This window comes from Pseudomonas sp. GW821-FHT11D10, from assembly GCF_058808435.1.
The window spans coordinates 1-110398 of record NZ_JBXARR010000009.1; the positions used below are offsets into that span (position 1 = coordinate 1).

Below are 110398 nucleotides of genomic sequence, written 5' to 3' on the forward strand. Positions count from 1 at the left end.
GATGGCCTCCGAAAACAAAACACCCTGCGAAAGCGTAGCCCTCGCAGGGTGTTGGGGGTGACCATCTCATTAACCCGCTTTCGCGGGTTTTCTGTTTTTAGCGGTGCAGCGATCAGTCGTCGCGGCTCATGATGCCGAAGATCTGCAACAGGCTGACGAACAGGTTGTAGATCGATACATACAGGCTGATGGTCGCCATGATGTAGTTGCGCTCGCCGCCGTGGATGATGGCGCTGGTCTGGAACAGGATGCAGACCGACGAGAACAGCACGAAACCAGCGCTGATCGCCAATTGCAGGCCGCTGATCTGGAAGAACATGCTTGCCAGCGTCGCACCCAGCAGGACGAAGAAACCGGCGGTGATGAAGCCACCGAGGAAGCTCATGTCCTTGCGGGTGATCAGCACGTAGGCCGACAGACCACCGAACACCAGCGCGGTCATCGCGAACGCGGAGCTGACCACTTCAGCGCCGCCCTGCATGCCCAGGTAACGGTTGAGGATCGGGCCGAGCAGGAAACCCATGAAACCGGTCAGGGCAAACGCCGACACCAGGCCCCAGGCGGAATCACGAAGCTTGTTGGTGAGGAAGAACAGCCCGTAGAAACCGATCAGCACCACGAAAATATTCGGGTAGCCGACCCGCATCTGCTGGGCCACGAACGCCATCACACCGCTGAATGCGAGGGTGAGCGCCAGTAGACCGTAAGTGTTGCGCAGGACGCGGCTAACCTCTAGCTGCTCAGCCTGCACGCTGTTGTGAACTGCGTAATCCTGTTCGCGCATGGCGACACTCCTGTTGGTTTGAAACGTTCAGTCGCAAAGATCATAACAGACGCTCTGTAACAAGCCATGCACAGAGTTTGACAGTGTGTTTCATTCAGGTATTATGGCGCCCGCAACGCAACGGAGGTGTGGCCGAGTGGTTTAAGGCAACGGTCTTGAAAACCGTCGACTGTAACAGGTCCATGAGTTCGAATCCCATCGCCTCCGCCATATTTGATACGACAAAGCCCTGATTATTCAGGGCTTTGTCGTTTCTGGCGTTCTGAAAAATCTGCGTCCTTATAGAGCCATTTCAAGAAGCAACACGGAAGCACCACCGATTCCATATCGATGGGAAAGCATTTTCCCCGTATCCGGCCTTCCTGCACTGTTCATTGATGGTGCAGTGCTTGCCCTCCTCGGTTTTTATTTGAAAGGCGTACTCAGAACCCGATCAGAAACAAAACCGCAAGGCCATTGGCTGCGCTGGCTTTATAAAGGTCTGAAGGGCGTCATGCTGACAATCGTGGTGACGTTCTGGATACTCGTCGTGTTGTTTGTCATGACCTTCACCGTCTCGGTCGCTACCAAGCCGTCATTGGTGCCCTGACCGGTCTCGGTAACTGATTGCCATCTGCGGTTCTCCTTAACGAGTTCAAAGGCACGGGTTTCCGTTGCGCATCGCCTGAGCGACGCTGCGCGCCTCATTCAAGATCCATCCTGAAATCAACGTCACGGGGCCAACCGAATTCGCTTCAATGACTTCAGAATTTCTCCTGTCATTTGGCTGACCCGGCCACAAAAGTAGGCGCCAACCTGTTGGTTTGCATTGGAAACTGACAAACGGCTTTTCGGCTGTCTGAGCTGCAAGGGCCGTGCTTGAGCGGTTCCGTAACGACACAAACCCACCTCCCTCTCCAATTGCGCGATTTCACATTTTTTTCACGAATCGCTTTGTCGCTGTAAAAAACCCTGACACAATTATTAGCAATGATTCTCAACTGCTCTTTGTTTGCTATTTAAAATCAGGAAGTCTTCATGTCGCGCCCTACCTCGCTGCATAGTTCCAAACCGTCACGCAACCTCCTGTCCATGGCCATCTGCATGGCCGTCATGACCCCGGCGCTGGCCGATGAAACCCGCGAGGCGCAGGACACTGCCCCACCCGCCACTCTCGAGCTCGGCGCGACCGCGATCACGTCCACCCAGTTGGGCAGCACCACCGAAGGCTCCGATTCCTACACCACCGGCACCATGGCCACCGCCACCAAACTGCCGTTGACCCTGCGCGAAACGCCGCAAGCCGTCACCGTCATCACCCGCCAGCGCATGGACGATCAGGCGATGACCAGCATCAATGACGTGGTCAACGCCACGCCGGGCCTGTTCCTCAACTACTCCAGCGGCCCCGGCCGACAGACCTACACATCCCGTGGATTCGACATCGACAACCTGATGTACGACGGCATTCCAAGCGGCTACAACGGCGTGAACGTGGGATCCCAGCCGAATCTGGCGATGTTCGATCGAGTGGAAGTAGTGCGGGGGGCGACCGGTCTGGTCACGGGTGCCGGCACCCCTTCGGCGGCGATCAACCTGGTGCGCAAACGCCCATTGGACGAGCAACGCGTCACCCTGACCGGCGCCGCCGGGACCTGGGACAACTATCGCGGCGAGCTCGATGCTTCCAGCCCGCTCAATGACAGCGGCACCTTTCGTGGCCGGGTCGTCACTTCCTACCGCGACGCCAACAGTTTCATCGATGACGTGGACGAACAACACGGCCTGTTCTACGCCGTCACCGAAGCCGACCTGAGCGATGACACCACGCTGACCCTCGGTTTCTCGCACCAGAAAGACAGGACAAATTACTTCTGGGGCTCGTCGATGATCGGCCTCGACGGCCATCACCTCGACCTGCCGCGCTCCTACAACCCCGGCACTTCCTGGGAAGACAAAGATCAGGAGATCAACACCGTCTTCGCCGAGATCCGTCAGCAACTGGCCAACGACTGGAGGCTGCAGGTCAACGCCAACTATTCCGAGCAGAACGCGCTGTTCTCCGGCTCGTACCAGTCGCGCTGGGTCAACGACACCCTGGCCCGCACGGTTTACCAGTCCAAGGCCGATGAAAACCAGGCCGGTCTCGACGCCTTCTTCAGCGGCCCGTTCGAAGCCTTCGGGCGCAGCCATGAACTGGTGGTCGGCGCCAGCAAACGCATCTACGACCTGACCACCCACAACTACTCGCCGTACGACACCAACTGGCCGATCAACGCCGGCAAACCGGACTTCGTCCACACCGACAACGGGCGTGAAGTCACCACTCAGGACGGTGTGTACCTGACCACCCGCCTGAGCCTGGCCGACCCGCTGAAGCTGATCCTCGGCGGACGTCTGGACTGGTACGACTACGACAACCGCGATGGCGACGGCGACTACAAAGTCACCCGCAACGTCACCCGCTATGCCGGCCTGATCTACGAGCTGGACGACCATCATTCGGTGTACGCCAGCTACAGCGACATCTTCACCCCGCAGAGCAGCAAGGACACCTCCGGCAGCCCGGTCAAACCAATCGTGGGCAAGAACTACGAGGTCGGCATCAAGGGCGAATACCTGGGCGGCGCGCTGAACGCCAGCCTCGCCGTGTTCCGTGTCGATCAGGAAAACCGCGCGGTGCAAGTGTTCGTGCCGAACTGCCCGCAGTCGTCCTGCTATGAGGCCTCCGGCGAGATCCGCAGCCAGGGTATCGACCTCGAACTGCAAGGCGCGCTCACCGACAACTGGCAGATCGGCGGCGGCTACACCTACGCCCGCACGCACACCATCAAGGACGAGGCGAACCCGCAGAATGTGAACAAGCAGTTCGACACCGACACGCCGGAACACCTGTTCAAACTGACCACCCGCTACAACTTCCAGGGCCCGCTGGAGAAACTGCGCGTGGGCGGCAACATCTCCTGGCAGAGCCGCATGTACAACGACATCGAACTGCTCGATGGCGGCAACTACCGCCTCAAGCAAGGCGCGTACGCCGTGACCGACCTGATGGCCGGCTACCGGGTCAATGAGAACCTCGATCTGCAACTCAACGCCAACAACATCTTCGACCGCAAGTACTACTCCACCATCGCCAACTCCGTCAGCTACGGCGGCGACAGTTATGGCAGCCCGCGCAACATGATGTTGACGGCCAAATACACCTTCTAAAGGATACCGGCGCATGGACGCGCAAGCTTTTATACGACGAAGCCCTGATATTCAGGGCTTCGTTTTTTCCGGGATTCGAGTTTTCTCTCCGCTGCATGGCATGCGATCGGCAACTCCGTTAATCTCGCCCACCCGGTTTAAAGGTCAATTACGGTTTCATATGGAATTGAACATTCACACATGGCGCATCAGTGGGATGCTGATCGCTGCCCTCCTCGCTGGCTGCTCCAGCACGCCGAAAGAAAAAAGCGAATATGAAAAACAGATCGATTCGGTGCCGATGCCCACAGCCGAAGAAGAACGTCTTACACAGTGCCAAAATCTTGGTGATCTGCTTTCTATAGAACTCTCGGAAATCAGTCAGAACTTCAGTGCCCTCTTCAAGCCTTTCGACAGCTCCAGAGTAGATGCGTTAAACCGTCGTATCGATTCGATCCACTGCACCCGGGCAGAAACCCGGCCGTGGTTTGCGCGTTAGCTATTTAGCGCTCAGAAGACTGCTGCAGAAGCTCTCCGGCAAACCTTGCCCACCTTTTGATTGACTGCCGGCAGACTCACAATCTTCAACCCGCAGCCTTAAACCCCTGCGCCCCACCGTTGATGCACCGCAAGAAGCAATTCACCTACAGGATGATGGCAACTCACCACCCTTGCTGGGTAAGCTCCTTCCTCATCCCCCAACCAAATGCACGAATAATGAACTTCCTGAACCTTTTCAAACGTAAAAAATCTGACAAGGCCATTGCTTCCGCCCTTCCCGAATATCAACAGACCCTTTCTGGAAACAGTGAGCCAGGCAGGCAGGACTTAACGCTGCCAGATACGACTTATTCAAAGACCAATCAGTCCTTGATGAGAGTCTGGAATGAAATTGGCGCAACACTCTCCACGGTCGACGCCGACACAATATTCTACTCAGGCATTCGTTCAACATCCCCCATCGTGAACATCGATGAGCTGTTAGCGACGCGCGGTCACATATGGCTGTCTCAAAGTCCGTCGTATGCCGGAGAATACTGCTACACCCAGTCGACTTCCCACCGCGCCCTGGTGAAATTTCGCATCACTCAAAGCATGCCCATCCTGGAGTTTCCAAATAAATTCCACCCCGCCGATGCTTTTCTGGAGTTTGTAGAAACTGCAACCGGATTTGACGTGGATTATTCAAGCCAGCCAAAGTACCCATGGCTCAAGGATGTACTTCCCGACCAGCACATAAATTTCTACTTTCGCGACATCGTAGGCAATGGCAACTTTGAAGTTGATCCAGCCGGGCACGGACGGAAAGTCACCGACAGCGAACTGGGTGCTCTTCCCGGAGAAATACTCGAATTATTTGTTGCCAACCTTGACTATATCGAAGTTCTTGACTGGATGACTCCACCCGCAACCAAACCGGAGTTTTTCGATTTGTTTGGCTCCAATCGCGCCAATGCCGCAAATCTGCTTTTTACTTAAGTATCGCTTTCGTCAACAAGGCCTCTCGAGAAGACAGGCCTTTTCTGTAAAGGCTGCTGCCGCGTTGAAGGTCTAGCGTTGACTCGATGGATCTGTCGCCAGAATTTCTTCCAGAAAGTCGATGAACACATTGATACGACTGGAGCCCCGGTGATTGGGCAGATACAACGCATTGATGCAGCAGCTCGCATTACCGGGGTTGACTTCATACCCCTCCAGCAGCCGCGTCAACCGACCCGCCTCGACATCGGCGCGCACCAGCCAGTCGGCCAGCAGGGTCACACCGCGCCCCGCCACCGCCGCTTCGCGCAGGATATCGGCGTTGTTGCTTTGCAGGCGGCCATGCACATTGAGCTGGATGGTTTCCTCGTCGCCCTGGAACGTCCAGTGCTGGTGCGCACCGCCGTAGTCAAAGCGCAGGCATTGATGCTCGAGCAAGTCTCGTGGATGCGCTGGCACAGCGTGACGGCTCAGGTAATCCGGACTCGCCACCACCCAGCGCTGGAAGCCGCCCACGCGCTTGCTGACGATATCGTCACTGACCACCGATGATCCCAGTCGCACCGAGACATCGATCTGCTCGCTCAGCAGATCGCTGACCTGATCACTCAACGACACACTGATTTCAAGCCCCGGATGGCGGTCGAGCAATACCCCCAGTTGCGGTGCAATGATCTGTCGGCCGAATTCGACCGGCACACTGATGCGCAGGCGTCCCTGCGCCTCGCTGCCACGGTCGGCGACAACCGCGTCGGCCTCGTCGATGGCATCGAGAATGGCCACCGCTTTCTCGAAATAGGTTTGGCCGGCGACCGTCACGCTGGTGTTGCGCGTCGTGCGATTGAGCAGGCTGGCGCCCAACTCGTTTTCCAGCCCGGCCACCTGGCGTGTCACCGAGGACGTCGAGATGCCGAGTTTGCGCGCCGCCGAGGAATAACCACCGCAACGTACGGTTTCAACGAACATCTTCAGTGCCAGCAACTTGTCCATAAGTGGAGCCCGATCGAAAGGAAACGGTGATGATTGTGCATCACCGTTTACCTGTCGTCTTGTAGGACCGTGCTTCATCGGACTCACTGCTGCCCGAGGTTCAGGCATCGGCCCTGCGGCTCAGGAACATCGCCAGGGCCAGCGCTGGCAGCAACGCCACGGTCACGGCGGACAGATTCCAGCCAAAATGTTCGTAGAGCGGACTTGCGACCAACGATCCCAGAGCACCGCCAATGAAGATGCTGGTCATGTACACGGCATTCAGCCGAGCCCGGCTGTGCGGATCGATGGCGTACACCTCGCGCTGGCCCAGCACCATGTTCAGTTGCACGGCGAAATCCAGCAGCACCGCACAAACCACCAACCAGACATAGCTGCTGCCCGGCAGCGCGGCGATCAGCAAGGAGGCTGGCGCCAGCAACAGTGCAACGAGCGTCCCGCGCCGACCATGCCCGGCATCGGCCAACCTTCCGGCAATCGGCGCTGCCACCGCGCCGACGGCACCGACCAGTGCAAATATCGCCACCTGTGCCTGACTGAAGCCGTGGTGCCGCATCAGCTCGATCGGTGCGAGGGTCCAGAACAGGCTGAAGCTGGCGAACAGCAAGCCCTGATACAGCGAACGCTGACGCAGAACCCCATGCCGACGGGCCAGCGCAAACACCGAGCCGATCAGCGCCGCGTAGGTCGCCTGATGCGTGGGTACACGTCGCGGCAGGGCAATCGCAGTGATCAGGGCGATGACGGCCATCAGCGCCGCTGCGCTGAAAAACACCCCGCGCCAGCCGAACACTTCCACCAGCAGACTCGACAGTGGCCGCGACAGCAGAATGCCCAGCAACAGGCCACTCATGATGTTGCCCACCACCCGCCCACGGGTCGCCTCGGGCGCCAGATGCGCCGCCAACGGCACCAGGATCTGTACCGCCACCGAAGTCAGGCCGATCAGCAACGACAGAACAAGGAACATCGACGGCGAGTGCGTCAGACCGGCGCACAACAGGGTCACGCTCGCCGCCAGGGTAAAGCCCACCACCAATCGGCGGTTTTCCATCAGGTCGGCCAGCGGCACCAGCAACAGCAGGCCCAGCGCATAACCGAACTGCGTGAGTGAAACGATCAGACTGGCATTGGCGCTGGACAGGCCGATCTGCGGCGCGATCAGTTCGACGATCGGTTGGGCGTAATAAAGGTTGGCCACGACCGCGCCGCAGCAGAATGCCAGGAACGCGACCATCAGGCCGGAAAGAGAAGCGGATTGTCCGGCCTTGGCCGCCGCTGCCGGATTGCCCGTAAGCATGATGACACCTCGATGAGTTTGGAAAAGTGACGCCAAGGCTAAGGGTCGCGCAGGCCATCGTGTATCCATCGCGAAGGCAATTGAGTGATGCGCCAAGTGCAACGATCTGCGGCGTTGCACTTGACGCAACGTGCTATTGCGCGGTCCGGCAATACTCGGACGTATGCACCTTCTCTACCCTTGGGCACCTGGCGCAGGGCTTTCCATCAGCGCCGTTCCCCGGTCGTTCAAGGAGTTGTCGTGATGCCGAATCCGTCCCCCATTCCCACCGCGTGCCGCTTGGGCAGCACCTGCTCATGAACGGCCACTTCATGAGATCCAGAGCGCTGTGGATCAGCGCGGCCGCCCTCGCGTCGATCGGAGCAATGACAGCCCTCACGCTGATGTGGCGCCCGGCAATTGCACCTGTCGAGCGCCTGCAATCCTTCGACTCCGCGCAACTGCAACGCGGCGCGCGCGTCGTCGAGGCGGGCGACTGTGCGGTGTGTCATACGCGGCCCGGCGGCCAATACCTGGCCGGAGGACTGCCGCTGGTGACGCCGTTCGGCACCCTCTACAGCACCAATATCACCCCGGATCCACAGACCGGCATCGGCCAATGGTCGTTGCCGGCCTTCGAGCGGGCGATGCGTGAAGGGATCTCCCGCGACGGCCACTTCCTGTACCCGGCCTTCCCTTACGTTCATTACCGGCGCATGAGCCAAGACGACATCGCCGACGCCTATGCGTACCTGATGAGCGGCCCGGCCGTGAGCTCGCCGCCACAACAGAACCGCATGAACTTCCCGATGAACATCCGGCCACTGGTGTCGTTCTGGAACCTGCTGTTCCTGCATACGAAGCCGCTGACGCCGGTGGCGCAGCAATCGCAGGTGTGGAATCGCGGGCGTTACTTGGTCGAAGGTCCGGGCCACTGCGCGGGCTGTCATTCGCCGTTGAACCTGATCGGTGCCGAGAAGTCCGGCGAAAGCCTGGCCGGCGGCACCGTGGATGGCTGGGACGCGCCGTCACTGCTGGGCATGGCGCACCGGGAAAACCCGTGGAGCAGCGAGCAACTGGTGAGTTACCTGCGGGCCGAAGTGGTCGACGGACACGGCACGGCGGCGGGCCCGATGCGTCCGGTCAGTCTCGGTCTGGCGCGCTTGCCCGTGGAAGATGCTCAGGCGATTGCCGAATACTTGCTGAGTCTGCCGGCGAAAACCGCGATCAACGAAATGACGAGAACCACCGCAAGCGCCGAGCCATCGGATCGATCCTCGGGCGCCCTGCTGTTCGCCAGTGCCTGCGCCGGCTGTCATGCCCAAGGTGCGCCGATGCGTGAAGTCGACGGCCGCCCGGCACTGGATCGCACTTCGGCGCTGCAGGCCGCGAGCCCGCGCAACTTTCTGAAAACCGTACTCGAAGGCATCCCGGCAAAACCCGGCCGGCCGGGGCCGGTGATGCCCTCTTTCGCCGCCAGTCTCGATAACGCCCAACTCACCGCTCTGGCGACCTGGTTGCGCCAAAGCGCCAGCCCCGATCAACCCTGGACAGACCTTCCTGCCACACTCGACGCGCTACGTCAGGAGACGAAATGACTCAGATCACCCTCAACGTCAACGGATCCTCCCGAGCTCTCGAGCTGGAACCCGACATGCCGCTGCTCTATGCGCTGCGCAATCATCTGGGCCTGAACGGCGCCAAGTACGGGTGCGGACTGGGCCAATGCGGCGCCTGCACCGTCATCGTCGATGACAAACCGGTGTTTTCCTGTCTGACACCCTGCGCCGGCCTCGACGGCAAAAAAGTTCGGACGGTCGAAAGCCTGGGAACAGCCGAACACCCCGGTTCTCTGCAGCAAGCGTTCATCGACAAGCAGGCCGCCCAATGCGGTTACTGCATCGCCGGCATGTTGATGCGTGCGCAGTCACTGCTGGAAAGCAATCCGCATCCCGATGAGCAGACCATTCGCGAGCACATGGCAGGCAACCTGTGTCGCTGCGGCACACACTTGCGCATCATCGAGGCGATCAGCCTTGTCGCCCGGCAAAACGGGAGTGCGCAATGACGACGATCAATGAGGTCGATCAGAGTCGCCGTGCGTTCCTGCGCGGGGGCGCTCTGCTGGTGGCGTTCGCTCTGGTACCGGTCTCGCGCCGCGCCCTGGCCGATACCGAAGTCGATACCCTGGGCACAGTCGTGCTGGCGCCGGACCTGCCCGGCAGCCTGCGCACCAATCCCTGGCTCGATGCCTGGATCCGCGTCGGCCCTGACGGCATCACCGTCTACACCGGCAAAGTCGAACTGGGCACCGGGGTCAAAACCGCGTTGCTGCAAATTGCCGCTGAACGCCTGGAGGTCGCCCCGACCGCGATCAACCTGCTCACCGCCGACACCGCACTGACGCCGAACGAAGGCTACACCGCCGGCAGCCACACGATTTTCGACAGCGGCACCGCGCTGTTCAACGCGGCGGCACAAGTGCGCGAGATGCTGCTGGAATCGGCCGGACGCAGCTGGAACGTTGCGCCGGCGCTGCTGACGACTCGGGACGGCATCATTCTCGGCCCGACCGGTCAACGCATGTCTTACGCCGACGCCGTCCAGCATGTCGATCTGCACCGCTACGCAAAATCCGCATCGCCCTCGATGCCACCGGCGTCATTCAAGCTCATCGGCCATTCGCTGCCACGCCTGGATATCCCGGGCAAAGTCAGCGGCGGCGCTGCGTTCGTGCAGGACATTCGCCTGCCGGGCATGCTCCACGCCCGGGTCATCCGCCCGCCGCGGCCCGGCTGCACGCTGGAAGCCATCGATGCGGAATCGATCAAGGCCCTGTCCGGGGTGGTGCAGGTAATTCGCGACGGCAATTATCTGGCCGTGGTGGCGCGGGATGAATGGCAAGCGATCAAAGCCATGCGTCATGGATACGCCTCGGCGCGCTGGAACGGCGGACAGGCGATTCCCGAATCGCGCGACATCCACACGCTGCTCGAACGCCTGCCCTCACGTCGTTATCCGATCAGCCATGAAGGTACACCCCAGGGCGCGACCGACAACCAATATCGCGCCCGCGTGACCAAGCAATATCTGATGCACGGTTCGATCGGTCCGTCCTGCGCCGTGGCCTGGTTCAAGGACGGCACCCTCACCGTCTGGACCCACACCCAGGGCGTGTATCCCCTGCGAACCGGGATCGCCGAGATGCTGCGGCTGCCGCCCGAGCGCGTGCGCTGCATCCACACCGAAGGTTCCGGCTGTTACGGCCACAACGGCGCAGACGATGCAGCGGCCGACGCCGCGTTGATTGCCATGCGCGTGCCGGGCACGCCGGTGCGAGTGCAATGGATGCGCGAGCAGGAAAACCTCTGGGAGCCCTACAGCTCGGCGATGGTCACCGAAGTACAAGCCAACCTTGACGCACAGGGTCGGCTGCAGGACTGGAACTACGAGCTGTGGACCACGCCGCACAACGAACGCATCGTCAACGCCGGGCGCTTGCTGCCCGCACGCCTGCTGGCCCGGCCGTTCGCCTCCGCACCCTCGGTGCCGATCGCCCAGCCTGAAGGCGATGGCGATCGCAACGCGGTGCCGCTGTACACCGTGGCCTCCTCGCGGATCGACATGAACTTCGTCACCGAAATGCCGTTCCGCACTTCAGCCATGCGCTCGCTCGGCGCGCACATCAACGTCTTCGCCATCGAAGCCTGCATCGACGAACTCGCTGCCGAGGCCGGGCTCGATCCGGTTGCCCTGCGCCTGGCACACCTGACCGATCCCCGGGCAAGGGCTGTCGTGGAACAGGTTCGCGATGCCGTCGGCTGGCCACAAAAAAACAGCGAACCCGGTGCCGGCCTTGGCTTCGCCTTCGCGCGCTACAAAAACATCATGGGCTACTGCGCCATCGCCGTGCGTCTTCGGGTGCATCCGCAGACCGGCGAAGTGCAGATTGATCACGTCGTCACGGCGGTGGACGTGGGACAGATCGTCAACCCCGATGGCCTGCGCAACCAGGTCGAGGGCGGGATCGTGCAGTCCACCAGCTGGACGCTGTATGAAAAGGTCGCCTATGACGCCGGCGGCATCCGCAGCTACGACTGGAGCGGCTACCCGATACTGCGCTTCTCGCAAGTACCCAAAAAGGTCGACGTTCATCTGCTCGACCAGCCGGGGCAACCGTTTCTGGGGGCCGCCGAAATCGTTCAGGGTCCCATGGCGGCAGCCATCGGCAACGCCGTGGCGAATGCCACCGGACGGCGCTGGCTGAACCTGCCCCTGACCCGCTCGCAACAGCCTTCCTGATCCGCGCCACGTTGCATTTCACGCAATGCAGCGTGGCGTCGCGTGTGGATTATCAAGCGCCGGACAGCCGCTTAACGTAGGGCCATCCGGTGCCGGCCCCTATGTCCGACACCGTCCACCGACCTTTCCGAATTCTGGAGAACACCCATGGCGCAACATCTGTTCCACCCCATCGCTCTCGGCCCCTACACACTTCCCCACCGGATTGCGATGGCGCCGTTGACACGCTCCCGCGCCGGCCAGCCGGGTGACATCCCGACGTCCATGAACGCCGAGTACTACCGCCAGCGTGCGAGCGCCGCGCTGATCATCACCGAAGCAACGCAGATTTCCCGTCAGGGCCAGGGTTATGCGTGGACGCCTGGCATCTACAACGACGAACAAGTGCAAGCCTGGCGCGAAGTCAGCCACCAGGTACACGAGGCCGGCGGGTTGATCTTCATGCAACTGTGGCATGTGGGCCGTGTATCGCACCCAAGCTTTCAACCCGACAACGCACTGCCGGTAGCCCCGAGCGCATTGCCCGTACCGGGCAAGACCTTCATCGTTGATGCCGATGGCAACGGTGTCTGGGGTGACGTGCCCGTACCCCGCGCACTGCAAACGTCGGAAATCGCCGACATCATCAGCGACTACCGCCGCGCCGCGCGCAATGCGCTGAACGCCGGGATGGATGGCGTGGAAATTCACGCTGGCAACGGCTATCTGCTGGATCAGTTCATCAACAGCAACAGCAACCAGCGCACTGACGGCTATGGCGGCACCCTGGAAAACCGCGCGCGCCTGTTGCTGGAAGTGGTGGCGGCCGTGGTCGACGAAGTCGGTGCCGACCGTGTCGGCGTTCGCCTGACGCCCATGGGGCGCTTCATGGGCATGGGCGATGAATCGCCGCAAGCCACATTCGGCTACATCGTGCGCTCGTTGAACCGCTGGAAGCTGGCCTATCTGCATCTGGTCGAGCCGGCCGTGGTCGGCACCGTCAAGGATGAAAACTTCGATCCACGCTGGGACGCGATCATCGGCCAGTTGCGTGGGGCGTGGGATGGCGTATTGATAATCGCCGGCGGCTACGATCCCGAGTCGGCGGAACAGGCCCTGGCGGACGGTCGCGCCGACATCATCGCGTTCGGCCGACCGTTTCTGGCCAACCCCGATCTGCCTCGGCGAATCCGCGAAGGCCTGACGCTCAACACACCGGACCCGAGCACGTTCTTTGGCGGCGATCAGCGTGGTTATACCGACTACCCGGTTTACGCCCACTGATACGCTGAACAGCGGACGCAAAATGGCCTGCCACATCGGCAGGCCTTCTTCATTACTGGCGGGACGTTACTGCTTGAGAATCAGCAGCGGCTCACCCTTCTTGACGATATACGTCGCCAGCTCCGAGCCTTTCTCGTTGCCGACGTTCTTGGCGATATGCGCCACGCCCGCCGGGATGAACAGCGAATCCCCCGCCTTCAGCGTCACCGGCGCCTGCCCTTCAAGCCGGTATTCGAACGTGCCGCTGATCACGTAAGCCACTTCCACCCCCGGATGCGCATGGTTGGGCGAAGTGACGCCCGGTTCAAAATCGACGCGAGCCTGGATCACTTCGCGATCCGCAGCACCCAGATCCTGACGAACCAGATCGGTGCGGCTCAGGCCCTGCTGCCAGCTTTTCGCCGGGGCGGCGGATGGGGTGTCAGCCGCGTGGGCGAGGCCGGTCAGCGAAACGAGTAAAGCGGCAGCGGTCATCAGAAGTGTGCGGCGCATGGTGTTGCCCTCTTGGAAGTAGTCATCTGTTGGCGACTACTTTGGGCGAGGTATGTACGCGGGATGTGTCCTGAGGTTGGGGTTTGTTACCCGATTGTGTATGGCGGCGGGATTGATACACGCGCATACAACTCACAGCACTTCAGACAGCCATTGCCTGAATGCCACGATCTTTTTCGACTCGGCATTTTCATGGGGCGTGACAAAGTAGAAACCCGACGTGGACTTCAGCCGCAGATCAAACGGCGCCACCAGTCGCCCGGCGCGCAAATCGTCATCGACGTAGGTCGAGCGACCGATGCACACGCCCTGCCCGTCAATCGCGGTCTGCACGGCCATCATTGCCAGATCGAAGGTCAGTCGCGGGCCTTTGGCCGTGAGCGGTGGCTGGCCTGCCGCGTGCAGCCAGTCGTTCCAGTCGTTGGCGGTCAGGCCGCTGACTTGCAGCAAAGGGTGATGGGCCAGATCCGCCGGCGTCTTCAAGGGCTTGTCGCCGGTCAGCAGTCGCGGGCTGCACACTGGGAAGATCTCGTCGGACATCAACCAGTCGGCGCGTAGCCCCGGCCAATTCCCGTCGCCATAGCGGATCGCCGCATCAATGCCGCCCTTGCGAAAGTCCACCAGCTCGGTGGAGGCGCTGATCCGCACATCAATTTCTGGATGCGCTTCGCGAAACGACGGCAGGCGCGGCAACAGCCATTTGGACGCTACCGACACCAAAGTGCTGATGGTCAGGACGCTGTTGTTGCTCGATTCCAGCAGCTTTTCAGTCGAGTAGCGCAATTCAAGAAACGCCGAGCGAATGCCGGGCAAGTACGCGTTGCCCTCCTCCGTCAGCGCCAACCCGTCCTTCAAGCGCATGAACAGACGCACGCCAAGTTCATCTTCGAGGCGCCGGATCTGATGGCTGATCGCGGTCTGTGTGACGTTCAGTTCTTCGGCGGCGCGGGTGAAGCTCAGGTGCCGGGCCACACATTCGAAGGCTCGCAATCCGTTGAGCGATGGCAGTCGGGGGAGCATATGACCTCTTCAGTCCATGAGATTTTGTCATACGCTAGCACTGCATTTGTCCTTTGCGAAGCGGCGCGGCGATAGCGGACTCTGAGGTTCTACCTGCAAGGAGATCCCATGAAACTGTACTTCGCCCCCATGACTTGTTCGCTGTCACCGCACATCGTATTGCGCGAGCTGGCGCTGCCGTTCGAGCTGATCCGCGTCAACAACCAGACCAAAAAAACCGCTGACGGCCGGGACTTTCGCCAGATCAATCCGAAGGGCTACGTGGCTGCGCTGATGCTGGACAACGGTGAAGTGCTGACCGAAGGCCCGGCGATTCTGCAGTACCTCGCCGACCTCGTACCCGGTCATGCGCTGGCCCCGGCCAATGGCACCTGGGAACGCTCGCGCCTGCAGGAATACCTGAATTTCATCAGTTCGGAAATTCATGGCGGCAGCGCGCCGTTGTTCAGCAGCGAAATCCCGGAAACCACCAAAACGATCTTCAAGCACAAACTGTTCAAGCGTCTGGATTACCTGAACCGCCTCCTCGCGACACAGCCCTTTCTGATGCAAGTGTTCGGCGTAGCGGATGCCTATCTGTTCACGGTGCTGAAGTGGTTGCCGACATTCAGTATCGCCATCGAAGACTGGCCAGCGCTGGTGAACTACATGACGCGCATCGCCGAGCGGCCCAGCGTGCGGGCGGCCATCGCGGAAGAGGATGCCACACAACCGGTGTGAAACCTCCGGTTGCGTGGCCGTCGTCAGGCCTTGGCGGCTTCGTCGATCAACGCCGCCACTTCTGCCGCGTGAGAAGCCAGCGACGCATGGCCGGCGTTCAACGTAATGACCTTTTTCGCATTGAGCCGCGCCGACATGCGCTTCTGGTTGTCCGGGTGGATCATCCGGTCTTCGCTGGAAATCTGATACCACGACGGCTTGTTCTTCCACGCCGGGTTGTTGATTTCATCGCCGAAGGTGCTGGCCAGCGGCGCCTTTTGCGTGACCGCCATCACCAGCGCTTCATCGGCCGGCAGGTCCTGGCAGAAACTTTCATGGAATTTGTCAGCCTTGAGCCAGAGGAATCCATCGCTGTCCGGCGCCAGATTCGGTGCGGCGGCCGGCAAATGTTCCTGGGTGATGCCGCCGGGGCTTTCGCCCTGATCCGGGGCGAACGCGGCGATGTAGACCAGACCGACCACATTCGGCTGATTGCCGGCCTGCGTGATGACCGCGCCGCCATAGGAATGCCCGACCAGCAGCACCGGCCCGTTCACCTGGGCGACCATTTTTCGCGTGCGCTCGGCGTCGTCGGCCAGCGAGGTCAGGGGCATTTCCACGGCCCGGATCGCGCTGTAGCCCTTGCGCGACAGTTCCACAATGACCTTGCCCCAGTGCGCGGCACCGCCCCAGAAACCGTGCACCAGCACAATCGTCGGCTTTTCACTCATGGCCTTTCTCCTGCTGTTCATGAAGGTCGATTTACCAATGGCGCTCAGGAGTATGGAGCGGTTCTGCCGATGCGCCCGCTGGCCAGACCAAAGGTGCGTTTCGGGATATGACAGTTGTTGAATGCCCCAGCGCTTCTATAGTGAAGGGGTTCATGCCCTTCTCCCGTCGAGCGCCCCATGGCCAGCACCGATCAACTGATCATCTGCGAGCATTGCGACTGCGTGTACGAAAAAGTCACGCTGGCCAAACACCAGAAGACCCTCTGCGTGCGTTGCGGCGGCGTGCTCCAGCGCTACAACGGCCTGAGCGTGGAACAACGTCTGGCGCTGAGTTTCACGGCGGCGATGCTGTGGCTGTTCGCCAATTTCTACCCGGTGATGAGCATCAGCATGAAGGGCCTGAAAAACAGCGCGACGCTGTGGGATTCGGTGCTGGCCCTGAGTCAGGGGCCGATCACCTTCATGGCGATGGTCGCCGCGATCTCGATCATCATCGCCCCGGCCTTTCAGCTGGTTTTGTTGATCTGGGTCTTGAGCTTCGCCCTCGCCTCGCGCCGTTCGCCGGGGTTCAAACTGTGCATGCGCTGGCTGGAAACGCTGCGGCCGTGGAGCATGCTCGAAGTGTGTTTGCTTGGCGCGATGGTGGCGGTGTTCAAACTGGCGGGCATGCTTGACGTCATTCCCGGTATCGGCCTGTTTGCGCTGGCCGTGCTCAGCCTGTTGCTGATCCGCATCGCCGGGCGCGACGTGCGCGAACTGTGGGACATCCTATGAAACGACCACCGACGGCAACCGAACTCAACCTCTGCCTGTGCCACAGCTGCGGACTGGCCTGCGACATGACCGGCGAGCCGCACCAATGCCCGCGTTGCGACGCCCCGCTGCATCGGCGCAAGACCAACTCGCTGACCCGCACCTGGGCCTACATGTTCGCCGCGCTGGCGTTTTACGTACCGGCGAATCTGCTGCCGGTGATGAACACCACCCTGCTCGGCAGCGGCGCTGACAGCACCATCATGAGTGGCGTGCTGGAGTTCTGGGAACACGGCGCGTGGGACATCGCCCTGATCATCTTCGTCGCCAGCATCGCGGTGCCGGGGGTGAAATTCGTGGCGCTGACCTTGCTGCTGGTCACCGTGCAACGGGACAGCCATTGGGCGCGCAAAGAGCGTTCGAAGCTGTACCGCTTCGTCGAGCTGATCGGCTACTGGTCGATGCTCGATGTGCTGGTGGTTGCGCTGGTGGCGGCGCTGGTGAAATTCCAGGCGCTGGGGGATATCGAGCCGCGACCGGGGATTCTGTTCTTCGGCCTCGTGGTGGTGTTCACGATGTTGTCGGCGATGAGTTTCGACCCGCGCGCGATTTGGGATAACGCGCCGGACGAAGAAACGGAAGAACCCCGACACTCGACTGAACAAGTGCCGGGGCATCAAGCGACGTAAATCAGATCTGCGCAGTACCGCCGTCAACGAACAACTCGATACCGTTGACGAAGCTGCTGTCATCCGAGGCGAGGAACAGCGCAGCCTTGGCAATTTCGCTCGGCTCGCCCAGACGCCCGATCGGCACGATAGACGCCAGTTGATCGAACAGCCCCTGCGTGTGTTCCGCCGGCACCAGCCCTGCCAGACCGGGCGTGCGCACCGGGCCAGGGCTGATCGCGTTAACGCGGATGCGCCGTGGTTTCAGGTCCAGCAGCCACGACCGCGCGAAGTTGCGCACCGCCGCTTTGCTCGCGCTGTAGACGCTGAAGTTCTCCGTGCCCTGCACTGAAGTGGTCGACGAAGTCAGCAGGATCGATGCGCCATCGCGCAGCAGCGGCAAGGCCTTCTGCACGGTGAACAGCGTGCCCTTCACGTTCGCGCCGAAAATCCGGTCGAAGTGCTCTTCAGTGATCGAACCCAGCGGCAGCATGTCCCCGCCACCAGCGTTGGCGAACAGGATGTCGAGGTGCCCGGCCTTCGCGGCGATCTCGCTGTAGATGCGATCCAGATCGTCCAGCTTCGCCACATCGCCCTGAATGCCGATGGCTCGCGGGCCGATGGCGGCGACCGCTTTGTCCAGTTCGGCCTGACGACGGCCAGTGATAAATACCGTGGCGCCCTGGGCCACGAATTCCTGCGCCGAAGCCAGGCCGATGCCGGTGGTGCCGCCAGTGATCAGTGCGATTTTGCCTTCAAGTCTGTTGCTCATGATGAATCTCCAGTAACCGTTTTCGAGGAAGGTGACGGGTCGTAGGTGAGCCGTTGAAAGCGACTTTAGGCCGATGGATTGAATGGAAAAATCCGCTAAATCGGTTTTGTTTGTGCACAGACATGCACAATACTCAGCGACATCTACATCACTGAGCCCAGCCGATGAATCAGTTAATGGCGATCCGCACCTTCGCCCGCGTCGTGGAAAGCGGTTCGTTCACCAAAGCCGCCGACTCGCTGAACCTGCCAAAAACCACGGTCAGCAAACTGATCGGCCAGCTGGAAAACCACCTCGGCGTGCGCCTGCTGCAACGCACCACCCGCCGCCTCACCGTCACCGCCGACGGCGCTTCCTATTACCAGCTGACCCAACAACTGCTGCATCAACTGGACGACATCGATCAGGGTTTCAGCCAGGCGCAAGGACTGCCGCGCGGCCGGATTCGCGTGGACATCGGCGGCTCGACCGCGACCATGTTGGTAATCCCCGAGCTGCCGAAATTCTTCGAACGCTATCCGGACATCCAGGTTGATCTGGGCGTCAGCGACCGCCCGGTGGACCTGATCAGCGAGCGCGTCGACTGCGTGATTCGCGGCGGCCCGCTGACCGAACAAACCCTGGCCGTGCGCCGCCTTGGTGAAGTGTCCTGGACCACCTGCGCCACGCCCGAGTATCTGCAACGCCACGGCATCCCGAGTCACCCGCTCGAACTGGCCAGCCATCAGGTAATCGCCTACCGCTCGGCCTCCACCGGGCGCATCCTGCCGTCGAACTTCCAGCGCAACGGCGAACGCCATCAGATCGAAGGCAAAGGCCTGATCAGCGTCAACGAGAGCAACGCGCACCTGGCGGCCGGGCTCGCCGGGCTGGGGATCATCCACACCTTCAACTACACGGTCAGGACGGCCATCGAGCGCGGCGAACTGGTGCCGATCCTCGAGGATTGGCGTCCGCCGGCGTATCCGTTTCATGTGCTGTATCCGCCGAACCGGCATTTGAGCAATCGGGTGCGGGTGTTTATCGATTGGCTGGTGGAGCGGTTTGCGCAGGTTGACTGAGCCCTCGCAATCGCGCCGTTTCGTCTAACCTGACTTTGCACCCGACGATGATTCCCCATCGTCCGCGCACTGATCTTGACGCCCACGAAACGGAGAATTCCATGCTCAAGCGAACCCTGGCACTGACCGCTGGTTTGGCCCTGTCCCTGTCCGCCGTGCTGGCGCAAGCCGCGGAGGTGTTGAAGGTCAGCGCGATTCCCGATGAAGCCCCGACCGAGCTGCTGCGCAAGTTCGAGCCGCTGGGCAAGTACCTGCAACAGCAATTGGGCATGGACGTGCAGTTCGTCCCCGTGGCGGATTACCCGGCGGTGGTCGAAGCCCTGGCCACTGACCGTCTCGACCTGGCGTGGCTCGGCGGTTTCACCTTCGTTCAGGCGCGGCTGAAAACCGGCAACGCCATTCCCCTCGTGCAGCGCGAACAAGACGCCCAGTTCACCAGCAAATTCATCACCGCCGACCCCAACGTCAAAAGCCTCGCCGACCTCAAGGGCAAGACCTTCGCCTTCGGCTCCGTGTCGTCCACCTCCGGCAGCCTGATGCCGCGCTATTTCATGCTCAAGGACGGCATCAAACCGGAAAGCTATTTCAGCCGCGTCGGCTACTCCGGCGCCCACGACGCCACTGTTGCCTGGGTGCAGGCCGGCAAGGTCGACGCCGGGGTGCTCAACGCCAGCGTCTGGCAGAAACTGGTGGACGCCGGCAAGGTCGACACCAACAAGGTCAAGGTCTTCGCCACCACCCCGGCCTACTTCGATTACAACTGGACCGTGCGCGGCACCCTCGACCCGGCGCTGGCGGCGAAGATCAAAAAAGCCTTCCTCGACCTCGACCCGGCCAACCCAGAGCACAAGAAAATCCTCGACCTGCAAGCCGCCAGCCGCTTCATCGAAACCAGCCCGGACAACTACAAAGGCATCGAGGAAGCCGCCCGCGCCGCCGACTTGCTGAAATGACCTTGCGCCTCAAACAGGGTTTTCTGCACCACACCAATGGTGTGGAAGCCTTGCGCGGCGTGGATTTGCAGATCGAGGCCGGCGAGCAGGTAGCGATCATCGGCCCGTCCGGCGCCGGCAAATCCAGCCTGCTGAACCTGCTGGCGACCGCCATTCGGCCCAGCAGCGGCGACATCGAAGTGCTGGGCGAGCGCGCCTGGCACTTGTCCGCCCGCCAACGACAACGCCTGCGCGCCCGCATCGGCCTGGTGCATCAGGCGCCGCCGCTGCCGCCCCGGCAACGGGTGGTGACGGCGGTGCTGGCCGGCAAACTCGGGCAATGGAGCCTGGGCAAAAGCCTGATCAACCTGCTGCATCCGCTCGACGTGCCCGGCGCCCGCGCCGCACTGGCGCGACTGGATCTGGCCGACAAACTTTTCAGCCAATGCCAGCAACTGTCCGGCGGGCAATTGCAGCGGGTCGGTATCGCCCGCGTGCTGTATCAGGCGCCGGAAGTGTTGCTAGCCGACGAACCGGTCTCGGCGATGGACCCGGTGCTGGCCGGGCACACGCTGTCGATCCTGTCGCGCCATGCCCGGGAGCACAACGTCACACTGGTCGCGAGCCTGCACGCGGTGGAACTGGCGCTGTCGCACTTCCCGCGCATCGTCGGTCTGCGCGAGGGGCAAATCCTGTTCGACTGCCCGTCCGCGCAGGTCAGCCGTGACATGCTCGACACCCTCTACGCCAACGAACAACTGCAATCCCCGGCGCCCACCGTCGCGCCGCTGGTTGTGCAGATTCCGCGATGCTGAGCGCCGACACCCGCGACCCCGCCGCACTGCCACGGTTGCTGCTGACCGGGCTGGCGATTGCCTTGCTCTGGCCCGGCATCCAGCTCAGCGAACTGGATCTGGGCGTGCTGTTTCACGCCGACAGCCAGAGTGAAATGGGCCGCTTCGTGTCGATGTTCTGGCCGCCGGAGCACGATCGCGAATTTCTTCAATTACTCCTCAAAGCCACCCTGCAAACCCTGGCCATCGCCACCGCCGGCATGGCCCTGGCGCTGCTGTTGGCAGTGCCGGCCAGCCTGCTCGCCAGCCGCGCCCTATCGCTGACCGCCGCTTCCCGCAGCGGCCGCCCGAGCCTGTTGGGCCGACTGCTGCGCTGGCCGGTGCGCGGGCTGCTGATCTTCCTGCGCAGCGTGCCGGAAATCGTCTGGGCGCTGCTGTTCGTGCGCGCCGTCGGCCTCGGCCCGGCGGCGGGCGTGCTGGCCATCGCCATCACCTACAGCGGCATGCTCGGCAAGGTCTACGCCGAAATCTACGAATCCACCGACCAACGCCCGGCCCACGCCCTGCTCCAGGCCGGCAGCGGCCGCCTCGCCAGTTTCGCCTACGGCGTACTGCCCAACGTCGCGGCGGAACTGCTCTCCTACACCGTCTACCGCTGGGAATGCGCCATCCGCGCCTCAGTGGTAATGGGCTTCGTCGGCGCCGGCGGCCTCGGCCAACAGATCGACCTGTCGATCCGCATGTTCGCCGGCGGCGAAGTCGCCAGCATGCTCCTGACCTTCCTCCTCCTCGTCCTCGGCGCCGACCAACTCAGCCGCCTGCTGCGCTGGAGGCTGGCATGAAACGCCTGATCAATCCGGTGCTGATTCTCGCCATTGTTGCGGCCGTCATTGCCTCGTTTACCTATTTGGGCCTTGATCTTGAAGAACTTGGCAGCGCTACCAGCCTGAAACAGATGGGCTTGTACGTGGCGCGCTTTCTCAGCCCCGACCTTAGCGCTGACTACCTGACGGCTATTTTGCGCGGGTCGATGGAAACACTCGCCATGTCTGCGCTTGGCACCCTGCTCGCTGCCGTGTTGGGCCTTTTATTGGCGCTTCCCGCCGCTGGCCGGTTTGGCTGGTTTTTTCAGAGTGCTGCGCGCCTGTTGCTCAATGCCCTTCGCGCGATTCCGGAACTGGTGTGGGCTGCGTTGATGGTGCTTGCGGCTGGGCTTGGGCCGAATGCCGGGACACTTGCCCTGGCCCTGCACACCACGGGCGTGTTGGGGCGGCTGTTTGCTGAGGCGCTGGAGAACACGCCGCCGGAACCGGCGGATGCGATTCGGTTGCAGGGGGGGAATCCGGTTTTGGCGTTCTGCTACGGCACGCTGCCGAACCTGGCGCCGCAGTTGCTGGCGTACTGTTTGTATCGGTGGGAGAACAATATTCGGATGGCCAGCGTGCTGGGGTTTGTCGGGGCTGGGGGGTTGGGGCAGATGTTGTATGTGAGCTTGAGTTTGTTTCAGGAGGCGCAGGCGGGGACGGTGATATTGGCTATGCTGATTTTGGTGTGGGGGGTGGATTGGTTGAGTGGTTGGGGTCGGGGGCGGTGGGTTAAGGCTTAGGTTGGATGGTCTTTGAAGTCGGTTAACAAAAATTTTCGTCTAGGTCCGCTTCCGGCCAAAAGCGGACGGTGAACTACCAAAGCCTTCGGTCAGAAGCGAAAGCATAAACAAAGTCCCTCATATGCCTTCCTTGGAAGGTCACCTTGCGCCAATGGCAAAGTAGGCACAGATATTTCGAATAACCCGTCCATATTTTTGTAGCCAAAAGCCACTACCAAGATTTACCTTATCCCACGTTAGGATAGGGTGCTGACGAATCATGAAACACGCAACAGCCATCCCTACTACTAAATATATTTTGTGATATATAACAATGTCGAGATGCAATATGGGGCGAATTCGTGAATTTCCGTTTGAAAGCAGTTTCACACCACTGTCCACAAATGGGGGCAGCTCAAAGTCAAACACTTTCTCAGTTCTTATAGGGAAAAACGGAGTAGGTAAAAGTCGACTCTTATCAGAAATTGCTGAAAATTATTCAAAAAAAATACTTGGGGAAGATGCTGTTTATTTCGACAGTGGCTTCACGCCTTCAAAAATATTAGCGATTTCAACTAGTCCTTTTGACAAATTTCAAGTTACAAAAAACAATACAAAGCAATGGGATGATCGGTACCATTACGTAGGCATGAAAGGGTCGCTCACATACACGAACAATGCAATGGCACTTATATCATCTGCCGCAAAAGGACTGCTGAATAAATGCTTAAAGTCAACCAGGACAAACAACCTAGAAGAACTCTTCAGCCTTCTGCATCTTGAAAAAAATCTGACTTTCATTTTTAAGCTAAATATAAAGCCTCACTTAGAAGTAGCTCAAAAACCATCAGCGAAAAAATTTATACTGGACTATGAAACAACTGGGATTGATTTATACACTCATCATGGAGGACCAAGCGACGAAGCCTTTCGAGAGCTGCTTGAAGACAAAGCATACGATGCATATATAAAATCAAGCCCCAGCATAAAAAGGGAAATTGCGAAGTCGCTGACATACGTATGGGGGCATCTAGAGACTAAGAAAAACGCATTATTTGGAATAAACTTCGATTATCGAAATAAGTTTTCCAAGGGATTTCTTGATAAAGAAATGGTTGAGTCAGTCCTCGCTCTACTTAACTCTGGAATAGTCAGGCTACTCGATTTAAAATTAAGAAAAATTAAAAATAACAGAGAGCAATTTCAAGAGCTTTCGCTTAGGCGAGCTAGTTCCGGAGAGCAATGTTTATTAGTAATAATGCTTGGAATTGCTGGACTGATTGAAGATGATTCGTTAATACTAATTGATGAGCCTGAAATTAGCTTGCACCCGTCTTGGCAAGAAAAATTCATGAGCCTGCTAATGACAGTGTTTTCAGATTATCATAGGTGTCATTTCATTATTGCGACACACTCGCCTCAAATAGTATCTCGCCTGGCAGCTGAAAATTGCTTCATTACTATAATGGGCGAAAACAAAATGTATTCAGCGTCTGAGTATTTTAACCGATCAGCCGACTATCAGTTAGCAGAGTTATTTGATGCTCCCGGAATAATGAATGAGTACATAACACGCTTGGCGTTTAATCTTCTTGCAAAGGTAAAGAAAAATAGAGAGGTTGACCTCAAGGACCAGGCGGAAATTAAAAAACTACAATCTATACTTAGTAAGCTTGACCCTCTAGACCCTAATCACGAGCTCTTAATATCTGTTATTGATACATGCTTGTTTTTCTTGGGTAGAGACTGAGCCATGCCGTTAATCAGAAATTATTTTATTTATAGGCCTGAAGAGCTCCAGCTCATAAAAACTAAAAGACAAGAGGGGTTTACGCATCAAGATTGGAGTCAAGATTATTTCATGCCATTGAGATCTCGAATTAGAGATTTTTATAGGAGAGAGCAGAACGGGAGTTGTGCGTACTGCATGCAGCCTATATCTATTCATGCTGCAGCAAATGCCCAGGTAGAACATATACTTCCCAAGTCAAAACATGAGGCGTTCATATTTGAAGTAAAAAATCTGTGCGTTATCTGTGCAGATTGCAATCAAGCTAAAGGTTCAAAAAATGCTTTGATAGGGGAAGAGCTAGATACTATACAATCTCCACCCCGTAGATATCCATCCAGCTCAAGTAGGTTTCTTATTATACATCCCGCTATTGATATTTACAGCGAGCACATCGCTATAAATGGAAAGCTCTATATAGATCTCACCCCTAAAGGTCACTTCACTATAGGAGCTTGCAACCTAAACAGGTTCACACAAAAATTTGGCATCGAACAATCAATACTTGATGATTTTGGTATATTTCAATTACTTGAGAGTTACTCAAACGGGGGGGAGCAAGAAAAGCGAATTGCTTTCGAGAAGATTAGAGAGCTAAGAGGCTAGCGCTACTAAGTTTGGCTAAACAAGCCGTAATTACAATTATTATATTCTGCGGACATAAAATGCTTGTTCAACGTTGCTTTCGATCCCGACCTGGTGATACAACCTCTTCGAGCCAGCGGTGAACGCCAATTCAGTCGTATTAAAGGAGCTTTCCGATCTATGATTTGTGACAGATGCGTTTATATTCCATCGCTCAAAAAATTCGTTGTCGAGGTCGGAAATTTCGCAACTTGCAGCTACTGCGACTCTCCAGGAAGTACGTGCGATGAAGAAGTTCTGATTTCATATATTCGTGAACGATTCATTGAATCGTATAGCCCTGTTGATACTCTATCCTCTTACGACTACTATAACTGCATGGAAAGCGGTGCTGATGAGCCAAGAGCTGTCGAGTTTTGGGAGCCGCTTTCAGACACCTATGAGCTTGCAAATGAGAATTTTATTGAAGTTTTGGTGGACGTCCTATCATCTGAGTTTGGGACAGATAAGTTCTACTTAGATGACGGCAGTTTGGAGAATAATTCGTATGAAATTAGTTGGAGTGATTTTGAGTGGGGTGTGCATCATCACCAAAGATTCTTTAACTCTAACGCGAAGGATTTTCTAGATTCGCTTTTCGATTTCTCTTGTAATAACGATGTACTGATGCCTGAGGTCATACTCCGAATTACCAGCGCTGAATACCTGTATAGAGCGCGCAAGGCAGATGGCCCTAAGAAGCTTCAAGAAATTGAGGAAAATCCTACCTCTCAGCTAGGTCCGACTCCAAGCAATTTTGCGTCCAATCAGCGCATGACGCCCCGTGGAATCTCTGCGATGTATTGTGCGCGCGATAGACAAACTTGCCTAAGCGAATTGCGCCCACTGGCTGGGGACATTATGGTCTCGGGAGCCTTCGCTCCAACCACGCATATGGACTTTTTGGATTTAACAAAATTAGAGAGCATGAGTAAGCCCGACCTCCACCCCTTTGATCCGGGATTCACAAGGGCACACAATGCACATCATTTCCTCAAAAAGCTCGTGACAAAAATGTCGAAGCCAAATACAAAAAAAGACGAGTTGGCTTATTTATCGACGCAAGTAGTTTTTGAATATTTAAGGAACCGCTTTGGCAAACAGGTTGCAGGACTAGCCTTCCCCTCGGTGCAGACAGGTCTAGTCGGACAAAACGTGGTTATCTTCCCTGAAAACTGTCTTATTGACCTTAAAAAGCGCACCAAAAGTTATAAAAAGGCGCCGACGCTAAAGTTTGTCGACTCGTCAATAAAGGTTCACGCTATCAAAGCTGTTACGACCACGTGCGTTGATTTTGATGGAGAGATGGATTATCGAGTTCACTTTAATCTTTAGAGTTGTGGTCCGGATGCCCGGAGCTTTATTGTCATCAGCGACCTATGCTTGACCAATTTGCTCCGTCTTCCAATTTACTTGTTCTTACGAGCCACCGGTTGAGATTCTACCTCGTGACGTTCGCGATGGGATGGCAGCGCTTATTCACTTACGGCTGCTTTTGGCCGATAGCGGACATTAGCAACGAAGAAGAGCAAAGGGGACGGATTTATTTTTAAGTACTGCTCAGAAAAGCAGATCACTCCGCCCCTCTTTTCCATTTTTCCTATGCACGAATATCACTTAAAAAACACTTGATCTTTTCATACTCATCAAACGTCACTTCATACGTAACCATAATTTTTTGCCCAGGCCAATCTTTCACAATTAGAAACCTCTGCAGAAACTTCCACCCCGACGCCAACAAAGTCAACACCCCAAGATAACTAATCAAATAAAAACTAAATACAAAAATCAGTTGCCACCCCTCACTAAAATCCAGCAGCGACGCCAAATAAATCAAACAATTGGTAGCCACTACAAACAACAGAAGAAAAATCCACACACAAAAACCGTGCAACCCGACTTTAAGTTTCGCGCCTTTCATTTTTAACCTTTCAGATAAATATAGTAATCACGCCCAACGCGTTCGCATTATTATCTACAAATCGACGACTTGAACAGCCAATACTTTGCTCACGAGCTTAAATAACAACACTTTCTCGAAAAAAGAATTCGAACCATATAAATACAGAAACGTCCTACAACTCACCCGTGACTCTTTGCAGTAGTCTCGCGAGGCTTTAGGAATTGAGAAAGGTGGAAAGATATATCCTTAGATCATTAGTCCGCTTCGCTTTCGTTGATCTGTGAAGGCATTGTGATAGCATGCGTCCGCTCCCCCCGGAGAGGGGGATTTTTTCTACATCCCGCAAGGAATATGCCCTCGTGAAAGACTTCGTCATCAGCGTCAACAACACCGTCCTCTATCTCTCCCTGGCATTCATCTGGCTGGTCGCTATCGTCGCGATTTTCACCAGTGGGTTCTTGCCGGCGCTGGGTATTTTCGTGGCCGGCACCCTGTGCTGGTGCATCATTTCCGGCTTCTGGTTCGTCCAGTCGGCGACCTACGAAGAACTGCGCAAGCTGAACGCCAGCAAAAACTGAAACATGAGGGTGGAGCCGTAAGTGCCCCGCCCTACCCTGAGCGCTTGGTTCCGAGCCAAGCGCTCTCGCCCACCGCGAAGGGCTCGCATAAATCCCGCCTTCTCCGAAATCCTGAAAGTCCCCCCGTTCCCTTTCTGCCAATAAAGCCCAGTACTATCTTTCAAGAAATATCCCCGTCCCTTGTCCTCATCCACTGAGTGGCGAACTAAAGGAGTTTGGTTTTGGGACATCTTCTGACTGAGCCTCAGCTGACCGACGTCAGAGCTGCACTCTCCTGGCCTTTCAACGATTTGCCGGTCGAATACGATTACGTAGCGGCGAAGGTCCGAGGCATCGATCCTGACGTGCTCTACGAAATCCTTTATTCAGAGGTCGCGCCAGTGTGCTTCACCAACCTTGTGGCCGCTGTGCCTCCGGTATGGACTGGCTTTGATCCAGACTCGCTCAGGGCAATGATCGAGGAAAGGCTGGCAGCGAGGAAGAACAGCTGGTTTCGCAGTCAGTTTGATAAGGCGTTGGTTCGCTGGCTGCAATACAACTACGGCTACATCTGGAAGGAGATTTCCTCTAGGCTTTGAACGCTTAAACAGGTCCGTTTAAAGCAACCCGCCGTAACTTCCCCAAGGCTACAACGCCTTGCGTCATTGCCTACGACTACGCCAGAATCCGCCGGCTTGTGCGTCTACGACGCGGGTCTTATCGTTTCCCGGTCACTGAAAACAGTGATGGGGTTTGGTAGCCCCGGATTATCGTAGGTTGCATAAGCATCATGATGTGCAGTGTCTGAAAGACTCCGCGTCATGGTGGTCATGCACAGGGCGTCTTCGGGCGCGCCGGTTCCTACGTCCCGGTCTACCAACCTGAGCATGGCCGCCACCCATCGTTTGGTAGCGAGAGTGTCGGCTCCCATTTGACGATGTAGGAGTTTCACCATGATCAAACCAACACCCAACCCACCCGAAACCGACCCCACCTCCCCCTACGAATCCCCAAACTCCAAAAAACTCCACGACGCCGCCGAGCGTGCGCTGGATCACTACCTCTTCCCCGCCGCCGGGATCATGTCGTCCTTAAACGAGCCCGAGCGGATGTACCTGGCCAATCCGAAGTACAACACCGAATGCCTGCTGGCCAACGCCAGCGAAAACCTCGGGGCAGCCAGTGAGATGCTCAGCAATTTCGCGGCCACGCTCGATCCATCGCATCGCAAGACGGCGATCGGTATTGCGCAGGTGGTGATGATTGCCGAGTTGGCGGTGAATCAGGCGCTGGATCACGTCGAGGTCGCGTAAGCCGGCGATGGCTGTAGGGGCAGTCGGTGGCTGCTTCTACAGCGGATCGTTGCGGCCCGTTTTGTGGCAGGAACAAGTGCGACGCAGGCCGGCATGGGATATCGTGCCGGCCTCGAATTCGACGTGCATTCATGGAGGAATAAAGTGCGGATTTGCATGACTAGGACATCGTGTACAGGCGGATCTACGCGGAATCAAAACCTTGCGGCTCAGCTCGTTGGGAAACAGAGGCCCGTGAGCACCAAAACATTACTCATCGCCTCGCTAGGGTTCCTTGCCCTCTCCCAATCAGCCATATCCCTCGCGGATACTGCCAATGGAAAAGCCCTCTATTCACAGCGATGCGCCGTATGCCACGGAGCCGACATCAAGGGCACCGGGCCGTTGGCCAGGAAAAGCAATCCGCCCACACCTGACCTGACAACCGCCGCCTTCAAGAAGCGACTCAATGACTACCCGGGGGTTATCGTGTCCTCGGTAATACTTCGCCCCAACGGGGATTTGATTCCAAAAACCTTGCGAGAGAATGGCGTGAAGATCCAGCCACACGCCTGGAGCGCTAACGATTTTCGCGATTTGCACCAATATATGAGCGGTGTGATTTCCCATACGAACAAATGAAACTGAGGCAGATCTTTAGCCCGGTAACGGGATAAAAGGTCTGCCTTATTTTCACGATCAGGCTGCATCCACCATGACCGACACATTCCAAGGCAGTTGTCTCTGCCGCGCCATCAAATACGAAATCACCTCGCGCCCCAAAGCGCTTTCGCATTGCCATTGCAGTCAGTGCCGCAAAAGCCATGGGGCGGCGTTTGCCAGTTATGGCAGCGTGCCGCGCAAGGATTTGCACCTCACCCACGGTGCGGAACACCTCACGGCTTACCGCTCCTCTGAATCAGTGCTTCGGCAGTTTTGCAGCCAATGCGGCTCGTCGTTGTTCTGGTCGAAAAGCAATGGCGATCATGACGACTGGGTTTCCATTGCACTGGGGACTTTGGACACTGCTTTTACGGCCGAAAAACAGCGCCATATCGAGGTCGCGTCCAAGGCGTGCTGGTATGAGATTCAGGATCAGTGGCCGCAGTCGCAATGAGGCAAGAATAGATACTTCCCTTTTTTTGCCCGCCGCCGTATTGCATTCCTGACAGGAATGCCCCCATAAAAAACATGAATTTTATTTAAGGCGTCCAATCTTTTAGCGTCGTCCATTCTGCATATGGAGATGACGCTATGAATGACTCAAGCCTGCGCCTTTACGTCGACGCTCAATTCACCAGTCCTTACGCAATGTCGTGCTTTGTGGCCCTTCGAGAAAAGGGAATCAAGTTCGAAATGAGCACCCTGGACCTGGACAAACTGGAGAACCAGGCCAGCGATTACGCCCGTCTTTCGCTGACTCAGAGAGTGCCTACCCTCGTGCATGGCGACTTTGCGTTGTCGGAGTCATCGGCGATCACGGAATACCTGGAAGATGTATTCCCCCAGACACCTGTTTACCCCCGGCACCCACAGAAACGCGCCGCGGCGAGGCAAGTTCAGGCGTGGCTACGCAGTGATTTGCTCCCGATTCGACAGGAGCGCTCTACCCTTGTCGTGTTCTATGGACAGAAATACGGACCGTTGTCAGCGTCGGCTGAGGCTGCCAGGCAAAAGTTGGTTGAGGTCGCTCAATGGCTGCTGACCGACAATCCGGACTACCTTTTTGGTGAATGGTCGATCGTCGACGTTGATCTCGCGTTGATGTTGAACCGATTGATACTCAACGGGGACACGGTGCCGGTTCAGCTGGAGGATTACGCTCAACGCCAATGGCAGCGCCCGACCGTACAAGAGTGGATCAAGCTGCAACGACCTCGAATTTAGCGGTACTGAAAATGGGGACAGATTTATTTTTCAGAAAATAAATCTGTCCCCATTTCTGTTTTCTGCTTCAGCCCGTCTTTTTGTCGGAGCCTTTTATGTTCTCGATCAGGTCAACGACATAATCTTGATTGAAGCCCGCCACAAATGACCAGAACAGCAACTTGGCATACGCCGCATACCCCTCCGCATGCTGGCAAAAAATATCGTTGAAGATTTGCCTCAAACACTGCGGATCGTCGTCCGGAACGATCACCGGAAACAGATCGCCCTTGATAACGCCTGAAAGAAACAGAAGATACAGGAGCCCCGCCAATATCCCGCCTATGAATGAAGGCAGGATCAAGGCGAACCACGATCTGGAGAGGTTTTCGATTTCCGGATCAGTGAGTATCGACAGTCGCCTGTGAAACCCAACATAGCCCCCGATATTCCCGGCGATACACACGATAAAGGGCACTTTGTAGTCGGGCAGACTGTAGGTGACGATAATCGCCAGCACCAACAGGGCGATGAAAATCCAGAATATCCGCTTCCAGATGATGTTCAGGTCTTCCTGACGATTCATGATCAGCTCCCTGATCTTGACCCTGTGATGATTTTTTAGACGATAGACGAATCCTGTCGAATATTTGGAGGATCAAATCGAAAAATGCCTCGAAGTTCTGTTCTGAAGCATGGCGTACCCTTGCGGAGTATCGGGAGCCGTCAGCAACAGATCAGAAAAAATGGGGATCGACCTATTCATCCTGAACATGAAAATAGTCCTGACACTCCCTACACAAGCCTACAACCCCTTACGCAAGTGCCTACAAATTCGCCAGAAAGCGCCGGCTTTCAGGGCTCGCCCTCAAGTCGTATCCTTTTTTCCGTCACCTACATCCCGCCCAATGCAGTAAGCCGTCCTAATCATCCAGGACGTGCCAAACCCTTGGGCGTTTTTGTTTTAAAAAAACCGGGGGCAGATCTATGAATCCGAAGCGTGATGATAGATCTGCCCCACGTCTGACGATGACGGCGCAAAGCGTCCGCGGCGACCGATGAGCAGCGGCTTTTACCCGCTACGAGACAGGATGAGCAAAGCAATGAATGCCACGAACGGTGCAATCAGCACCAGCCCACCGACGGCGACCGACCAGCCCCAGGCAAAACCACTTTCACCCTTAAATCGGCCACCACTCAGCAAGCCAAGCACGTAAACGCCGATTCGATGAGCCAGCCGGTTGAGCAAGATATCGAAGATGTAATCCATTCTTTGGCCTCGTGCCTCTCTGCACTCTGCACTCTGCACTCTGCACTCTGCACTCTGCACTCTGCACTCTGCACTCTGCACTCTGCACTCTGGACTCTGGACTCTGGACTCTGGAGCGTTACAACTCCAATGCCTTCGTCATGATGACTGTGCGCTCCGCCCCGTGAAACTCGTCTCGAACCTTTTCAAACCCAAGCGAAGCATAGAAGCCTTCTGCGGTGATTGAAGAAGGCACACGCAGCCGGTTCAGACCTGCATCTATGGCAAGTGATTGAATTCTCTCCATCAGATGTCTTCCGACACCCATTCCTTGATTACGCGGGTCGACAAACACACTGCGGACAATGTCGTGATCCAGACTCGCGGTTGCAACGATATGGTTGCCGGCTGTAGCCACCAGGACTTGACGCTCAGCCAACAGATGAAGGATCGCCGGGGGAGAAAAGCTTTGCGCCACTTGCTCGATGATGTCGGCGGAGTAGTCCTGGACGTTGGACTCGCGCAGAGCACTGAGGATCGTTCGACTGATCGCTGGCGCATCTGCATTCGTAGCGTTTCGAATCAGGTAATCCATCAAGGGCCGCTCCTTGCGCGTCATCACTTGATCGTAGAAGGATTCGGCTTCACCGCTCCAAAAAAGTGGCAAGTCCTCAGAAACGCTCATCCAGTATCGCCGGCAGGGTGATGTCCCGGACAAAACTGGCAGAAGACAGGCTCAAGATCATGCGTACCACCTGCACCACGTCATGCACGGGAATGAAATGGCCTTCGCCACGCTGCTCGGCAATGGCTCTTGGCGTGTGCAGTGGGTCTTCGGTATTCAGGTAGCCCAGGTTCAGGCAGGTCACGCCCAGCCGTTGCTGTCGGTAGCCTTCACGCAGTGCGTCGGCGATGCCGTGCAGCGCGAACTTCGAGGCGCCGAAGGTGACCTCGGGCCGCCCGCTTTGCGGCAGACCTGAGGTTGAGCCGATCAATATGATTCTTGGGTTGGCGCTGTTGAGCAGCAGCGGAAGCAGGCGTTTGATCAACAGAATGGTCGAGGTGATGTTGCAGGTGACGATGGTTTCCACTTGCTCGTCCTGGTCGGACAGGAAGTCATAGGCCGGGTCGAAGGCAAACTCTTCCCAGATGCCCAGGTTGTAGATCAGCGTATCCAGGCCGCCAACAGCAACAGCCTGTTCAATGACCTGCGCTGCTTTGGCCGGTTCGCCGAGATTCGCCTCTACCCAGGTCACCTCGACGCCCTCCCTGGGTGTCAAGTTGTCGGGGCGCATCCGGGAGACGCCGATCAGCGTGTCCCCAGGTTCGCCCAATCCATCGATGAAGGCTCTGCCCAACCCTTTGCTTGCACCGACCACCATGGTTTTCATTGATTGTCTCCTTGACTGCCTGCTGACATGGGACTGGCATGCAAGCAGGCGAATCAAGACTTGGCAATCGGGAGGTTGTTTCCAGATATTCGCTGACTGCCGGGCACATCCGGCAGCGAATCTGAAAATAAATCAGTCCCCCTTTTCTGGTGTTCGATCCAATTGGCAACTGGTCCATGGAACAACCTCAAAACTGTAACTGTTCATCGTGCAGACCGTGAGCGAAATTAAGGCCACTCCCCCGCCCGAAATGAAGTGAGCACGCGCCGTGGACCTGACCGTCACCACCCTCCTCGTCACCTTTGCCGGCGTGTTCCTGATCTGTTTCATGAAGGGCGCGTTCGGCGGCGGTTTTGCGATTGTCGGGATTCCGCTGCTGTCGCTGGTGATGGACCCGATCACCGCTGGCGGGCTGCTCGCGCCATTGTTCGTTGCCATGGATCTGTTCAGCCTGCGCTACTGGAAGCCTTCTACCTGGTCGAAACCGGATCTGAAGTTGTTGGTGCCGGGTCTGATCGTCGGCATCGGCGCCGGCTATCTGCTTTTCCGGGTGCTTGACCACCGCGCCATCGCCATCGTCATGGCGGCGGTCACGTTGTTGTTTGTCGGTTTGTGGTTCAAGGCGGGTGGAGAAGTTCACGTGAAGCCGCGTTCGTCGCCCAAAGCGGTGGCCGCCGGTATCACTTCGGGGATAACCACGATGGTTGCGCACTCCGGCGGGCCGCCGCTGGCGATCTATCTGCTGCCGCTGGGCCTGAGCAAACAGATGTATGCCGGCACGACCAGCATGTTTTTCACCGTGGGCAATCTGCTTAAAGCCGTACCTTGGCTGCTGCTGGCCAAACCCACCGGCAACGTGCTGACGCTGATGCTCGTCAGCCTGCTCGCCGTACCCTGCGGCGTCTGGCTGGGTTGGCGGCTGCACGCCCGACTGGATCAGCGCCAGATGTATCGCGCCTGTTATGGCTTGCTGGTGGCCACGGCGCTGAAACTGTTGTGGGACGGTGTCGAGGGATACATGGCCTGAACGGAGTTCAGGCCGGATCCAGGTTATTTGAACACCGGCACAGCCGCCCCATCCGACTGCTTGAGATACTCACGCAACCGCCCACCGATTTCCTCAATCTTCGCCTCGCCCTCTCGCAGGGCTTGCGGATTGGTGTGTACGGAGTAATTCCCAAGCGCCAGTTCATAGGGATGAGGCTGCGCCGAGCCGATCACGAACACGGTGTCTTCGCGCAGGGCCTTCAGCGTCACGGCGCCGTTGCCGGGTTCGAAGACCGCCATTTCACCGGCGCTGACCAGATCCGGCGCCGCCAGTAATCCACGGCTGACGCTCAACCATAACGATTCGTGGCCTTCGGGCGGCGTGTAAGTCCAGGTCTCTCCGAGGCCCAATGTGACCAACAGATAATTCATCCCCGCCGGCGCCCGAACCGGGCTCTGGACACCCTGGTGCACGCCGAGAATCACCCGCGCCGGCCCCACTTCGGGCATCGCACCGGATTCCAGGTACTGGCTGTCGACACTGGCGTTTTCCAGCGCTGGCGGCAGCGCCACCCACAGTTGAAAGCCCTGGATCCTCTGCGAAGTCCCGACCGACATTTCCTTGCCGTGCCAGACCCCGCCACCCGCGCGCATCCACTCGACGCCGCCGTAGTCGATCATGCCCTTGCCCGAATCCGCATCCTCGAAACGCAAGTTGCCTTCGGTAATCAGCGTGACGGTGGCGATCCCCGAGTGCGGGTGCATGGGCATGCGGTTGATGAACGAGGCTTCACCTTCAAACAGATCGAGGAACACGAACGGCTTGATCAACCGGCCCAGATCCGAAGGGCTCATCAACCGCACAATCGAGCCATGCCCGTTGCCGCTGGTGCGGTAGCGGATGGCACGAAGGGTATCGGGTTCGCGGGTGTAGCCAGAGAGTTGTTGCTGGACGGTCATGATGATTACTCGATTCTGTTGCGGGGTGCGGTCAACAAACAGGCTGAAGCGCGGTGAAGGACGCTGTTCTTCACCGCGCCCGAGGATCAACCGCGGCGAGCGTCGAGGCTGAAGCGGCCGGCGCCGAAGGCCACGACCTGCAACAGGCCGCCGGCCATGGCGATGTTCTTGAAGAAGTGGATGAACTGGTTCTGATCGGCCAGTGCACTGTGGAAGGCCAGCGCAGTGAACACGCTGAACAACGCCAGGACGGCGGCGACGGTGCGGGTGCGGTATCCGGCGATCAGTGCCAGGCCACCGCCGATTTCAACAATGATCGCCACGGCCAGCGCCACGTGTGGAAGCGGCAGCCCGACCGAGCCGATGTAGCCGATCATCATGGCCGGCGCGGCCAGTTTGGAAAAACCGGAGAGGATGAAAATCACGCTGAGCAATACACGGCCGATCAGCGCGGCCGAAGCCTGTTTCAGGTCGGAACGGCTCTGGTGAGCGGTGGAGGTAGCGAGGTTTGCGGAAGACGTCATCAGGGCATTTCCTTCAATGAGGGTGCGATTCGACCTGAATCGCCCCGGTGAAGAAATGTTGCGCCTGGCCTGCTCATCTGAATAGCCGACTAATTTAGATCATTAGTGTCGATAAAATAGATAAGCTGCTCACCTCAGACGAAGGACTTCAATCGTAATTCGAGGAACCCGGCATGATCTCCGACCCAGGCACACCGACGCTCGACCAACTGCGCGTCTTCCTCACCGTCGTGGAAGTCGGCAGTTTTGCAGGGGCTGCGCGCAAGCTTCACCGGGCCACTTCGGTGATCAGCTATTCGATCGCCAACCTTGAAATGCAGCTGGGCGTGACGCTTTTTGATCGCCAGACCACCCGTAAACCGCAACTCACCGAAGCCGGGCGCACCGTGCTGGCCGAAGCCCGGACCATCGCCAACGGCGTGCATGGCCTGCGCGCCAAGGTCAAAGGCCTGCTTCAGGGGCTCGAAGCCGAGGTTCATGTGGTACTCGACGTGATGCTCCCCGCCGAACGGATCGTGGACGCGCTCAAGGCCTTTCAAGAGGAATTCCCCACGGTCGCTCTGCACTTGCACATGGAGGCCCTCGGCGCCGTGACCGAGCGAGTGATCAACCGCAACGCGGTCATCGGCGTGAGCGGCCCCATGAATGAGAGCATCGACGGTCTTGAAAGAATCGGCGCCGGCAACGTCGAGTTGATCCCCGTCGCCGCGCCGAATCATCCGCTGGCCTTGGCCGAACAGAATGCGCCGGGGGCCGGACGCGAGTTCACGCAACTGGTCTTGTCCGACCGCTCGGAACTGACCAAGGGCAAGGAGTTCGCGGTGCTCAGCAACCGCACCTGGCGGCTGGCGGATCTGGGTGCCAAGCACATGTTGCTGCGTGAAGGCATTGGCTGGGGCAACATGCCGACGCCGATGATCCAGGAAGATCTGGACAGCGGCCGGCTCGTGCCACTGAACCTGCCGGAGTACACCAGCGGCAAATACCCCTTCAGCATCATCTACCGCTCGGACCTGCCACCGGGGCCGGCGGCGCGATGGTTGATCGAGCGTTTTGTTCAACAAGGCGCGGCGCTGCAGGCAACCCGTTAAGCAGCGGCTGAAATGCACATCAAAACAGGACAAAGCCGTCTACGCTCCAGCCACCCCCTCTGGAGTGAACGCCATGATCCGCGCCCTGCTCACCGCTTCCCTGCTGCTGGCCCTGAGTGTTCCGGCCCATGCCGACGTGACGCCCTTCCCCGCTTCGTTCCGCACTCAGGACATCGCCGTGGACGGTGCAAAAATTCACACGCGCATCGGCGGCAAAGGCCCGGCGGTGGTGCTGTTGCATGGTTTTGGCGACACCGGTGATATGTGGGCGCCGCTGGCGGCGGATCTGGCGAAGGATCACACCGTGGTGGTGCCGGATTTGCGGGGCATGGGCCTGTCGTCGATTCCCGCCGATGGTTACGACAAGAAGACTCAGGCCGGTGACATTCGTGCGGTGCTGGCTTCGCTGGGCATCGAGCATTCGGTGGTGGTCGGTCATGACATCGGCACCATGGTCGCCTTCGCCTACGCCTCGCGGTATCCGCAGCAGACCGATCGCCTGGTGGTGATGGACGCGCCCGTTCCGGGGATCCCGCCGTGGAACGAAATCGTTCGCTCGCCGATGCTCTGGCATTTCGATTTCGGTGGACCGGATGCAGAACGGCTGGTGGCCGGGCGTGAGCGCATCTACCTCGACCGCTTCTGGAACGAGTTCGCCGGCGACCCGAAAAAGGTCGACGAAGCCACCCGCCAACACTACGCCAAACTCTACGCCCGGCCCGGCGCCATGCACGCGGCGTTCGCCCAGTTCCGCGCGATCCGCCAGGACGCCGTGGACAACGAAGCATCGATGAAGACCAAACTGAAAATGCCGGTGCTGGCGGTCGGCGGCGAAAAATCCTTCGGCAACAATGAAGCCATCGTGATGCGCAATGCCGCCGACAACGTCACCGAAGTGGTGATTGCCGGCGCGGGGCATTGGCTGATGGAGGAAGCGCCCGTCGAAACCACTCAAGCGATTCGCAGATTTATCGCGCAGTAACCTGCAAAGAGCCCTCGTCATCCTCGACACGTGCGGGTAGTTGACGCACGCCCACCCGAGTGTTCAGATGCCGCCCTGTTTCAGGTGTCCCATGCCGCCGTGCATGGGGTGAAACGGGAAACCGGTACGTTCCTTTCGAACAAGTCCGGTGCTGCCCCCGCAACGGTAGGCGCGTGATGCTTTCGACACACCACTGTGGCCAGACGGCCATGGGAAGGTGAAAGCGTCCATACGCGCGAGCCCGGAGACCGGCCTGAGATGTCTGTTTGGCAAAATCCTGCGGTGGGCGGGCATGGGCCGGTGTCGGCGTGTGCGCGATGCCTTCTCCTGCATGCTCTTCTGCGAAGATCCTTTCGAGAAGACGATGATCAAACCTTTCAACACTCCGGCTCCATCCCTGTTATTCGGCTGTCTGTTCAGCCCCCTGTTGCTGGCGGATGACACGCCGCTCGAACTCCATCAGCAAATCGTTTCCGCGCCGTCCGTGGAGTCCACCACCGTGGCCGACATGGCGCAGTTCGGCAGCAAGGTCGAGATCGTCACCCGCGAGCAGATCGAACGCGCCGGCCCCAGCGCCGATGTCAGCCGGGTGATGCAGATGTTCATTCCCGGCCTGTACGTCGCGCCGAAAAACGGTCCGTTCGACTACGGCACTTATTCGCTGCTGGGCGGGCGCAACGACGACACGCTGATCCTGCTCGACGGCGTGCGCCTGAACAATCGCCTGTACGGCGGTTTGTACCTGGACACCTTGCCGGCCAACGCCATCGAGCGCATCGAAGTGCTCAAGGGTGGGCAAAGCCTGTTGTTCGGCACCCAAGCGGTGTCGGGCGTGATCAACATCGTCACCCGCAGCCCGCAGAGCCGAAAAGCGTCCGGCGAAGTGAACATGGGCCTGGACACCTTCGGCGGCACTACCAGAGATGCGCGGGTCGAGAACATTTTCAGCAACGGTTTCGGCGATCTGGGTTTGCTGGCCTACGTCAGCCATAACGTCTCGGACGGCTATCAACCGTTTCGCAATCGCGACCTGAAAAACGTCACCGAAAAGAAGCGCGCCTATGAAGTCACGACCTTCGGCGGCAAGGCGATTCAGTCCTTCGGCGATGACAAACGCCTGGAGCTGTTCTACCAGTACGCTGACGCCAACCTCGATTTCGCCCGCCCGGTCGACAACCACAAGACCACCAACGACCGCATCCAGCAGATCGCCACGGCAACCTTCGAACAGACGCTCAACGAGCGCCTGAGCTACTTCGTCAAAGGTCATATCAACGACTGGGACACCCGCTACACGCGCATCAACAACACCGCCAATGGCGGCACCCGAACCATCAACCACAACGACTACTGGGGTTTCACCGACTGGGGCGTCCAGGCCGAAGGCAAGGCTGAATTGCCCGGCGGGCATGTGCTGGTGTTCGGTACGGACAACCAGTGGTTCAAGGGTCAGGACGATGTGCTGACCATCGACAACGACAAGGCCGAAGCCCACGCGCTCTATACCCAACTGCGCCCGCAGTTCGACGCCCTGCCCGACTGGCACCCGAGCATCGGCATCCGTCACGAAGCCATGGGCGGTGGCGACAGCGCCACGGTCGGCATGCTCACTTCGCTGTATGACCTCAATGAAAACTGGTCTGTGCGCGGGCAATACGGCACGGCTTACAAACTGCCGAACGCCGAGCAGTTGTTCGTCAACGAACCGGGCGACGAGTTGGGCAACCGTAATCTGAAACCGGAGAAAAGCCGCAACGCCGAGCTCGGTCTGGATTACAAGGGCCTGCTGCTCGACCGCGAGTTCAGCGCCAGCGTCACCCTGTTCAAACGCAAGATCGATGACCTGATCACCCTCGACGACATCCAGTGGGTCAACGGCCAGGGCCGGGTGCAGATGCGCGGTTTCGAGGCGGACGCGAAACTGGCGCTCAACGAGCAATGGAGCCTGCAGGCCGACATGACCCGCAACCTCACCGAGTCGCGCGCAGGCGTCACGCTGAACGATGTGCCGAGCTTCTTCGCCCGTTCGCGAATTGGCTATGAGTCGGTCGACCGGATGTGGGGCGCCGGCGGTGCGATCCGTTACATCCGCGATGTCATCAGCTCGAAACAGGTCGAGTACGGCCATTATTCGGTGGTGGACGCCGACGCCTATCGCTACCTCGACGGCGCCCACCAGCATCGGGTGAGTCTGCTGGTGGAGAACCTGTTCGACCGCGATTACGTCACCAGTCGCTCGAACAACGTCGACAACCTCGGGCGGCCATTCACCTCCGAAGTCCGCTACACGTATCGCTTCTGATGGCTGACATCATCACCACCGACGGCGTCGATTCGCATCCGGACTGGTCGCACGTGCCCGAGCATGCGCGCCACGTGTTCCTCTGCACCGGCCCGCGCTGCACCCAGCGCGGCGCCTTGCAGTTATGGAAAACCTTGCGCCGGCATCTGCTGGCGCATGACCGTATCGAAACCCCGGGCGGCGTTCTGCTGACCCGCACCCATTGTCAGTTCCCGTGCAACCTGGGGCCGATCGTGACGGTGTACCCGGAAGCGTGCTGGTACGGCGTGCGCAGTCACGCGGACGCACAACGACTGGTCGAAGGGCATCTGGTGGGCGGTGAATTGGTCGAGGATTTGCTGATCAGGGCGCGCCCATGAGAAGGATCGTTTTTTTGGGCGCCCTGCTCTGCGCGCTGCCCGTTTGGGCCGACAGTTACCGCAACTGTGGCGAGACCTGGAACGCACCGGCCGCACCACCTTCGCGGATCGTCGCCCTCAATCAGCACGCCGCCGATCTGGTGCTCGCACTGGGTGCGAGCTCGGCGCTGGCGGGCGTCGCCTATCTGGATGACACCGGTGCGTCGCAGTCCGAGTATTTCGGCGTGCCGGTGATTGCGCCGCGCTATCCGTCGAGCGAAGTGCTGTACGCGCAGAGGCCGGATCTGGTGATCGGCGGATTCGCTTCTGCCTTCGGCAATGGCGTGACGTCGCGCAGCGGGCTGGGGCGTAACGGCGTGGCGTCCTATCTGCTGGAGTCGGCGTGTAACGGGCACTCGCTGGACTACTTCGAACACATCCGCAACGACCTCTCGACCCTCGGCTTGCTGCTGCACAAACAGCCGCGAGCCCGGGAACTGAGTGATGCGCTGGACGCCGATCTGAACCGCGCCCGGGCACTGGCCGGCTCGGGCAAGCCGTTGTCGGTGTTCTATCTGGACAGTGAAGTCAACGGCCTCGACAGCGAGGGCCGACGGGGTTTCGTCACTCCGCTGCTGGCCGCTGCCGGGGCGCGAAACCTGTTTGCCGACATCAACCAGTATCGCGTGACCGTGAGCCGCGAAACCCTGCTCGCCAGTGATCGGGACGTGATCCTGCTGGCCGATGCGCAATGGTCACCGGCCAGTCGCAAGCGTCAGTTGCTGACGCAGGATCCGGTGTTATCGACCCTGCGCGCGGTGCGCGAGAACCGGATGATCGACATTCCCTTCACCCATTTGTTGCCCACGGTGGACAGCGGTCGTGTGGCGCTGGGATTGGCGCAGCAATTCAGAGCACTTCGGGCGGCCGAAGCCAATCATTGACTGCATCAATAACAACCATTAATTCAATGAAGTTCTCATATCGAATCCAAAGCGTAGGATCTGCTCCATACCAACCCACTGCACACGGAGTACAGAACCATGAAACGCCAAACCCTCCTCGGTATCGCCTTCTCGCTCTTCGCCCTGAATGCTTTTGCGGCAACCGAGACTGACCCACTGTTCAGCGATGCTGTTGCCTCTGCGACTCAAACTGATCCGCTGTTCAGTGATGCCGTAGCCGCGACTGAAACTGATCCGCTCTTCAGCGATGCTGTAGCCGCAACCGAAACCGATCCGCTGTTCAGCGATGCAGTTGCCGCGACCGAAACCGATCCGCTGTTCAGTGATGCGGTTGCCGAAGGTGGTTCTGACCGTCTGATCGAACGACGTAATGTCTGAATGCTGGGTTTTACCGCAGCACTCGACGAAAGCCCGGCCTTATCCGCCGGGCTTTTTCATGTCTGATGGGTATCGAAACGAACTCTCGCGCTACGAAAGTCTTCAGCGTTTTCCAACAGCCACGTCCACAACGGCACCATTCGCGCAAGAAAACTGCGACCTAGCGATGTCAATTGATAGTCGACCCGAGGCGGCACTTCGTTGTGATCGAAACGTTCAATCAGGCCATCACGTTCCAGTTGCCGCAGGCTGCGCGTCAACATGCGTTGCGTGACGCCCGGCAGGCGCCGGCCGATTTGGGCATGACGCAATTTTCCCTCCACGCCCAGCGTATGCACGATTCCCAGCGACCAGCGATTGCCCGCATGGGTCAGCACTTCACGCTTGAGCCCGTCGTCCTCGGCACTCAGCGCATCGCACACAGCCTGGGACTGGCGAATCACCTCTTCTTCATTCATTTCGTCATGCGGTATCACGCGTGTGCCTTCTTCTGAACGTTGTTCAAGGGTGACAGGATAAAAGGACCTTCATTGCCGAGCATTATCCGGGAGTCACTGATGCAACCGTACACCCCCGCAAAAACCGACAACATTCTGGTGCTGGGCGCCGGCGAACTGGGCATGGCCGTACTTCGCGAACTGGTGGCCCTATCCGCCACCAGCGTCACGGTCATGCTGCGTCCGTCGGAGCCCGACAGCGCGTCAGCCGACAAACTCAAAACCCTTGCGCAACTTGAAACTCTCGGGATCGCCGTACTGCCCGGCGATGTGGTCAATGACTCCGAGGAACAGCTTTGCAGCGTGTTCAGCGGTTTCGACACCGTGGTCAGTTGCCTGGGATTCGTCTCCGGCGCAGGAACGCAACTCAAGCTGGCCCGCGCCGCGTTGCAATCCGACGTGAAACGCTATGTGCCGTGGCAGTTCGGCGTCGACTACGACGTCATCGGTCGTGGCAGTCCGCAGGATCTGTTCGACGAGCAACTGGACGTACGCCAGTTGCTGCGTGGCCAGTCTCGCGTGCAATGGCTGATCATCTCGACCGGCATGTTCACCAGTTTTCTGTTCGAACCGATATTCGGCGTGGTCGATCTGGCCCGCAACACCGTGCGCGCGCTGGGCAGTTGGGACACCGCCGTCACCGTCACCACACCAGAAGACATCGGTCGGCTGACCGCCGCCATTCTGTTCGACCCCGCATTGAGCAATCAGGTGGTCTACACCGCTGGCGATACCCTCACCTACGGGCAACTGGCCGACACAGTCGACTGGATGCTCGAAAAAACCGTCGAGCGCATCGAATGGACAGTGCCCTCACTCATGGCCGACCTCGCCGCTGCTCCCACCGATCAAACCCGCAAATACCGGGCCGTGTTCGCTCAGGGCAAAGGTGTTGCCTGGGACAAAGCGTGCACCTACAACGCCGAGCGGCACATCAACACCACCACCGTTGCAAAGTGGATCGAACAGCACCTGCTCTGACCGGGTAACGTCCAGCCTGTCAGGGTGCGACACCCTGACGGCGCTTGCGGAACTCGGCGACTTTATGCCGGTTTCCGCACAGCGCCATGCTGCACCAGCGGCGCTTGTGCGACTTGGTGCGGTCGTAAAACATCAGCGAGCAGTCCGGGCTTTCACATTTACGCACGAGTTCGAAATTGCCCTCCGCCAACAATTCGGCCGCGGCATACGCCAGGCGCCCAAGGCGTTGACGATTGACGTCGCCCTGCCGGAAACGATCCAGTACCGGCCTGCCCGCCTCTTTCCAGACCAGTTGCGGAACCGCCCCCTGTAAAAAAGCATTGAGCGCGGACGGATCCGCTGCGCGGTTCTCCAGTCGAGCGGCGATCAATGTCTCGATGCACTCGCGCAACTTGCGCACACCCGCCAGCAATTGACCGTCGTCTGCGGTGATGTCCGTCGCCGGGCCAAAACCGATCTGTTCCAGCCAGAGCGCTGCATCGGCATCTGAATCGAGCAGGTCACGTCGCTGCCCTTCTACCACCATCCGGGTGTTGAGCAAGTCCAGCGCCGGGTGATCGGCCAGCAGCAGTGGCGCGGGCCGTTCGAGGGTGTTCAGGGAATCGGTCATGTAAACCTCTCGGAAATCAATGAGCGAATTGTAACCCATAAAAAAGATTTGACCAGTTACAAGATCCGTGCAAAATTAAATTCAGTAACCCGTATAAACGAATTTAAACAGTTACAGGAGAAAGCAAATGGCTCAGCACATTCCCGTCGCTTACAAATCCGTCGAAGCCGATGGCGTCAAGGTTTTCTACCGCGAGGCGGGCGCTGCCGATGCGCCGGTGCTCTTGCTGTTGCATGGTTTCCCGAGTTCATCGCATCAGTTCCGCGACCTGATCCCGCTGCTGGCAGACAAATACCGCCTGATTGCACCTGACCTGCCCGGTTTCGGCTTCACTGAAGTGCCGGCGGAGCGCAACTACGTCTACACCTTCGATGCTCTTGGCGATACCGTTCGCCAGTTCGTCGATGTACTGGGACTCAAGCGTTACGCGATGTATGTCTTCGACTACGGCGCGCCCACCGGCCTGCGTCTGGCCCTGGCTTACCCGGAGAGGGTCAGCGCGATGATTTCGCAAAACGGTAATGCCTATCTCGAAGGACTTGGAGACGCCTGGGCGCCGATCCGTCAGTACTGGGCTGACCCGTCGCCGGCCAATCGACAGGTGATCAACGATGCCATCCTGCATCTGGAAGGCACGCGCTGGCAGTACGTCGAAGGTGTGAGCAATCCCGAAGCCATTGCCCCCGAGGCCTACTACCTGGACGCGCTGCTGCTGGAACGCGCGGGCAACAAGGACATCCAGCTCGACCTGTTTTACGACTATCAGAACAACCTGAAACTTTACCCCGCGTTCCAGCAGTTCTTCCGCGACACCCATGTGCCAACGCTGGCGATCTGGGGCAAAGGCGATCCGTTTTTCATTCCGCCAGGCGCAGAAGCGTACAAACGCGATAATCCGCAGGCCGTGGTCGAGTTGCTGGACACCGGGCATTTCGCGCTGGAAACCCATGTCGAGCACATCGCCCGGCGAATTGTTGAAGTGCTGGGCGAGGCCATAAACTGATGAACAAAAGGCACTGATCCGCTATTTAGCGATGCGGTTGTCGAAGGTGGTCTGATCGAACGTCGTACCGTCTGAATGCCGGTTTTACAGCAGCACTCGACGAAAGCCCGGCCTTATCCGCCGGGCTTTTTCATGCCTGATGGGTAGCTGTCGCCGCCGCCGAGGAGCCGACTTCGCGCAAAATCCGTTCGATATCCGGTCGCGTCCACTTCTCCCAGGGGCACTCGTCTTTTGTATCGCCGCGATGCCAGTACTCTCCGGCATCAAATGCAAGGTAGATGGAAAAGGCTGGCTCAGGCATGTCGGCGTGCATAGACAAGTCAACGATATCGCTGAATAGAATGTTCATGACGTGATCGCAGTCATGAAAGTCCCACGCGCCTTCACTGAAAAACCTGGCCATCGCCAGGGCGAGTTGATTCAAAAGATCGCGCAAATCGAGCTGCAAGCGAACGCATACACCGTTCAAGTCCATCTCGGGATCTTTGACCAAATCGCCCAATACGTCATGCAGCTCCGCGCTGCTTAAAAATCTGCTCATTGAGGAGTTCGACCGGGTTCAGGGTTCACGCTTACTTCATTCATAAAACTTTCCAGCGAACAGAATCGCTGCACAGCGCTGCCATACATTCGATTGGGCATTATCGGCCAAAGGAGATCGGTTGCTGGCATGCGCCCATGCAGCTGCTGCATCGAGAAACGCATCAACCGTTCCGTTTTCCCATTCCTGGCTATCTGATCGATCTATCGATGAGGGAGCGTTATGTTCCAACAAACATTCACTGGCAAAATCAGCCCCCAGCGCCTCGACAAATCGAATGAACGACTCCTCATCTCTGACAAGCGCTAACAATTCATCAAGATCGACAGGCGTGGGCATAGGTTTTCCGGATAAGGCTTTTCAAGTGAATGCATGCTGCGACAGGGAAACGCGAACGGTCAACTCAACGTCGAACGTTACGGCACAGTTCCTCCGGCAGAAAGGTCTGCACTTTTGCTACGCTGGCGCACCGCTTGCCCCAGGACCTATGGCGCATGGAAATTGCACCGCACTTCATTCTTCATGAAACCGAGCACTGGATCGTCAACCACCATCTGGCCAGTGCACTTCCCGGCTATCTGATGCTGGGAACCAGGATCAAAACCAATTCACTGGCCGAGCTGTCGACCGAGGCACTGGCGGAGCTCGGAGGGCTGCTCGCAAGAACCCAGCAGATCATTGAGCGCCATCTGAAGCCCAAACGTCTTTATATCGGTCGCTTCGGTCATGAACCCGGTCTTCCCCTCCACTTCCATTTCATACCGGTCTATGACTGGGTCGAAGACTTGTTCTGGAAAGACTCCCGCTATCGCCTGCTCGAATCTTTTGCCTACGCCGAGAATCCCTTGCCATCGACCGATGGCGCAGAACTGACGCTGTTCGTTTGGCGAGAGTTTGCCGAGAACCCCACACCGCCAGCGATTCAGGGGCGCTCTGTTGAAGAGGTGATTGATGAACTGCGCAGTGCTTTCAAGTGATCAGTTCATCGAGTCGTCTGCTCCGCTGATCACTCAATCGAAGGCACCATTGAGCACTTCATAAATCAGTCCGGTGGCCAGCGCGACCAGGATCAGATCGGTACCGACCTGCTGCCATTCGTAGCCGTCGTAGTGCGGCAGTCTGCCGACCAGTCGACCATCGAGCTTCTTCGCAATACCGGGCGGCAGCGGTTTGCCGCGGGCCAGGTTCTTCTGGATCCCGGGCGGCAACGCCGGGCCCGGCGTCCAGTAGCCGCGATACCCGTCCACAATCCCGATCACCCCGGCGTGATCGATACTCGGACCATGCCCCTGATACCCGCCCCCGCCTTTTTTCCCCTGATTGCCATGATCCTGGCTGTTATGCGGATTGCCTTTGCCCTGCCCCTTTCCGTTGCCAGGATCGGCCAGCGCAGTCACCGAACTGCCCAGCAGCGCAATACAGGTCGTGGTCGCAATCAATGTGCGTAAACCGGACATCGGTCGCTCCTTGAATGAATGGGTGTCTGTGGATTCTAGTCAGTTTTTTTACAGGTACCGAGAGATGGCCCTGTCATCGCGCTTTGTGACGATTTTCGATGCGTGCAGCTTTCGGTGCTCCCCGGTTCGCGCTTACCATGCGCCCGACTCGTATTACCGCGGGAAAGAAGTCTGGCGCCGTCGTTCCGACTTCAACGAAAAGGAATTTCACCCCATGTTTGAACGGAACAAACTGGTTCCAGAATTGATGGTCACGGATCTGCAGGCCAGCCTCGCGTTCTGGGTTTCCTGCCTGGGCTTCAACATCGCTTATCAACGCCCGGAAGATGGCTTCGCCTATCTCGACCTGAATGGTGCTCAAGTCATGCTCGAGCAGGTAGATCCGAATGCAGGCCAGTGGCTGACGGCGGAACTGAGCAAGCCTTTCGGAAGAGGCGTCAATCTGCAGATTGACGTTGAGGCGGTTGCTCCCATCATCGAGAAATTGGGCGCCGCTCAGGTCTCACTCTATAAAACCTGCAAAGACACCTGGTATCGCGCTGACGATGTCGAAGTCGGCCAGCGTGAATTTCTCGTTCAGGATCCGGACGGATATCTCGTAAGGCTGGTAGAACGTCTGGGCGAACGTCCTGTTTGCCCGATTTGATCAAGGAAGATAAAAACAATGAAAAACGCTTTCGGTCTGCTGCTTCTGATTTGCCTTTCAGCCAGTGCAATCGCTGATGAAAACCCCATCGGTTTCCGCTCCGCCACACTGGCGGACGCGCACAACGAACGCCCGCTGGACATGGTCGTCTGGTATCCCGCCAAGACCACCGCCCCCGCTCAATTGATTGCCGACGACGCGGTGTTCGTCGGGACTTCGGCGGTGCGCGAGGCGCCGCCAACGGCGGGTGATCATCCATTGCTGGTGCTCTCTCACGGTTTCAGGGGCAACTGGAGCAATCAGGCGTGGCTCGCCAGTGCGCTGGCACGTCAGGGTTACATCGTCGCGGCGGTCAATCACCCCGGCACCACGACGCATGACCGCAGCCCGAAAGCCGCTGCACAGTTGTGGCAACGACCTGCCGACATCAGCCGTGTGATCGATGCGGTCATCGCTCAGCCGGAGCAATTTGGCGCAGTCTCGAAGGGCCGAATTGCAGTCGCCGGCCATTCGCTCGGCGGCTGGACCGCTCTGGAAATCGCCGGCACACGCTTCGACCCTGAGCGCTTTGCCCAGGACTGCGCGGTCCATCAAAAACTCGCCAGTTGCTCGGTCTACAAAACGATCAACGTCGCCGACACACCGCAAGCGAAGAGCCGGATCAGCGCAGACTTGAGCGACAAACGCGTCCGCGCCATCGTGTCACTGGACCTGGGCCTGTCACGCGGGATGACCGACGCCAGCCTCGCCGCGTTGCCGGTTCCGACACTGGTGATCGGCGCGGGCGTCCCCTCCGAAGACCTTCCCGCCCAACTGGAGTCGGCGAATCTCGCCACGCGCCTGCCTTCGGCTACCTCGCAATATGTCGAGATCAGCGACGCCAGCCATTTCAGCTTCATGTCCTTGTGCAAGCCCGGCGCCGTGGCGCTGCTCGAAGAAGATTCGCCAGGCGACGGGATCATTTGCGGGGATGGCGGCGTGCGTTCCCGTGAGGTGATCCAGCAACAGGTGGTGGCGTTGATCGACGGGTTTCTGAGCCGGTCGGTGCAGAACTGATCGCGGTGTTGCCTGCACATCGTTGATACGTCAGGATCCCTCCCTTTTTTGACTGGCAGGAGCAATCGTGGAACGTCTCTTCGTTTATGGAACCCTGGGCCCTGGCCGGCCGAATGAGCATGTGATGCTGAACATCGGCGGCACATGGCAGGCTGCTTCGCTGAAGGGCCGCCTGTCGCAGGCCGGATGGGGCGCGGCGATGGGCTTTCCCGGGTTGGTGATTGCCGAGGATGGTGATGTCATCGAAGGTTTCGTCTTCGCCTCCGAAAATTTCCACCTGCACTGGGCGGCGCTGGATGAGTTTGAAGGGGCGGAGTATCAGCGGGTGTTGACCAAGGTGACGCTGGATGACGGCGCCGTCGTTGAGGCTTTTGTCTACGCTCTGCGGTAACCAACAAAACCGAGGGTGTCTGTGGCTGACCGCGAGCAACTCCACCGAAACGGCTACGTGCTGCTGCGCCAGGCAATTACGCCGGCATGGCTGGACACTCTGCGCGCAGTCTTCGATGCAGGCGTGAAGCCTTCAAGCGAATGGCCCGTGCCCCGTGGCAGCGACTGGCGCCATTCACAGTTGGACACTGACCCGACCGTTCAGGCCGTGTGCCGATTGCCACAATTGCTGACCGTGGTGGGCGAGTTGATCGGCGAGCGCTTCTTCCTCTCTCAAGTCGAGGGCCGCGAACCGCTCGCCAATGGCGGCCACCAACAGTTGCACCGCGACTTGTCGGCGCAACGCCCCGGCGACACCGTCATCGCGCTGGTGTACCTCGACGACTACGGCCCGGAAAACGGTGCAACCCGCATCGTGCCCGGCAGCCATCGCCCTGCTCTGGACGAGCCCCCGTTCGACTTCACTGACGAGTCCCGATCCGTGCAACTGACGGGCAGCGCGGGCGACATCCTGATCTTCGATGCCGACCTGATCCACGCTGGCAGCCTGAACGCCAGCGGCGCACGCCGTCGATCCCTGTTGATTACCTGGTTTTCCGAATCGCTCTACGCCACACACCTGGAAACGGTGAACCTCAGAAACATTCAAATGGAGACGACTGAGCGGTTCGATCCGGAAGACTTTGCGTTCGGGATCATGAAATCATTCATTTGACTTGTTTGCCTTAGGCAACTATATAGTTGCCTAAGGCAAACATATGAGCATCCCTCCATGTCCACGATCACCGACCGCGCCGACATCGTCCGGCAATTCAACCGCTTTTACACCCATCAGATCGGCGTGTTGCAGGAGCATCTGCTGCAAAGCGATTACTCACTGACAGAACTGCGCATCCTCTACGAACTCGCGTCCGGCGGCGATCTGACCAGCGCCGACCTGCGCCAGATGCTCAGCCTCGACGCGGGTTATATGAGCCGGATCATCAGCGGTTTCGACAAAAAGGGCCTGATCCAGAAAGTCCCCTCCGCCACCGACGCCCGCGCCAGTCAGTTGCACATCACCGACCTTGGCCGCGAGATCCTCGCGCCGCTGGAGCAAGCCTCGCGGCAAGAGGTCATCACCCTGCTCGAACGCCTGGCCGAACCGCAACAACTGCAACTGATCGCCTCCATGAAGCAGATTCAAACCCTGCTCGAAGGTGGCCAGCCGACAACCTACCTGCTGCGCGATCCACAACCCGGCGACATGGGCCTGGTGGTGCATCAGCAGACGGCGATCTACAGCCGTGAATACGGCTGGAATTCAGAGTTCGAAGCACTGGTAGCCGAGATCGTCGCCAAGTATCTGCGCGAATTCGATCCCACCGGCGAGCGCTGCTGGATCGCGGAAAAGGACGGCAAGGTGGTGGGTTCGGTGTTCGTCGTCCGCCATGACGAGAGCACCGCGAAACTGCGCATGCTCTACGTCGATGCCAGTGCTCGGGGCCTGGGGATCGGCAATCGGCTGGTCGAGGAATGCCTGAGGTTTGCCCGTGATATCGGCTACAAAAAGATGATTCTGTGGACCACCAGCAATCTGGTGGATGCCCGCCGGTTGTATCAGCGGGCAGGGTTTGAGTTGGTCGAGGAAGAGCCGATTCACAGCTTCGGCAAAGAGCTGGTGAGTCAGACCTGGGCGATCGAGTTGTGAGGTTTATGCCCGCGGTGAGTCGTCGTAGTCGGGCAGGACGATGGCGTCGGCTTTCGGCGAAAGGATTTTGCCAAACAGTTTCTTGAGCCCCGGCGCAGTGGCCATCCGCAGCACGGCATGGCCGAGTGCAATGCCCAGACGCGAATGCGGCGAGGCCAGTCTCGGGGCGAACTTGGGCACGCTTTGCGCCTGGGCCACGAATGGACGCATCAGCGCTTCATAGGCGGCGAAGGCCTGACGGTGATCGGCGTGACGCCCGAGTTCTCCGGCCAGCACGTAGGCGCCGCACAACCCCAGGCTGGTGCCCATGCCGCTGATGGGCGACGCACAATAGGCCGCGTCCCCGAGTAGCGCGATGCGCCCCTTGGACCATCGGGGCATTTTGACTTGACCCACTGCTTCCAGATAAAGGTCAGTCGTGTCATCCAGCGCGGCGAGCACGCGAGGCGTTTCCCAACCGGCGTCGGCAAAAAGTTTTTTGAGCAAGGATTTCTGTTCGTCCTGCGCCAGCTTCTCGTATCCGCTCGGCGCTTGCTGAAAAGACAAAAACGCACGCGTGGTGCCCAGGTTGTCAGGCCGCAAACAGACGCAGCGACCGCCCGGCAGGTTGTGCCAGCGCATCACCTGGCCGTCGCTCGGCTGTCGAGGCACGGTGAAATAGGCCGTGTAGAGATCGAGCGGGCGCCGCTTCACTTCATCGCCGAACACCTGATTGCGCGTCGTCGAACCGATTCCTTCGGCCACGATCACCAGGTCGTAAACCTGCTCCCCGCCCTGCTCGAAACGCACATGAACCTGCTCGCCATCGTCCTCGATGGTTTCGATGCTGTCGCCGAACCGGTACGTGACCCGGTCCTCGCTGTGCTGGATCAACAGCTTCGCGAGCTCACCGCGCAGGATCTCCAGCTCCGCGATCGGCCCGTCACCGTCAAACGCATCGACCCCGATGAAGGCTCGGGTCTGGTTGTCCCGATCAACAAAAGCAATGCCCTGCTCGTGCGTCGTGTTCGCCCGAATCAGCGCCTCCAGCCCCATGCGCCGCACCACTTCACGCCCGGCGCCGCGCACGTCGATGGTTTGCCCGCCATCGCGAAACGCCGGCGCCCGCTCGACCACCGTGACGTCCATGCCCTGCCGCGACAGCCAATACGCCAGCGCGGGGCCGGCGATGCTTGCACCGGTGACGAGTATTTTCTGTGGTTTCATTTTGCGTCCTGCGTTTCAGAGGTGGCGGTCGTGCTGCCCGGCAACGTGGTGCGGTAGACCTCGATTACCTGGCCGAGAAAGGTCTCGATGACCGCGCGATCCTGGTCGTCGAGCGCCCCCAGCGCCGCGCTCAAGCCATTGAGCATCGGCGCGATATGCCGATAGGCCTGTGCCACCGATTCCGGCACCGGACACACCAGCACCCGACGTTTGTCGTTGAGCTGTCGCTCGCGAATCACGTGCCCGGCGCGCTCCAGACGGTCGATGACCTGGGTGATGCCCGCTGTGGTCACGGACAGGCGCGAGGCAAGCTCGGTCGGCGGCAACGGCCCGTCGGTGATCAGATGCTCCAGCGCCGCTACGTCGGTCTGATTGATTCCCAGCACCACGCCCAACTGGCCGGCCGCCGCACGGGTCAGAATGGCGATCTGTTGCAACTGCTGGCCCACGGCATCGCTGGCGATCTGCAGGCTGCGTGGATCTTCGGCGGGATTGGGTGCAGATGTGGGTGATGACATGCGCAGGATGACTCCGGGAATTGAGGGCGGGTCGATGTGAGGCGAGCGACACTAACATATAGCTAACTTGCTTAGCTAGTTTTGTAAAAATCGTCCCTGCCGCTCAATTCTTCGAGAAAAAATGGCGGGTTGTTGACCGTTGCCTACGCTCACCTTGCTGCGAACTTTTTCGGCTATGGGTGATGAGCATGGATTTGAAAGAGCGATGGATATCCACCTGTTGTGCATCGGTCGCGTCGATGTGCCTCGTCCCTATGGCCCATGCCGAGGATTCTGCCGAGCTGGCGAAAAAAGCCCTCAACCCCGTGGCCGCCATGTACAGCCTGCCGGTGCAGTACAACTGGGACCAGAAAATGGGGCCAACCGGAGAAGGCATGCACAGCGTGACCAATATTCAGCCGGTGCTGCCCTTCACGCTCAATGATGACTGGAACCTGATTTCCCGCACCATCCTGCCGGTCATCGATCAACACGGCCTGGCGCCGAATGGCGCGGCGGACAAGTCCGGAGTCGGCGATATCACCCAGAGCTTTTTCTTTTCGCCGAAAAAGCCCACGGACGGTGGCTGGATACTCGGCGCGGGCCCGGCGATATTGATTCCCACCGGCAGCGATGAATTGCTCGGCAGCGAACAATGGGGACTCGGCCCCGCCGCCGTCGCGCTGAAACAGGAACATGGCTGGACTTACGGCATACTCGCCAACCACATCTGGGGACTGGACGGCAGCCCGCCGGATGACAAGGAAAAGGTCAACCAGACATTCCTGCAGCCATTCCTGTCCTACACCACCCACAGCCTCACGACGTACGGGGTCAACACCGAATCCACCTACAACTGGCAGTCACGCGAGTGGTCCGTACCGGTGAACCTGACGGTCAACCAACTGCTGAAAATCGGCGGGCATCCGCTGACGCTGCAAGCCGGGCCACGCTACTGGCTCGACAGCCCGAAAGACGGCCCGCAGGGATGGGGATTTCGTTTTGCGGTGACGTTGTTGTTTCCGCGTTGAGCCGGCTGTGGCTCCAGAATGGGGACTGATTTATTTCTCGGAAAATAAATCAGTCCCCTTTTCTGTCCTTTTCTATTCATTTGATATCAGCCAAAAAACAAAAAGGGGCCTGATTTATTTTCAGAAATTAAATCAGTCCCCTTTCTTCCTGTTCAATCGTACTGAAACAAGCAACCCTTTCTGGTTCAGCTCATCTGAAAACCCAAGCGTGACGCTTGCGTCGTTTCGATTGGCTATCGCGCAGACAATAGACAGACCCAGTCCCGAGCCGGCTTCACCTGTGCCCAGGCTTCGGTAAAACGGGTCGAACACCAGCGCTTGCTCTTCGGCGCCGATGCCCGGGCCGGAGTCCTTGACCTCGATAAGCACGCCCTGCTCCGTCGGCTCGACACTCAAGTCGACCCGCCCGCCTGCCGGGGTATAGCGGATGGCGTTGTCCACCAGGTTCTTGATCAGGATAAACAGGTCCAGTTCGCTGATAACGACCTGCACGTCCTCGACACTTTCCACACCGATATCGATGTCCTTGTTTTCTGCCAATGGCAGCAGGTCTTCCAGCACGCGGCGAAAGGTTGCATGCACCGAAACTGCGGTCTCGGTGCGTTGCGTGATCGATTGGGCAGCGGCCAGGGCCAACAGTTGTTCGATGAGGTTGCGACTGCGCTCGATGCCCTGAGCCAACGGTACAAAACTCTGCCGGGCAGCGTCCGACATGTCTGCGGCGTTCAATCGCTCCGCCTGCAGGGAAAGCGCCGTCATCGGCGAACGCAATTCATGCGCGGCATCCGCGACAAAGCGCCGTTGCACCTCCATGGCCTGCGCCACACGCTTGAGCAAGCGATTGATCGCCACCACAAAGGGCCGGATTTCGCTTGGCAGGTGCTGTTCATCGACAGGATGCAGCGCCTGCTGATCGCGCTGATTGATCTCCGCCGAGAGCGTCGCAATCGGACGGAACAGCTTGCGCACCAGGTCACCCACCGCCAACAGCAGCACCGGGAACAGAATGAGAAACGGCAGCAGACTGCGCCAGGCACTTTCCCGCGCTTCCTTCTCACGCACGTCGGCCTCTTGCGCGACTACGATGCGCTCGCCTGTGGAGGTTGTTCTGACCAGCGCACGAAAGTCTTCACCGGCGATGCTCAGCGTCGACAAGCCATCGGCCAGGGAAACGGGGAACGGCAACGGGATGCTGGCGTCGTCGTTGCCGGACGCTTTGGCGCTATCGGCCAGGTACTGCACGATAATCCGCGACTCTTCGTCGTCGCCAACGATCCGTTCGTTGCCGGGATAGCGCAGGGTCATGTGCTGACGATCGAACAGCACCGCCACCTGGCGCAGGTTTTCGTCCTGCATTTCGTGCGCTTCGTTGAGTGCCGAGATAAACGCGAACGCAGCGGCCAGCAACGCGACGATGAGAATGGCCAGCGACAGCGTGATGGAAAGCCGCGACTGTACTGAATCGCTCAGACGCCTTTTGAAACCATCCATCCCATCCCCCTGACGTTCTTGATGACATGGCTCCCCAGTTTTCGCCGCAGTGCATGGATCAGAAATTCCACCGCATTGCTTTCCACTTCGTTGCCCCAGCCGTAAATCCGGTCTTCCAGTTCACTGCGCGAGAGAATGGCTCCCGGCCGAATCAACAGCGCCTGCAACAGCGCAAATTCGCGACTGGAGAGTTGGACCTCGGCGAGTTCGGCGGTGCAAGCCTGCTTGGAAACCAGATTCAACGATACCTCGCCATTGTCCAGCAGCGATTGCGCGTTACCACCGCGACGGCGCAATACCGCGCGCATGCGCGCCAGCAACTCGGCCATCGCGAAGGGTTTGAGCAGGAAGTCATCGGCGCCGCCATCGAGGCCCCGCAGGCGATCATCCAGACCATCGCGGGCGGTGATGATCAGCAACGGCACCGGGTTGTTGCGCGCGCGAATGGCATCCAGCACATCGAGCCCGTCCTTGCCGGGCAGGCCGAGATCCAGCAGCACCAGGTCATACGTCTGCGTGTCCAGCGCCGCCAACGCGGTGAGACCGTTCTTCACCCAGTCAGTGGCGTAGCTCGCGTCCTTGAGTACTCCCTCGATGGCATCGCCAATCATCAGGTCATCTTCGACCAGCAGAATCCGCATGTGCCGCTCCGACAGAAAAGGCGCGACGGTGATCCCGTCGCGCCTGTATTGAAGCACTTGAACCGGCGTTTGTCCGCCGGCTTATGGCTGACCTTTCATCGAATCGAAAGCCTTGAGCAAATCGTCCATCGCTGCCTTGCATTCAGCCTGCTTCGGCGCACTGGCACGCAAGGCGTCGAGTGCACGGTCAATGGCTTTGTCCAGCACATGCCAGTCAGCGGCGGCGCGCGGTTTGATACCCGCTTCGGCAGAGTCCCAGGATGTTTCCAGATCCTTGATACGGGTCTTGGCTGCAGGCAGGTCGTTCTTGCCGACCAGTGCGGATACGTCGGCGGCGATGGTGCGGAACTCGCTCAGATCGCCCAGTTTCGAGCCAGATTGCGCTGGCGCACTCATTGAGTTGGTTGACGCACCGGTAGCAGGTTTGTCGGCGGGTTTCGAGCACCCGGCCAGGCTGCCGAGCAACACCAGTGACGAGATGATCGCGACGTGACGGATAGCCGTTTGAAAAGAGCGCATATGGATTCCTTGATAGAGGTCTGAAGGTTATTGAATGGCGGTTTTACGGTTGCCGAGGCTGATCTGCGCGACCGCTACCAACAGCACGATGACAGTCAGGAAGATCGCGCTGGTCCAGGCGGCGCCCATGCCCAGGCCGCCGTAGGTCTTGGCCTGCGTCAGCAAATCACCGAGTGAGGCGCCGAACGGACGGGTCAGGATGTAGGCGATCCAGAAGGTCAGCACCACGTTGGCCCCGAGGCGCCAGGCCAGCAGCGTCGCCGCAATCAGCGCACCGAAAATCACCACACCGACGGTGAATCCCAGCCCCAGCGCTTCCGTGGCCAGATCGCCGGCGGCAGTGCCCAAGGCAAAGGTGCAGAGCACGGTGGACCAGTAGAAAAGCTCGCGTCGGGGCGTATTGATTTCACGAATCGACAGGTTGTTCTCCATGGTGAACCAGACAAGGAAGTTCACCGCCAGCAGGACCGAGAACACCGCGGTGCTGACGTAAAGGCTGATGTCGAGCATGTCGGTCATGATGTCGGTGATCTGCGTGCCAACGATGCTCACCAGCACCACGGTGAGCCAGTAGATCCACGGCGAATACGCCGTTTTGCGCATCTGCAGGAACAGCGCGCCCCCCAGCAGCAGCGCCATGCCGATGCTGGTCCAGCCAGCGCCGAACCCCGCGTCCACGGCAAGGAAGTCGGCGCCGGTTTCACCCACCGTGGTCGATAGAATCTTGATGACCCAGAAGGCCAGCGTCACTTCGGGGACTTTATTCAGCCATCCGGCTTTTGCGGGATTCATGTGCGGGCAACCTCTCCTGAGCAGCGCTGAACTTGCGCTGGAGGAAAGATACGACCCGAAACTTAGCTGGGACTGAGGCTTCGGATTAATGAAAAAATTTCATAAACCCTTGCCGATTTACCCGTCTAGTCCCCTCTCCTGCGCTCGCTTACTGTTCCCCCAACGCCAAACCACGGGAGATCAGAATGCACAAGCGAACACTCGGCAACAGCTCACTCACCGTGTCGGCCCTGGGTTTTGGCTGCATGGGCCTGAGCCACGGCTACGGCCCCGCCACCGACACTCGACAAGCCATTTCCCTGATCCGCTCAGCGGTTGATCAAGGCGTGACGTTCTTCGATACCGCCGAGGTCTACGGCCCGTTCCTGAATGAGCAAGTGGTGGGCGAAGCGCTGGCGCCGGTCCGCGATCAAGTGGTCATCGCCACCAAGTTCGGCTTTACCTTCGGCGACGACAATAAACAGCAGATCCTCAACAGCCGCCCCGAGCACATCCGGATCGCCGTCGAGGGTTCGTTGCGTCGGTTGAAGACTGATTACATCGATTTGCTCTACCAGCATCGAGTCGATCCGGACGTGCCGATCGAGGACGTGGCCGGAGTGGTGAAAGATCTGATTGGCGAAGGCAAGGTCAAACATTTCGGTCTGTCGGAGGCCGGTGCGCAAACCATCCGACGTGCCCACGCCGTGCAACCGGTCACGGCGCTGCAAAGCGAATATTCGTTGTGGTGGCGCGAGCCCGAGCAGGACATTCTGCCAACGCTTTGGGAGCTGGGCATCGGCTTCGTGCCGTTCAGTCCGCTGGGCAAGGGTCTCCTCACCGGCACCGTGTCTGCCGAAACCACTTACGGCAGTGACGACTTTCGCAGTATCGTCCCGCGCTTCAGCCAATCGGCGTTGCAGGCCAATCAAGGTCTGGTGGTGTTGATCCGGCAGATCGCCGCGCAGAAACAAGCGACACCGGCACAGATCGCATTGGCCTGGCTGCTCGCGCAGGCACCGTGGATTGTGCCGATTCCCGGCACAACCAAACTGCATCGTCTGGAAGAAAACCTCGGTGGCGCTGACATCACGCTCGACGCCAGCGAACTCAAGGCGATTGATACGGCACTGGCGCAGATCCACATCGAAGGCGAGCGCTATCCCGAAGCGCTCAAGGCGCGGGTCGGCCGATGAACCGATTGATCGCGCCATTCGTTGCCTTATCGCTCATAAGCGCAGAAGCCCCAGCCGCCAGTGAAATCCGCATTACCCCGAAAGGCTCCCAACCTTCTATCCAGGGCGCACCCGAGAACTTCACCGGCACAGTGCGCGTGGACGGCCTGTTCAAGGGTGAGCTGCCGGCGCGTGTCGGCGGCGGCACGGTGACCTTCGAGCCTGGCGCACGCACCGCGTGGCATACACATCCGTTGGGGCAAACGCTGATCGTCACGGCCGGAGTTGGCTACGTGCAGCAAGAAGGCGGGCCGCGTCAGGAAATCCGCCCCGGCGACATTGTCTGGATCCCCCCGCTCACCCGTCACTGGCATGGCGCCACAGCGAGCACCGGCATGACGCACATTGCGATTGCTGAAGCCGAGGACGGCAAGACGGTCACCTGGGCCGAGAAAGTCTCGGACGCGCAATACGATCCAGCGACACCGCAAGACAGGACCAGCACACAAGCCAGCGCCGACACACTGTCGAAGAAACAGCAGGCGATTCCTCTGATCGCCGCGTTCATGGCGACCAGCGACCTGCCCAATCTCAACGTGGCGCTCAACCAAGGGCTGGACGCGGGTCTGACCGTCAGCGAAGCACGGGAAATTCTCGTGCAGCTCTACGCCTACGCGGGCTTCCCGCGCAGCCTCAATGCCCTGAATGAGTTGATGACCGTGGTGCAAGCGCGCAAGCAACGCGGCATCGAGGATGCGCCGGGGCGTGAGCCGAGCCGGGCGATTCCAACCGGGGATGAGCTGCTGACAGCTGGCACCGCCAATCAGACGAAGATTTCCGGCGCCCCGGTCAAAGGCCCGGTGTTCGAGTTCGCTCCCGTAATCAACCGGTTCCTGCAAACCCACCTGTTCGGCGACATCTTCGAACGTGACAACCTCGACTGGCAAAGCCGCGAACTGGCGACTGTCGGCGCACTGGCAGCGACGCCGGGCGTGGAACCGCAATTGCGCTCGCACATGCTGGCGAGCCTGCGCGTGGGGCTCAGCGCGGTGCAGTTACGCCAAGTCACCGAGCAGTTGAAAAAGCACAGCGATGCACAGACCGTCGAGCGAGCCAACACAGCGCTGACCCAGGCCCTCGCGGCTTCGGAGAAATGACATGAAGCCTGCCAAAACCCTGCCGGTCATCACGCTGCTGAGCCTGTTGAGCGCCTGCGCAAACCAACCCGAAAGCCCATTGCTGATTCAGAAACAAGGCAGCTTCGCCGCTGGCGGAACCATGACCACCGCACCGGGCACCTTCGATCCGCGCAAACCGCTGACGCCCGACGGCCAGACCTACCACGGTGACCACGCCTACGCGTTCTACCAGATCCCGGTCGATGCGCGAAAACTACCCATCGTCATGTGGCACGGCGCCGGTCAGTTTTCCAAGACCTGGGAAACCACCGCCGATGGCCGCGAGGGTTTTCAGAACCTGTTTCTGCGTCGCCACTACGGCGTCTATCTGATCGATCAGCCTCGGCGCGGCGATGCGGGTCGCAGCAGTGTCGAGACGACCATCAAGCCTGTGCCGGACGAGCAACTGTGGTTCAACCAGTTCCGCATCGGTCTGTGGCCGAACTACTTCAACGGCGTACAAGTGGCGCGGGACGCGCAGAGCCGCGAGCAGTTTTTCCGCGCGATGACGCCAAACACCGGGCCTTTCGACATGGGTGTGGTGTCCGATGGCGTGTCAGCCGTTTTTGACCGAATCGGCCCGGGCATCCTGTTCACCCACTCTCAGGGTGGCGGGCCGGGCTGGTTGACGGCAATCAAGAACGACAAGGTCAGGGCTATCGTCGCGTTCGAGCCTGGCAGCAGCTTTGTGTTTGCCGAAGGTGAAGTGCCGCCGCCGATTCCCAGCGCGTTCGACACGGTGCAAGGCGCAGCCGTGCCCATCGAGCAATTCATGGCGCTGACGCGTATCCCGATTCTGATCCTCTACGGCGACAACATCCCCGAACAGGCCGTCGACCTGCCCGCTCAAGACAGCTGGCGCGCCCGCCTGAAGATGGCCCGGCTATGGCGTGACGCGGTCAATCGACACGGCGGCGATGTACGCCTGATCCACCTGCCGGAGATCGGCATCCACGGCAATACCCACTTCCCCATGTCGGATCTGAACAACGTGCAGATCGCCGATCTGGTGGCGCAATTCCTCAAAGAAAAACAGCTGGACTGACCCGTCCCCTTCTTTCGACTGCCGCCCTTTTGATTGCTCAGGAGCTTCACGTGAAAAACACTCTCAAAGCCACGTTCATGTCGGCATTGGTCGGCCTCTCTGCCGGGGAATCCCTGGCCGCCGACTACAAAAAGAACCCCTTCACCCTGGCCTATGACGGCGCGCTCACCAAGAACGAACCGGGCAAGGTCAACATTCATCCGGTCAGCTACAAACTCAACGGACTGGACATCGCCGCCAACGTCTACACCCCGGCCAACTACGACGCGAAGCGAACCTACCCGACCGTGGTCGTCGCGCACCCGAATGGCGGCGTGAAAGAGCAAGTCGCCGGTTTGTACGCCCAGCGTCTGGCCGAACAGGGCTACATCACCATCACCGCCGACGCGGCGTACCAGGGTGCCAGCGGTGGTCAGCCGCGCAGCATCGATAAACCCGCGTATCGCATCGAAGACATTCACGGCATGGCCGACTTCATCAGCCAGTTTGCCGGCGTCGATGAAAAACGCCTGGGCCTGCTCGGCATTTGTGGTGGTGGCGGTTATTCGCTGGCGGCGGCGCAAACCGACAAGCGCTTCAAATCGCTGGCGACCGTCAGCATGTTCAACTCGGGCCGGGTGCGCCGCAACGGCTACAACGACTCGCAGATAGACAGCATTCAGCAACGTCTGCAACAGGCTTCGGCCGCCCGCGCTCAGGAAGCCGCCGGTGGCGCGGTGTTGTATTCCGGTGATGCCAACCTGACGGATGAGCAGATCGCCAAATTGCCGTTCGAGCTCTATCGCCAGGGCTACGAGTATTACTGGAAGACCAACGCGCACCCGAACTCGACCTTCAAATACACCACCAGCAGCCTCATCGACCTGATGCGCTTTGACGCCACCAACCAGATCGAACTGATCAATCAACCGTTGCTGATGATCGCCGGCAGCAAGGCCGACAGCCTGTACATGACTCAGGACGCCTTCCCCAAAGCCACCGGCACCACCGACAAGGAAGTGTTCATCCTCGAGGGCGCCACCCACATCGAAACCTACTGGGTGCCGCGATATGTCGACGCCGCCATCGGCAAGCTGAGCGCGTTTTACGCCCGTACCTTGTAATGAACTCTGTGGGGGTCGCGCATCCGTGCGCAACCTGCTTTCATGGATTAATCCCGCGCCCCTCATGAGAGGTTCTCATCAATGTCCCGCGCCAACCTCAACGACCTGCAAGCCTTCGTGGTCATCGCCCGCGAAGGCAGCTTCACCCGCGCGGCCGCACAACTGGGCGTCTCGCAGTCGGCGCTGAGCCACACCATGCGCAGTCTGGAAACACGGCTGGGCGTGCGCCTGCTGACGCGAACCACCCGCAGCGTTTCGCCGACCGAAGCAGGTCAACGCCTGTATCAATCGATGGCGCCGCGCTTCGATGAGATCGAACTGGAACTGGCCGCGGTCAGCGAATTTCGCGACACCCCGGCCGGCAATGTGCGGATCTCGGCGTCCGAACATGCGGCGAACAATATTCTCTGGCCCAAGCTGCTGAAGGTGTTGCCTGACTACCCGGACATCAAGGTCGAAATCACCGTCGACTACGCCCTCACCGACATCGTTGCACAGCGCTTTGACGCCGGTGTTCGCCTGGGTGAACAGGTGGCCAAGGACATGATCGCCGTGCCCATCGGCCCGTCGTTGCGCATCGCCGTCGTGGGCTCGCCGCAGTACTTCAAAGACCGACAAATTCCCATGACGCCGGGCGATCTGGCCGCGCACAACTGCATCAACCTGCGCCTGCCCACCCACGGCAGCCTGATGCAATGGGATTTTGAAAAGGACGGCCACGAACTGAAGGCCCGGGTCGAGGGACAATGGACGTTCAACAGCAGCGTGCCGATCCTGCGTGCGGCGGTGGCCGGGTGCGGTTTGGGGTTTCTGCCGGAAGACATGGTGGCCGGGGAACTGGCTGACGGCAGTCTGGTGCGGGTGCTTGAGGATTGGTGCCAGCCCTTTGCGGGTTACCATCTTTACTATCCGAATCGCCGGGAGCATTCGTCGGCGTTTGGGGTTGTGGTGGATGCGTTGCTCTATAAGGCTGAATAAGCGTTGTGGCTGCCATGGATTTAATCGGTTGACCCGGCCCATTGAGCCCTCGTGAATCCGTAACACTGACACCAGACGGGTACAGCGGAGAGCTGCAACTCGGCGTCATACAAGTGCGTCGCACCGATCTTCAGCGCAGCTTTTTGTGAACGAATGTTTGTAGGCGCGATATGGAAATAGACCGTGTCGTACGCCTTGAAGGCATGCGCCAGCATCAGATCCTTCAACTCACGATTGGCATCCCCGCCCCACTTCGCCCGCACCAGAAAGGTGTACCCGATGGCGATACTCTCCGGCAGGTCAGGCGGAACGTAGTAACTCGACATCCCGACAATCTGCCCGGAGTTGCTATCGGTAATGGTGAGCGCTTTGGTGGTGGCCAATCGAGCGGCGAAATACGCCTCGAACGCGGGCCGTTCATGCCGATCACGGGCGGGATGACCGGCCCAGATGCCTGGATCACTGGCGGCCAGAAACATGCCCTCGAAATCACTGTCGGTCAGCGGTCGGAGCTTTAACGTGCTGCCGGACAAAACGGGTTGCCAGTTGAAGTCGTGCACGGTGGTGGTGTCCTTTCCGGGTGGCCTGGGGATGGAGCCAGTCTAGGGCAGCAGAGCGCCGGGGAAAGATCCAATACGACGGTTATTGAAGGAGCCATCGGAGGTTGTTTAAAGGTTTCCTCCGTCCGTGTTTAAAGACACTCAGCGTTACTTCCTCAAGGCTACAACGCCTTGCGTCATTGCCTACGACTACGCCAGAATCCGCCGGCTTGTGCGTCTGGGACGCGGGTTTTATCGTTTCCGGGTCACTGAAAAACAGTGATCGGGTTTGGTAGCCCGCTTCGTTCTAGACTCATGGCCTCACCGTGTGCAGCCCTTTCTCGGGGTTCGGATTTCATGGTGGTCATGCGTGGGGCTCATTCGTGGGCGCCGGGTTCTAGTGCGACCGGTCTACCAACCCGCGTATGGCCGCCACCCAACGTTTGGTAGCGAAGGGTGATGGTTCCTTTTGGTAATCGCGCTAGAGGATTCATCCATGTTCAAACCGACACCCAACCCACCAGAAACCGATCCGGTTTCCCCCTACAAATTCCCCGACTCCCGAACCCTGAACGAAGCCGCCGAACGCGCCCTCGACCACTACCTCACCCCGCAACAACGCATCATGGGCAGCCACCACAAACACGACCCCATGTACCTGGCCAACCCGGCTTACAACACTGAATCCCTCCTGGCCAACGCCAGTGAATCATTGGGATCGGCTAGCGAAATGCTCAATAACTTTGCTGCCACGCTGGAGCCGGCTCATCGCAAGACTGCGATCGGGATTGCGCAGTTGGTGATGTTGAGTGAGTTGGCGGTGAATCAGGCGTTGGATCATGTTGAGGTGAAGAGCTAAACGTTTGTCCTCTTTGGTGACCGGCTAGTTCGGAACGACAGAGGGAATGAGCGTTAACCGAAGCTGCCAAGGGGACTGGCAGCTTTCGGCCAGAGGCGGACACACGCTATTTCCGGAATGGTACAGAGCCTAGTACTGAATGCGGACTACGGCTTCAAGATGCCGGTGCCGAAGACGCTTGAATTCGTGCTGACGAACAACAGCATCGTGGCTATTAAGCCTTTTGCAGTTTTGCTCCACCCCGCGTAATGGCATGATGGGACATAGCCGCATACCAAGGAGTAGCTATGGCTCGGAAGTCCCCCCAATCCCCGGTTGTTCAACCAAAGGTCCACTTGACGGCAGCTCAGCTGCAGAAAGGAATTGACCGGCTTGAGCAAAGAATCGCGGATCTTGATGCGTTTGATCTCAACACATTGGAGGGTGGAACATCTCCCGAACTCCAAGCTCTAGAGCGCAGTATTGAAGATACGTTGGAGCGCTATTTCGGAGTAAACACTACCGCAGCCAATCGTTATAAAGCGGCGCAGGAGCTGCATTACCATCAGATGGTTTGGATATCTGGAATGCCAGAGCCCAACTACGAAGCACACACGAAAACAAATATAGAAGCGGCGAAAGCCCTGCTAGGCCAAGCGATAAATGCCTTGAAATCGGACCTTGAAGACCTTGGACCTAGCCCTCTTGCGCCAGCAATAAAAGCTAGTTCATCAGCGGGCTCCTCTCGAGTTTTTCTCGTCCATGGGCACGATGAAGCTGTCCGTGAAACCGTTGCACGCTTCCTAGAGAAGCTCGGCCTTCAGGTGATCATCCTCCACGAGCAGGCCAATAGTGGACGCACGATCATTGAGAAAATCGAGCACAACTCTGATGTGGGAATGGCCGTGGTGCTGCTAACGCCCGACGATGTCGGCTGCAAAGCGGGCGGCCAGGTGGAACCTCGCGTGAGGCAGAATGTACTACTGGAGCTTGGTTACTTTATTGGTGCGCTGGGTCGTGACAAAGTCTGCGCGCTTAGATCTGGAAAAGTGGAAATACCTACCGACTTTGCCGGGGTAGTCTGGACAGAGATGTCCGGCGAGTGGAAAACCGCACTGGCACGCGAGTTGAAACAGGCGGGCTATACAATCGACTGGAACAAGGTTATGGGCTGAACAATCTCAGCCTAAATCCGTGTTTCCTCATGACACTCTGTAAGATAAAGAGACTCCTCCGTGTCCATAGAATTTCTGGTTAGCACATTCGACAAGGTAAGCTACCTACAAAACCTCTTAGTGGCCCGAGCTACGGGCAATGCTGCGGATCCGAATGAGTATTTCCATCTTCGACGTGAACTGCTGGGTGATCCTGCACTGAGCGCAGCACTCCCAGCATTCGTGAGGCAACATGGCTCCCTTGATTCTTTTTGGACTTGGATAAAGGGGCAACACCAAACGTACGCCGAGCGAAGAACGTTCCTTTCAGAGCAGTTCACCCCGCTCTTAGACTCGTTGGAATTCACTCCGCTGTCGCGTCCGACTCCCCCTCCTCAGTTCATTCAGCCGAACGGTATTAGCCCCTCAATTACAGATCCATTTGTTACTCCGGCGTCAGTTGTTGCTAGGAACAAGCGGAAAGTATTCATCGTTCACGGAAGAGATGATCTCGCGAGAGTTGAGGTCAGTCGGTTTATCGAAAGCCTCGGTCTTGAAGCGATCATACTGCACGAGCAAGCCAACGCAGGCATGACGATCATCGAAAAAATAGAGCGATATACCAACGATGCCGATTTTGCACTTGTTCTCTATACGCCATGCGATCAAGGCCGTGGATACCATGAAGGAAACGCTCGTCCAAAGGACCGCGCTCGACAGAATGTTGTCTTTGAGCATGGCTACCTCATGGCCAAACTTGGTAGAGAAAATGTCTGCGCCTTGGTAAAAGGCGATATTGAGACGCCGAATGACATTAGCGGAGTGGCCTACGTCCTTCATGACCAAAATGGCGGATGGAAGTTTAAAGTGGTTACGGAGCTTAGGACCCGCGGCTATTCAATTAGCATGTGATGATTCAGTAACGGTGAACTAGGCAGTTCCCACAGTTTTCCAGATCGCGGCTCAGCACCCCGTACCACCTGCTCCCCCTACCCAGAAGAATCCATTAAGCCGTCATATGTGCTTAACATGCCATGCGGACACATGCCGTTTCTCCTCCAAGACAGATGTTCACCCAGGAATGATGTGAATTCAGGATATGGAAAAAGGGGACTCAGATTTATTTTTCAGAAAATAAATTAGTCCCCTTTTCTGGCCCCCATTTTTCGTACTTTTCGGGACATCACTACTTTATTAGATTCAAACCCCGCTCACTGCCAAAACTTATTCGCATCAAAGTCCAACCTCGCCGCTTTGAGCTCGCTGACGAGCTTGGCTTTCCATCCATCAGCCGAATCCATTTCGGTATAGATGACGCCGTACAGATCCGAGGGAATCGCTACCTGCCCTTTGCGCAGCAGACAAACACGGCCTCTGCCGAGTTTCCCGGCAAAGTATCCGAGTTCAAAAATCACGTTTTGCCGCGCTCGAGCATCCGTCGTCTCAGCTTTTACTGCTCCCCCTAGATCGTCAGGGGTCAACAATACGACCGCAAAGCCAACATCATCCGCCGAGTTCTCGAATTTCTCGATAATGGTGCGGCCTTGGTCTGGTTGTTCCTTGAGAATAATGGCTTCTAATCCCAGTTTCTCGAGGAAGCGAGCAAGCCCTTGGAGTGCAGCGTCATCATGCCCATGGACCACAAATACGCGGTTTGACGGCATCACAGCGATCTGGGCAGCAGAGGACTGTAGTTTTGAGGAAGTCTCATAATCTGATAGATCCTCTCGCAAAACTCGCTGGGCTTCTTGGAGAAGACTGATAGAACGAGCGGTACGGGTAATTGCTTGGTTACGGTAGTGGTTTGGATCAGAAATCATTGAAGGTGCCGCTTGGATGCTGCTTGCGATACTGAAATCAGTAAATGAAGCGCTCTCGTCACCAAAACACCGTCGGAGAGTGTCAGTAATCCTGACCGATAGAGCAGTCAATTCTGGGTTGGCAATCCTTCCTATATTGGAAAAATTTATCGATTTAAGTTGAGCGATACATTCTTCGAGTCGTGAAATACCTTTTTCTATTTCTTGAGGGGATGGGAGCCTCTTTGAAGCAACGGTTTCGGTAGGAGTTATTGCTCGGGTCATGGGGCGAATCCTTTCTGTAAGGGATAAGGGGCATTATCAAAGATTAAGTGTTCAGACGGCGAAGTAAACTAAATTCCCTTGTTTTCGGAGAAACTGTAAATGACAGCTATTGGCCAAAATTAGCCACTCACATCCGAAACATCAACGGAGCCCCCCCATGAAAACCGCCCTGATCTCCGACACCCACAACCTCCTCCGCCCCGAAGCCCTCGCCGCGCTCCAGGGTTGTGACCAGATCATCCACGCCGGCGACATCGGCAACCCGGACATCCTCGCCCAACTGGCCAAAATCGCCCCCGTCCACGCCGTGCGCGGTAACAACGACCTCAACAGCCCATGGGCCGAAAACCTCCCCGACCTCCTGACCTTCACCCTCAACGGCTGGCCAACCCTCTTGGTTCACGACATCGCCGACGTCCCCGTCGATCTCGATCCGGGCATCAAGCTCATCATCACCGGTCACTCCCACAAACCCTGCATCGAATGGCGCGGTGAGCGTCTCTACGTGAACCCCGGTAGCGCAGGCCCTCGGCGTTTCAAGTTGCCGGTCACCCTGGCAATCCTCGAGATACAACCCGACCGCATCGAACCGCGCCTGATTTCCCTGCTGGATCCTCTCGCCTGAAACCGCTACCGTTCCCGCATCCAGAACAGGGAACCCTCGCACCATGTCCATCGCCGACAACCTCCTCGCCTTCACTTTCGCTGCCACGCTGCTGACCCTGACACCCGGTCTCGACACCGCGCTGGTGCTGCGCACCGCCACCGTCGAGGGCAAGCAGCAGGCGTTGCGTGCGGCGTTGGGGATCAACGCCGGTTGCCTGTTGTGGGGCGCGGCGGTGGCGTTTGGGTTGGGGGCGTTGATTGCGGTGTCGGAGCTGGCCTACAACCTGTTGAAGTATTGCGGCGCGGCGTATCTGGCGTGGCTGGGGTTGAACATGCTGTTGCGCCCTCGCCGTTCGCTGGCACCGGCCGAGGCCGACGGCAAGCCGGATGCGAACTGGTTTTTCAAGGGCATGCTGGGGAATGTGTTGAATCCGAAGATCGGGATTTTCTACGTGTCGTTCCTGCCGCAGTTCATTCCGCAAGGTCAGCCGCTGGTGCCGTGGACATTCGGGCTGGTGAGCATTCATGTGGTGCTCGGGCTGATCTGGTCGCTGGTGTTGATTGGCGCGACGCAGCCGCTGTCCGGTTTTCTGCGCCGGGAGAAGGTAATTCGTTGGATGGATCGCACCACCGGGATGATTTTCGTACTGTTTGCCGCGCGGTTGGCGTTCAGCAAGCGCTGAAGGCCTGAAGGATCACTATCAATCCATGAAAATCTGTTTCCCGACGTTCTGGTCAAAAGACTCCGGCATCGATTACAGCGCCCCGATTCTTGACCTGAACGACCTCGTGCCAGGTGTCGGTCAGCGCGCACTGGCCCGGTTTTATAACCACGAGACGATCACCGTTGGTGAAACCCTCCAGGTCATTTGGTGCCCGCCCATTTCCGATCTGAATGGCTGGGATGAGCAGCCATCTGAGATTACGCAGAGCTATCTCCTGACTGCCAGAGTCGTCGGCATTGCTCCCTCAGGTCGTGATCGATACGAACTCGAAATCCTGAACAGCGAGCAGTTTGTGAGTGTATTGCGAACGCTTGCGGAGGATTTGCAGGGGCAGCAAAGCTTCGTACACCTGGATCGTCTGGCCTGGGATGAAATTCATTGGGCTGGCAGCGCTACCGTTGAGGAGTTCACCTATCTGACCGCCCTCACACCGCATGAAGCGTTCATGGAGTTGATCGTCAAAGTCATCGGGAACGAGATCATCGGCCTGTTTTCGCTGCACATCGATCCGGGCGGTGTTTTCTGCAAACTGGGCGGCACGCGTCTGGCCGATTCGGAACTGGCAGCAGTCAAACGGACGCTCGCCACTGCCCGCCCACTGCAGGACACGCGGGCCCATTACCTTGCTTGATCCTCTCTGACACCACTCGCGCAAAAGACATCAAACAGAAGACTTGCCCAGCACATATGGATATCCGTATATTCGGACAACCATATGTACTGAAGGCATCGTCATGTTCAACCCCGCCTCCGTTTTCAAATGCCTCGCCGACGAAACCCGCGCCCGGGCCACGCTGTTGATCACCCGTGAGGGTGAGCTGTGTGTCTGCGAACTGGTCTGCGCGCTGGACGACAGTCAGCCGAAAATCTCCCGCCATCTCGCGCAACTGCGCACCTGCGGTCTGTTGCTGGATCGTCGTCAGGGCCAGTGGGTTTATTACCGGCTCAACCCTGATTTGCCGGCATGGATTCGCACGCTGCTTGAAACCACGCTCGCCGCCAACACCGCCTGGCTGGAAGAAAACAGCGCGCGGCTGGCGGTCATGGGCGATCGCCCGCTCAACACCTCCGCTTGCTGCTAAGCCTCAGGCTTTCGGGATTCCCATGTTTTTCGCTTTTGCCATTTTTCTGTTCACGATCGTGCTGGTCATCTGGCAGCCGAAGGGGCTGGGTGTCGGCTGGAGTGCGACGCTCGGCGCGGTGCTGGCGTTGCTGAGCGGGGTTGTGACCCTGGGCGATATTCCCACGGTGTGGGGCATTGTCTGGAACGCGACCGCGACGTTCATTGCCGTCATCATCATTAGCCTGTTGCTCGACGAAGCCGGTTTTTTCCAATGGGCCGCATTGCACGTCGCCCGCTGGGCAAAGGGTGATGGCCGGCGTCTGTTCGCCTTTACGGTGTTGTTGGGCGCGGCCGTTTCTGCGTTGTTTGCCAACGATGGTGCGGCGCTGATCCTGACGCCGATTGTGATTTCGATACTGCTCGCCCTGCGCTTCTCGGCGGCTTCCACTTTGGCGTTCGTCATGGCTGCCGGTTTCATCGCCGATACCGCGAGCCTGCCGCTGGTGGTGTCCAACCTGGTCAACATCGTTTCCGCCGATTATTTCGGCCTGGGTTTCAGCGAATACGCCTCGGTGATGGTGCCGGTCAACGCGGTTGCCGTGGCCTCCACACTGGCGGTGCTGTACTGGTTTTTCCGGCGTGACATACCCAAACATTACTCACTGGATGACTTGCAGGATCCGCGACTGGCCATCCGCGATCGGCTGACTTTCCGGGTCGGCTGGATCGTGTTGGGGCTGCTGCTGATCGGTCTGTTTGCCCTGGAACCGCTGGGCATTCCGATCAGTGCGATTGCCGCAGTCTGCGCGGCGCTGCTGTTCGCGGTGGCGGCGCGGGGTCATGTGATTTCGACCCGGCGTGTATTGCGCGAAGCCCCTTGGCAGATCGTGATTTTCTCGCTCGGCATGTACCTGGTGGTGTACGGGCTGAAGAACGCCGGGCTGACGGATTACCTGGCGGCGGCACTGAATTATCTGGCTGGCACCGGGCTCTGGGGCGCGGCGCTGGGTACGGGACTTCTAACCGCCCTGCTGTCGTCCGCGATGAACAACATGCCGACGGTGTTGGTGGGCGCGTTGTCGATCCAGGCCAGTGATGCCGTCGGCGTGATACGCGAAGCGATGATCTACGCCAACGTCATCGGCTCCGACCTGGGCCCGAAAATCACCCCCATCGGCAGTCTGGCGACGCTGCTCTGGCTGCACGTGCTGGAGCGCAAAGGGATCCGCATCACCTGGGGTTATTACTTCAAGACCGGCGTGGTGCTGACCCTGCCGATTCTGTTCATCACCTTGTCTGCCCTGGCCTTGCGCCTGAGCGTTTAACGCCTGTCTGGAAAGAGGAATCATCATGCGTGTTCTATTCATGTGCACCGCCAACAGCTGCCGCAGCATCCTGTCGGAGGCGATGTTCAACCATTTGGCGCCAGCCGGTTTCGAAGCAGTCAGTGCCGGCAGTTTCCCCAAGGGCCAGGTGCTGCCGCGCAGCCTGAGCACGTTGCAGGCGGCCGGCATTTCCATCGCCGGGTTGAGCAGCAAGGGTAACGAGGCCTTCGAGGACAACCCACCGGACATCGTCATCACCGTGTGCGACAAGGCCGCCGGTGAAGCCTGCCCCGTGTATTTCGGCCCCGCCCTAAAAGCCCATTGGGGGCTGGAAGATCCATCGGATGTGCACGGCGATGAACGCACCATCGACGCCGCTTTCCGCAGCACCCTCGCCCGAATCGAAACTCGCTGCCGGGCCTTCCTCGCCCTGCCATTCGCCGAACTTGACCGTGATGCCCTCAAGCGCGAGCTCGACCGCATCAGCACGCTGTAACCGGAGCCGACATGACTGACCTGCCCAACCTCGATCCTTCACTGGTTCAAACAACCACGCGTGACGAAGGCGCCCACAAGCCGCGCATCCTGTTGCTGTACGGCTCGACCCGCCCGCGCTCCTTCAGCCGTTTGCTGGTCGAAGAAGCCGCGCGGTTGCTGGAGCACTTCGGTGCAGAGACGCGAATCTTCAACCCTTCGGGCCTACCGCTGCCGGACGATGCGCCGGGCGATCACCCGAAAGTCCAGGAACTGCTCGAACTGATGCAATGGTCCGAAGGCCAGGTCTGGTGCTCACCGGAACGTCACGGCGCGATGTCGGCGGTGTTCAAGGCGCAGATTGACTGGGTGCCGCTGGCCCTCGGCGCGGTGCGTCCGACTCAGGGCAAAACCCTGGCGGTGATGCAGGTCTGTGGCGGTTCGCAGTCGTTCAACGTGGTCAATCAACTGCGCGTGCTGGGCCGCTGGATGCGCATGTTCACCATCCCCAATCAGTCGTCGGTGCCCAAGGCTTATCTGGAATTCGACGAAGGCAATCGCATGAAACCCTCGGCGCTGTATGACCGGGTGGTGGACGTGATGGATGAGTTGGTGAAATTCACGCTGTTGCTGCGTGATCGCCCGGATCTGGTGGATCGCTATTCCGAGCGCAAGGAATCGGCGGAGGAATTGATGCAGCGGGTCAATCAGCGGTCGATCTGATGACCAACCCTCACAATAAAAAAACCGGTGCGAACGTTCGCACCGGTTTTTTTTCGTCAGCTGGCTACGACTGGATGGCAGCACCGCCGCTTTCAGGTGACTTGTTTTCAACGGGCAACTGCCGGCGGCGCATCAGGCGATACGCCGCCGGAATGACAAACAGGGACAACAGCGGCGCCGTGACCATACCGCCCACCATGGGCGCGGCGATGCGGCTCATGACTTCGCTGCCGGTGCCGCTGCCGAGCAGAATCGGCAACAGGCCGGCGATGATCACGGCTACGGTCATCGCCTTGGGACGCACGCGTTGCACGGCGCCTTCGCGAATCGCCGCGACCAGCCCGCGTTCGGAGTGGTCACCGAGGTCTTCGCGCTCGGCCCAGGCGTTTTTCAGGTAGAGCAGCATGATCACGCCGAACTCGGCCGACACCCCGGCCAGCGCAATAAAGCCAACCCCGGTCGCGACCGACATGTTGTAGCCCAGCAGATACAGGAACCACGCACCGCCGCTCAATGCGAACGGCAACGTGGCCATGATCAGCAGCGCCTCATCGAAGCGGGCGAACGTCAGGTAGAGCAGCACGAAGATGATCAGCAACGTCGCCGGCACTACCAGTTTCAGCCGCGCGTTGGCCCGTTCCAGAAACTCGAACTGCCCCGAATAGTTCAGGCTCATGCCGGGCTGCAATTTAACCTGTTCACTGACGGCGCGACGCAGATCGGCCACCACCGAAGCGATATCCCGCCCCCGCACGTCGATGTACACCCAACCGGACGGCCGGGCGTTCTCGCTCTTGAGCATCGGCGGGCCGTCCGTGACCTTGATCTTCGCCAGCATGCCAAGGGTGATCTGGCTGCCGGAAGGCGTGTAGATCGGCAATTGCTCCAGCGCGCCGGGCGAATCACGCCACTCTCGCGGGTATCGGATGTTGATCGGAAACCGCGCCAGCCCTTCGATGGTTTCCCCGACGTTTTCCCCGCCAATGGCACCGGCGACGATGGATTGCACATCGCTGATGTTCAGCCCGTAGCGGCCAGCGGCGTTGCGGTCGATATCCACGTCGATGTAGCGGCCACCGGTCAGGCGCTCGGCCAGTGCCGAACTGACGCCGGGCACACCTTTGGCCACCCGTTCGACGGCCTGGGTCGCGGCGTCGATCTGGGCCAGATCATTGCCGGCGACCTTAACGCCGATCGGGCTTTTGATCCCGGTGGCGAGCATGTCGATGCGGTTGCGGATCGGTGGAATCCAGATGTTGGTCAAGCCCGGCACTCGCACTACGCGATCCAGCTCTTCCACGAGTTTTTCCGGGGTCATGCCCGGGCGCCATTGCTCATGAGGCTTGAACTGGATGGTGGTTTCGAACATCTCCAGCGGTGCCGGGTCGGTAGCGGTTTCCGCGCGGCCAGCCTTGCCGAACACGTGCTCGACCTCGGGCACGGTCCTGATCAGCCGATCGGTCTGCTGCAACAGCTGCGCGGCTTTTTGCGCCGACAAACCCGGCAAGGCCGAAGGCATGTACAGCAGATCACCCTCGTCCAGCGGCGGGAGGAATTCACCACCGAGCCGCGAAATCGGCCAGGCCGCGCTGACAAACACCAACAGCGCTACCAGCAAGGTGAATTTCGGCCGGCGCAACACCACGTCGAGCGCCGGCTGATAGATCCGGATCAACCAGCGGTTGAGCGGGTTGTGGCGTTCATCCGGAATCCGCCCGCGAATCCAGTACCCCATCAGCACCGGCACCAGCGTCACCGAAAGTCCCGCTGCCGCCGCCATGGCGTAAGTCTTGGTAAACGCCAGCGGGCCGAACAGCCGCCCTTCCTGGGCCTGCAAGGTGAACACCGGAATGAACGACAGCGTGATGATCAGCAAACAGAAAAACAGCGCCGGCCCCACCTCCGCTGCCGCGTCGGTCATCACCTGCCAATGGCGCTCGCCCTTGAGTGCCTGCCCCGGATTGGCCGCGTGCCACGCCTCGATCTTCTTGTGGGCGTTCTCGATCATCACCACCGCCGCATCCACCATCGCACCAATGGCTATGGCGATCCCACCCAGCGACATGATATTGGCGTTCAGCCCCTGATAACGCATCACGATAAAAGCGATCAACACGCCCACCGGAAGCGAGATGATCGCCACCAGCGAAGAGCGCAAATGCCAAAGGAAGATCCCGCACACCAGCGCGACGACGATGAACTCTTCGAGCAGTTTGTGGCTGAGGTTTTCCACGGCGCGATCGATCAACTTGCTGCGATCGTAAGTGGTGACGATCTCCACGCCGGGCGGCAGGCTGCTTTTCATGTCATCGAGCTTGGTCTTGACCGCCGCGATGGTCTCGCGGGCGTTCTTGCCGCTGCGCAGGATTACCACGCCGCCGACGGTTTCGCCCTGGCCGTCCAGCTCGGTGATGCCCCGGCGCATGTCCGGCCCGGTCTGAACCGTTGCGACATCACCGAGGGTCACCGGCACCCCGCCAGCACCAAGTTTGAGCGGGATCGCCCGAAAGTCATCAAGCGTCTTGAGGTAGCCGGAAGCGCGCACGATGAATTCGGTTTCGGCCATTTCCAGCACCGCGCCACCGGTTTCCTGATTGGCCTTGCCGATGGCTTCGCGCACCTGCGCCAGGGTGATACCCAAACTGGCCAGCCGCACCGGATCGGGCTGCACCTGATACTGCTTGACCATGCCGCCGACGGTGGCGACCTCGGCGACGTTGGGCAGGGTCTTGAGCTCGAACTTGAGGAACCAGTCCTGCAACGCCCGAAGCTGCGCCAGATCATGCCCGCCGCTGCGATCCACCAGCGCGTACTGATAGATCCAGCCCACCCCGGTGGCATCCGGACCCAGCGCCGGTTTGGCGCTGGCCGGCAGGCGACTCTGGATCTGGCTCAGGTACTCCAGCACCCGCGAGCGCGCCCAGTATTGATCGGTGCCGTCCTCGAACAGCACGTACACGAAGCTGTCACCGAAGAACGAATAACCGCGTACGGTTTTCGCCCCCGGCACCGAGAGCATGGTGGTGGTCAGCGGATAGGTCACCTGATTCTCGACAATCTGTGGCGCCTGTCCGGGGTACGGCGTGCGGATGATCACTTGCACATCGGACAGATCCGGCAACGCATCGATCGGCGTGCTCTGCACCGACCACACGCCCCAGCCCGTGACAAACAGCGTCGCCAGCAGCACCAGAAAACGATTGGCGACGGACCAGCGAATCAGCGCGGCGATCATGGCTGGCTCCCCGAAACGTTCCCGCTCGTTTCAAGCGGCTCGGCGACGATGCCCTTGAGACTGGCCTCGGAATCGAGCAGGAACTGGCCGGACGTCACGACGCTCTGCCCTTCTGCCAGGCCGTCGAGGATCACCGTTCTGCCGGCGCTTTCCTGACCGAGCCGCACCTCCACCGGGCGATAGTGCCCCGCGTCTTCGGCGAGCATGACCAGGGCGCGCTTGCCGGTGCGGATGACGGCTTCACTCGGCACCCACAGATTGTCTTGCCCGGTCGATCGGTTCAACCGCACTTGCGCCGTCATCCCCGGCCGCAAGCGGCCATCGACATTCGCCAGTTCGACCCGCACGCGCAGTGTGCGGCTGTCCGAGTTTGTATCCGGCAGAATCGCGCTGACCGTTCCGTTGAACACGCCACCGGGAAAGGCCGGCAGGCGCGCTTCGACGGCCTGGCCCACGGCAACCGAACCGGTCTCTGATTCCGGCACCACCACAGCGAGCCAGACACTGTTCAGCCCGTTGACCCGCGCCAGGGTGTCACCGCTCGCCACGGTCATGCCAGCCCGCACATCGAGTTCTTGCAACACGCCGCCCAAAGGGCTGGTGACCGTCAGTTCGGACTGCACCTTGCCGCTGCGCTCCACCTGAGCGATCAGACTCGACGGCATCCCGGTCAGCCGCAACCGCTGGCGCGCCGCCGCGATCAGGTCGGCATCGCCGCTGCGCCTGAGCGCCAGAAACTCGCTCTGGGCCGCCGTCCATTCCGGCACGAGGATGTCGGCCAACGCCGCGCCAGCCGTGAGCACGTCTCCCGGCGCACGGGCGTAGACACGCTCGACAAACCCGTTGGTGCGCGCCTGAATCACCGCGACATCGCGCTCGTTGAACGCCAGCACACCGCTCACATCGAGGCTCGAAGTGAAGGCGCCGCGACTGACCGGCGCCACACGCAGACCGAGGTTCTGACTCAATCCCGGATCAATGCTGACGGTCGCACTGCCCTCCGCGCCGCTGGCGTATCGCGGCACCAGTTGCATGTCCATGAAGGGAGACTTGCCCGGTTTGTCGAACTTCTGCTGCGGGTACATCGGGTCATACCAGTACAAGGCCTTGGGCTCAGTGCTCGGCGCGGAGGCTGAAGCCGTTACTCCGTTCATTCGCTCATAGGCCAATCCGTAACCGCCACCCACGCCCACCGCCAGCGCGAGGCCGGCCAGCCACACGCCGTTCCATTGTTTAAGGTTCACAGGCTGGTCTCCCCATAAGCGAAATGCAGACGCGCAGCGGTCAGCGCGCGTTGTTCTTCCATGTCGATCTGTTTGAGGCGGGCCTCGATGAGTTCGCGACGGGCGCTGACCACCGCGTTCAAATCGCCTTGGCCGGCGCGATAACTGGCCAGGCTCAGATCGACTTTCTCTCTGGCCAGCGGCACCAGGCTGTCCTCGGTGCGGCGCACGGCACGATCAAGGCGCTGGTAGTCGGCCAACTGGTTTTCAAGCTGCTCGGCGTGCTCGCGGGACAGGGCTTCGCGCTCGGCTTGCAACTGGCTGACCTCGGCCTGTCTGGCGGCGATTTTCGGGTTCTGCCGCGTCTCGGGAAACAGCGGCAGATCCCAGGAAAACTGCACGCTGACCATGTCGCCAAACTCCCTACCCCGATGCTGGTAATCCACTTCCCAGCTCCAGTCGGACTTTTTCTCGGACACCGCCTCTTGCACCCTGGCCTGGGCTTCGCGGGTGATGGGGGCGAAAGCGGCCAGTTCGGGGTGGTGTTGCAGTTGATGATTGAAGGTCGAGGCATCGACCGGCCACACGGGCAAACCGCCTTCGGGCTTGTCGTTGGCAGCTACGCCGATCCAGCGTTTGAGCGCGGCTCGGGCCTGGGTGCGCTCGAGGGTCAGGTTGTCCTGTTGCTCGGCGAGTCGGGCCGCTTCCTGCTTCGGCGTCACTGCGTCGGCAGGTTGCGCGCGGCCACCGGCGATCTGCGCCCGGACGGTCTCGCTCAGCAGACGGTTTTCCTTGAACAAGGCCTGGAGCAACGCTTCCTTGCGCTCGACCGAATAGCCGCTGATCCACGCCAGCGCCGTCGCCTGACGCACCTTCAAACGCTCGACGCGGCGCTCGGCCGCCGCGCGTTCAATGGCTGCGTCGGCAACCTCGATGCGCGCCTTGCGCTTGTCTGCGTTGGGCATCTCCTGCCGGTAACCGACCATCTGCATGGTCATGAAGTCCTGATCGACGCTCCAGCGATCCGGTCCGCCCACGGGGTAGTTCTGCAAACCGAGCACAAGCTTGGGATCGGGCAACTCGCCGGCCGGAATCGCCGCGCTGCTGGCGGCCTGGATTTTCTGATCTTGTGCGGTCAGCGACGGCGCATTGTTTTCGGCCAGCCGCAGCGCTTGATCGAGCGTCAGCGCGGTGGCGAAACCCGGCCACGCGAGCACGCTTGCCGCAAGGCCGGCCACCAGAGGCCAACCCGTGCAATTGCACTTGAATGTCATGTTTACGATTCCTGTGATCGTCCACTGCGCGCGGCGAAAAACACGCGCACAGCCAAATCACTCCGCCTGGGCGGAATGAGCTTCAAGGGGAGACAGGAATCAGGTGCGGGGCGGTCGCCAGACCCCGGACGGGGCCGCTACGGGCAGGGAATCACTGAAGAACGAATGCGTGACAGGGCTGAATACGGTAACGGGCGGCTTGAGGATCGCGACTTGCAGCAGGCCGCCGGTCTTGCACTCCTGGCCGGGTTTGCAGGGGGAACCATGGTCGACAGGACTTTTCATGTCCTGGCAGCAATCCATGTTCATGCCGTCCATCATCGCCATGCCCATGGCTTGCATCGGGCAGGGTTCTGTCGGTGCCTGCACGCCCGCCATCCCGCTGAGGGGAAGCGCCAGGCTGATCAGGAAAACGAGACAAAACCGCAGATAGCGTTTCATGGCCGGGAGTCTAGTCGTGAAAACGGGCGCCTACAATCGGCTGCCCGGCGATCTCACCGGACACGCATTAAGCCAGGATTAGCAGCAGAAAATGATGCAGCAGGCGCCCGATCACCTAACCTCAATGTTTGTGTGATCAACCGGAATCGGCCAGTCCCATGCGTAATGCATTGAAGTCATTGATGTTCATCGCCCTGCTGGTGCTCGGTTCGGGGTTCGTGGCGGTGTCGGCCGCCGACTCGCCCGGCACTCCCGATGTCAGCACCGGCGCCCCGCTCCCCGGCGTCACGCAAAGCGATCTGCAAGCCTTGCAACTGCGCCTCGACGGCCTCAAGCAGCAGATTTCGTCCGCCAACAATTACAACCAGCTCGAAGGCCCGCAGGACCGGGTGCAGACGTTCATTCTGGACATCGATCGGCTGTCGGCCTCGCTGTTGCCGCAGCAAGCGCAACTGACCGTGCAACTGGGCGTGCTCGGTGCCGCACCGGCCGAAGCGGTCGCTGCCGAACAAGCCGATATCGCGGCGCAACGGGCGACGCTGATCGAGCAGAAAACCAAAGTCGATACCGCACTCAAGAACCTCGCCACCCTCAAGCAAAGCGCCACGGATCTGATCACCCAGATCGCCGGCATCCGCCGCACCTTGCTCGAAAGCGAACTGACGCTCAGCACCCACAGCATTCTGAATCCCGGCTTCTGGACGCCCCTTTTCAATCCATCGGCGGATGACCGCCAGCGCCTGCGGTTTTTCGTCGAACAGGTGCAACAGACCGGCACCGAGGCCTGGCAACCCGGCCAGCGTTTTTACACCGCGCTGCTGGTGATATTGGCGTTCATCGTCTGGACGTTTGGACGGCGGCTCGCTGGCCGCTGGATGGCCTGGGTGTGTATTCATCGCATGCCGGAGGGTCGGCTGCGTCGCAGTTCACTGGCGTTTGCCTCGGCCCTGGCGACACTCGCGACCACCGCCATCGCCCTGGAGTTGTTGTATTACGCCTGCACCCGTCACGTGCCGTTGCCGCCGATGCTGGCGACGTTTTCCGATGAGTTCGAGAAAGTCGTTTACGCCTGCGTGCTGATCACCGGCCTGAGCCGCGCGTTGCTGTCCACCGAGCACCCGTCGTGGCGGCTGCCGGGGGTGGCCGACGAGGTCGCCGATACGCTGCAGCCGTTTGCCCGGATCCTGGCTGCGACGCTGTTGGTACTGGTCACGGCGGTGCAGGTCAGCAATGCCTCGGGCATGAGCAGCCAGATCGTGATCGCAGGCAGAGGCATCATTGCGCTGGTGGTGCTGGGTATCGTCACGACGTTGCTGATGCGTGTCGGCAGAGTGCGCAAGGTCTTGGTGGCGGCCGGGGATACGCAGGTGACGGGCAACACCTTCGCCGGCGTGATTTACACCGTCGCCACCCTGGCGATGGTGCTGTCGTTCGGCGCCCTGCTGACGGGGTATGTTTCGCTGGCGCGGTTCATCACCTACGAACTGGTGTGGGCGTTTATCGTGTTTTCCGGGTTTTACCTGCTGATGCAGTTGCTCAAGGACAGCTGCGAGTATTTCTTCTCACCCCGCCATTCAAGCGGCAAGGCGCTGAAACAGCTGCTCGGCGTGGGTGATCGGCGTCTCGAACAGGCTTCGACCCTGTTGGCCGGTTTCGGTCGCGCTGCACTGTTGCTGTTGGCGGTCATCACGCTGTTTGTCGGAGGGATCGGCACCACTCTGGGCCAGTTGGCCAACAACATCGGCACGATCCTCGGCGGAGCGGGCCTGCGCAAACTGAACATCGTCCCCGGCCATTTGCTCAATGCGATGCTCGCGCTGCTGATCGGCATCTACCTGATCCGCGCCCTGCGCCGTTGGCTCGACAACGAGTTCCTGCCCAAGACCGACATGGACCCGGGCATGTGCGCCTCGCTCAGCACGCTGTTTTCCAACATCGGTTATGCGGTGGTGATCCTGCTGACCCTGTCCTCGCTGGGTGTGCAATGGACCAACCTGGCGTGGATCGTCAGCGCCCTGTCGGTGGGCATCGGCTTCGGCTTGCAGGAGATCGTGAAGAACTTCGTCTCCGGGCTGATCCTGCTCACCGAACGCCCGGTCAAGGTCGGCGACCTGATCAGCATCAGCGGCGTCGAGGGCGACATCCGCCGGATCAACGTGCGCGCCACCGAAATCCAGCTCAGCGACCGCTCGATCGTGATCGTGCCCAACTCGCAACTGATCTCGCAGAACCTGCGCAACGTCACCCTCGGCGGCAGCGCCCAGGGCGTGGCGACGCTCGAGCTGATGTTCCCGCTGGATATCGACCCCGAACAAGTGCAGAACCTGCTGTTCGACACCTACAAGGAACACGAAACCATCCTCGAAAAACCGGCGCCGTTCGTGCGTTTCAGCAAGCTGACGCCGGACGGGATTACGTTGACGGTGACCGGGTATGTTGCGAGCCCGAGGATTGTCGGGACGACCAAGAGTGATTTGTTGTTCGAGATCCTCAAGCGGTTGGGGGCGGCGGGGATAGAACTGGCGAAGCCGGCGCAGCCGGGGAGCTGACGGAGAACGTGCCGTCGAATGCTGGACTAACATAAAGGCCATTACTCATGGCGGGGAGTCCTCATGCGCGTCGCCATTTTGCTTGTGCTGTTGTGCCTGGCAGGCTGTGCCAAAGACCTTAACGGCACTGAACCAACCAGCCGGGAGTGCAATCTGCCGGAACCGAAGATCACTTACCTGGGCGTCGGGGGCTGGCTGGTGCGGTGGAAGGGCCAGGCGCTGCTGTTTGCGCCCTCTTTCAGTAATCCAGCCTTTCCGCCTCTCTTCGTGTCGCCCAATCAAGAACGGATCGACAAGTACATGCCCCCCGCGGCCGACGTTACAGTGCTGTTGATCGGCCACGCTCACTACGATCATCTGCTCGATGTACCAAGAATCATGCAGCAATTTGCCCCGAAGGCCAGAGCCTATGGCTCCACCACGACGGGGCATATCCTGGCGGCTGCCGGCTTGAAATCCAGGTTCGTGGACATGGAACCGGAAATGGTTACGGTCAAACGCCACAATCGCGCAAAGCCTCTCATCTGGCCCGAGAACAAATGGAAACACGATGGTCCATTCCGGTTTCTGGCCATTGAAAGCGAACATGCACCGCACATTGCCGGCATCAACCTTTTGGAGGGTATTGATTACGAGCAGGATTTGACCGAATTACCGAAATATGTGCGCCGATGGCCAGGGGGCCAGACCCTCGCCTGGCTGGTGGACCTGCTGGATGAACAAGGCAGGCCGGTTTATCGCATTCACTATCAGGACTCGGCCAGCAATCCGCCCTACGGATTTCCGCCCATTCTGCAGGACGGCAAGAACATAGACGTGGCGATCATCTGCGCGGCATCGACGGATGAAGTGGAGTTGTATCCCGACGCCTTGCTGGATCTGATCAAGCCACGGCTACTGCTCTTTGGTCACTGGGAAGACTTTTTCGGCAATGACCCCGGACATCCCCAGTTGATTCGTCTTCAAAAAGAGAACGAACTGATCGAGCGCTTGAAGACTGACTACCCCGATATCAAACAAGTGATGCCCTATCCGCTTACCGACGTCCCGCTGCCGGCACCTGAACAGGCAACTGACAAAATTGACTGAGCGGGACAGATCATTGAACCGCCCTTGGGCACGTAGGCGAAAGCACTGCGCTCTGCTTGATCAAGACTCGACGCAAGTCGTTGTCTCGGGTGTGGCTTCCGCCGCCTGTTTCAAGCGATCCGCCTTGCTGATGTACTTCGGCTTGTTGCTTTTGGGCGCCAGTTTGGCGTTGGCCTTTCTGGATTTTTCCTTGAAGAGCTGTTGCAGTTTTTTCTGACGGTTCATGGTGATTTGGCCTGCTTGAAAGTTGTTGAATGATATCAGCTTCAATCCGTTACTGATCCCAGAGTGCCCCTTACGCGCAATCGAGCCTGTCACGCAGAAACTCGATGAAACGTTGCGTCTTGGCCGGGAGCAGTCGCGTCTCGGTCAGGGCGTAGACCGAAACCGGTGGTGCCTGCCATTGCGCCAGCACTCTGCGCAATGTTCCGCTCGCCACATCCTGGACGGCGATACCTTCCGGTAGCAGCGCGATCCCCAGATCCAGAGACGCCATACGCCGGAGCATGCCCACACTGTTGAGTTCAAATCGTCCACCGACCTCCACCTGCTGGCTCCCTGTCTCACTGGAGAGTGTCCAGCAGACAGAACCCGGGCCGCGCATCCTGAGACATTCATGATTGATGAGTTGGGCAGGTTGCTCCGGCTCCCCGAACCGTTCGAGATACCGGGGCGATGCGTAAAAACCACGCTTCATACTCGCCAACTTGCGGGCAATCAGGTTGGAGTTCGGCGGTTCTCCCATCCGAATGACGATGTCGACCGGGTCGCTGACCAAATCCACCTGCCGTGGTGTGAGGTCGAGATCGAAGCTGATACCCGGATATTCACGGGCAAACTCGGCAATCAACGGCGCCAGATAGATAGTGGCAAAGTCCACCGGCATCGAAACCCGCAGCAAACCACTGGGCCGGGCAAGCATTTCGCCCAATTGCTCATGGGCCAGCCTCGCCTCTTCCACGATACGTTTGCAGCGCTCGAAATAAAGTTGCCCGGCCTCCGTCAACTCGATCCGGCGTGTCGTGCGGTGCAACAGACGCAAGCCGATGGCCTTCTCCAGGCCACTGATGCGCCGGGAAAGCGTTGAGTTGGGCATGCCCAGCGACTCCGCCGCCCCACGAAAGCCGCGCATTTTCACAACTTCCACAAACAACGCCATGTCGTTCAGGTATTCCAAAAGATTGCTCCACCAGTGGATCAGTCATTTCAATTTTGACGGATTTATCCCGAATTTGAATTAACTGATGATAGCTCCATCACTGCTGAGGAGCACCGCGATGAACCCACTTTTTTCTGAAATCCAGGTAGGCCGCTACACCCTCTCCAACCGTATCGTCATGGCACCCATGACGCGTTCGCGCGCCGATGATGACGGTGTACCGACGGATCTGGTCGCGACTTACTACGGTCAGCGCGCCAGTGCCGGGCTGATCATTTCCGAAGGCGTGTTTCCCGTTGCACTCGGCAAGGGCTACACACGAACGCCGGGTATCGAAACCGCCGAACAGGTGGCGGCCTGGAAGCAGGTCACGGACGCAGTGCATGCCCGTGGCGGTCGCATCTTCATGCAACTGATGCACTGCGGACGGGTGTCCCACCCTTCATTGCTCGCCAACGGCGCTCAGCCGCAGGCGCCCTCTGCCATCAAGGCAGCGGGACAGACCTACACCGCCAACGGTTTGCAGGATTTCGTCATCCCACACGCCCTGACCATCGTCGAAATCGCCGCCGTCGTCGAAGGCTATCGCCAGGCTGCACGCCGCGCGATCGAGGCGGGTTTCGATGGTGTCGAGCTGCATGCGGCATCGGGTTATCTACCGGAGCAATTCCTGTCCACTGGCAGTAACCAGCGAGATGACGAATATGGCGGACCGGTTGAAAACCGCGTCCGCTTCGTGCTGGAAGTGCTCGCCGCCATGGTGGATGAGATTGGCGGTGACCGCGTCGGCATCAAGATTTCGCCCGAAATGAACTTCAACGACATCATCGATGCCAACCCGCAGGAAACCTACACGCACCTGGTCGAACAACTGCGCGCTTTCAATCTCGCTTACCTGCATGTCGCGCTGTTCGGCGCCACGTTCGACTACCACGCAGCGCTGCGACCTCTCTTTACCGGGCGCTACCTGATCGGCAGCGGTCTCGACAAAGACACCGCCGAATCCCTGATTTCCAGTGGCAAGGCCGACGCGGTGGTATTTGGAAGTGCGTTTCTCGCTAACCCTGACTTGCCCGAGCGTTTGCGCAGCGGTGCCGAACTGAACGCTGCGGACAAAAACACCTTTTACGCCCCGGGCCCTGAAGGCTACATCGACTACCCGACCCTGTCCGCAGAGGCTTGAGGAACGCAGCCATGCTCACCACCGCACGTTTGCAGCGCATGAACCACGGCAGCCGATTCAGGGCGTTCACCCTGCGAGGCGATCGACATGCGAAACCGATCGACCCGTTTTTGGGCGTCGATCACGCCTGGATCAGCGGACCGACGTTTCCGGCTCACCCTCATGCAGGGTTCTCGGCGGTGTCTTACCTGTTTATGGATTCGCAAACCGGTATCGATAACCAGGACTCACTGGGCAATCGCAACCTGATCCAGCCCGGAGGTCTGCACTGGACGGCGGCGGGCAATGGCGTCGTGCACGAAGAAGTTCCGGCCGAGCCCGGCAAGACCGTTCACATGCTGCAGATTTTCATCAATTTGCCGGAAGACAAACAGTCGCAAGCACCGTTTGCCTTCAGCGTTGAATCTCAGGAGGTGCCGGTCGTTCATTCGCCGGGCGTGAAGGTTCGAGTGCCTCTTGGCAGCTTCCGCAACGTTGTGTCTCCTCTGTCGCTGCCAACCGACGTGCGACTGCTGGACATATCCCTGGAGGCTGGGCGCGAACTGAGTGTCTCGATTCCCGAAGGTCATGTGGCGTTCGTCATGCCCATAGACGGCGAAGTGTCTGTCGACGGCCACCCCTTCGATCTGTCCGATCCGAAAGTACCGGTCAATCTCCCGCAAGGGGCGGATCGTAGAGTCACCTTGAGTGCGCCGACCGGCAACACCAAGGCCGTCGTTTTCTCAGGCACGCCCTTGAACCAGTCGGTGCATTGGCAGGGCCCAATGGCGCTCGCTTCTTCAGAAGCCCTGACCGCCGCCGTGGCCCGCTATCAACGGGGTGATTTTGGAAATCTGAATATTCGCTGACTCCACCACCGGGGGCATTCCCCCCATTTCAAATGCCAGGAGAACCACCATGACGTACGAAAACTTCAGTGCCGACAATGCTGCCCTTCTGCTGATCGATCACCAGGTCGGGACCATGGGCTGGGCCAAATCGATGGCTTTCGAAGAACTCAAACGCAACGCCCTGATGCTCGCCAAGGCCGCGCGCATTCTGAAAATGCCCGTCGTGTTGACCTCCAGCATGGAAGAGCACGCACAAGGCCCGCTCCTGAATGAGCTTGAGCAGATCCTTCCGGCTGAGTTTGCGAGCCGCATCAAACGCCTTGGCATCGTCAACGCCATGGACGACGAACACTTCGCCGCCGCGGTGAAGGCGACAGGCCGACGCAAACTGATCATCGCCGGCGTCACCAACGACGTCTGCACCGTTTACCCGGCACTCTCGCTGGTGCGTGATGGCTATGAAGTCCAGGTCGTCGCCGATGCCGGCGCTTCACCGACCAAGGCAGCCGATGACATCGCATTGCGCCGCATGGACAAGGCTGGTGTCACGCTGACCAGCACCAACCAGTTGATTGCCGAACTGGCCGGTAGCTGGGCGACGCCTCAGGGCGGTGAATTGGTGCAGGTGTTGATGGAGTCTTTTGGTAGCTGATAGCGCTGGAATCATTGCCCGGCGTGGGGCTGGCAGGCGCAGCACCGGGCAAACCCGACTTCGGACAGGATCCCCTCATTAACATCCCCGAGAGTTTTCACCCCAGCACATCAGTAATCCACCGCACCTGCTGCTTCAGATCCTGCACCTTTTGCTCGCATACCCCATGCCGCGCCCGTCCAAAATGAGCCAGCGTCTGCTGCTTATGCCGCAACCGATGCTGCCACTTGCTGACAAACGCAGGACTGCGCGACTGCAATTGCAGCGGCCCGAAGTACAGCTCCTCGGCGGTATACGTCACCGGCTCGCCCCGCTCAGCCACGATGATTTCGTAGTCGAAGTGATTCTCCCGCAGAATTTCCTCGCAAAGGATTCGGTAACCGTTGTCCATCAGCCATTGGCGCAGCGGCTGTTCGCCGCCGTTGGGTTGCAGGATTAAACGTTCGCGGCCGCTCAGGCGCGCCTTGCCGGCTTCGAGAATGTCGCGGATGGTTTCACCGCCCATGCCGCACACAGTAATCGCCGTGATCCCGTCTGCCGGTTCGACGGCCATCAAGCCATTGGCCAGGCGCACGGTGATTTGCTGCTCAAGATCGTTTTCGCGCACGGTACGTTGCGCCGAACGGAACGGCGTCTCGGCCATCTCGCCCGCCACCGCCGCCGCGATCGCGCCACGGCGCATCAGGGCCACTGGCAGGTAGCCGTGATCCGAGCCGATATCGGCCAGCCGAGCACCGGCGGGCACGTGCGCCGCCACCCGTTCCAGGCGCATGGACAATGTCTGTTCGTTCAACCGCAACCCCTTTCGCTTTGAACGCCCGGCACTGGTGGCCGGATCGGGGCGCGATTCTGGAGGGCAACGGCGGGGATTTCAAATGCGTGTGGTCGGATTCGTCACTCAGCCCCGAATCGACCCGTTCTACGCGTCAACCATGCGCCCCAGAACAGACTGCTGAAAAACCGGGTGGCGTCACCGAATCCGGCCTCATGCAACAGCTTTTGAACCGCCGCCTCGGAATGGGGAGGATCGGCGCCCTGAAGAATTTTTCCCAGTTTGGCTTTCACCTCATCGGCGCTGGCACCGTTCTGGCGCCAGCGATGTCCCCACGCTTCCAGTAGCAACGGCTGGCTGGCATACGCGTAGTGATTGCCGGCCACGATCAGCGGAGCACCCGGCTTCAAACGCGCCCGAATGGATTGCAGAAGCGCTCGCTTGGCCTCATCGCCTTCCAGATGATGCAGAACGCCGATCACCGTTGCGGCGTCGTATGACTCATCTGCGGGCAAGTCATCGACCGGCCCGAGATGCAGATCCGTACGCGCCAACAAGTCATGCGCCCGCAATTGCTCGGTCGCCGCCGCCAGCATCGGCTCGGACGGGTCAACCGCCATGAAGCGCCAGCCTGGCTCCAGATTTCCCATCGCGACGATTTCCTGGGCGGTCCCGCCTGCGCCAACCGCCAGAATCCGCGCCGAACCTGCGTTACCGAGACTGGCGGCCAGCATGCACGCGGCAAGGTCATGGCAAGCGTCATAGCCCGCCAGCGCAATGCGGCTTTGCTTGCCATATTCATTGGCGCGGGAAGTGTCGAATTTTTCAGTAGAGGAAGCGTTCAAGGGCGTTTCTCCGTGTCCTTGAATCACACTACGTCACGAGGATCGATAATAGAAATTCATTGATTTTATGCGGTGCATTCCTGGCAGGAATGCGGAAGGTGCCGATGCCTAGACCAACACCGTCAACCAAGCCGACAGCAACAACAAAAACGCCAGCCCGGCATTCATGCGCCTTAACGCCCTTGGCGACCCGAAGAACCGCGCACTACCCACGCCCAGCAGCGCCCACGCCGTCATGCACGGCAGACTGACCAGCAGAAACGCCAGCGACAACAACGCCATCCGTGCGGTGTCTTCGCTGCCACCGGCAAACACGCTCACCACCGCCACGGCCATCATCCAGACCTTGGGGTTGATCAATTGCAGGCCGGCGGCGCCGAATACGTTGAAGCCGTCATCATTCGACGTTGAGGACTCCAAACATGGCGGCGTGCTGCGAAAGATCTGCCACGCCAGCCAGCTCAGCCACAACACGCCGGCCCAGGCCATCGCCTGCTGCACACGGGGATAGCGCAGCAAGGTTTCCCCCACGCCGAGTCCGACCACCAACACCACCAGCGCCGCCGACACACACGCGCCGAAGATGATCGGCACGGTGGCCGTCAGGCCGCGCCGCGAGCTGTGGCTCATCACCAGAATATTGGTCGGCCCCGGGGTGATCGAGGCGACGAAGGAAAACAGCAGAAATGGCAACAACGATTCCATGACAGGACTCCCGAATCAGAACAGGAAGTCATGGTCGCGGTTGTGCGGGGTTCAGTCTGGAAGGTTTGAGCAGCGCTTGCGGTAATCCGCTGGCGTCAGGTGATAGGCACGGCGGAACCAGCGCCCGAGATGGCTCTGATCTGCGAAACCGAGGGCGCTGGCGACGGTGGCGGGTGTTTCGCCGCGCGCCAGTAATTGCCGGGCGCGGGCCAGGCGCAGCTGGATCAGATAGGCATGTGGCGCCAAGCCGAAAGCCGCCTTGAACGCACGGGTCAGACGAAAACGATCGACCCCGCAAGCCTGGGCCACATCGTCCAGCCCGATGTCCTCGAAGGCGTGCGCATGCAGATAATCCCGCGCCACTTGGGCTACTCGTGGCAGGCGCGGATCGAACGGTTGCCGTTTACGCCAGTCGAGGTGGGACGTCAGCGAACCGAGCAAGGTGTCGATCGCGGTCTGGCGCACGATGCGCAAGTCGCCTTGATGCAGGGCGTTGAAGGCCTGATTGATGGCGGTGGACAGGCGCGAATCCTGGCTCAGGGTATCGGTGAATCCGAGCTGGCTATTGTCGGGCGCATGCTCGAACAGCACGCGCAATTCGCGCTCCAGCCAGTGCGGGTCGAGGTAGAGCATGGAATAGGTGAAGCCCTCCTCCGTCGGCGCGTGCCCGTCGTGGATCTCACCCGGTTCCAGCATGAAGATCTTGCCCGGCGTACTCAGATGGCGCACACGCCGGCAATGAAATTGCTGCACGCCCTGCTCGGTGACGCCCACCAGAAAGCTGTCATGCCAGTGCGGATCGTAGGCATGGCCCTGGAAATGGGCACGAATCGACTCGATCCCGGTGTCGGCATCCTGAGACAGTTCGATCCAGTTGCGTTTGTCCACGCAAGGCTCCGAAGACAGTGTTGGTCGTTGAGGACGTCTACGTTACCGCGACTTTGCCGAGGCGTTTAGAACATTTGTGCAGGTGCACCAGGCAAGCCACCCAGCAAATTTAATGAACCCTGAGTGGCATGCCCCGCCTAAACCAATGACCATCAGGAGGTAGCCCATGCAACTTGAAACCACGTGGATCGTACTGGCCGTCGTTCTTTTGCTCATCGAATTGTGGGCGATCAACAGGGTGCGCAAGAGTGAGGGGAAAGCCAGCAACAAAGGCGTCTGGATCGTATTGATCGTGTTTGTGCCGCTGTTCGGGTTGATCGCCTGGGCGCTGGCCGGGCCCAAGCACGTCACTCAGGCCTGAAACCCAAGGCAAGCAAGAGCCCCGAACATTCGGGGCTTTTTGTTGGCCGCAGGTTTGTATCGCAGTGTGTACGAACGCCTCCCGGATACATCCCCGCGCATCAGCCCACGAAAACGGAAACAGCGCAGATACGTGGCCAGTCTTTAATGAACGCCAGATACGAAGGGTTCAGCCAGAACCCGGCCCTCGCCGATCATAAGGAGACTTGCCATGAAGCACGCACCACACGCCACCGTCACCACCGGGAAAAACCGTCGCCGCCTGCTGGGCCTGTCGCTGCTCGCCACCGCGCTGTTGCAGTTTGGCGCCTTCGCCCAGGCACAAACCGCAGCACCCGAGCCGGTCAAGACCGAAGCTGCCAGCGTCAAAGCCGACCTGCCCTTCGGCCCGCTGAAACACGTGAAGGCCGGCCTGCTGGACGTGGCCTACGCCGAAACCGGCCCGGCCAATGGTCCGGTGGTGATTCTGCTGCACGGCTGGCCGTATGACATTCACAGCTACGACGACGTCGCGCCGCTGCTGGCGGCCAAGGGTTATCGGGTGCTGATGCCGTATGCCCGGGGTTATGGCGACACGCATTTCCTGTCCGACAAGACCGTGCGCAACGGCCAGCCGGCGGCGCTGGCCAGTGACGTGATCGATTTCATGGATGCCCTGAAAATCAAGCAAGCCGTGCTCGGCGGCTACGACTGGGGCGCGCGTTCGGCGGGCATCGTTTCGGCGCTGTGGCCGGAGCGGGTCAAGGCGCTGGTTTCAGTCAGCGGTTACCTGATCGGCAATCAGGCCGCCGGCAAGAATCCGCTGCCGCCCAAGGCCGAGTTGCAGTGGTGGTATCAGTTCTACTTCGCCACCGACCGTGGTGAGGCCGGTTACACCAAGAACACCCATGATTTCGCCAAGCTGATCTGGCAACTGGCGTCACCGAAATGGGCCTTCGACGACGCCACCTTCGACCGCAGCGCCAAGGCGTTGCAGAACCCGGATCACGTGGCGATCACCGTGTTCAACTACCGCTGGCGTCTGGGCCTGGTGCAGGGTGAAAGCCAGTACGATGCGCTGGAGCAGAAACTCGCCACCGCGCCGTCGATCAGCGTGCCGACCATCACCATGGAAGGCGATGCCAACGGCGCGCCGCACCCGGCGCCCGAGGACTACGCCAAGCGCTTCACCGGCAAATACCAGTTCCGCCTGATCAACGGCGGCATCGGTCACAACCTGCCACAGGAAGACCCGAAAGCCTTCGCTCAAGCGATCATCGACGCCGATCACCTCTTGTCGTCGAGCAAGACTGATCAGAAGCTGTGATTCAACTGCAGCCCAGCGCCATTGACCGTGTTCTGGTAGGTGGCGCTATAACCCGGGCGCAGGCCACCCTGCGTCGTGTCCTGTGAAACCTTCACCGGGTCTTCATGGATGTAGCCGTATCCCAGATCCAGAGAGGTCTGATCGGTCATCTGCCAGTTCAGGCCCACCGTGAAAATCTTCCGGTCTCCCGTTGGCGCACGGGTGGACGTGTACTGATTGGGCATCGGCGTCGGCTCATAGGCGATGCCCGCGCGAACCTTCCATTGCTTGTTCAGGCGATAGGACATGCCTGTGGAGAACGACCAGGTGTCACGCCACTTCAGGGTTTCGAGGATCGTATCGAAAGGGCCATAGGCCTGTGGCACGCCGGAATTCAGCACCCTCAACTCCTGCACGCGGCTCCAGCGACTCCACAACGCCCCAGCGGAGATATCCAGGCGATCATTGATGCGCCAGGTCGCCGAGGCATCGACCGTTTCCGGTGAGGTGAAATCCAGGCTCGCGTCATATTTGCCGTTGAGCCCCGGCAGCCCCAGCCCCGGGATCGGTGCCAGCAATCCATTGGCACCGGAGACCTTGGTGTTTCCGCTCAGTTTGTAGTCGACTCTGGAGTGATAGGTGAGCCCCAGGGTCAGGTCGTCGAGCGGGTCGAACAGGATGCCCAGACTGAAGCCCATGGCCGTGTCGTCGCCGGTGACTTTGACAGTCCCGTCGCCCTGCCCGCCCACCGCGCTGTTGGCGATCTTGCTTTCGAGCAGCCCGTCGATACGGTTGATCGTCGGCCCAAACCCCACAGACAGTCGATCATTTACCCGGTAACTGACCGTCGGCTGCAAGGTGACGACCTTCACCTGAGTCTGCGAACTGCGGTAGCGTCCCTGGAAGTTGCTCTCATAGTCTGTGCTCCCGCCAAAAGGGGCGTAAACCCCGAAGCCCACGTGCCAGTCATCGTTGAGTTGCAGCGTGTAGAAGCCCGATGGCACGACGATCGGATCAGGCACCATATCGCCGTGCGAAGTGCCCGACACCGTGGTATTGACCTTGCTGATGCGCGAACTGACATCGATGAAACTGAGACCGCCACTGACGTGTTCACCCGCCAGGCGGGACATACCGGCGGGGTTGCCGTAAACGATCGAGGCGTCCTGCACATCAGAAGCCCGACCGGAATAAGCCTTGCCTGCGGAGCTTATGCTCTGTTCGTTGATTTGCAGGCCGTTGGCCAGGAGTTGAGTGGAGGTGAGGCAAAGCCCCAGCACGCAAAGCTGATTTCTTATTGTCATGATCTGGCTCTTGTTATTTTTTTGGCGGGCGCGAACACCCGAGGCACGCGGGTGGATCTTTGGATTCAATGATGTGAAACGTCGCCGCCCATCCTTGGCGACGGGTTGATTCAGCGTTTGCGCATCCGCTCTGCCAGCGCACCGATCGGTCGGGTCATGCTGCGTCGCAAGCGTTGAGAGAAGGATTCGCCCTCATAGATCGGCGCCGGAGTGACCACTTCATTCGGCTGGCGGTACTGAGGAAAAAGACTGAGTGCATGGGCCCGGTTGATGCCGTGCATGATCGCCGGCGACCACATCTCCAGGCTTTCCAGCGTCCGGCACTGCAGCGCCGTGGCGGGAGCCGGGGCGAAGGGATAGTCACTGCCGAAAAGAATGTGTGACGGTTCCACCAGTTCCTTGAGCGCCGCCATGGAATAAGGTGATGGTGACAACGCCGTGTCGAAGTAAAAGCGACGGATGTAGGTCATGACGCCTTGCGGCGCGTGCTGCTGAAATTCCGGCAACATGTTGGCCAGCGAGACACGCCAGGCCACAAACGGCAGGAAGCCACCGGAGTGGGACAGAATCCAGCGAATGCCGGGATAGCGCTCCATGGTCCCGCCAAGGATCAGATTGACCGCCGCGCGCGTGGTGTCGCAGAGAAACTCAATGAGAAATCCCGGGGTCTGCAGACCGATGCTTTCGCTGGTCTGGTGCATGTTGGGATGGATGAATACCACGGTTTTTCGGCGGTCGAGTTCGGCCATCAGTTCGTCGAAGCGTGGATCCCCCAGGAATACCCCGTCGGTGCTGCCCAGCAAAACAATGCCCTCAGCCTTGAGCACGTCCAGCGCATGAACGGCTTCACGGCAGGCGGCCTCGGTGAACGGCATCGGCAGCACCGCGAAGTTGCCGAAGCGGCTCGGGTAGCGCGTACGCATCTGCGCGGCGAATTCGTTGCAACGGCGCGCCAGCTCGCTGGCTTGTTGGACCCCGTCCCCGAAGTGGACGCCGGGCGCAGACAGCGAGGTGATTGCCCGTTCGATGCCGTTCGCATCCATCACCTCAATGGATTTTTCCGGCGTCCAGGCTGGCAGCGGCGCCCCCGCGACAGCGTGCAGTCCTCTGGCATTCATCGCGTCGACGAATGCGGGTGGAATGATGTGATGGTGGACATCGATACGGCCTTGCTTGATTGACATGCTGACTCTCTTGTTTGGGCTTCGACCGAGCGCCTGCGGCCACTGGGTAAAGAACTGTGCTCGATGGCGTACAACTTTCGAGATCAATATTGAACATTTGTGTTCAATTATGTCAATGATCGGCAAACGCTGATTTGCTTTATTTTGAACGCGCTTGTTCAATGTCCGGAATCTCTCCGTTGGAGCTCATTGCTTTGAAACTCAGTCCCGTGCAGAAGCGTATCCATGAGGCTGCGATCCGGCTGTTTGTCGAAAAACGTGTCGAAGAGGTCAATGTCAGCGAACTGGCACAGATCGCCGGGGTAGCGCGCGGTACGATCTACAACAACCTCAACTCGGTGGAGACGCTGTTCGAAGATGTCGCCAGCCAGCTCAGTGCCGAAATGAATGACAGGGCCGCGCGCAGTACAGATCCCCATGCGTCCCCTGCCGTCCGCCTGGCCACCGGTATCCGCCTGTATATCCGCCGCGCCCATGAAGAGCCGCACTGGGGGGCGTTTATCGTGCGCTACGGGGCCAGCAATGAGACGCTGCAACAGATGTGGAGCGGTCCGCCCATGCACGATGTGCTCAGCGGCCTGAGCAGTGAGCAATACAGCTTTCGACAGGAGCAACTGCCTTCGGTGATGGCGATGATCGGTGGCGGCGTGCTGGGGGCCACGATGCTGGTACTTCAGGGTCACAAGACCTGGCGCGACGCGGGTTCCGATATGGCCGAATTCGTTCTCAGGGCGCTCGGCGTGCCAGCCGATGACGCGCGCAGCATCGCTACTCAGGATCTGCCCCTTCTCGCAGCCTGAAGTCCTACGCTGATTTTTCTTGAGCCAGATCCCTTGGGAGTCTGGCTTTTTTATTGTCCATAAAAAAGATATTTGAACACTGTTGTTCAATTCTAATCTTGAGTGTTAGAGTCTGCCGAAAGCACGTACCCACCGCCTGGGTCGAAGTGCCTTACGCCAGGAACTGACAATGAACAATAAAGAACCTCTTCCTGCCCTGACCTCACGAACGGTGCAAGTGGGTCGTCGGCAGATTTTCATCAGCGAAACGGGCGTCGGCCATCCTCTGCTGATGCTTCACGGTGGCGGAGCGGGAGCCTCGGGGCTTTCCAACTACTCGCGCAATATCGAATCGCTTGCCCGGCAGTTCCGCGTCATCGTGGTCGACATGCCCGGTTACGGCCGATCCACCAAAGGTGTGGATCGCAAGGACCCCTTCGGCGATCTCGCGGGGGCGATGCTCGGCCTGCTCGACACCCTGAACATCAGCAGCGCCCACGTGGTGGGCAATTCTTTGGGGGGGGCCTGTGCCTTGCGCATGGCGCTGGATGCACCCGGCCGGGTATCGGCTCTGGTGCTGATGGGCCCCGGTGGCGTCAATACCACTCGCAGCCTGCCGACACCGGGTCTCAAGCTGCTGCTCGACTACTACAACGGTGAAGGCCCGACGCTGGCCAAGATCACGCGTTTTATCCGCGACTACCTGGTGTATGACGGCAGCCAGGTCAGTGACGAGATGATCCGCGAGCGTTTCGAGGCGAGTATCGACCCGCAGGTGATTGCGGCCCCTCCCCTGCGCCGGCCAACGGGCATTCCCCGTTTCTCGCGCTGGGATTTCACCCGCGATTCGCGTCTCCAGCACTGCCAGGTTCCGACCCTGGTGCTCTGGGGCGCGGACGACAAGGTCAACCGTCCCAGCGGTGGCGAGGCGCTGCGCAGTCGCATGCCGGATTGCAACCTCTACCTGTTCAGCCGGACCGGTCATTGGGTGCAGTGGGAACGTGCGGACGAATTCAATTCCGTGACCCTGGCGTTCCTCGCCAGTCGCACAGCGCGCTGAGTTGTCGCCATGAACAATCAAGCAATGATCAGTCGAACAACGCCGGACATCTTCGGCGCCAGCAGCATGGGCTATGCGTTGATCGAGTCCAGCCATCTGGCGCGTTGGCGTGAGCTGCTCCAGCACGGCATCGGCCTGCACCTGGCCAGCTCGGACGAACAAACCCTGGCTTTCCGTATGGATCAGCACCAGCGGCGGATCATTATCCAGCGCGGTCCGCAGGAAGATTTTCTTGCCGTCGGCTGGCAGTTACGCGACCAGGCCACGCTCGACGAAGTCCTCAAGCGCCTGCAACGCCTCGGTATCCAAGCGCAGCCCAGCCAACCGGAGGAAGCCGAAAAACGCGGCGTGAAAAGGTTCTGGCGGGTGCTCGGTCCCAAACGCATGGCCGTCGAGCTGTTCTGGGAGCCGCTGCTGACCGACAAGCCACTGAACATGCTCAGTGCAGGTTTCATCACCGGTTCCGCCGGGATGGGCCACTTGGCGATCACCTCGCGCAAACCACAGCAGATGCAACGTTTCTGGCAGGAAATATTTGATGCAAGAGCCAGCGACCACATCGTCGAGCGGATTGCCGGAGTGACCCTGGACATTGATTTCTTCCGGGTCAACGAACGTCACCACTCGATTGCCATCGCCCGCTTGCGTGGCCTGCCGATGGATCCGATTCGTACCCGTGTACAGCACATGAACATGCTGACCACCTCGGTCAGCGAACTGACCAACGCCTATTTGCGCTGCCGCACGCTCGGTTTCGAAATGGCCCACGAAATCGGTGAGCATCCCAACGACCGTGAGCAATCGTTCTACGTGATGAGCCCCAGCGGTTTCGAGCTGGAACTGGGTTGCAATGCCAGGGTGGTCGATGAGGCGCATTGGCGCACAACCTCCTATCAAGGCATCAGCCTGTGGGGGCATCGCCCGCAGAAAAGCGGTGCCTGGCACACGCTGACCACCAACCTGGCCAACTTCGCCCGCGGCACACGTTCGTTGCTCAAGCCCGAATATTCACCGCTGTAAGAGAGATATCGTCATGAATAACAAAAACGAGTCTGTAACGAGCGTCGATGTGATTATTTCCGGGCTTGGCCCGACGGGCGCCACGCTCGCGCATCTGCTGGGCAAGCGTGGTCTGTCGGTGCTTGTGCTGGAACGCGAGCCACTGTTTTATGGCAACGCCCGGGCGGTCTATACGGACGACGAATGCATGCGCGTCATGCAGGCTGCCGGCGTTGCCGCCGAGCTTTCAGCCAACATGCAAGTCGATACGCCCGCTCAGTGGGTGCTGGCCAATGGCAAGATCCTCGGCCAGTACTGGCGCCTCGATCGCCCCTATGGCTGGCCGATCATCAACTTCCTTTACCAGCCCTGGCTGGAAACCACGCTGAGCGATCTGCTCGAGCGCTATCCCAATGTGCGGGTTGCCCGTGGTCGTGAGCTCACGCAGTTCACACAGGATGAGCATGGGGTGACCGTGACCCATCAGGCCACCAGCACCTTCCGCTTCAGTGATGCGACGGATGCCCGCCAGGCCTGCGAAGTCGATCCGGACCCGCAAACCATTCGCGGGCGCTATCTGGTGGGGGCTGACGGCGGCCGCAGTACGGTCCGTGAGGCCTTGGGCATTGGCATGAGCGGCAAGAACTTTCCCGAACCCTGGCTGGTGGTCGACCTGGAGATGAAGGAAGGCGAGGATGCCTTGCGTCATCTGCCCTATTTCAGTTTCATCTGCGACCCGGATTGCCCGACGGTCTGCTGTCCTCAGCCCGGTCGTTTCCATCGCTTCGAATTCATGCTGATGCCTGGCCAGACTCGCGAACAGATGGAAGATCCGACCGTGGTGCGCAACCTGATCAGCCGTTACGTCGACCCGGACAAGTTCGAGGTCAAACGCAAGCTGGTCTACACCTTCAACGCCCTGGTGGCGAAGGATTGGCGCAAGGGTCGGGTATTGATTGCCGGCGATGCTGCCCACATGACGCCGCAGTTCATGGGCCAGGGCATGAGCTCCGGCGTGCGTGACGCCTACAATCTGGCCTGGAAAATCGACGCCGTGATCAAGGGCCAAGCCGGTGAGCCGCTGCTTGATACCTATGGCAGCGAACGCTTCCACCATGCCAAGGCGATGATTGATATTTCGGTGCAGATGAAAGACTTCGTCTCGATGTCCAGCCCCGTTTCCAGCCTGATGCGCAACCTGCTGGTCAAGACCGTCCTGGCGACACCATTTCTTGGCCGCTATGTTCGTGAAGGCCGTTTCAAACCGGCCCCGACCTATGCCCCTGACAGTTATCTGGGCATGCCTCGCCGCCATCGGCGCTCCCCGGAAGGCCGGATGATTCCGCAACCCGAAGTCCGCACCTTCAAGGGCCAGCGCGTATTGCTTGACGACCTGTTGGGCGACGGTTTTGCCTTGATAGGACTTGAGGTCGATCCACGCGCCCACCTGAGTCAGGCGTCCCGGAAACTGCTGGATATCCAGCACACGCGTTTCGCCACCCTCTTTCCGTTCGGTACCCGTCCACAGGGCGCCGATACCGGTCGTTCCAATACCAGTGAACTGCTCGAACTGGAGGATGTGCAGGGTGAGATGGTCGCCTGGTTCAAGCGCTCGGGGTTCTCCAGCGGAGCCGTAGCTGTGGTGCGCCCGGACAAATTCACCTTCGCCATGGTCGAGGCCGCGGATCTGGATCGGGCCATCAACGAACTCAAGTTCCAGCTGCAATGGAGCCCTGGTTCTGACGTCGTTGCGGACGAACCCCGGCTGCTGAGGAAAATCGCATGAGCCAGTTCCCTTTGCAGCCTCTGCAAGACGCCGCCGCGGCCCTGGCCAGAGCACGGGAGCAACGCCAACCCTGTGCACGGATCTCGTCCACTTTCGGTATCGATTCGTTGACCGGCGCCTATGCCGTACAGGAGATCAACACCCAACGGGCCCTGGCCCAGGGGCGACTCCTGGTCGGCCGTAAAATCGGACTGACCTCGGCTACCGTGCAACAGCAACTGGGCGTCGATCAACCGGATTTCGGCATGCTGTTCGCCGATATGGAAATCGCCGATGGCGGTGAAATCCAGATCAGTCAGTTGATCCAGCCCAAGGCCGAAGGCGAGATTGCGTTCGTTCTGGGCCGCGATCTTCCATATGAAGATACGACCCTCGCGGAACTGCTGCGGGCGGTGGAGTACGTGGTCCCCGCGCTGGAAATCGTCGACTCGGCCATCGAGAACTGGAACATATCGCTGGTGGACACGGTGGCGGACAACGCTTCATCAGGGCTGTATGTGCTGGGTAAACAGCCGACTCCACTCGCCTCGCTGGACCTTCGGCTGGAAGGCATGCTGCTGGAAAAGAATGCCGCCACGGCCTCGATCGGTGTCGGTGCCGCGTGTCTCGGCAATCCGGTGGACGCCTGCCTGTGGCTGGCTCGCACCATGGCCCGGATGGGCCGGCCCTTGCAGGCCGGCGACGTGCTGCTCTCCGGCGCCCTGGGGCCGATGACGCCGGTCGTGGCCGGGGACAGTCTGCACTTGCACCTGACCCGACTTGGCCAGATCCGTTGCCGCTTCATCTGACCTGCCCGTCCTTCTGCGCCAGGCTGCCGTGGCCTGGCCCTTCTGAGAGATTGCTCCCATGAGTCAAACCAAACTCAAGGTCGCCATCATTGGTTCCGGCAACATCGGCACCGACCTGATGATCAAGATTCTGCGCAACGCCAGACACCTGGAAATGGCGGTGATGGTCGGGATCGACCCTGCATCCGACGGTCTCGCCCGTGCCGAACGCATGGGCGTCGCGACCACCCACGAGGGCGTTGAAGGCCTGACCCGCCTGAACGCGTTCAAGGACATCGACTTCGTCTTCGATGCCACCTCGGCGGGTGCCCATCTGGAGAACGAAAAGCTCCTGCGCGCGATCAAGCCGGGTATCCGCCTGATCGACCTCACTCCGGCGGCTATCGGCCCTTACTGCATTCCAGTGGTCAACCTGGAGCAAAATCTGGATCGACTCAACGTCAACATGGTCACCTGTGGTGGTCAGGCGACCATTCCAGTGGTCGCCGCCGTATCGCGTGTTGCCCGGGTTCACTACGCCGAAATCGTCGCCTCGATCGCCAGCAAATCCGCCGGCCCCGGCACCCGCGCCAACATCGACGAGTTTACGGAAACTACTTCCAGAGCCATCGAAATGGTGGGTGGGGCGTCCAAAGGCAAGGCGATCATCATCATGAACCCCGCCGAACCGCCGCTGATGATGCGTGACACGGTGTTCGTGCTGTCCGAAACCGCCGATCAGGCGCAGATCGAGGCTTCCGTCGAGGAGATGGTGGCGGCAGTCCAGGCCTATGTGCCGGGCTATCGCCTGAAACAGAAGGTTCAGTTCGACGTCATTGCCGAATCGGCCCCCCTGAACATTCCGGGGCTGGGACGCTTCAGCGGCCTCAAAACCTCGGTATTCCTCGAGGTCGAAGGCGCCGCCCATTACCTGCCAGCCTACGCCGGCAATCTCGATATCATGACCTCCGCTGCCTTGGCCACCGCCGAGCGCATGGCGCAGTCGATGCTCAACGCCTGAGGGGCCCGACATGACATTCAATCCCGGCAAGAAAATCTACATCTCCGACGTGACCCTGCGCGACGGCAGCCATGCCATCCGACATCAGTACTCACTGCAGAATGTGCAAGACATTGCGCGCGCACTGGACAAGGCCAGAGTCGATTCGATCGAAATCGCTCACGGCGACGGCCTGCAGGGTTCGAGCTTCAACTATGGCTTTGCCGCCCATACCGATCTGGAATGGATCGAAGCGGCGGCCGATGTCCTCAAGCACGCCAAAATCACCACCCTGCTGCTGCCGGGGATCGGCACGGTGCACGACCTCAAGGCCGCCTATGACGCCGGCGCACGGGTGGTGCGCATCGCCACGCACTGTACCGAGGCCGACGTTTCGAAACAGCACATCGAATACGCTCGCGAACTGGGCATGGACACCGTCGGTTTCCTGATGATGAGCCACATGATCGCCCCTGAGCATCTGGCGGCTCAGGCCAGGCTGATGGAAAGCTATGGCGCGACCTGCGTGTACATGGCCGACTCCGGTGGCGCGATGAACATGCAGGACGTTCGCGATCGCTTCCGGGCTTTCAAAGCCGTTCTGAAACCGGAAACCGAAACCGGCATGCACGCCCACCACAACCTGTCGCTGGGCGTCGCCAACTCGATAACCGCTGTCGAGGAAGGCTGCGACCGGATCGATGCAAGTCTGGCCGGAATGGGGGCTGGCGCCGGCAACGCGCCGCTGGAGGTTTTTATTGCCGCCGCCGAACGTCTCGGCTGGAACCACGGCACCGACCTCTACACGCTGCTCGACGCCGCCGACGACATCGTCCGCCCGCTGCAGGACCGGCCAGTGCGGGTCGACCGTGAAACGTTGGCACTGGGTTATGCCGGCGTCTATTCAAGCTTCTTGCGGCATGCCGAAATTGCCGCCGCCAGATATGGCCTCAAGACCCTCGACATTCTTGTCGAGCTGGGCAAGCGGCGCATGGTCGGCGGGCAGGAAGACATGATCGTCGACGTCGCGCTGGATCTGCTCAAGCGTTGAACCGTGCAACATGGCCGGCTTACCGCCCACGCAGCGGTGGGCCGGTCTCTGAGCTGTATCGGGTGGAGCTCCGGCAGCGTGTGCGCTACGACTTCGGGCGCCGACGACAGGCGCCTTGTTCTTATCATTTGACGAGCCGTTTTTCCTTGGACGGGCGATAACCGAAGTAAGCGCTGTAGCATTTGCTGAAATGACTCGGCGACACAAACCCGCACGCCACCAGCACGTCCACCTGAGAGAGCTCGGTGTGTTGCAGCAGACGCCGGGCCTCGGTGATGCGCAGTTCCATGTAATAACGCTGCGGCGTGGTGCCCAGTTGTTCCTTGAACAGTCGCTCCAGTTGACGCCGGGATCGGCCGGCATACACCGCCAGTTGTTCCAGCTCCAGCGGCTCCTCCAGATTGGCGTCCATCAGCTTCACCACTTCACGCAACGGCGCGCTGACGCAGATGTTCTCGGTCGGTTTGATCCGCCGGTAACGCGATTCCTCGAACGCCAGAATGTCTTCGATGCCTTCGACCAGCGCTTTGTCGTGCAGGCCCTTGATCCAGTCCAGCGCCATGTGGAACGCGCCGGACGGACTGGACGCGGTCAAGCGGTCGCGGTCGATCACGTAGGGTTCGCTGCTGACCTGGGTCGCCTTGGAAATCTCCGCCAGCGCCGGTCGATGCTCCGGGTGAATCGCACAGCGATAGCCTTCCAGCACCCCTGCCCGGCCCAGGAACCACGCGCCGTTCCACAACCCGGCCAGGATCACGCCGGCCTCGGCGGCCATTTTCAGCAGGGTGATGAACTCGTCGCTCGCCTTCAATTCCGTGCGGTAACCGCCGCAGATCACCAGCAGGTCGAGCTCCTGCAACACGCTGGTTTCCAGACGCGAGTCCGGGCGGATTACCAGCCCCAGGTCGCTGATCACTTCTCCGTCGCTCAAGCCGAAAGTGCGCGTGGAAAACAGACCGGGGCGCAGCAGATTGGCGGTGACAAGGGTGTCCAGCGCCTGGGTGAAGGCCGGCAGGGAAAAATGCTCCAGCAGCACAAACCCGGTGCGGGTCATGCGTCCCGGCCCGCTGGCGGGCTCGTTCAGGTAGCGAAGGTTCTTGCCCTTCATGCCACCGCTGAATTGGCGTCGTTCGATCAAGGTGTGGTCCATCGGTTTCATTGTTGTAGCGCCATGCTAACCGCCGGGGCGGCAAAATACTCGGGAATGAACGCAATTCGCCCCAACCGGTACGCGCGTACCGATCGGGGCGAAAGTGACCTGCGAAAAAACGCGATGAATCAGGACGCGTCGATCCAGATGGTTTTCAGCTCGGTGTACTGGTCATGGGCCCAGATCGACTTGTCACGCCCACCAAAACCCGACTCCTTGTACCCGCCGAAAGGCGTCGACGCATCGCCCTCGCCGAAGCAGTTCACGGTGACGATGCCGGCACGAATCCCCCGCGAGAGTTTCAGCGCATGGCGCAGGCTGCCGGTGTACGCCGAGGCGGCCAGGCCATAAGCCGTGTCGTTGGCCAGGCTGATCGCTTCGTCGACTGAGGTGAACGTAGTCACGCTCAGCACCGGGCCGAAGATTTCTTCCTGGAACAGACGACTGTCACGGCTGACGCCATCGACGATGGTCGGCTCGACGAAGATGTTGTCGGCCGTGTTGCCCCCCACCAGCACCGAAAGGTTTTCGTCCCGGGCATGGTCGAGGTACGAACGGACCTTCTCGAAATGCGCCTTGCTGATCATCGAGCCCAGACGGTTTTCCGGGTCCAGCGGATCGCCCATTTTCCAGTCGGCCAGATGCACCTGCACGCGCTGGAGCAGTTGCTCCTTGATGTCCGAATGCACGATCAACCGCGACGAGGCCGAGCAGTTTTCGCCCATGTTCCAGAACGCGCCGTTGACCACGTGCTGGGCGACCAGATCGACGTCTTCGACATCGTTCATCACCACCGCCGGGTTCTTGCCACCGCACTCCAGCACGATGCGTTTCAGGTTGGTTTCGCTGGAGTACTTGAGGAACAACCGCCCGGTATCGGTCGAGCCGGTGAAGCTGACCATGGCGACGTCCGGGTGACGGCCCAGCGGTTCGCCCGCCTCCTTGCCGCCGCCGGGCACCACGTTGAACACACCGGAGGGAATCCCCGCCTGATGCGCCAGCTCGGCTACGCGCAGGGTGCTCAGGGTGGTTTCCTTGGCCGGTTTGACCACGATCGAGCAGCCGGCGGCCAGCGACGGGCCGATCTTCCACGCGAGCATCAGCAGCGGGAAATTCCACGGCAACACCAGACCGACCACGCCAATCGGTTCGCGCACGACCATGGTCACCGCGCCGTTACCGGTCGGTGCGGTCGAGTCGTAGATCTTGTCGATCAGTTCGGCGTGCCAGCGCAGGGTATGAATCGTCTCGGGCACGTCGATGTTCTGGCATTCGCGGATCGGTTTACCGCTGTCGAGGCTTTCCAGCACCGCCAGTTCATGGGAGTGGTCTTCCAGCAATTGGGCGAACCGCAGCAACACCGATTTGCGTGCTGACGGTGCCAGCCCCTGCCAGCGTCCGTCCTCGAACGCAGCCTTGGCGGCGGCGACAGCGACGTCCACGTCCTGGGCACCGCACGCAGTAATCTCGGTCAACACCGCTTCAGTGGCCGGGTTGGTCGTGGTGAAAGTCTTGCCGGACAGCGCGCTGCGGAACTCGCCGTTGATGAACGCCTGATTGCGAAACTCGAGCTTCGCCGCCAGTTCGCGGTATTGCGCTTGACTCAGAAGATCGGCCATTTCAAACCTCCGCGACGATGCGCGCCACATTCTGCTTGAGGGTTTTGATCACGCTTTCCAGCACTTCCTTCTCGGACGCCTCCAGCGGCTGCATCGGCTTGCGCACGCCGCCGGCACGCAGGCCGACCAGTTCGCTGCCGTGCTTGATCGACTGCACGAACTTGCCGCTCTCCAGCACATCCATCAGCGGCAACAGCGCCGACATGATCCGCCGGCCCTTGTCGAAGTTCTTCTCCAGAACGCAGGCTTCGTACAGCGCGATGTGCTCGGCCGGAATGAAGTTCGAACCGGCGCAGACCCAGCTGCGCGCGCCCCAGGCGAAAAACTCCAGGGCCATGTCGTCCCAGCCGCAGGACAGCTGAATCGAAGGGTGCGAATGCGCCAGACGATGCAACTGGGCGGTGTCGCCGGAGCTTTCCTTGATCGCGACGATGTTCTTGCAGCCGGCAATCGCCTCGAAGAATTCCGGGCCCATCGCTACGCCCATCCGCGCCGGATAGTTGTAAAGCATGATCGGCAGGCCGGCGGCCTTGTCCACGGCCAGTACGTGGGCGGCGATTTCCTTTTGCGTCGGCAAGGCATACGGCGGCGAGCCCACCAGAATGGCGTCGGCCTCGATCGACTTGGCGTGCTCGGCGAAGGCCACCGCATCTTCGGTGCGGATCCCGCCCGTGCCGATCACCAGCGGAATGCGGCCGTTGATCACTTCCTTGGCGCGCTCGGCCACTTTCAGCCGCTCGGCGGTGGTGTGGGCGTAGTACTCGCCGGTCGAACCACCGATGACGATGCCGTGAACCCGCGACTCGATCAGGTATTCGACCACTTCGGCGAAGGCCGAATAATCGATCTGGCCATCGGCGGACAAAGGCGTAATGGCAGGGGTAAAGATGCCGTCAAAGTTCATAGGTTTTTCTCCAGTGGTTGCAGTGTTCAATTCATTGGCTCGAAGCCGTTAAGGCTCGGACAAAATTCAGTTCAGCGAAGCAGCCTGTTGCAGGTTGAGCGAGCGGGTTTCCGGCGCGAGCACCCACGACAGCACCAGGCCGACCAAGGTGACGGCCGCCGCGATGTACATGGTCTGGGCGATGCCCAGCGTGCTCAGGGAAACCGGCACCAGATAAGTCCCCGCTGCCGCGCCGATGCGCGACAGTGACGTGCCGACACCAACGGCAAAGGCGCGGATTTCCGTGGGAAACAGTTCATTGGGGTACACCAGCGTCAGCACCTGGGCGCCACCGATGAACAAGGCGTAAACGGCAAAGAAGGCGAGCACCAGCGCATTGGGCCCGGCGTGACCGACGGCCAGCCCGAGCAGCGCAAGGCCGGAGCAGAGAAAGCTGTAGATCAACAGATTGCGTCGGCCCACACGGTTGATGATCCGGGTCGAAATCACGCAGCCAATGACAAAGAACAAGGTAATCGCCACCGATCCCAGGGACGACCAGTCGCCCTGCAGATTCAGCGCGGCCAGCACCTTCGGTGCGAAGGCATACACGGCAAACAGCGGCACCACCGAACAGGTCCAGAACACCACCACAAACAACATGCGTTTGCCGTAGCCAGAGTGCAGCAGGTTGAAGATCGTCAGCTTCTCGCCCACGCGATGTTCGGGGAGATTGGCCAGGGAGAAGTCGTTGCCGTAGACCTGTTTGATGATCGCTTCGGCTTCAGCGGCGCGGCCCTTGCTCAGCAGCCAGCGCGGCGACTCGGGGGTGCCGATGCGCACCAGAAACAGCATGGCGCCGATGATCGCCGCGCTGGCCAGCACCAGCCGCCAGGCATCGGAGCCCCACAGCTTGAACATCAGCTCGCCCACGACATACGCCGTTGCAGCCCCGGCGAACCACATGATCGTCAGCGTCGCCAGACGCGGGCCGCGATATTTGCGTGGCATGAACTCGACCAGCAGCGAAGTCGCCACCGGGTACTCGATACCGACCGCCACTCCCAGCAGCAGCCGCAGAAAAAACAACGCCACCGCCGAATCGACCCACAGCTGCGCCAGCGAGGCCACGATGAACAGGGTCGGCCCGACAAACAGCAGACGCTTGCGCCCCAGCACATCGGTCAGCCAGCCGCCAAGAAAACCGCCGAAGAAAATGCCGATCAGCGCCGAGGCGGCGATCATGCCTTCCCAGAAATCGTCCAGTGCCAGAGACCTGGACATGTGCACCAGCGCCACACCGATGATGCTCAGAACATACCCGTCGACAAAGGAGCCACCGGCCGAACGGATCGTCAGCAGACGATGAAAGCCATTGAGCGGTACGTCCTCGATTGATACAGCAACGTTGTTCATTTCTTGTCCATGTATTCAGTGCATCGCTACTTCAGTTCATCGCGCAGGTCGGGCGATGAGCGTTCAACTTTCGCGGCCGGCGCGGTATTGCCCCCACTTCAGGTTCATGTTCACGCCCAGCGACAGAAACGGTTCGGGCGGGTTGCCCGTCGGCCCCGGGGCCTGCAACAGAAAATCGATCAAGCCGTCGCGCTCCCCGGCCAGCCAGTCGGCCAGCAATTTGCCGGTGACCGTGCCACGGGTGACGCCCAGGCCATTGCATCCCAGCGCGCCGTACACGTTCGGCGCCAGTTCGCCGAAGAAGCCGTTGTGGTTCCTCGACATGGCCAGCGCCCCACCCCAGGTGTATTCGAACTTCACCCCCGGCAGCATCGGGAAGCGCTGATCGAACGAGGCGCGGTGCCGGCGCACGAAGCGCTCGTTGTATTTGCTGTTGCTGCGGCCATCGGGGTTGAAGCTGAAGCTGTTGCGGATCAGCAAGCGGTTGTCGGGAGTGCGCCGCACGGTGGTGCCGAACGGGTCGGCCGGAATCGCGCCCCAGAACGGTTTGCCGCCCAGACGCGCCTGCTCCTCTTCGGTCAGCGGGCGGGTGATGCTGGCGTAGGTGTAGATCGGCAGCATGCGGCCCTGGAGAAAACCGAAGCGCATGCCGAACGAGTTGTTGGCCAGGATCAGTTTGTCGGCGGTGATGCTGCCGTGAGCGTGCTTGAGCAACGTCTTGGCGACGTACTCCACTTCCAGAATCGGCGTGCGTTCGTAGAGGGTGACGTTCGCCGGCAAACTGTCCGCCAGGCCCTTTACCAGCGCCGACGGCTGAACCAGCACCGCGCCGGGGGTGAACAACGCCTTGCGATAGAAACGGGTGCCCAGATGCTCGGGCAATTCTTCGGCCTCGATCATCTGATACGGCTGACCGAGCTTGTCGAGACCCCGGCGATAAGCCTCAAGCACCGCGATGCCGCGCTCTTCCACGGCGGCCTGATACTTGCCGCAGGCTTTCATCTGGCAATCGATACCGAACTGATCGACCAGATTGCGCAGGATCGACTGGCCTTCCAGGTTCAGCTTCAGACTGATCCGGGCCAGGTCGATATCGCCGATATAGTCCTCGGCCCCGATGTCGTGGGGCAGATCGATCGCAAAACCGGCATTGCGACCGGACGGTCCCAATCCCACTTCCTGCGCTTCGATCAGCACCACTTCATCGTCGGGGAAGTTCAGCGCGAGCTGGCGTGCCGCCGCCAGCCCGGTGAAGCCGGCACCCACGACCATCCAACGCGCCGAACGGTGGCCGCGATGGCCAGGCTCGGGGCTGCGCGGCCGGCTCAGGTGGAACCAGCCACAGCTGTCATCATCGGCGGGCAGCGAACTGACTTTCATAGTGTTGAACCGTTTATTGTTGAAATGACAAATCGAACCCGACACGAAGCAAACGCGCGGAATCGCGTTGAATGAAAACAGTCATCGAAGTTGCGTAATCAAATGGGGTTGAATGACGGCTTTTCGCCCGGCGTTTTGCGCCACTGGATAACCGTCACTCGAACCAGCGAACAACCTGCTTACTTGGCCGCAGCCCGCGCATCGCTCAGCCAGCTGTCGTAACTTTGCTGGTGGGCCTTGATCCACTCGGCGGCGTGGCGCTTGATGTCGGCCAGGGACTTCTCGCCCTGCTGCATCTTCAGGTTCTGCGCACTTTCGTCGGCGGTGCTGATGCTGACTTCGGAGAGGAACTTGCGGGCCACCGGGTTCTTCTCGGCGAACTCCTTGTTCATGACAACGTTGACCGTGTCCACCGGGAAACCGAGGTTCTTGCCTTCGTAGAAGGTGTCCTTGCTTTCCTTGCCGTCAGGCAGATCGGTGTACGGCACCGGCAGCCAGACCACGTCGCGCCCTTCGACCAGCACGCTGGAAATCCACTGCGGCACCCAAGTGAAGAACAGCACCGGTTTGCCTTGCTGGTAACGGGCAATGGTGTCGGCCATCAATGCGAAGTACGAGCCACGGTTGTCGACGACGGTCGGTTCCAGGCCGTAGGCCTTCATGTGGTGCTCGACCATGACTTCGCAGCCCCAGCCCGGGTTGCAACCGGTCAGGTCGGCCTTGCCGTCACCGTTGCTATCGAACAGCTTGGCGATCTCCGGCTTCTTCAAATCCGACAGATCCTTGATGTGATAGGCGTCTGCGGTTTTCTTGTCGATCAGGTAACCCTGCAACACGCCTTTCATGATCTGCCCGACCTTGACCATCACGTCATCGCCGCCAGCCTTTTCATAAAACGCTTCGTGCAGGTGCTCCCACTCATGCACGGTGAAATCCGCATCGCCGTACGACAGCGCCAGGAACATCGCCGGGTAATCGGTCTCCTTTGGCTGCTTGACGTCGTAGCCCAGTTCCTTGAGCCCGGCCACAACCACTTCACCGCGAAAGCGCTCTTCGGCGATGGTCGGGAAAATCGGCGTGATCGACACACCGGCGCCGGGCTTGTTGGCGTCAGCCGCGAACGCCGCCGAGCACAGGATCGTGCCCATGACTGAAGCAACCACACCCGCCACAACGCTTTTCTTGAGATTTGCCAGTTTCATGTTTCACCACGCTTTGGAGTTTTAATCGGTGAGCAGAAAGGTTCAGTTAATAACCGCACGAGCAACGTTCTTCTTGTTCTTCAACTTCATGACCAGGCCGACCGGCCCGCTCTCATACCAGCGCTGTCCGGTGGCCAGATCGCTGCTGCGTTCACCCATGGCCTGGGTCAGGCGATCGAGGAACACCGCCAGCAACACCAGCCCTGCTCCGCCGACACTGGCCAGGCCCATGTCGAGACGACCGATGCCGCTGAGCACCATCAGCCCCAGCCCGCCGACCGAAATCATCGAAGCGACTACCACCATCGACAGCGACAGCATCAAGGTCTGGTTCAAGCCGGCCATCATGGTTGGCGCGGCGAGTGGCAATTGAACCTTCATCAGCATCTGCATCGGTGTGCAGCCAAAGGCCCGCGCCGCCTCGACCTTGTCCGCCGGCACCTGACGGATGCCGAGGTTGGTCAGCCGCACCAACGGCGCGACGGAGAAGATGATCGTGACAATCACGCCGGGCACGTTGCCGATGCCGAACAGCATCACCACCGGCACCAGGTAGACGAACGCCGGCAGGGTCTGCATGGCGTCGAGCACCGGGCGGATGACCATTTCCGTGCGGTCGCTGCGAGCGCACAGAATGCCCAGCGGAATCCCGATTACCGCGCAGAACAACAGCGAGGTCAGCACCAGTGCCAGGGTGACCATGGCGTCGTTCCATACGCCGATCAGCCCGAGCCCGGTCAGGGTCGCCACGCTGAAGATCGCGATGCGTTTGCCGCCGATCTGCCAGCTGATCAGCCCGGCGATGATGATGAACACCGTCGGCGGAAGGGAAAGCAGCCCCCACTGGACGCCGTCGAGCACCTGATCGACCGGCCAGCGAATCGAGCGGAAGACATCCCGGAAGTTATGCACCAGATATTTAAGAGCCGTTTCAACCCACGACCCCAGCGGAATATTCAAACTCTGGAAGGTATCCAGAAAGTTAAAGTCGGACATGACGCTACCTCGCACTTGCGTACTGCGTGATCATTCTTGTTTAACAGAAGCTCAGCTATTACCCAGGCAACTTAAAAGATGCCCCTGCGAGATCGAACCTTTATAAAGTCCAACTTCATCGACTACCGGCATTGGCGTAGATGAAGCCGCAACAAGGTGAAAGATCTCGCGCAAGGAAGCGTCGGCCTTTATCGGAGTTTGACGACCCGGTTCATAAACAATGCCCGAATCGGTTTGTGCGATATCGCCGGCGCGCAATATCCGGCTGGTGTCGAAACCGTTGAAAAAGTCCCGGACATATTGGTTCACCGGGTTGCACAGCAGCTCTCGGGGCGTGCCGATCTGCACCACGCGCCCGCCCTCCATGATCGCGATGCGGTGACCGATGCGCACGGCTTCTTCAATGTCGTGGGAGATGAAAATGATGGTGCGATCCTGCTCGGCCTGAAGCTTGATCAGCTCGCCCTGCATTTCGCTGCGGATCATCGGATCAAGCGCGGAGAACGCTTCGTCCATCAGCAGGATGGCCGGATCGTTAGCCAAGGCGCGGGCCAGGCCGACCCGCTGTTGCATGCCTCCGGAGAGCTGATGAGGAAAGCACATTTCCTGACCGGAAAGCCCGACTTGCTCAAGGGCGCCCATGGCCCGGCAGTAGCGTTCCTTTTCGCTGACACCGCTGATTTCCAGGCCGAAGCTGACGTTGTCGATGACGCTCATGTGCGGCATCAGGGCAAACGACTGGAACACCATGCCCATGTCTTTGCGGCGCACCTGCAACAGGTCCTTGTCGCCCAGGCCGGTGATTTCCCGGCCATTCAGAAAGATGCTGCCGGAGGTCGGTTCGATCAGGCGATTGAACAGTCGGACCATGGTCGATTTGCCGGAACCGGACAAACCCATGATGACAAAGATCTCGCCTCGTTTGACCGAGAAGTTGGCATCGAATACACCGATGGCCTGGCCGGTCTTTTTGAATACTTCCGCTTTCGATGCGCCTTCTTCGATCAACTTCATGGCCAGGGCTGGCTGAGTACCGAAGACTTTATAAACATTCTTTACGCAAATTATTTCGTCGGAGCGAGTCATACCTTGCCTCCATCGCGTAGTGCATATTCGGGTTCAAACAATATGCAATCGAGCGAAACTGGTTTTGAGCGGCAGCGGTAATAGTTATATGTCGTCACGACGGGTTTCCTTTTATTATTTTTGGGACCCCAGGAACGAGGGACGTTTCAAATTTATTAGCATCCCCCTGCTTAATCCAACGACATTTACAGGGACATGTTGATAACGTCGGGTTATCGATTCCGCCGCTCTCCCCC

The 110398-nt window shown here is 59.4% G+C and carries 115 protein-coding genes, 1 tRNA gene, 1 pseudogene and 1 riboswitch; of the genes and pseudogenes, 71 read left to right on the forward strand and 46 right to left on the reverse strand.

What is annotated here, in order from left to right; translation table 11 throughout:
• Window positions 1–112: 112 nt before the first annotated feature.
• The gene (locus AC1RT4_RS22950; RefSeq protein WP_007955123.1) at window positions 113–784 is read right to left on the reverse strand and encodes a Bax inhibitor-1/YccA family protein; all 672 of its coding nucleotides are present in this window, start codon (window positions 782–784) and stop codon (window positions 113–115) included.
• 122 nt (window positions 785–906) lie between these two features.
• Here AC1RT4_RS22950 and AC1RT4_RS22955 point away from each other — a divergent pair.
• From AC1RT4_RS22955 to AC1RT4_RS22975, 5 genes and pseudogenes are all read left to right on the forward strand, one after another.
• Window positions 907–994, forward strand: a tRNA-Ser gene (locus AC1RT4_RS22955).
• A gap of 115 nt (window positions 995–1109) precedes the next feature.
• A pseudogene (locus AC1RT4_RS22960) lies at window positions 1110–1373 on the forward strand (hypothetical protein); the annotation flags it as partial.
• Between the two features lie 428 nt (window positions 1374–1801).
• The gene (locus AC1RT4_RS22965; protein WP_493088039.1) at window positions 1802–3976 is read left to right on the forward strand and encodes a TonB-dependent siderophore receptor; all 2175 of its coding nucleotides are present in this window, start codon (window positions 1802–1804) and stop codon (window positions 3974–3976) included.
• Between the two features lie 13 nt (window positions 3977–3989).
• The gene (locus AC1RT4_RS22970; RefSeq protein WP_493088041.1) at window positions 3990–4454 is read left to right on the forward strand and encodes a hypothetical protein; all 465 of its coding nucleotides are present in this window, start codon (window positions 3990–3992) and stop codon (window positions 4452–4454) included.
• Window positions 4455–4672: 218 nt separating this feature from the next.
• Window positions 4673–5434 carry a hypothetical protein gene (locus AC1RT4_RS22975; protein ID WP_493088043.1) on the forward strand — a complete coding sequence of 254 codons (762 nt, stop codon included), beginning with the start codon at window positions 4673–4675 and terminating at the stop codon, window positions 5432–5434.
• 72 nt (window positions 5435–5506) lie between these two features.
• Here the strand turns inward: AC1RT4_RS22975 and AC1RT4_RS22980 are convergent, their stop codons facing one another.
• On the reverse strand, window positions 5507–6424 hold the full coding sequence (locus AC1RT4_RS22980; protein WP_493088045.1) for a LysR family transcriptional regulator: 918 nt from the start codon (window positions 6422–6424) through the stop codon (window positions 5507–5509).
• Window positions 6425–6524: 100 nt separating this feature from the next.
• Window positions 6525–7724: an MFS transporter gene (locus tag AC1RT4_RS22985; RefSeq protein WP_493088047.1), complete on the reverse strand. Its 1200-nt coding sequence runs from the start codon at window positions 7722–7724 to the stop codon at window positions 6525–6527.
• 311 nt (window positions 7725–8035) lie between these two features.
• On the opposite strand from AC1RT4_RS22985, the gene AC1RT4_RS22990 reads away from it, so the two are divergent.
• The 4 genes from AC1RT4_RS22990 to AC1RT4_RS23005 all read left to right on the forward strand — a co-directional run bounded on the left by AC1RT4_RS22990 (window position 8036) and on the right by AC1RT4_RS23005 (window position 13268).
• Window positions 8036–9301 carry a c-type cytochrome gene (locus tag AC1RT4_RS22990; RefSeq protein WP_493088049.1) on the forward strand — a complete coding sequence of 422 codons (1266 nt, stop codon included), beginning with the start codon at window positions 8036–8038 and terminating at the stop codon, window positions 9299–9301.
• A complete protein-coding gene (locus AC1RT4_RS22995; RefSeq protein WP_493088051.1) occupies window positions 9298–9771 on the forward strand; it encodes a (2Fe-2S)-binding protein in 474 nt (157 codons plus the stop codon). Before AC1RT4_RS22990 ends, AC1RT4_RS22995 begins: the two co-directional genes overlap by 4 nt.
• Window positions 9768–12005, forward strand: coding sequence for a xanthine dehydrogenase family protein molybdopterin-binding subunit (locus AC1RT4_RS23000; protein WP_493088053.1), 2238 nt, complete (start codon window positions 9768–9770; stop codon window positions 12003–12005). Before AC1RT4_RS22995 ends, AC1RT4_RS23000 begins: the two co-directional genes overlap by 4 nt.
• A 147-nt stretch (window positions 12006–12152) precedes the next feature.
• Window positions 12153–13268 (forward strand): alkene reductase, encoded by a 1116-nt coding sequence (locus tag AC1RT4_RS23005; RefSeq protein WP_493088055.1) that lies wholly within the window; start codon window positions 12153–12155, stop codon window positions 13266–13268.
• A 66-nt stretch (window positions 13269–13334) separates the two neighbouring features.
• Here the strand turns inward: AC1RT4_RS23005 and AC1RT4_RS23010 are convergent, their stop codons facing one another.
• Both AC1RT4_RS23010 and AC1RT4_RS23015 read right to left on the reverse strand, forming a co-directional pair.
• On the reverse strand, window positions 13335–13760 hold the full coding sequence (locus AC1RT4_RS23010; RefSeq protein ID WP_493088057.1) for a cupin domain-containing protein: 426 nt from the start codon (window positions 13758–13760) through the stop codon (window positions 13335–13337).
• Between the two features lie 132 nt (window positions 13761–13892).
• Window positions 13893–14780 (reverse strand): transcriptional regulator GcvA, encoded by an 888-nt coding sequence (locus AC1RT4_RS23015; RefSeq protein ID WP_493088059.1) that lies wholly within the window; start codon window positions 14778–14780, stop codon window positions 13893–13895.
• A 108-nt stretch (window positions 14781–14888) separates the two neighbouring features.
• On the opposite strand from AC1RT4_RS23015, the gene gstA reads away from it, so the two are divergent.
• Window positions 14889–15500, forward strand: coding sequence for a glutathione transferase GstA (gstA, locus tag AC1RT4_RS23020; protein ID WP_493088061.1), 612 nt, complete (start codon window positions 14889–14891; stop codon window positions 15498–15500).
• Between the two features lie 23 nt (window positions 15501–15523).
• Here the strand turns inward: gstA and AC1RT4_RS23025 are convergent, their stop codons facing one another.
• Complete coding sequence (locus AC1RT4_RS23025) at window positions 15524–16210, reverse strand: alpha/beta hydrolase (protein WP_493088063.1); 687 nt, start codon at window positions 16208–16210, stop codon at window positions 15524–15526.
• 177 nt (window positions 16211–16387) lie between these two features.
• Between AC1RT4_RS23025 and AC1RT4_RS23030 the strand changes: the two genes are divergently transcribed.
• Both AC1RT4_RS23030 and AC1RT4_RS23035 read left to right on the forward strand, forming a co-directional pair.
• The gene (locus tag AC1RT4_RS23030) at window positions 16388–16984 is read left to right on the forward strand and encodes a paraquat-inducible protein A (RefSeq protein WP_134023388.1); all 597 of its coding nucleotides are present in this window, start codon (window positions 16388–16390) and stop codon (window positions 16982–16984) included.
• Window positions 16981–17652 carry a paraquat-inducible protein A gene (locus AC1RT4_RS23035; RefSeq protein WP_007955218.1) on the forward strand — a complete coding sequence of 224 codons (672 nt, stop codon included), beginning with the start codon at window positions 16981–16983 and terminating at the stop codon, window positions 17650–17652. The genes AC1RT4_RS23030 and AC1RT4_RS23035 overlap by 4 nt, the downstream gene beginning before the upstream one ends.
• Window position 17653: 1 nt before the next feature.
• Here AC1RT4_RS23035 and AC1RT4_RS23040 read toward each other — a convergent pair whose 3' ends face one another.
• Window positions 17654–18403, reverse strand: a complete 750-nt coding sequence (locus AC1RT4_RS23040) for an SDR family NAD(P)-dependent oxidoreductase (RefSeq protein WP_007955220.1) — start codon at window positions 18401–18403, stop codon at window positions 17654–17656.
• 164 nt (window positions 18404–18567) lie between these two features.
• Between AC1RT4_RS23040 and AC1RT4_RS23045 the strand changes: the two genes are divergently transcribed.
• From AC1RT4_RS23045 to yfcF, 14 genes are all read left to right on the forward strand, one after another.
• The gene (locus tag AC1RT4_RS23045) at window positions 18568–19464 is read left to right on the forward strand and encodes a LysR family transcriptional regulator (protein WP_493088066.1); all 897 of its coding nucleotides are present in this window, start codon (window positions 18568–18570) and stop codon (window positions 19462–19464) included.
• A 101-nt stretch (window positions 19465–19565) separates the two neighbouring features.
• On the forward strand, window positions 19566–20417 hold the full coding sequence (locus AC1RT4_RS23050; RefSeq protein WP_007955223.1) for a putative selenate ABC transporter substrate-binding protein: 852 nt from the start codon (window positions 19566–19568) through the stop codon (window positions 20415–20417).
• A complete protein-coding gene (locus AC1RT4_RS23055; RefSeq protein ID WP_493088069.1) occupies window positions 20414–21211 on the forward strand; it encodes a phosphonate ABC transporter ATP-binding protein in 798 nt (265 codons plus the stop codon). The genes AC1RT4_RS23050 and AC1RT4_RS23055 overlap by 4 nt, the downstream gene beginning before the upstream one ends.
• Window positions 21205–22032: a PhnE/PtxC family ABC transporter permease gene (locus tag AC1RT4_RS23060; RefSeq protein WP_192564763.1), complete on the forward strand. Its 828-nt coding sequence runs from the start codon at window positions 21205–21207 to the stop codon at window positions 22030–22032. The genes AC1RT4_RS23055 and AC1RT4_RS23060 overlap by 7 nt, the downstream gene beginning before the upstream one ends.
• A complete protein-coding gene (gene phnE, locus AC1RT4_RS23065; RefSeq protein ID WP_493088072.1) occupies window positions 22029–22796 on the forward strand; it encodes a phosphonate ABC transporter, permease protein PhnE in 768 nt (255 codons plus the stop codon). Before AC1RT4_RS23060 ends, phnE begins: the two co-directional genes overlap by 4 nt.
• A gap of 328 nt (window positions 22797–23124) precedes the next feature.
• On the forward strand, window positions 23125–24525 hold the full coding sequence (locus AC1RT4_RS23070; protein WP_493088074.1) for an AAA family ATPase: 1401 nt from the start codon (window positions 23125–23127) through the stop codon (window positions 24523–24525).
• 3 nt (window positions 24526–24528) lie between these two features.
• Entirely contained in the window at window positions 24529–25170 is a 642-nt protein-coding gene (locus AC1RT4_RS23075; RefSeq protein ID WP_493088076.1) for an HNH endonuclease, read from the forward strand.
• Window positions 25171–25233: 63 nt separating this feature from the next.
• Complete coding sequence (locus tag AC1RT4_RS23080) at window positions 25234–26523, forward strand: RES family NAD+ phosphorylase (RefSeq protein ID WP_493088078.1); 1290 nt, start codon at window positions 25234–25236, stop codon at window positions 26521–26523.
• A 927-nt stretch (window positions 26524–27450) separates the two neighbouring features.
• Window positions 27451–27669, forward strand: coding sequence for a hypothetical protein (locus AC1RT4_RS23085; RefSeq protein ID WP_011333849.1), 219 nt, complete (start codon window positions 27451–27453; stop codon window positions 27667–27669).
• A 221-nt stretch (window positions 27670–27890) separates the two neighbouring features.
• Window positions 27891–28247: a DUF7079 family protein gene (locus AC1RT4_RS23090; RefSeq protein ID WP_493088081.1), complete on the forward strand. Its 357-nt coding sequence runs from the start codon at window positions 27891–27893 to the stop codon at window positions 28245–28247.
• A 354-nt stretch (window positions 28248–28601) separates the two neighbouring features.
• On the forward strand, window positions 28602–28961 hold the full coding sequence (locus AC1RT4_RS23095) for a DUF6124 family protein (RefSeq protein ID WP_085690572.1): 360 nt from the start codon (window positions 28602–28604) through the stop codon (window positions 28959–28961).
• A 234-nt stretch (window positions 28962–29195) separates the two neighbouring features.
• Window positions 29196–29582, forward strand: coding sequence for a c-type cytochrome (locus AC1RT4_RS23100; RefSeq protein WP_493088083.1), 387 nt, complete (start codon window positions 29196–29198; stop codon window positions 29580–29582).
• 73 nt (window positions 29583–29655) lie between these two features.
• On the forward strand, window positions 29656–30057 hold the full coding sequence (locus tag AC1RT4_RS23105; protein ID WP_493088085.1) for a GFA family protein: 402 nt from the start codon (window positions 29656–29658) through the stop codon (window positions 30055–30057).
• Between the two features lie 137 nt (window positions 30058–30194).
• Window positions 30195–30827: a glutathione transferase gene (yfcF, locus tag AC1RT4_RS23110; protein WP_493088087.1), complete on the forward strand. Its 633-nt coding sequence runs from the start codon at window positions 30195–30197 to the stop codon at window positions 30825–30827.
• 67 nt (window positions 30828–30894) lie between these two features.
• Here yfcF and AC1RT4_RS23115 read toward each other — a convergent pair whose 3' ends face one another.
• From AC1RT4_RS23115 to AC1RT4_RS23130, 4 genes are all read right to left on the reverse strand, one after another.
• Window positions 30895–31392: a hypothetical protein gene (locus AC1RT4_RS23115; protein WP_007955240.1), complete on the reverse strand. Its 498-nt coding sequence runs from the start codon at window positions 31390–31392 to the stop codon at window positions 30895–30897.
• 486 nt (window positions 31393–31878) lie between these two features.
• Window positions 31879–32076: a hypothetical protein gene (locus AC1RT4_RS23120; protein WP_493088089.1), complete on the reverse strand. Its 198-nt coding sequence runs from the start codon at window positions 32074–32076 to the stop codon at window positions 31879–31881.
• A gap of 118 nt (window positions 32077–32194) precedes the next feature.
• On the reverse strand, window positions 32195–32650 hold the full coding sequence (locus AC1RT4_RS23125) for a GNAT family N-acetyltransferase (protein WP_493088482.1): 456 nt from the start codon (window positions 32648–32650) through the stop codon (window positions 32195–32197).
• Between the two features lie 76 nt (window positions 32651–32726).
• Complete coding sequence (locus tag AC1RT4_RS23130; protein ID WP_493088091.1) at window positions 32727–33446, reverse strand: SDR family NAD(P)-dependent oxidoreductase; 720 nt, start codon at window positions 33444–33446, stop codon at window positions 32727–32729.
• Window positions 33447–33714: 268 nt separating this feature from the next.
• Here AC1RT4_RS23130 and AC1RT4_RS23135 point away from each other — a divergent pair, with 268 nt between their 5' ends.
• A complete protein-coding gene (locus AC1RT4_RS23135) occupies window positions 33715–34473 on the forward strand; it encodes a sulfite exporter TauE/SafE family protein (RefSeq protein WP_493088093.1) in 759 nt (252 codons plus the stop codon).
• 23 nt (window positions 34474–34496) lie between these two features.
• Here AC1RT4_RS23135 and AC1RT4_RS23140 read toward each other — a convergent pair whose 3' ends face one another.
• Together AC1RT4_RS23140 and AC1RT4_RS23145 are read right to left on the reverse strand one after the other, a co-directional pair.
• On the reverse strand, window positions 34497–35393 hold the full coding sequence (locus AC1RT4_RS23140; protein WP_493088095.1) for a pirin family protein: 897 nt from the start codon (window positions 35391–35393) through the stop codon (window positions 34497–34499).
• An 86-nt stretch (window positions 35394–35479) separates the two neighbouring features.
• Window positions 35480–35917, reverse strand: coding sequence for a DoxX family protein (locus tag AC1RT4_RS23145; RefSeq protein WP_493088097.1), 438 nt, complete (start codon window positions 35915–35917; stop codon window positions 35480–35482).
• A gap of 173 nt (window positions 35918–36090) precedes the next feature.
• Between AC1RT4_RS23145 and AC1RT4_RS23150 the strand changes: the two genes are divergently transcribed.
• The 6 genes from AC1RT4_RS23150 (at window position 36091) to AC1RT4_RS23175 (ending at window position 41973) form a co-directional block, all read left to right on the forward strand.
• Window positions 36091–37008, forward strand: a complete 918-nt coding sequence (locus tag AC1RT4_RS23150) for a LysR family transcriptional regulator (protein WP_493088099.1) — start codon at window positions 36091–36093, stop codon at window positions 37006–37008.
• A 73-nt stretch (window positions 37009–37081) separates the two neighbouring features.
• Complete coding sequence (locus AC1RT4_RS23155; protein WP_493088101.1) at window positions 37082–37990, forward strand: alpha/beta fold hydrolase; 909 nt, start codon at window positions 37082–37084, stop codon at window positions 37988–37990.
• Between the two features lie 65 nt (window positions 37991–38055).
• Window positions 38056–38261, forward strand: a riboswitch (cobalamin riboswitch).
• A gap of 93 nt (window positions 38262–38354) precedes the next feature.
• Window positions 38355–40292, forward strand: a complete 1938-nt coding sequence (locus AC1RT4_RS23160; RefSeq protein WP_493088102.1) for a TonB-dependent receptor plug domain-containing protein — start codon at window positions 38355–38357, stop codon at window positions 40290–40292.
• The gene (locus AC1RT4_RS23165) at window positions 40292–40651 is read left to right on the forward strand and encodes a (2Fe-2S) ferredoxin domain-containing protein (protein WP_493088103.1); all 360 of its coding nucleotides are present in this window, start codon (window positions 40292–40294) and stop codon (window positions 40649–40651) included. Before AC1RT4_RS23160 ends, AC1RT4_RS23165 begins: the two co-directional genes overlap by 1 nt.
• Window positions 40648–41574: an ABC transporter substrate-binding protein gene (locus AC1RT4_RS23170; RefSeq protein ID WP_493088105.1), complete on the forward strand. Its 927-nt coding sequence runs from the start codon at window positions 40648–40650 to the stop codon at window positions 41572–41574. Before AC1RT4_RS23165 ends, AC1RT4_RS23170 begins: the two co-directional genes overlap by 4 nt.
• 99 nt (window positions 41575–41673) lie before the next feature.
• The gene (locus tag AC1RT4_RS23175; RefSeq protein WP_207986019.1) at window positions 41674–41973 is read left to right on the forward strand and encodes a hypothetical protein; all 300 of its coding nucleotides are present in this window, start codon (window positions 41674–41676) and stop codon (window positions 41971–41973) included.
• Between the two features lie 56 nt (window positions 41974–42029).
• Here the strand turns inward: AC1RT4_RS23175 and AC1RT4_RS23180 are convergent, their stop codons facing one another.
• Complete coding sequence (locus AC1RT4_RS23180) at window positions 42030–42431, reverse strand: winged helix-turn-helix transcriptional regulator (RefSeq protein WP_493088107.1); 402 nt, start codon at window positions 42429–42431, stop codon at window positions 42030–42032.
• A 99-nt stretch (window positions 42432–42530) separates the two neighbouring features.
• Between AC1RT4_RS23180 and AC1RT4_RS23185 the strand changes: the two genes are divergently transcribed.
• A complete protein-coding gene (locus AC1RT4_RS23185) occupies window positions 42531–43451 on the forward strand; it encodes an aromatic alcohol reductase (RefSeq protein WP_493088109.1) in 921 nt (306 codons plus the stop codon).
• A 19-nt stretch (window positions 43452–43470) separates the two neighbouring features.
• Here AC1RT4_RS23185 and AC1RT4_RS23190 read toward each other — a convergent pair whose 3' ends face one another.
• A complete protein-coding gene (locus AC1RT4_RS23190; protein WP_493088111.1) occupies window positions 43471–44061 on the reverse strand; it encodes a CGNR zinc finger domain-containing protein in 591 nt (196 codons plus the stop codon).
• Between the two features lie 127 nt (window positions 44062–44188).
• Between AC1RT4_RS23190 and AC1RT4_RS23195 the strand changes: the two genes are divergently transcribed.
• Window positions 44189–45064 carry an alpha/beta fold hydrolase gene (locus AC1RT4_RS23195; RefSeq protein WP_493088113.1) on the forward strand — a complete coding sequence of 292 codons (876 nt, stop codon included), beginning with the start codon at window positions 44189–44191 and terminating at the stop codon, window positions 45062–45064.
• A gap of 130 nt (window positions 45065–45194) precedes the next feature.
• On the opposite strand, the gene AC1RT4_RS23200 is transcribed toward AC1RT4_RS23195, so the two are convergent.
• On the reverse strand, window positions 45195–45605 hold the full coding sequence (locus AC1RT4_RS23200) for a hypothetical protein (protein ID WP_493088115.1): 411 nt from the start codon (window positions 45603–45605) through the stop codon (window positions 45195–45197).
• Window positions 45606–45641: 36 nt separating this feature from the next.
• Window positions 45642–45944 (reverse strand): DUF7660 family protein, encoded by a 303-nt coding sequence (locus AC1RT4_RS23205; protein WP_493088117.1) that lies wholly within the window; start codon window positions 45942–45944, stop codon window positions 45642–45644.
• A 155-nt stretch (window positions 45945–46099) separates the two neighbouring features.
• Between AC1RT4_RS23205 and AC1RT4_RS23210 the strand changes: the two genes are divergently transcribed.
• Window positions 46100–46582, forward strand: a complete 483-nt coding sequence (locus AC1RT4_RS23210) for an HIT family protein (RefSeq protein WP_273903350.1) — start codon at window positions 46100–46102, stop codon at window positions 46580–46582.
• Between the two features lie 33 nt (window positions 46583–46615).
• Here AC1RT4_RS23210 and AC1RT4_RS23215 read toward each other — a convergent pair whose 3' ends face one another.
• Entirely contained in the window at window positions 46616–47062 is a 447-nt protein-coding gene (locus tag AC1RT4_RS23215) for an anti-virulence regulator CigR family protein (protein ID WP_230737497.1), read from the reverse strand.
• 214 nt (window positions 47063–47276) lie between these two features.
• Between AC1RT4_RS23215 and AC1RT4_RS23220 the strand changes: the two genes are divergently transcribed.
• From AC1RT4_RS23220 to AC1RT4_RS23240, 5 genes are all read left to right on the forward strand, one after another.
• Window positions 47277–47708: a bleomycin resistance protein gene (locus AC1RT4_RS23220; protein ID WP_493088484.1), complete on the forward strand. Its 432-nt coding sequence runs from the start codon at window positions 47277–47279 to the stop codon at window positions 47706–47708.
• Between the two features lie 18 nt (window positions 47709–47726).
• Entirely contained in the window at window positions 47727–48764 is a 1038-nt protein-coding gene (locus AC1RT4_RS23225) for an alpha/beta hydrolase family protein (RefSeq protein WP_493088120.1), read from the forward strand.
• Between the two features lie 67 nt (window positions 48765–48831).
• A complete protein-coding gene (locus tag AC1RT4_RS23230) occupies window positions 48832–49155 on the forward strand; it encodes a gamma-glutamylcyclotransferase family protein (protein WP_127797908.1) in 324 nt (107 codons plus the stop codon).
• Between the two features lie 21 nt (window positions 49156–49176).
• Window positions 49177–49869 carry a phytanoyl-CoA dioxygenase family protein gene (locus AC1RT4_RS23235; protein ID WP_493088122.1) on the forward strand — a complete coding sequence of 231 codons (693 nt, stop codon included), beginning with the start codon at window positions 49177–49179 and terminating at the stop codon, window positions 49867–49869.
• Window positions 49870–49926: 57 nt separating this feature from the next.
• A complete protein-coding gene (locus tag AC1RT4_RS23240; RefSeq protein WP_493088124.1) occupies window positions 49927–50844 on the forward strand; it encodes a bifunctional helix-turn-helix transcriptional regulator/GNAT family N-acetyltransferase in 918 nt (305 codons plus the stop codon).
• 3 nt (window positions 50845–50847) lie between these two features.
• On the opposite strand, the gene AC1RT4_RS23245 is transcribed toward AC1RT4_RS23240, so the two are convergent.
• Together AC1RT4_RS23245 and AC1RT4_RS23250 are read right to left on the reverse strand one after the other, a co-directional pair.
• On the reverse strand, window positions 50848–52050 hold the full coding sequence (locus AC1RT4_RS23245) for an FAD-dependent monooxygenase (protein ID WP_493088126.1): 1203 nt from the start codon (window positions 52048–52050) through the stop codon (window positions 50848–50850).
• Entirely contained in the window at window positions 52047–52568 is a 522-nt protein-coding gene (locus AC1RT4_RS23250; protein ID WP_493088128.1) for a MarR family winged helix-turn-helix transcriptional regulator, read from the reverse strand. The genes AC1RT4_RS23245 and AC1RT4_RS23250 overlap by 4 nt, the downstream gene beginning before the upstream one ends.
• Window positions 52569–52807: 239 nt before the next feature.
• On the opposite strand from AC1RT4_RS23250, the gene AC1RT4_RS23255 reads away from it, so the two are divergent.
• Window positions 52808–53578: a transporter gene (locus AC1RT4_RS23255; protein WP_493088130.1), complete on the forward strand. Its 771-nt coding sequence runs from the start codon at window positions 52808–52810 to the stop codon at window positions 53576–53578.
• Window positions 53579–53710: 132 nt separating this feature from the next.
• Here the strand turns inward: AC1RT4_RS23255 and AC1RT4_RS23260 are convergent, their stop codons facing one another.
• The 4 genes from AC1RT4_RS23260 to AC1RT4_RS23275 form a co-directional block, all read right to left on the reverse strand.
• Window positions 53711–55069 (reverse strand): ATP-binding protein, encoded by a 1359-nt coding sequence (locus AC1RT4_RS23260; RefSeq protein WP_493088132.1) that lies wholly within the window; start codon window positions 55067–55069, stop codon window positions 53711–53713.
• Window positions 55045–55710, reverse strand: a complete 666-nt coding sequence (locus AC1RT4_RS23265) for a response regulator (protein WP_493088134.1) — start codon at window positions 55708–55710, stop codon at window positions 55045–55047. The genes AC1RT4_RS23260 and AC1RT4_RS23265 overlap by 25 nt, the downstream gene beginning before the upstream one ends.
• Before the next feature lie 81 nt (window positions 55711–55791).
• Window positions 55792–56229: a hypothetical protein gene (locus AC1RT4_RS23270; RefSeq protein WP_493088136.1), complete on the reverse strand. Its 438-nt coding sequence runs from the start codon at window positions 56227–56229 to the stop codon at window positions 55792–55794.
• Between the two features lie 27 nt (window positions 56230–56256).
• Window positions 56257–57021, reverse strand: coding sequence for a COG4705 family protein (locus tag AC1RT4_RS23275; protein ID WP_493088138.1), 765 nt, complete (start codon window positions 57019–57021; stop codon window positions 56257–56259).
• Window positions 57022–57206: 185 nt separating this feature from the next.
• Between AC1RT4_RS23275 and AC1RT4_RS23280 the strand changes: the two genes are divergently transcribed.
• The 5 genes from AC1RT4_RS23280 (at window position 57207) to AC1RT4_RS23300 (ending at window position 62479) form a co-directional block, all read left to right on the forward strand.
• The gene (locus AC1RT4_RS23280; protein WP_493088140.1) at window positions 57207–58196 is read left to right on the forward strand and encodes an aldo/keto reductase; all 990 of its coding nucleotides are present in this window, start codon (window positions 57207–57209) and stop codon (window positions 58194–58196) included.
• Window positions 58193–59332 (forward strand): (R)-mandelonitrile lyase, encoded by a 1140-nt coding sequence (locus tag AC1RT4_RS23285; RefSeq protein ID WP_493088142.1) that lies wholly within the window; start codon window positions 58193–58195, stop codon window positions 59330–59332. The genes AC1RT4_RS23280 and AC1RT4_RS23285 overlap by 4 nt, the downstream gene beginning before the upstream one ends.
• A 121-nt stretch (window positions 59333–59453) precedes the next feature.
• Window positions 59454–60398, forward strand: coding sequence for an alpha/beta hydrolase (locus AC1RT4_RS23290; RefSeq protein WP_493088485.1), 945 nt, complete (start codon window positions 59454–59456; stop codon window positions 60396–60398).
• A gap of 50 nt (window positions 60399–60448) precedes the next feature.
• On the forward strand, window positions 60449–61501 hold the full coding sequence (locus AC1RT4_RS23295; protein WP_493088144.1) for an alpha/beta hydrolase: 1053 nt from the start codon (window positions 60449–60451) through the stop codon (window positions 61499–61501).
• 81 nt (window positions 61502–61582) lie between these two features.
• The gene (locus AC1RT4_RS23300) at window positions 61583–62479 is read left to right on the forward strand and encodes a LysR family transcriptional regulator (protein ID WP_493088146.1); all 897 of its coding nucleotides are present in this window, start codon (window positions 61583–61585) and stop codon (window positions 62477–62479) included.
• Window positions 62480–62499: 20 nt separating this feature from the next.
• Here AC1RT4_RS23300 and AC1RT4_RS23305 read toward each other — a convergent pair whose 3' ends face one another.
• Complete coding sequence (locus AC1RT4_RS23305) at window positions 62500–63039, reverse strand: GNAT family N-acetyltransferase (RefSeq protein WP_493088148.1); 540 nt, start codon at window positions 63037–63039, stop codon at window positions 62500–62502.
• Window positions 63040–63514: 475 nt separating this feature from the next.
• Here AC1RT4_RS23305 and AC1RT4_RS23310 point away from each other — a divergent pair, with 475 nt between their 5' ends.
• The 3 genes from AC1RT4_RS23310 to AC1RT4_RS23320 all read left to right on the forward strand — a co-directional run bounded on the left by AC1RT4_RS23310 (window position 63515) and on the right by AC1RT4_RS23320 (window position 65922).
• A complete protein-coding gene (locus tag AC1RT4_RS23310) occupies window positions 63515–63877 on the forward strand; it encodes a DUF6124 family protein (protein ID WP_085690553.1) in 363 nt (120 codons plus the stop codon).
• Window positions 63878–64164: 287 nt separating this feature from the next.
• Window positions 64165–65031, forward strand: coding sequence for a TIR domain-containing protein (locus tag AC1RT4_RS23315; protein ID WP_493088150.1), 867 nt, complete (start codon window positions 64165–64167; stop codon window positions 65029–65031).
• 60 nt (window positions 65032–65091) lie between these two features.
• Window positions 65092–65922, forward strand: coding sequence for a TIR domain-containing protein (locus AC1RT4_RS23320; protein WP_493088152.1), 831 nt, complete (start codon window positions 65092–65094; stop codon window positions 65920–65922).
• Window positions 65923–66221: 299 nt separating this feature from the next.
• Here the strand turns inward: AC1RT4_RS23320 and AC1RT4_RS23325 are convergent, their stop codons facing one another.
• Window positions 66222–67094, reverse strand: a complete 873-nt coding sequence (locus AC1RT4_RS23325; protein ID WP_493088154.1) for a TIR domain-containing protein — start codon at window positions 67092–67094, stop codon at window positions 66222–66224.
• A 157-nt stretch (window positions 67095–67251) separates the two neighbouring features.
• Here AC1RT4_RS23325 and AC1RT4_RS23330 point away from each other — a divergent pair, with 157 nt between their 5' ends.
• The 7 genes from AC1RT4_RS23330 to arsH all read left to right on the forward strand — a co-directional run bounded on the left by AC1RT4_RS23330 (window position 67252) and on the right by arsH (window position 72010).
• Window positions 67252–67719, forward strand: a complete 468-nt coding sequence (locus tag AC1RT4_RS23330) for a metallophosphoesterase family protein (RefSeq protein WP_493088156.1) — start codon at window positions 67252–67254, stop codon at window positions 67717–67719.
• A 43-nt stretch (window positions 67720–67762) separates the two neighbouring features.
• Complete coding sequence (locus AC1RT4_RS23335) at window positions 67763–68383, forward strand: LysE family translocator (RefSeq protein WP_493088158.1); 621 nt, start codon at window positions 67763–67765, stop codon at window positions 68381–68383.
• Between the two features lie 25 nt (window positions 68384–68408).
• Window positions 68409–69056 carry a hypothetical protein gene (locus tag AC1RT4_RS23340; RefSeq protein ID WP_493088160.1) on the forward strand — a complete coding sequence of 216 codons (648 nt, stop codon included), beginning with the start codon at window positions 68409–68411 and terminating at the stop codon, window positions 69054–69056.
• A 103-nt stretch (window positions 69057–69159) separates the two neighbouring features.
• Window positions 69160–69507, forward strand: coding sequence for a metalloregulator ArsR/SmtB family transcription factor (locus tag AC1RT4_RS23345; RefSeq protein ID WP_493088162.1), 348 nt, complete (start codon window positions 69160–69162; stop codon window positions 69505–69507).
• Between the two features lie 22 nt (window positions 69508–69529).
• Window positions 69530–70813 carry an arsenic transporter gene (locus AC1RT4_RS23350; RefSeq protein WP_493088164.1) on the forward strand — a complete coding sequence of 428 codons (1284 nt, stop codon included), beginning with the start codon at window positions 69530–69532 and terminating at the stop codon, window positions 70811–70813.
• 25 nt (window positions 70814–70838) lie between these two features.
• Window positions 70839–71309, forward strand: a complete 471-nt coding sequence (locus AC1RT4_RS23355) for an arsenate reductase ArsC (protein WP_493088166.1) — start codon at window positions 70839–70841, stop codon at window positions 71307–71309.
• An 11-nt stretch (window positions 71310–71320) separates the two neighbouring features.
• Window positions 71321–72010 carry an arsenical resistance protein ArsH gene (arsH, locus tag AC1RT4_RS23360; protein WP_493088168.1) on the forward strand — a complete coding sequence of 230 codons (690 nt, stop codon included), beginning with the start codon at window positions 71321–71323 and terminating at the stop codon, window positions 72008–72010.
• Window positions 72011–72074: 64 nt separating this feature from the next.
• Here the strand turns inward: arsH and AC1RT4_RS23365 are convergent, their stop codons facing one another.
• From AC1RT4_RS23365 to AC1RT4_RS23380, 4 genes are all read right to left on the reverse strand, one after another.
• Window positions 72075–75245, reverse strand: coding sequence for an efflux RND transporter permease subunit (locus AC1RT4_RS23365; protein ID WP_493088170.1), 3171 nt, complete (start codon window positions 75243–75245; stop codon window positions 72075–72077).
• On the reverse strand, window positions 75242–76489 hold the full coding sequence (locus AC1RT4_RS23370; protein WP_493088172.1) for an efflux RND transporter periplasmic adaptor subunit: 1248 nt from the start codon (window positions 76487–76489) through the stop codon (window positions 75242–75244). The genes AC1RT4_RS23365 and AC1RT4_RS23370 overlap by 4 nt, the downstream gene beginning before the upstream one ends.
• Window positions 76486–77742 carry a TolC family protein gene (locus tag AC1RT4_RS23375; RefSeq protein WP_493088174.1) on the reverse strand — a complete coding sequence of 419 codons (1257 nt, stop codon included), beginning with the start codon at window positions 77740–77742 and terminating at the stop codon, window positions 76486–76488. Before AC1RT4_RS23375 ends, AC1RT4_RS23370 begins: the two co-directional genes overlap by 4 nt.
• Window positions 77743–77841: 99 nt before the next feature.
• Window positions 77842–78183: a hypothetical protein gene (locus AC1RT4_RS23380; RefSeq protein WP_115077593.1), complete on the reverse strand. Its 342-nt coding sequence runs from the start codon at window positions 78181–78183 to the stop codon at window positions 77842–77844.
• A 158-nt stretch (window positions 78184–78341) separates the two neighbouring features.
• On the opposite strand from AC1RT4_RS23380, the gene AC1RT4_RS23385 reads away from it, so the two are divergent.
• Both AC1RT4_RS23385 and AC1RT4_RS23390 read left to right on the forward strand, forming a co-directional pair.
• Window positions 78342–80732, forward strand: a complete 2391-nt coding sequence (locus tag AC1RT4_RS23385) for a DUF3772 domain-containing protein (protein WP_493088176.1) — start codon at window positions 78342–78344, stop codon at window positions 80730–80732.
• Window positions 80733–80795: 63 nt separating this feature from the next.
• Window positions 80796–81821, forward strand: coding sequence for an MBL fold metallo-hydrolase (locus AC1RT4_RS23390; protein ID WP_493088178.1), 1026 nt, complete (start codon window positions 80796–80798; stop codon window positions 81819–81821).
• A 60-nt stretch (window positions 81822–81881) separates the two neighbouring features.
• Here AC1RT4_RS23390 and AC1RT4_RS23395 read toward each other — a convergent pair whose 3' ends face one another.
• Both AC1RT4_RS23395 and AC1RT4_RS23400 read right to left on the reverse strand, forming a co-directional pair.
• Complete coding sequence (locus AC1RT4_RS23395; RefSeq protein WP_493088180.1) at window positions 81882–82046, reverse strand: DUF2986 domain-containing protein; 165 nt, start codon at window positions 82044–82046, stop codon at window positions 81882–81884.
• A gap of 70 nt (window positions 82047–82116) precedes the next feature.
• Window positions 82117–82998 carry a LysR family transcriptional regulator gene (locus AC1RT4_RS23400; protein WP_493088182.1) on the reverse strand — a complete coding sequence of 294 codons (882 nt, stop codon included), beginning with the start codon at window positions 82996–82998 and terminating at the stop codon, window positions 82117–82119.
• A gap of 100 nt (window positions 82999–83098) precedes the next feature.
• On the opposite strand from AC1RT4_RS23400, the gene AC1RT4_RS23405 reads away from it, so the two are divergent.
• Genes AC1RT4_RS23405 through AC1RT4_RS23415 form a run of 3 tightly spaced genes read left to right on the forward strand, consistent with a single transcriptional unit; the run spans window position 83099 to window position 85645 of the window.
• On the forward strand, window positions 83099–84163 hold the full coding sequence (locus AC1RT4_RS23405; protein ID WP_493088184.1) for an alkene reductase: 1065 nt from the start codon (window positions 83099–83101) through the stop codon (window positions 84161–84163).
• A gap of 11 nt (window positions 84164–84174) precedes the next feature.
• Window positions 84175–85011, forward strand: a complete 837-nt coding sequence (locus AC1RT4_RS23410) for a pirin family protein (RefSeq protein WP_493088186.1) — start codon at window positions 84175–84177, stop codon at window positions 85009–85011.
• Between the two features lie 49 nt (window positions 85012–85060).
• Entirely contained in the window at window positions 85061–85645 is a 585-nt protein-coding gene (locus tag AC1RT4_RS23415) for an isochorismatase family protein (RefSeq protein ID WP_493088188.1), read from the forward strand.
• Between the two features lie 97 nt (window positions 85646–85742).
• Here AC1RT4_RS23415 and AC1RT4_RS23420 read toward each other — a convergent pair whose 3' ends face one another.
• The 4 genes from AC1RT4_RS23420 to AC1RT4_RS23435 all read right to left on the reverse strand — a co-directional run bounded on the left by AC1RT4_RS23420 (window position 85743) and on the right by AC1RT4_RS23435 (window position 88855).
• A complete protein-coding gene (locus AC1RT4_RS23420; RefSeq protein WP_493088190.1) occupies window positions 85743–86438 on the reverse strand; it encodes a tRNA (adenine(22)-N(1))-methyltransferase in 696 nt (231 codons plus the stop codon).
• A gap of 101 nt (window positions 86439–86539) precedes the next feature.
• Window positions 86540–87262, reverse strand: coding sequence for a class I SAM-dependent methyltransferase (locus AC1RT4_RS23425; protein ID WP_493088192.1), 723 nt, complete (start codon window positions 87260–87262; stop codon window positions 86540–86542).
• Between the two features lie 108 nt (window positions 87263–87370).
• Window positions 87371–87967: a LysE family translocator gene (locus tag AC1RT4_RS23430; RefSeq protein ID WP_493088194.1), complete on the reverse strand. Its 597-nt coding sequence runs from the start codon at window positions 87965–87967 to the stop codon at window positions 87371–87373.
• A 51-nt stretch (window positions 87968–88018) separates the two neighbouring features.
• A complete protein-coding gene (locus AC1RT4_RS23435) occupies window positions 88019–88855 on the reverse strand; it encodes an AraC family transcriptional regulator (protein WP_085604582.1) in 837 nt (278 codons plus the stop codon).
• A 166-nt stretch (window positions 88856–89021) separates the two neighbouring features.
• Between AC1RT4_RS23435 and AC1RT4_RS23440 the strand changes: the two genes are divergently transcribed.
• Window positions 89022–89216: a PLDc N-terminal domain-containing protein gene (locus tag AC1RT4_RS23440; RefSeq protein WP_007955366.1), complete on the forward strand. Its 195-nt coding sequence runs from the start codon at window positions 89022–89024 to the stop codon at window positions 89214–89216.
• 210 nt (window positions 89217–89426) lie between these two features.
• A complete protein-coding gene (locus AC1RT4_RS23445; RefSeq protein ID WP_493088197.1) occupies window positions 89427–90521 on the forward strand; it encodes an alpha/beta fold hydrolase in 1095 nt (364 codons plus the stop codon).
• Here the strand turns inward: AC1RT4_RS23445 and AC1RT4_RS23450 are convergent.
• Both AC1RT4_RS23450 and AC1RT4_RS23455 read right to left on the reverse strand, forming a co-directional pair.
• Window positions 90509–91804: an OmpP1/FadL family transporter gene (locus tag AC1RT4_RS23450; RefSeq protein ID WP_007955369.1), complete on the reverse strand. Its 1296-nt coding sequence runs from the start codon at window positions 91802–91804 to the stop codon at window positions 90509–90511. The two genes, AC1RT4_RS23445 and AC1RT4_RS23450, sit on opposite strands and share 13 nt — an antisense overlap.
• A gap of 110 nt (window positions 91805–91914) precedes the next feature.
• Window positions 91915–92988, reverse strand: coding sequence for an amidohydrolase family protein (locus AC1RT4_RS23455; protein WP_493088199.1), 1074 nt, complete (start codon window positions 92986–92988; stop codon window positions 91915–91917).
• A gap of 194 nt (window positions 92989–93182) precedes the next feature.
• Between AC1RT4_RS23455 and AC1RT4_RS23460 the strand changes: the two genes are divergently transcribed.
• The 7 genes from AC1RT4_RS23460 to dmpG all read left to right on the forward strand — a co-directional run bounded on the left by AC1RT4_RS23460 (window position 93183) and on the right by dmpG (window position 100430).
• On the forward strand, window positions 93183–93788 hold the full coding sequence (locus tag AC1RT4_RS23460; RefSeq protein WP_007955378.1) for a TetR/AcrR family transcriptional regulator: 606 nt from the start codon (window positions 93183–93185) through the stop codon (window positions 93786–93788).
• Between the two features lie 169 nt (window positions 93789–93957).
• Entirely contained in the window at window positions 93958–94827 is an 870-nt protein-coding gene (locus AC1RT4_RS23465; RefSeq protein WP_493088201.1) for an alpha/beta fold hydrolase, read from the forward strand.
• 9 nt (window positions 94828–94836) lie between these two features.
• Window positions 94837–95847: a VOC family protein gene (locus AC1RT4_RS23470; RefSeq protein WP_493088205.1), complete on the forward strand. Its 1011-nt coding sequence runs from the start codon at window positions 94837–94839 to the stop codon at window positions 95845–95847.
• 13 nt (window positions 95848–95860) lie between these two features.
• On the forward strand, window positions 95861–97612 hold the full coding sequence (mhpA, locus tag AC1RT4_RS23475; protein ID WP_493088207.1) for a bifunctional 3-(3-hydroxy-phenyl)propionate/3-hydroxycinnamic acid hydroxylase MhpA: 1752 nt from the start codon (window positions 95861–95863) through the stop codon (window positions 97610–97612).
• Window positions 97609–98400, forward strand: coding sequence for a 2-keto-4-pentenoate hydratase (locus AC1RT4_RS23480; RefSeq protein ID WP_493088209.1), 792 nt, complete (start codon window positions 97609–97611; stop codon window positions 98398–98400). The genes mhpA and AC1RT4_RS23480 overlap by 4 nt, the downstream gene beginning before the upstream one ends.
• A 58-nt stretch (window positions 98401–98458) precedes the next feature.
• The gene (locus tag AC1RT4_RS23485; RefSeq protein ID WP_493088211.1) at window positions 98459–99400 is read left to right on the forward strand and encodes an acetaldehyde dehydrogenase (acetylating); all 942 of its coding nucleotides are present in this window, start codon (window positions 98459–98461) and stop codon (window positions 99398–99400) included.
• A gap of 10 nt (window positions 99401–99410) precedes the next feature.
• Entirely contained in the window at window positions 99411–100430 is a 1020-nt protein-coding gene (gene dmpG, locus AC1RT4_RS23490; RefSeq protein ID WP_493088214.1) for a 4-hydroxy-2-oxovalerate aldolase, read from the forward strand.
• Between the two features lie 124 nt (window positions 100431–100554).
• Here dmpG and AC1RT4_RS23495 read toward each other — a convergent pair whose 3' ends face one another.
• The 8 genes from AC1RT4_RS23495 to AC1RT4_RS23530 all read right to left on the reverse strand — a co-directional run bounded on the left by AC1RT4_RS23495 (window position 100555) and on the right by AC1RT4_RS23530 (window position 110162).
• On the reverse strand, window positions 100555–101580 hold the full coding sequence (locus AC1RT4_RS23495; RefSeq protein ID WP_493088487.1) for a GlxA family transcriptional regulator: 1026 nt from the start codon (window positions 101578–101580) through the stop codon (window positions 100555–100557).
• Window positions 101581–101708: 128 nt separating this feature from the next.
• On the reverse strand, window positions 101709–103199 hold the full coding sequence (locus tag AC1RT4_RS23500) for an aldehyde dehydrogenase (protein ID WP_493088216.1): 1491 nt from the start codon (window positions 103197–103199) through the stop codon (window positions 101709–101711).
• A 1-nt stretch (window position 103200) separates the two neighbouring features.
• A complete protein-coding gene (locus AC1RT4_RS23505) occupies window positions 103201–104103 on the reverse strand; it encodes a dihydrodipicolinate synthase family protein (protein WP_007955394.1) in 903 nt (300 codons plus the stop codon).
• Between the two features lie 66 nt (window positions 104104–104169).
• Window positions 104170–105498: an MFS transporter gene (locus AC1RT4_RS23510; RefSeq protein ID WP_169430062.1), complete on the reverse strand. Its 1329-nt coding sequence runs from the start codon at window positions 105496–105498 to the stop codon at window positions 104170–104172.
• 63 nt (window positions 105499–105561) lie between these two features.
• Complete coding sequence (locus AC1RT4_RS23515) at window positions 105562–106878, reverse strand: NAD(P)/FAD-dependent oxidoreductase (RefSeq protein ID WP_493088219.1); 1317 nt, start codon at window positions 106876–106878, stop codon at window positions 105562–105564.
• A 179-nt stretch (window positions 106879–107057) separates the two neighbouring features.
• Window positions 107058–108080, reverse strand: coding sequence for a glycine betaine/L-proline ABC transporter substrate-binding protein ProX (gene proX / locus AC1RT4_RS23520; RefSeq protein WP_192564685.1), 1023 nt, complete (start codon window positions 108078–108080; stop codon window positions 107058–107060).
• A gap of 42 nt (window positions 108081–108122) precedes the next feature.
• Window positions 108123–109076: a glycine betaine/L-proline ABC transporter permease ProW gene (gene proW, locus AC1RT4_RS23525; RefSeq protein ID WP_493088221.1), complete on the reverse strand. Its 954-nt coding sequence runs from the start codon at window positions 109074–109076 to the stop codon at window positions 108123–108125.
• Between the two features lie 51 nt (window positions 109077–109127).
• The gene (locus AC1RT4_RS23530) at window positions 109128–110162 is read right to left on the reverse strand and encodes a quaternary amine ABC transporter ATP-binding protein (RefSeq protein WP_423205561.1); all 1035 of its coding nucleotides are present in this window, start codon (window positions 110160–110162) and stop codon (window positions 109128–109130) included.
• Between the last annotated feature and the right edge of the window lie 236 nt (window positions 110163–110398).

What these genes read in the sequence shown, in the direction of transcription:
- AC1RT4_RS22950 (WP_007955123.1), bottom strand. Translation starts at nt 784, where the DNA reads ATGCGCGAACAGGATTACGCAGTTCACAACAGCGTGCAGGCTGAGCAG.
- AC1RT4_RS22965 (WP_493088039.1), top strand. Translation starts at nt 1,802, where the DNA reads ATGTCGCGCCCTACCTCGCTGCATAGTTCCAAACCGTCACGCAACCTC.
- AC1RT4_RS22970 (WP_493088041.1), top strand. Translation starts at nt 3,990, where the DNA reads ATGGACGCGCAAGCTTTTATACGACGAAGCCCTGATATTCAGGGCTTC.
- AC1RT4_RS22975 (WP_493088043.1), top strand. Translation starts at nt 4,673, where the DNA reads ATGAACTTCCTGAACCTTTTCAAACGTAAAAAATCTGACAAGGCCATT.
- AC1RT4_RS22980 (WP_493088045.1), bottom strand. Translation starts at nt 6,424, where the DNA reads ATGGACAAGTTGCTGGCACTGAAGATGTTCGTTGAAACCGTACGTTGC.
- AC1RT4_RS22985 (WP_493088047.1), bottom strand. Translation starts at nt 7,724, where the DNA reads ATGCTTACGGGCAATCCGGCAGCGGCGGCCAAGGCCGGACAATCCGCT.
- AC1RT4_RS22990 (WP_493088049.1), top strand. Translation starts at nt 8,036, where the DNA reads ATGAGATCCAGAGCGCTGTGGATCAGCGCGGCCGCCCTCGCGTCGATC.
- AC1RT4_RS22995 (WP_493088051.1), top strand. Translation starts at nt 9,298, where the DNA reads ATGACTCAGATCACCCTCAACGTCAACGGATCCTCCCGAGCTCTCGAG.
- AC1RT4_RS23000 (WP_493088053.1), top strand. Translation starts at nt 9,768, where the DNA reads ATGACGACGATCAATGAGGTCGATCAGAGTCGCCGTGCGTTCCTGCGC.
- AC1RT4_RS23005 (WP_493088055.1), top strand. Translation starts at nt 12,153, where the DNA reads ATGGCGCAACATCTGTTCCACCCCATCGCTCTCGGCCCCTACACACTT.
- AC1RT4_RS23010 (WP_493088057.1), bottom strand. Translation starts at nt 13,760, where the DNA reads ATGCGCCGCACACTTCTGATGACCGCTGCCGCTTTACTCGTTTCGCTG.
- AC1RT4_RS23015 (WP_493088059.1), bottom strand. Translation starts at nt 14,780, where the DNA reads ATGCTCCCCCGACTGCCATCGCTCAACGGATTGCGAGCCTTCGAATGT.
- gstA (WP_493088061.1), top strand. Translation starts at nt 14,889, where the DNA reads ATGAAACTGTACTTCGCCCCCATGACTTGTTCGCTGTCACCGCACATC.
- AC1RT4_RS23025 (WP_493088063.1), bottom strand. Translation starts at nt 16,210, where the DNA reads ATGAGTGAAAAGCCGACGATTGTGCTGGTGCACGGTTTCTGGGGCGGT.
- AC1RT4_RS23030 (WP_134023388.1), top strand. Translation starts at nt 16,388, where the DNA reads ATGGCCAGCACCGATCAACTGATCATCTGCGAGCATTGCGACTGCGTG.
- AC1RT4_RS23035 (WP_007955218.1), top strand. Translation starts at nt 16,981, where the DNA reads ATGAAACGACCACCGACGGCAACCGAACTCAACCTCTGCCTGTGCCAC.
- AC1RT4_RS23040 (WP_007955220.1), bottom strand. Translation starts at nt 18,403, where the DNA reads ATGAGCAACAGACTTGAAGGCAAAATCGCACTGATCACTGGCGGCACC.
- AC1RT4_RS23045 (WP_493088066.1), top strand. Translation starts at nt 18,568, where the DNA reads ATGAATCAGTTAATGGCGATCCGCACCTTCGCCCGCGTCGTGGAAAGC.
- AC1RT4_RS23050 (WP_007955223.1), top strand. Translation starts at nt 19,566, where the DNA reads ATGCTCAAGCGAACCCTGGCACTGACCGCTGGTTTGGCCCTGTCCCTG.
- AC1RT4_RS23055 (WP_493088069.1), top strand. Translation starts at nt 20,414, where the DNA reads ATGACCTTGCGCCTCAAACAGGGTTTTCTGCACCACACCAATGGTGTG.
- AC1RT4_RS23060 (WP_192564763.1), top strand. Translation starts at nt 21,205, where the DNA reads ATGCTGAGCGCCGACACCCGCGACCCCGCCGCACTGCCACGGTTGCTG.
- phnE (WP_493088072.1), top strand. Translation starts at nt 22,029, where the DNA reads ATGAAACGCCTGATCAATCCGGTGCTGATTCTCGCCATTGTTGCGGCC.
- AC1RT4_RS23070 (WP_493088074.1), top strand. Translation starts at nt 23,125, where the DNA reads ATGGGGCGAATTCGTGAATTTCCGTTTGAAAGCAGTTTCACACCACTG.
- AC1RT4_RS23075 (WP_493088076.1), top strand. Translation starts at nt 24,529, where the DNA reads ATGCCGTTAATCAGAAATTATTTTATTTATAGGCCTGAAGAGCTCCAG.
- AC1RT4_RS23095 (WP_085690572.1), top strand. Translation starts at nt 28,602, where the DNA reads ATGATCAAACCAACACCCAACCCACCCGAAACCGACCCCACCTCCCCC.
- AC1RT4_RS23105 (WP_493088085.1), top strand. Translation starts at nt 29,656, where the DNA reads ATGACCGACACATTCCAAGGCAGTTGTCTCTGCCGCGCCATCAAATAC.
- yfcF (WP_493088087.1), top strand. Translation starts at nt 30,195, where the DNA reads ATGAATGACTCAAGCCTGCGCCTTTACGTCGACGCTCAATTCACCAGT.
- AC1RT4_RS23115 (WP_007955240.1), bottom strand. Translation starts at nt 31,392, where the DNA reads ATGAATCGTCAGGAAGACCTGAACATCATCTGGAAGCGGATATTCTGG.
- AC1RT4_RS23120 (WP_493088089.1), bottom strand. Translation starts at nt 32,076, where the DNA reads ATGGATTACATCTTCGATATCTTGCTCAACCGGCTGGCTCATCGAATC.
- AC1RT4_RS23125 (WP_493088482.1), bottom strand. Translation starts at nt 32,650, where the DNA reads ATGGATTACCTGATTCGAAACGCTACGAATGCAGATGCGCCAGCGATC.
- AC1RT4_RS23130 (WP_493088091.1), bottom strand. Translation starts at nt 33,446, where the DNA reads ATGAAAACCATGGTGGTCGGTGCAAGCAAAGGGTTGGGCAGAGCCTTC.
- AC1RT4_RS23140 (WP_493088095.1), bottom strand. Translation starts at nt 35,393, where the DNA reads ATGACCGTCCAGCAACAACTCTCTGGCTACACCCGCGAACCCGATACC.
- AC1RT4_RS23145 (WP_493088097.1), bottom strand. Translation starts at nt 35,917, where the DNA reads ATGACGTCTTCCGCAAACCTCGCTACCTCCACCGCTCACCAGAGCCGT.
- AC1RT4_RS23150 (WP_493088099.1), top strand. Translation starts at nt 36,091, where the DNA reads ATGATCTCCGACCCAGGCACACCGACGCTCGACCAACTGCGCGTCTTC.
- AC1RT4_RS23155 (WP_493088101.1), top strand. Translation starts at nt 37,082, where the DNA reads ATGATCCGCGCCCTGCTCACCGCTTCCCTGCTGCTGGCCCTGAGTGTT.
- AC1RT4_RS23160 (WP_493088102.1), top strand. Translation starts at nt 38,355, where the DNA reads ATGATCAAACCTTTCAACACTCCGGCTCCATCCCTGTTATTCGGCTGT.
- AC1RT4_RS23165 (WP_493088103.1), top strand. Translation starts at nt 40,292, where the DNA reads ATGGCTGACATCATCACCACCGACGGCGTCGATTCGCATCCGGACTGG.
- AC1RT4_RS23170 (WP_493088105.1), top strand. Translation starts at nt 40,648, where the DNA reads ATGAGAAGGATCGTTTTTTTGGGCGCCCTGCTCTGCGCGCTGCCCGTT.
- AC1RT4_RS23175 (WP_207986019.1), top strand. Translation starts at nt 41,674, where the DNA reads ATGAAACGCCAAACCCTCCTCGGTATCGCCTTCTCGCTCTTCGCCCTG.
- AC1RT4_RS23180 (WP_493088107.1), bottom strand. Translation starts at nt 42,431, where the DNA reads ATGAATGAAGAAGAGGTGATTCGCCAGTCCCAGGCTGTGTGCGATGCG.
- AC1RT4_RS23185 (WP_493088109.1), top strand. Translation starts at nt 42,531, where the DNA reads ATGCAACCGTACACCCCCGCAAAAACCGACAACATTCTGGTGCTGGGC.
- AC1RT4_RS23190 (WP_493088111.1), bottom strand. Translation starts at nt 44,061, where the DNA reads ATGACCGATTCCCTGAACACCCTCGAACGGCCCGCGCCACTGCTGCTG.
- AC1RT4_RS23195 (WP_493088113.1), top strand. Translation starts at nt 44,189, where the DNA reads ATGGCTCAGCACATTCCCGTCGCTTACAAATCCGTCGAAGCCGATGGC.
- AC1RT4_RS23200 (WP_493088115.1), bottom strand. Translation starts at nt 45,605, where the DNA reads ATGAGCAGATTTTTAAGCAGCGCGGAGCTGCATGACGTATTGGGCGAT.
- AC1RT4_RS23205 (WP_493088117.1), bottom strand. Translation starts at nt 45,944, where the DNA reads ATGCCCACGCCTGTCGATCTTGATGAATTGTTAGCGCTTGTCAGAGAT.
- AC1RT4_RS23210 (WP_273903350.1), top strand. Translation starts at nt 46,100, where the DNA reads ATGGAAATTGCACCGCACTTCATTCTTCATGAAACCGAGCACTGGATC.
- AC1RT4_RS23215 (WP_230737497.1), bottom strand. Translation starts at nt 47,062, where the DNA reads ATGTCCGGTTTACGCACATTGATTGCGACCACGACCTGTATTGCGCTG.
- AC1RT4_RS23220 (WP_493088484.1), top strand. Translation starts at nt 47,277, where the DNA reads ATGTTTGAACGGAACAAACTGGTTCCAGAATTGATGGTCACGGATCTG.
- AC1RT4_RS23225 (WP_493088120.1), top strand. Translation starts at nt 47,727, where the DNA reads ATGAAAAACGCTTTCGGTCTGCTGCTTCTGATTTGCCTTTCAGCCAGT.
- AC1RT4_RS23240 (WP_493088124.1), top strand. Translation starts at nt 49,927, where the DNA reads ATGTCCACGATCACCGACCGCGCCGACATCGTCCGGCAATTCAACCGC.
- AC1RT4_RS23245 (WP_493088126.1), bottom strand. Translation starts at nt 52,050, where the DNA reads ATGAAACCACAGAAAATACTCGTCACCGGTGCAAGCATCGCCGGCCCC.
- AC1RT4_RS23250 (WP_493088128.1), bottom strand. Translation starts at nt 52,568, where the DNA reads ATGTCATCACCCACATCTGCACCCAATCCCGCCGAAGATCCACGCAGC.
- AC1RT4_RS23255 (WP_493088130.1), top strand. Translation starts at nt 52,808, where the DNA reads ATGTGCCTCGTCCCTATGGCCCATGCCGAGGATTCTGCCGAGCTGGCG.
- AC1RT4_RS23260 (WP_493088132.1), bottom strand. Translation starts at nt 55,069, where the DNA reads ATGGATGGTTTCAAAAGGCGTCTGAGCGATTCAGTACAGTCGCGGCTT.
- AC1RT4_RS23265 (WP_493088134.1), bottom strand. Translation starts at nt 55,710, where the DNA reads ATGCGGATTCTGCTGGTCGAAGATGACCTGATGATTGGCGATGCCATC.
- AC1RT4_RS23270 (WP_493088136.1), bottom strand. Translation starts at nt 56,229, where the DNA reads ATGCGCTCTTTTCAAACGGCTATCCGTCACGTCGCGATCATCTCGTCA.
- AC1RT4_RS23275 (WP_493088138.1), bottom strand. Translation starts at nt 57,021, where the DNA reads ATGAATCCCGCAAAAGCCGGATGGCTGAATAAAGTCCCCGAAGTGACG.
- AC1RT4_RS23280 (WP_493088140.1), top strand. Translation starts at nt 57,207, where the DNA reads ATGCACAAGCGAACACTCGGCAACAGCTCACTCACCGTGTCGGCCCTG.
- AC1RT4_RS23285 (WP_493088142.1), top strand. Translation starts at nt 58,193, where the DNA reads ATGAACCGATTGATCGCGCCATTCGTTGCCTTATCGCTCATAAGCGCA.
- AC1RT4_RS23290 (WP_493088485.1), top strand. Translation starts at nt 59,454, where the DNA reads ATGACCACCGCACCGGGCACCTTCGATCCGCGCAAACCGCTGACGCCC.
- AC1RT4_RS23300 (WP_493088146.1), top strand. Translation starts at nt 61,583, where the DNA reads ATGTCCCGCGCCAACCTCAACGACCTGCAAGCCTTCGTGGTCATCGCC.
- AC1RT4_RS23310 (WP_085690553.1), top strand. Translation starts at nt 63,515, where the DNA reads ATGTTCAAACCGACACCCAACCCACCAGAAACCGATCCGGTTTCCCCC.
- AC1RT4_RS23315 (WP_493088150.1), top strand. Translation starts at nt 64,165, where the DNA reads ATGGCTCGGAAGTCCCCCCAATCCCCGGTTGTTCAACCAAAGGTCCAC.
- AC1RT4_RS23325 (WP_493088154.1), bottom strand. Translation starts at nt 67,094, where the DNA reads ATGACCCGAGCAATAACTCCTACCGAAACCGTTGCTTCAAAGAGGCTC.
- AC1RT4_RS23330 (WP_493088156.1), top strand. Translation starts at nt 67,252, where the DNA reads ATGAAAACCGCCCTGATCTCCGACACCCACAACCTCCTCCGCCCCGAA.
- AC1RT4_RS23335 (WP_493088158.1), top strand. Translation starts at nt 67,763, where the DNA reads ATGTCCATCGCCGACAACCTCCTCGCCTTCACTTTCGCTGCCACGCTG.
- AC1RT4_RS23340 (WP_493088160.1), top strand. Translation starts at nt 68,409, where the DNA reads ATGAAAATCTGTTTCCCGACGTTCTGGTCAAAAGACTCCGGCATCGAT.
- AC1RT4_RS23345 (WP_493088162.1), top strand. Translation starts at nt 69,160, where the DNA reads ATGTTCAACCCCGCCTCCGTTTTCAAATGCCTCGCCGACGAAACCCGC.
- AC1RT4_RS23350 (WP_493088164.1), top strand. Translation starts at nt 69,530, where the DNA reads ATGTTTTTCGCTTTTGCCATTTTTCTGTTCACGATCGTGCTGGTCATC.
- AC1RT4_RS23355 (WP_493088166.1), top strand. Translation starts at nt 70,839, where the DNA reads ATGCGTGTTCTATTCATGTGCACCGCCAACAGCTGCCGCAGCATCCTG.
- arsH (WP_493088168.1), top strand. Translation starts at nt 71,321, where the DNA reads ATGACTGACCTGCCCAACCTCGATCCTTCACTGGTTCAAACAACCACG.
- AC1RT4_RS23365 (WP_493088170.1), bottom strand. Translation starts at nt 75,245, where the DNA reads ATGATCGCCGCGCTGATTCGCTGGTCCGTCGCCAATCGTTTTCTGGTG.
- AC1RT4_RS23375 (WP_493088174.1), bottom strand. Translation starts at nt 77,742, where the DNA reads ATGACATTCAAGTGCAATTGCACGGGTTGGCCTCTGGTGGCCGGCCTT.
- AC1RT4_RS23380 (WP_115077593.1), bottom strand. Translation starts at nt 78,183, where the DNA reads ATGAAACGCTATCTGCGGTTTTGTCTCGTTTTCCTGATCAGCCTGGCG.
- AC1RT4_RS23385 (WP_493088176.1), top strand. Translation starts at nt 78,342, where the DNA reads ATGCGTAATGCATTGAAGTCATTGATGTTCATCGCCCTGCTGGTGCTC.
- AC1RT4_RS23390 (WP_493088178.1), top strand. Translation starts at nt 80,796, where the DNA reads ATGCGCGTCGCCATTTTGCTTGTGCTGTTGTGCCTGGCAGGCTGTGCC.
- AC1RT4_RS23395 (WP_493088180.1), bottom strand. Translation starts at nt 82,046, where the DNA reads ATGAACCGTCAGAAAAAACTGCAACAGCTCTTCAAGGAAAAATCCAGA.
- AC1RT4_RS23405 (WP_493088184.1), top strand. Translation starts at nt 83,099, where the DNA reads ATGAACCCACTTTTTTCTGAAATCCAGGTAGGCCGCTACACCCTCTCC.
- AC1RT4_RS23410 (WP_493088186.1), top strand. Translation starts at nt 84,175, where the DNA reads ATGCTCACCACCGCACGTTTGCAGCGCATGAACCACGGCAGCCGATTC.
- AC1RT4_RS23415 (WP_493088188.1), top strand. Translation starts at nt 85,061, where the DNA reads ATGACGTACGAAAACTTCAGTGCCGACAATGCTGCCCTTCTGCTGATC.
- AC1RT4_RS23430 (WP_493088194.1), bottom strand. Translation starts at nt 87,967, where the DNA reads ATGGAATCGTTGTTGCCATTTCTGCTGTTTTCCTTCGTCGCCTCGATC.
- AC1RT4_RS23440 (WP_007955366.1), top strand. Translation starts at nt 89,022, where the DNA reads ATGCAACTTGAAACCACGTGGATCGTACTGGCCGTCGTTCTTTTGCTC.
- AC1RT4_RS23445 (WP_493088197.1), top strand. Translation starts at nt 89,427, where the DNA reads ATGAAGCACGCACCACACGCCACCGTCACCACCGGGAAAAACCGTCGC.
- AC1RT4_RS23450 (WP_007955369.1), bottom strand. Translation starts at nt 91,804, where the DNA reads ATGACAATAAGAAATCAGCTTTGCGTGCTGGGGCTTTGCCTCACCTCC.
- AC1RT4_RS23455 (WP_493088199.1), bottom strand. Translation starts at nt 92,988, where the DNA reads ATGTCAATCAAGCAAGGCCGTATCGATGTCCACCATCACATCATTCCA.
- AC1RT4_RS23465 (WP_493088201.1), top strand. Translation starts at nt 93,958, where the DNA reads ATGAACAATAAAGAACCTCTTCCTGCCCTGACCTCACGAACGGTGCAA.
- AC1RT4_RS23470 (WP_493088205.1), top strand. Translation starts at nt 94,837, where the DNA reads ATGAACAATCAAGCAATGATCAGTCGAACAACGCCGGACATCTTCGGC.
- mhpA (WP_493088207.1), top strand. Translation starts at nt 95,861, where the DNA reads ATGAATAACAAAAACGAGTCTGTAACGAGCGTCGATGTGATTATTTCC.
- AC1RT4_RS23480 (WP_493088209.1), top strand. Translation starts at nt 97,609, where the DNA reads ATGAGCCAGTTCCCTTTGCAGCCTCTGCAAGACGCCGCCGCGGCCCTG.
- AC1RT4_RS23485 (WP_493088211.1), top strand. Translation starts at nt 98,459, where the DNA reads ATGAGTCAAACCAAACTCAAGGTCGCCATCATTGGTTCCGGCAACATC.
- dmpG (WP_493088214.1), top strand. Translation starts at nt 99,411, where the DNA reads ATGACATTCAATCCCGGCAAGAAAATCTACATCTCCGACGTGACCCTG.
- AC1RT4_RS23495 (WP_493088487.1), bottom strand. Translation starts at nt 101,580, where the DNA reads ATGGACCACACCTTGATCGAACGACGCCAATTCAGCGGTGGCATGAAG.
- AC1RT4_RS23500 (WP_493088216.1), bottom strand. Translation starts at nt 103,199, where the DNA reads ATGGCCGATCTTCTGAGTCAAGCGCAATACCGCGAACTGGCGGCGAAG.
- AC1RT4_RS23505 (WP_007955394.1), bottom strand. Translation starts at nt 104,103, where the DNA reads ATGAACTTTGACGGCATCTTTACCCCTGCCATTACGCCTTTGTCCGCC.
- AC1RT4_RS23510 (WP_169430062.1), bottom strand. Translation starts at nt 105,498, where the DNA reads ATGAACAACGTTGCTGTATCAATCGAGGACGTACCGCTCAATGGCTTT.
- AC1RT4_RS23515 (WP_493088219.1), bottom strand. Translation starts at nt 106,878, where the DNA reads ATGAAAGTCAGTTCGCTGCCCGCCGATGATGACAGCTGTGGCTGGTTC.
- proX (WP_192564685.1), bottom strand. Translation starts at nt 108,080, where the DNA reads ATGAAACTGGCAAATCTCAAGAAAAGCGTTGTGGCGGGTGTGGTTGCT.
- proW (WP_493088221.1), bottom strand. Translation starts at nt 109,076, where the DNA reads ATGTCCGACTTTAACTTTCTGGATACCTTCCAGAGTTTGAATATTCCG.
- AC1RT4_RS23530 (WP_423205561.1), bottom strand. Translation starts at nt 110,162, where the DNA reads ATGACTCGCTCCGACGAAATAATTTGCGTAAAGAATGTTTATAAAGTC.